The sequence below is a fragment of the Formosa agariphila KMM 3901 genome (genome assembly GCF_000723205.1).
GTDB lineage: Bacteria > Bacteroidota > Bacteroidia > Flavobacteriales > Flavobacteriaceae > Formosa > Formosa agariphila.
Genome location: NZ_HG315671.1, coordinates 1129708 through 1245050, shown reverse-complemented (window position 1 = coordinate 1245050; position 115343 = coordinate 1129708). Strand labels below are relative to the sequence as shown.

The 115343-nt window shown below is 34.2% G+C and carries 79 protein-coding genes and 1 tRNA gene (2 of these 80 only partly in view); 16 read left to right on the top strand and 64 right to left on the bottom strand.

Going from position 1 to position 115343, the window contains the following annotated elements; all coding sequences use genetic code 11:
* From BN863_RS05240 to BN863_RS05095, 30 genes are all read right to left on the bottom strand, one after another.
* Window positions 1–1524: the 5' portion of a beta-glucosidase gene (locus tag BN863_RS05240; RefSeq protein WP_158408967.1), read on the bottom strand. Its footprint begins 1029 nt before the window's first position; 1524 of the gene's 2553 nt are visible here — the first part of the coding sequence; its start codon is at window positions 1522–1524; its stop codon lies off the left edge, out of view.
* Between the two features lie 329 nt (window positions 1525–1853).
* Entirely contained in the window at window positions 1854–2804 is a 951-nt protein-coding gene (locus BN863_RS05235; RefSeq protein ID WP_242404072.1) for an SGNH/GDSL hydrolase family protein, read from the bottom strand.
* Between the two features lie 175 nt (window positions 2805–2979).
* Window positions 2980–4347 carry an alpha-L-fucosidase gene (locus BN863_RS05230; protein ID WP_038528210.1) on the bottom strand — a complete coding sequence of 456 codons (1368 nt, stop codon included), beginning with the start codon at window positions 4345–4347 and terminating at the stop codon, window positions 2980–2982.
* 26 nt (window positions 4348–4373) lie between these two features.
* Window positions 4374–6743 (bottom strand): PDZ domain-containing protein, encoded by a 2370-nt coding sequence (locus BN863_RS05225; protein WP_206778065.1) that lies wholly within the window; start codon window positions 6741–6743, stop codon window positions 4374–4376.
* 13 nt (window positions 6744–6756) lie between these two features.
* Window positions 6757–7623: an alpha/beta hydrolase gene (locus BN863_RS05220; protein ID WP_038528206.1), complete on the bottom strand. Its 867-nt coding sequence runs from the start codon at window positions 7621–7623 to the stop codon at window positions 6757–6759.
* A 14-nt stretch (window positions 7624–7637) separates the two neighbouring features.
* Entirely contained in the window at window positions 7638–10310 is a 2673-nt protein-coding gene (locus tag BN863_RS05215) for a hypothetical protein (RefSeq protein WP_051774524.1), read from the bottom strand.
* A 23-nt stretch (window positions 10311–10333) separates the two neighbouring features.
* Window positions 10334–12016: a sulfatase family protein gene (locus tag BN863_RS05210; RefSeq protein ID WP_038528203.1), complete on the bottom strand. Its 1683-nt coding sequence runs from the start codon at window positions 12014–12016 to the stop codon at window positions 10334–10336.
* Between the two features lie 12 nt (window positions 12017–12028).
* Entirely contained in the window at window positions 12029–14014 is a 1986-nt protein-coding gene (locus BN863_RS05205; RefSeq protein ID WP_038528201.1) for a glycoside hydrolase family 97 protein, read from the bottom strand.
* A gap of 53 nt (window positions 14015–14067) precedes the next feature.
* A complete protein-coding gene (locus BN863_RS05200; RefSeq protein ID WP_084817473.1) occupies window positions 14068–15564 on the bottom strand; it encodes a sulfatase-like hydrolase/transferase in 1497 nt (498 codons plus the stop codon).
* 6 nt (window positions 15565–15570) lie between these two features.
* Window positions 15571–16389: an alpha/beta hydrolase gene (locus BN863_RS05195; protein WP_038528197.1), complete on the bottom strand. Its 819-nt coding sequence runs from the start codon at window positions 16387–16389 to the stop codon at window positions 15571–15573.
* A gap of 18 nt (window positions 16390–16407) precedes the next feature.
* A complete protein-coding gene (locus tag BN863_RS05190; RefSeq protein WP_038528193.1) occupies window positions 16408–17727 on the bottom strand; it encodes a sugar porter family MFS transporter in 1320 nt (439 codons plus the stop codon).
* A gap of 49 nt (window positions 17728–17776) precedes the next feature.
* Entirely contained in the window at window positions 17777–18883 is a 1107-nt protein-coding gene (locus BN863_RS05185; protein WP_148304569.1) for a glycoside hydrolase family protein, read from the bottom strand.
* A gap of 547 nt (window positions 18884–19430) precedes the next feature.
* A complete protein-coding gene (locus BN863_RS05180) occupies window positions 19431–21332 on the bottom strand; it encodes a RagB/SusD family nutrient uptake outer membrane protein (RefSeq protein WP_197539170.1) in 1902 nt (633 codons plus the stop codon).
* 24 nt (window positions 21333–21356) lie between these two features.
* Window positions 21357–24617, bottom strand: coding sequence for a SusC/RagA family TonB-linked outer membrane protein (locus BN863_RS05175; protein ID WP_051774520.1), 3261 nt, complete (start codon window positions 24615–24617; stop codon window positions 21357–21359).
* Window positions 24618–25738: 1121 nt separating this feature from the next.
* Complete coding sequence (locus BN863_RS05170) at window positions 25739–27496, bottom strand: RagB/SusD family nutrient uptake outer membrane protein (protein WP_038533179.1); 1758 nt, start codon at window positions 27494–27496, stop codon at window positions 25739–25741.
* A 44-nt stretch (window positions 27497–27540) separates the two neighbouring features.
* Window positions 27541–30714, bottom strand: coding sequence for a SusC/RagA family TonB-linked outer membrane protein (locus tag BN863_RS05165; protein WP_051774515.1), 3174 nt, complete (start codon window positions 30712–30714; stop codon window positions 27541–27543).
* A 797-nt stretch (window positions 30715–31511) separates the two neighbouring features.
* Window positions 31512–32741 (bottom strand): glycoside hydrolase family 88 protein, encoded by a 1230-nt coding sequence (locus tag BN863_RS05160; RefSeq protein WP_038528190.1) that lies wholly within the window; start codon window positions 32739–32741, stop codon window positions 31512–31514.
* A gap of 469 nt (window positions 32742–33210) precedes the next feature.
* A complete protein-coding gene (locus tag BN863_RS05155) occupies window positions 33211–34602 on the bottom strand; it encodes a glycosyl hydrolase family 28-related protein (protein WP_038528187.1) in 1392 nt (463 codons plus the stop codon).
* A gap of 84 nt (window positions 34603–34686) precedes the next feature.
* Complete coding sequence (locus tag BN863_RS05150) at window positions 34687–35820, bottom strand: right-handed parallel beta-helix repeat-containing protein (protein ID WP_084817471.1); 1134 nt, start codon at window positions 35818–35820, stop codon at window positions 34687–34689.
* A gap of 15 nt (window positions 35821–35835) precedes the next feature.
* The gene (locus BN863_RS05145) at window positions 35836–37683 is read right to left on the bottom strand and encodes an arylsulfatase (RefSeq protein WP_038528182.1); all 1848 of its coding nucleotides are present in this window, start codon (window positions 37681–37683) and stop codon (window positions 35836–35838) included.
* 356 nt (window positions 37684–38039) lie between these two features.
* Window positions 38040–39677: a GH39 family glycosyl hydrolase gene (locus tag BN863_RS05140; protein ID WP_051774510.1), complete on the bottom strand. Its 1638-nt coding sequence runs from the start codon at window positions 39675–39677 to the stop codon at window positions 38040–38042.
* A gap of 13 nt (window positions 39678–39690) precedes the next feature.
* The gene (locus BN863_RS17930; protein ID WP_158408966.1) at window positions 39691–41064 is read right to left on the bottom strand and encodes a family 43 glycosylhydrolase; all 1374 of its coding nucleotides are present in this window, start codon (window positions 41062–41064) and stop codon (window positions 39691–39693) included.
* A 39-nt stretch (window positions 41065–41103) separates the two neighbouring features.
* Window positions 41104–42453, bottom strand: coding sequence for a hypothetical protein (locus tag BN863_RS05130; RefSeq protein WP_038528180.1), 1350 nt, complete (start codon window positions 42451–42453; stop codon window positions 41104–41106).
* A gap of 269 nt (window positions 42454–42722) precedes the next feature.
* The gene (locus BN863_RS17925; RefSeq protein ID WP_148304568.1) at window positions 42723–44183 is read right to left on the bottom strand and encodes a hypothetical protein; all 1461 of its coding nucleotides are present in this window, start codon (window positions 44181–44183) and stop codon (window positions 42723–42725) included.
* 213 nt (window positions 44184–44396) lie between these two features.
* Complete coding sequence (locus BN863_RS17920) at window positions 44397–45773, bottom strand: 3-keto-disaccharide hydrolase (protein ID WP_158408964.1); 1377 nt, start codon at window positions 45771–45773, stop codon at window positions 44397–44399.
* 68 nt (window positions 45774–45841) lie between these two features.
* Window positions 45842–47296 (bottom strand): hypothetical protein, encoded by a 1455-nt coding sequence (locus tag BN863_RS05115; protein ID WP_038528178.1) that lies wholly within the window; start codon window positions 47294–47296, stop codon window positions 45842–45844.
* 186 nt (window positions 47297–47482) lie between these two features.
* Window positions 47483–50122 carry a glycoside hydrolase family 31 protein gene (locus tag BN863_RS05110; protein ID WP_084817470.1) on the bottom strand — a complete coding sequence of 880 codons (2640 nt, stop codon included), beginning with the start codon at window positions 50120–50122 and terminating at the stop codon, window positions 47483–47485.
* A 299-nt stretch (window positions 50123–50421) separates the two neighbouring features.
* Window positions 50422–51255 carry an alpha/beta hydrolase family protein gene (locus tag BN863_RS05105; protein WP_148304567.1) on the bottom strand — a complete coding sequence of 278 codons (834 nt, stop codon included), beginning with the start codon at window positions 51253–51255 and terminating at the stop codon, window positions 50422–50424.
* Between the two features lie 15 nt (window positions 51256–51270).
* Window positions 51271–52905: a sialate O-acetylesterase gene (locus tag BN863_RS05100; protein WP_197539169.1), complete on the bottom strand. Its 1635-nt coding sequence runs from the start codon at window positions 52903–52905 to the stop codon at window positions 51271–51273.
* A gap of 99 nt (window positions 52906–53004) precedes the next feature.
* Window positions 53005–54813, bottom strand: coding sequence for a sulfatase-like hydrolase/transferase (locus BN863_RS05095; protein ID WP_158408963.1), 1809 nt, complete (start codon window positions 54811–54813; stop codon window positions 53005–53007).
* Window positions 54814–55600: 787 nt separating this feature from the next.
* On the opposite strand from BN863_RS05095, the gene BN863_RS05090 reads away from it, so the two are divergent.
* From BN863_RS05090 to BN863_RS05080, 3 genes are all read left to right on the top strand, one after another.
* The gene (locus BN863_RS05090; protein ID WP_038528169.1) at window positions 55601–56335 is read left to right on the top strand and encodes a flavodoxin family protein; all 735 of its coding nucleotides are present in this window, start codon (window positions 55601–55603) and stop codon (window positions 56333–56335) included.
* A gap of 364 nt (window positions 56336–56699) precedes the next feature.
* Entirely contained in the window at window positions 56700–57083 is a 384-nt protein-coding gene (locus BN863_RS05085; RefSeq protein WP_038528167.1) for a VOC family protein, read from the top strand.
* Between the two features lie 242 nt (window positions 57084–57325).
* Window positions 57326–58207 (top strand): helix-turn-helix domain-containing protein, encoded by an 882-nt coding sequence (locus BN863_RS05080; RefSeq protein WP_038528165.1) that lies wholly within the window; start codon window positions 57326–57328, stop codon window positions 58205–58207.
* Between the two features lie 66 nt (window positions 58208–58273).
* Here the strand turns inward: BN863_RS05080 and BN863_RS05075 are convergent, their stop codons facing one another.
* From BN863_RS05075 to BN863_RS04985, 19 genes are all read right to left on the bottom strand, one after another.
* Entirely contained in the window at window positions 58274–58621 is a 348-nt protein-coding gene (locus BN863_RS05075) for a hypothetical protein (RefSeq protein ID WP_038528163.1), read from the bottom strand.
* 127 nt (window positions 58622–58748) lie between these two features.
* A complete protein-coding gene (locus BN863_RS05070) occupies window positions 58749–61346 on the bottom strand; it encodes a glycoside hydrolase family 95 protein (protein ID WP_084817468.1) in 2598 nt (865 codons plus the stop codon).
* A 258-nt stretch (window positions 61347–61604) separates the two neighbouring features.
* On the bottom strand, window positions 61605–62549 hold the full coding sequence (locus BN863_RS05065) for a Kelch repeat-containing protein (protein ID WP_148304566.1): 945 nt from the start codon (window positions 62547–62549) through the stop codon (window positions 61605–61607).
* A gap of 67 nt (window positions 62550–62616) precedes the next feature.
* The gene (locus tag BN863_RS05060) at window positions 62617–63984 is read right to left on the bottom strand and encodes a sulfatase-like hydrolase/transferase (RefSeq protein ID WP_038528160.1); all 1368 of its coding nucleotides are present in this window, start codon (window positions 63982–63984) and stop codon (window positions 62617–62619) included.
* Window positions 63985–64156: 172 nt separating this feature from the next.
* Window positions 64157–65110, bottom strand: coding sequence for a prolyl oligopeptidase family serine peptidase (locus BN863_RS05055; protein WP_038528158.1), 954 nt, complete (start codon window positions 65108–65110; stop codon window positions 64157–64159).
* A gap of 89 nt (window positions 65111–65199) precedes the next feature.
* The gene (locus BN863_RS05050; RefSeq protein ID WP_038528155.1) at window positions 65200–67605 is read right to left on the bottom strand and encodes a glycoside hydrolase family 3 N-terminal domain-containing protein; all 2406 of its coding nucleotides are present in this window, start codon (window positions 67603–67605) and stop codon (window positions 65200–65202) included.
* A 36-nt stretch (window positions 67606–67641) separates the two neighbouring features.
* Window positions 67642–68508: a hypothetical protein gene (locus tag BN863_RS05045; RefSeq protein WP_038528153.1), complete on the bottom strand. Its 867-nt coding sequence runs from the start codon at window positions 68506–68508 to the stop codon at window positions 67642–67644.
* A gap of 4 nt (window positions 68509–68512) precedes the next feature.
* Complete coding sequence (locus BN863_RS05040; RefSeq protein ID WP_197539168.1) at window positions 68513–69724, bottom strand: glycoside hydrolase family 88 protein; 1212 nt, start codon at window positions 69722–69724, stop codon at window positions 68513–68515.
* Between the two features lie 125 nt (window positions 69725–69849).
* Window positions 69850–73998: a two-component regulator propeller domain-containing protein gene (locus tag BN863_RS05035; protein ID WP_051774501.1), complete on the bottom strand. Its 4149-nt coding sequence runs from the start codon at window positions 73996–73998 to the stop codon at window positions 69850–69852.
* 270 nt (window positions 73999–74268) lie between these two features.
* Complete coding sequence (locus BN863_RS05030) at window positions 74269–74805, bottom strand: hypothetical protein (protein ID WP_148304565.1); 537 nt, start codon at window positions 74803–74805, stop codon at window positions 74269–74271.
* Between the two features lie 55 nt (window positions 74806–74860).
* Window positions 74861–76156, bottom strand: coding sequence for a TRAP transporter large permease (locus tag BN863_RS05025; protein ID WP_038528146.1), 1296 nt, complete (start codon window positions 76154–76156; stop codon window positions 74861–74863).
* Window positions 76156–76620 carry a TRAP transporter small permease gene (locus BN863_RS05020; protein WP_038528143.1) on the bottom strand — a complete coding sequence of 155 codons (465 nt, stop codon included), beginning with the start codon at window positions 76618–76620 and terminating at the stop codon, window positions 76156–76158. Before BN863_RS05020 ends, BN863_RS05025 begins: the two co-directional genes overlap by 1 nt.
* Window position 76621: 1 nt before the next feature.
* On the bottom strand, window positions 76622–77602 hold the full coding sequence (locus tag BN863_RS05015) for a TRAP transporter substrate-binding protein (protein WP_038528140.1): 981 nt from the start codon (window positions 77600–77602) through the stop codon (window positions 76622–76624).
* A 371-nt stretch (window positions 77603–77973) separates the two neighbouring features.
* On the bottom strand, window positions 77974–79542 hold the full coding sequence (locus tag BN863_RS05010; protein ID WP_197539167.1) for a sulfatase-like hydrolase/transferase: 1569 nt from the start codon (window positions 79540–79542) through the stop codon (window positions 77974–77976).
* 264 nt (window positions 79543–79806) lie between these two features.
* Window positions 79807–83286 (bottom strand): hypothetical protein, encoded by a 3480-nt coding sequence (locus BN863_RS05005; protein WP_051774499.1) that lies wholly within the window; start codon window positions 83284–83286, stop codon window positions 79807–79809.
* Between the two features lie 949 nt (window positions 83287–84235).
* Window positions 84236–84309 (bottom strand) — tRNA-Arg (locus BN863_RS05000).
* A 276-nt stretch (window positions 84310–84585) separates the two neighbouring features.
* Window positions 84586–85254 (bottom strand): bifunctional 4-hydroxy-2-oxoglutarate aldolase/2-dehydro-3-deoxy-phosphogluconate aldolase, encoded by a 669-nt coding sequence (locus BN863_RS04995; protein ID WP_038528138.1) that lies wholly within the window; start codon window positions 85252–85254, stop codon window positions 84586–84588.
* Between the two features lie 18 nt (window positions 85255–85272).
* On the bottom strand, window positions 85273–86490 hold the full coding sequence (locus BN863_RS04990; RefSeq protein ID WP_038528137.1) for a 6-phosphofructokinase: 1218 nt from the start codon (window positions 86488–86490) through the stop codon (window positions 85273–85275).
* Between the two features lie 45 nt (window positions 86491–86535).
* Entirely contained in the window at window positions 86536–87582 is a 1047-nt protein-coding gene (locus tag BN863_RS04985) for a sugar kinase (protein WP_038528135.1), read from the bottom strand.
* Between the two features lie 231 nt (window positions 87583–87813).
* Between BN863_RS04985 and BN863_RS04980 the strand changes: the two genes are divergently transcribed.
* Window positions 87814–88851 carry a LacI family DNA-binding transcriptional regulator gene (locus tag BN863_RS04980; RefSeq protein WP_038533152.1) on the top strand — a complete coding sequence of 346 codons (1038 nt, stop codon included), beginning with the start codon at window positions 87814–87816 and terminating at the stop codon, window positions 88849–88851.
* Window positions 88852–88939: 88 nt separating this feature from the next.
* Here BN863_RS04980 and BN863_RS04975 read toward each other — a convergent pair whose 3' ends face one another.
* Window positions 88940–90325 carry an alanine/glycine:cation symporter family protein gene (locus BN863_RS04975; RefSeq protein WP_038528132.1) on the bottom strand — a complete coding sequence of 462 codons (1386 nt, stop codon included), beginning with the start codon at window positions 90323–90325 and terminating at the stop codon, window positions 88940–88942.
* 146 nt (window positions 90326–90471) lie between these two features.
* Between BN863_RS04975 and BN863_RS04970 the strand changes: the two genes are divergently transcribed.
* A complete protein-coding gene (locus BN863_RS04970; protein ID WP_084817466.1) occupies window positions 90472–91641 on the top strand; it encodes a heparan-alpha-glucosaminide N-acetyltransferase domain-containing protein in 1170 nt (389 codons plus the stop codon).
* Here BN863_RS04970 and BN863_RS04965 read toward each other — a convergent pair.
* The 3 genes from BN863_RS04965 to BN863_RS04955 all read right to left on the bottom strand — a co-directional run bounded on the left by BN863_RS04965 (window position 91627) and on the right by BN863_RS04955 (window position 94493).
* Window positions 91627–92586: a phosphoribosylaminoimidazolesuccinocarboxamide synthase gene (locus BN863_RS04965; RefSeq protein ID WP_038528129.1), complete on the bottom strand. Its 960-nt coding sequence runs from the start codon at window positions 92584–92586 to the stop codon at window positions 91627–91629. The two genes, BN863_RS04970 and BN863_RS04965, sit on opposite strands and share 15 nt — an antisense overlap.
* Before the next feature lie 211 nt (window positions 92587–92797).
* Window positions 92798–93310, bottom strand: coding sequence for a c-type cytochrome (locus BN863_RS04960; protein WP_038533148.1), 513 nt, complete (start codon window positions 93308–93310; stop codon window positions 92798–92800).
* Window positions 93311–93539: 229 nt separating this feature from the next.
* Complete coding sequence (locus BN863_RS04955) at window positions 93540–94493, bottom strand: PhoH family protein (RefSeq protein WP_038528126.1); 954 nt, start codon at window positions 94491–94493, stop codon at window positions 93540–93542.
* 111 nt (window positions 94494–94604) lie between these two features.
* Here BN863_RS04955 and BN863_RS04950 point away from each other — a divergent pair, with 111 nt between their 5' ends.
* The 6 genes from BN863_RS04950 (at window position 94605) to dnaN (ending at window position 99843) form a co-directional block, all read left to right on the top strand.
* A complete protein-coding gene (locus tag BN863_RS04950) occupies window positions 94605–95444 on the top strand; it encodes an SAM hydrolase/SAM-dependent halogenase family protein (protein ID WP_038528125.1) in 840 nt (279 codons plus the stop codon).
* Window positions 95444–95740 (top strand): putative quinol monooxygenase, encoded by a 297-nt coding sequence (locus BN863_RS04945; RefSeq protein ID WP_038528123.1) that lies wholly within the window; start codon window positions 95444–95446, stop codon window positions 95738–95740. The genes BN863_RS04950 and BN863_RS04945 overlap by 1 nt, the downstream gene beginning before the upstream one ends.
* A 41-nt stretch (window positions 95741–95781) precedes the next feature.
* Window positions 95782–96495 (top strand): gliding motility-associated ABC transporter permease subunit GldF, encoded by a 714-nt coding sequence (gene gldF, locus BN863_RS04940; protein ID WP_038528121.1) that lies wholly within the window; start codon window positions 95782–95784, stop codon window positions 96493–96495.
* Window positions 96496–96497: 2 nt separating this feature from the next.
* Window positions 96498–96986, top strand: a complete 489-nt coding sequence (locus tag BN863_RS04935) for a hypothetical protein (protein ID WP_038528118.1) — start codon at window positions 96498–96500, stop codon at window positions 96984–96986.
* Complete coding sequence (gene gldG / locus BN863_RS04930) at window positions 96979–98646, top strand: gliding motility-associated ABC transporter substrate-binding protein GldG (RefSeq protein WP_038528116.1); 1668 nt, start codon at window positions 96979–96981, stop codon at window positions 98644–98646. Before BN863_RS04935 ends, gldG begins: the two co-directional genes overlap by 8 nt.
* Before the next feature lie 78 nt (window positions 98647–98724).
* A complete protein-coding gene (gene dnaN, locus BN863_RS04925; RefSeq protein ID WP_038528113.1) occupies window positions 98725–99843 on the top strand; it encodes a DNA polymerase III subunit beta in 1119 nt (372 codons plus the stop codon).
* 47 nt (window positions 99844–99890) lie between these two features.
* Here the strand turns inward: dnaN and BN863_RS04920 are convergent, their stop codons facing one another.
* Entirely contained in the window at window positions 99891–100349 is a 459-nt protein-coding gene (locus tag BN863_RS04920; protein WP_038528111.1) for an Lrp/AsnC family transcriptional regulator, read from the bottom strand.
* A gap of 153 nt (window positions 100350–100502) precedes the next feature.
* On the opposite strand from BN863_RS04920, the gene BN863_RS04915 reads away from it, so the two are divergent.
* Window positions 100503–101636, top strand: coding sequence for a histidine decarboxylase (locus tag BN863_RS04915; RefSeq protein WP_038528108.1), 1134 nt, complete (start codon window positions 100503–100505; stop codon window positions 101634–101636).
* Window positions 101637–101708: 72 nt separating this feature from the next.
* On the opposite strand, the gene BN863_RS04910 is transcribed toward BN863_RS04915, so the two are convergent.
* Genes BN863_RS04910 through BN863_RS04900 form a run of 3 tightly spaced genes read right to left on the bottom strand, consistent with a single transcriptional unit; the run spans window position 101709 to window position 103085 of the window.
* On the bottom strand, window positions 101709–102068 hold the full coding sequence (locus tag BN863_RS04910; protein WP_038528105.1) for a DUF4870 domain-containing protein: 360 nt from the start codon (window positions 102066–102068) through the stop codon (window positions 101709–101711).
* 44 nt (window positions 102069–102112) lie between these two features.
* Window positions 102113–102526, bottom strand: a complete 414-nt coding sequence (locus BN863_RS04905; RefSeq protein ID WP_038533146.1) for a YeeE/YedE family protein — start codon at window positions 102524–102526, stop codon at window positions 102113–102115.
* Between the two features lie 4 nt (window positions 102527–102530).
* A complete protein-coding gene (locus BN863_RS04900; RefSeq protein WP_038528103.1) occupies window positions 102531–103085 on the bottom strand; it encodes a YeeE/YedE family protein in 555 nt (184 codons plus the stop codon).
* A 193-nt stretch (window positions 103086–103278) separates the two neighbouring features.
* Between BN863_RS04900 and BN863_RS04895 the strand changes: the two genes are divergently transcribed.
* Complete coding sequence (locus BN863_RS04895) at window positions 103279–104622, top strand: serine hydrolase domain-containing protein (RefSeq protein WP_038528100.1); 1344 nt, start codon at window positions 103279–103281, stop codon at window positions 104620–104622.
* 52 nt (window positions 104623–104674) lie between these two features.
* Here the strand turns inward: BN863_RS04895 and ribH are convergent, their stop codons facing one another.
* Both ribH and BN863_RS04885 read right to left on the bottom strand, forming a co-directional pair.
* Window positions 104675–105160: a 6,7-dimethyl-8-ribityllumazine synthase gene (gene ribH / locus BN863_RS04890; protein ID WP_038528097.1), complete on the bottom strand. Its 486-nt coding sequence runs from the start codon at window positions 105158–105160 to the stop codon at window positions 104675–104677.
* Window position 105161: 1 nt separating this feature from the next.
* On the bottom strand, window positions 105162–105950 hold the full coding sequence (locus BN863_RS04885; RefSeq protein ID WP_038528095.1) for a tetratricopeptide repeat protein: 789 nt from the start codon (window positions 105948–105950) through the stop codon (window positions 105162–105164).
* Window positions 105951–106079: 129 nt separating this feature from the next.
* On the opposite strand from BN863_RS04885, the gene recF reads away from it, so the two are divergent.
* Genes recF through BN863_RS04870 form a run of 3 tightly spaced genes read left to right on the top strand, consistent with a single transcriptional unit; the run spans window position 106080 to window position 107888 of the window.
* Complete coding sequence (recF, locus tag BN863_RS04880) at window positions 106080–107165, top strand: DNA replication/repair protein RecF (RefSeq protein WP_038528094.1); 1086 nt, start codon at window positions 106080–106082, stop codon at window positions 107163–107165.
* 10 nt (window positions 107166–107175) lie between these two features.
* Entirely contained in the window at window positions 107176–107589 is a 414-nt protein-coding gene (locus BN863_RS04875) for a lipocalin family protein (RefSeq protein ID WP_038528093.1), read from the top strand.
* 2 nt (window positions 107590–107591) lie between these two features.
* Window positions 107592–107888, top strand: a complete 297-nt coding sequence (locus BN863_RS04870) for a DUF721 domain-containing protein (RefSeq protein WP_038528091.1) — start codon at window positions 107592–107594, stop codon at window positions 107886–107888.
* Window positions 107889–108056: 168 nt separating this feature from the next.
* Here the strand turns inward: BN863_RS04870 and BN863_RS04865 are convergent, their stop codons facing one another.
* The 5 genes from BN863_RS04865 to BN863_RS04845 form a co-directional block, all read right to left on the bottom strand.
* A complete protein-coding gene (locus BN863_RS04865; RefSeq protein ID WP_038528089.1) occupies window positions 108057–109151 on the bottom strand; it encodes a type I phosphomannose isomerase catalytic subunit in 1095 nt (364 codons plus the stop codon).
* 118 nt (window positions 109152–109269) lie between these two features.
* Window positions 109270–110532, bottom strand: a complete 1263-nt coding sequence (locus BN863_RS04860) for an NRAMP family divalent metal transporter (protein WP_051774495.1) — start codon at window positions 110530–110532, stop codon at window positions 109270–109272.
* 273 nt (window positions 110533–110805) lie between these two features.
* Complete coding sequence (locus BN863_RS04855) at window positions 110806–111513, bottom strand: FadR/GntR family transcriptional regulator (RefSeq protein WP_038528087.1); 708 nt, start codon at window positions 111511–111513, stop codon at window positions 110806–110808.
* A gap of 216 nt (window positions 111514–111729) precedes the next feature.
* On the bottom strand, window positions 111730–113343 hold the full coding sequence (locus BN863_RS04850) for a RagB/SusD family nutrient uptake outer membrane protein (RefSeq protein WP_051774493.1): 1614 nt from the start codon (window positions 113341–113343) through the stop codon (window positions 111730–111732).
* A gap of 12 nt (window positions 113344–113355) precedes the next feature.
* A protein-coding gene (locus BN863_RS04845) for a SusC/RagA family TonB-linked outer membrane protein (RefSeq protein WP_038528082.1) crosses the window boundary here: on the bottom strand, window positions 113356–115343 show its 3' portion. The gene runs 1027 nt beyond the window's last position; only the last 1988 of its 3015 coding nucleotides appear in the window; the start codon falls outside the window, past its right edge; its stop codon occupies window positions 113356–113358.

Here is a 115343-nt window from a genome sequence, read left to right as displayed (position 1 = left end):
TGCCGAAAACGTAGGCTGTGGAATTTCAGGATCTATATGTGCTAATGGTTTTGGCAAATCCAAATCGAAACCACGATCTGTTCTCACCGAAATAGGATGACCTTCGAGTTTAGTCCCTGCAAAATATTCTCCTGTTACGCCTTTAGTCTCTGGCTTTCCAGGAACGTTTAAATTGCCTTCCGGAATGAATAACCATTTCCCGCCTAACTGACTTTTAATTTCGAATTGGTTTCCTGCAATTTCTTGCATACCAAACATAGGCGTTGCAGCTATACCTGCTGCATTTCCGCTGTAAGCTCCAAAAGGCGCATCATTAACATAAGGTCCGGCAAAAAGAATAGATTTATATTTTTCTGGAGTTGCAGGAAGCACATTGTTTTTATTTTGCAGTAACACAGCACCCTCTCGTGCAATTTGTCTAGCAATAGCTAAATGATTTTCTGAACCAACCACACCTGTTGATATTTTAGTATACGGATTATCTTCATCTGAACGTAAAAGTCCTAATTTAATACGCGTAGCTAGACTCCGAATAATAGCTTGATCTAAATCCGATTCTTTCATTAAACCTTGTTGAACCGCTTGCTTAGACCATTCTCTCTCATTAACTTCTCTAGTTCTGTCCGATCCAGAATACATATCTACACCAGCGGTAATCATCATCATAGCAGCTTCTGGTCCATTTTTAGCATATTTATGTTGCTCTACCAAATGTCCTGGTACTCCAACATCGGTTACCACAGTCCCGTTAAAGCCCCATTCGTCGCGCAAAATATCGGTTAACAACCATTTATTTGCAGAACACGGAATGCCGTTTAAACCATTATACGCCGTCATGATAGATTCTACATCTTCGCGAGCAATCACATCGCGATACGCTGGAAAATAATATTCTCGTAACGCACGCTCCGATACATCTGGACGCACATGCAAACGATTATGTTCTGTATTATTTACTACAAAGTGTTTTATAGTCGCTACAGTCTTTAAATAATTAGGATTATCTCCTTGCAATCCGTTTACAAAAGCAGATGCAAGTTCAGTGGTTAAAAAGGGATCTTCCCCATAGGTTTCTTCTGTACGTCCCCATCGTGGATCACGCGCCATATTTATAACAGGACTCCATAAGGTTAAACCGTGATATCGTTTTGCTTTATCTTCGGCTGTATCTGCATTATTAAGTGCACGAGCTTCATCACTAATAGCGGTAGTCATGTCTTTTATTAAAGACGGATTCCAACCTGAAGCCATAGAAAGTGGTACAGGAAACTGAGTAGCTTCTCCACGACGTGCTACACCATGTAAAGCTTCATTCCACCAATGGTGTCCAGGAATATCTAAACGCTCTATGGGTAAATTTGTCATTTCTATTAGCCTGACTTTTTCCTCTAAAGTCATTTGTTTCACCAAGTCTTTCGCTTGCTTAGTTGCACGCTTATGAAGTGCTGTGCGATCTTGTGCCACACTCGTCTCTACCAAGAGCATTGAAACACAACAGGCTGCTAAAAGCATGTATTTTTTCATAACTTCTTTATTTATCTTCTCTTCACTATTTTTTTCTATGAAATACATTAAAATGTGAAGTACATGATGTGTATTGAAATGACTTTCCGTTTAAATTTTAATACTAAAATCTACTATACAAGATTTAAAACAAACTCGAAAGCACCGTTACAACTAACTATTAGTTACATACAATACTATTAATTTTAGACTAAAAAGTATATCATTCATCATTCAAGAACTATAAATTATGGTCTATTTTGGGGTGGATAAATTTTTAAGTAAAAAAAAGCCTCATAATTACTTTTTATAAGTAATTATGAGGCCGTTCACAATTTGAATGTTTAAAACTATTTTAGCGCTTTAGATATTGCAGCTTTCACCATAGGCTCCATAATAAGATAGCCTTCTACATTTGGATGAACAGTATCTCTACCCAATTCCTTTTTTAAACCTTTATCTGCATTTACCATTGGCGAATAATAATCTAAATAGATTATCTTATTCTTTTTAGCATATGCTTTAATACGTGTATTAAGTTCGATAATTTTATCTGCCGGCTCAATTGATGGACTCCAAGAATAACTACTTGCTGGAAGTACCGATGCCAATACGACTTCTATGTTATTGGCTTTTGCTAACTCTGCCATAGAAAAAATATTTGCCGCAATACGGTCTAAACTTATATAGCCTCTATTTCCTGCAATGTCATTTGTTCCTGCAGAAATAACAACCACTTTGGGTTGTAATTCGATGACATCTGGTTTAAAACGTAATAACATTTGTGCACTGGTTTGTCCACTAATTCCTCTGTTGACATAATTCGGATTTTCTTCGAAAAACACCCCATGATCACGCGTCCAGTTATCGGTTATGGAGTTTCCGATAAACACCACTCTATTTTCGTTTTTACTAGGTGCTTTTAATTCGGCATTTGCTTGACTATAACGTCCTAAATTTGCCCAATCTTCTGTAGGTATTAATTGTATTCTTAAAACTGAAACTTGGCTATTTGGAGCTTCTTCTGGTAAAAATGCCGTTAATTTACCATCAACTAATCTTATTTTCACCTTTTTATCGATATCAGAAAGCAACCTTGCTTCTCTTGGTTTAATTGATCTATCTATAACTAACTTACCGTCTTTTGGCCAATTAAAAATATGCGCCAGTAAAAACCCTTCTTCTCCTTCTGTATACGCTCCCCATTCTGGTTTGTCGTAAGGAATTGTTTGTGAAAACCCAATACCAACATGTAGAAAAAATGCGAGTACAATGCTAAACATGCTTTTATTAATATTCATTTTTTGTATGTATTACTTTTAAATGTATTTCAAACCCTTAATGCTATGCTGTTAGACTTCCTTAATTAAAGATAATAACAACGTTTATTAAGTTATAACACGAGATTAGATTCAAAAACAGGCAAACACCTTAAACGCTGCTTGCCTGTTTTTTTATATTTAATACAGTTAACTATTACTTAGCCAACTCTATTTTAACAACAGATACAGTGGTATCTGGTGCTAATTGAGGCACATCGATTAATAATTCTCGAGAGGTTGTAAGTGCATTTAATTCTGTATTAGGGTCTGTTAATAAAGTCGCTTTTTTAACTTTGATATCTTTATTTAATTTTAAAAGACCATCTTTTGGCCACTCGAAAACATGAGCATAAATTACACCATCTTTTTGAGTATAACGTCCCCATTTTGGTTTCTCGTACGGACTTGCAGTCGCGCCATAAATCGCTTCACCGTTTTTCTTAGTCCATTGTCCCATAGCATCTAATCTGCGAATACTTTGCGCAGGGAATCGTCCGTAACCATCAGGTCCAATATTTAATAAAAAATTTCCTCCTTTAGATACGATGTCGACTAATTTTTCGATTAAATCTTCACTACTTTTCCAATTCACATCGTCTGGTTTATATCCCCAAGTTCCATTCATGGTCATACACGCTTCCCAATCTGAATCGATTCCTGTATCAGGAATTTCTTGTTCTGGTGTACCGAAATCTCCTGCAAACTGACCTGGTTTATTATTCATTCCGTCCATACCAGTTCGCCCCTTATCTACTCTGTTATTCACAATAGTATTTGGTTGAATATCACGAATGTATTTGTAAAGGTCTTTCCCCATTTCTGTAGTATAATCTGAAATCCAATCTCCATCAAACCAAACTACTCCAATATCGCCGTAATTTTTTAATAATTCACCCACTTGAGGCTTCATATAGTTTTCGTAATATTTTGGGAATTCTGGATTTACAACAGACGGATCATCATGCTGAGAAATGTTGTAATTTGGATATAAATTACCCTGTGCTTGTGGGTGATGCCAGTCTACGATTGAATAGTATAAACAAAATTTAATGCCTTGTTTTTTACAAGCTTCTGCTAATTCTTTAACAATATCACGCTTAAACGGTGCGGTATCCATTATATCGTAATCTGATACTTTTGAATCCCATAATGCGAATCCTTCATGGTGCTTAGATGTCAATACAATATATTTCATCCCAGCATTTTTCGCCATAGTTACCCATGCATCTGCATCGAACAACTGTGGGTTGAACATTTCAGGATATTTTTCATATTCTTCAATAGTGTAGTCTAGCTTATCCATGGCCCATTCTGCACCACCCCCAGCAATTTTACTCCCGCGTTCTCCTCCAATAATAGAGTAAGCTCCCCAGTGAATAAACATACCAAATTTAGAATCTCTCCACCATTCCATACGCTCGTCGTCCGATAACTTCTTCTTCGAGCTTGCTTGTGCCAAAACTGGCCCCATGTTTAACATGACGATTACCACCAGTAAGCACATGTTCCTTAACGTTTTCATTTTCATTCTTTTTATTTTTAAGTTAATTAATTTGTTTTTATTGTAATTGTCTTTTCAGACTGGTTTCTCATAACTACAAGCTCCATTTCATCTGTAGTATTTTCTACATTTATTTTGAAAAAATCTTGAATGGTCTTCACTGGTTTTCCATCTGCTTGAAGGATGACATCTCCTTTTTTAATCCCGTTATTTTTAACAGCAGGACTTGCATTCCAGATTCTTAACACGATAACACCTTCTGCAGAATTTAATCCGTAAGCCGATTGTTCTTGAGGTGAATCTACAGATTTTAAATTGTTTCTTAACCATGCAACCACAGGACTACTTGTGTCTTCTGAAGCAGCCTTCAATATAGGAACTTCAGGTGTTTTCGCCAATGCTTTTAATGGTTCTTTCTGTACTCCAAATTCATCCATTGGAAAGTTTTTAAATCCAATTTTTAATGCTGGCGAATTTGCTTTCACTCTAAAATCTAATTGCTCTGGATTTTCAAACAATGGGTCACCATAAGCACTATGTAAATCTCTGTTGTAAATTTGAGACTTCATCATCGCTGCTTCATTCGGAAATAAATTATAATCTAACTCTTTTCCCCAACCTTGTAATCCAACATCTTGATACGTGTTCATTACAATATTGTGTTTAAAAACATCTTCACTGTTTGCAAACCAAACATGCGGGTGTAGCGAGTTATTAACCATGATATTGTTTTCGGCTACACGATTAAATCCTTCACGAAGTTTAAGTCCGTTATTAAGCATTAAATTATTGTAGATATGATAGTTTGAAGAGCCATCGTCTAAATCGATATCCCAACCGTGATCACAACGAAAACGGTTATTTCTTATAATTGTAGTTTTAACAGCATCCCAAGTATACATATCTGGAATTTGAGTCGTGATGCTATCCATAATTTGGCGTTTAGGATGCCAAAAACGATCCCGTCCCCAAGAATTAAACGACCCGTGATCGTGCGTTTCTAAAACCGTATTAAACACGTCGTTAAATTCTAAAACATGTCCACCCCAAGTACCATCTCCAATATTAATTCCAGCTCTAGGTACATCGTATATACTATTATGACTCACAGTAATATCCATAGCCATCGCTATTTCTACACCTGCAGTTTGCTTTTCAATTCTACCAATACGGTGAATTAAATTATCTTCAACAATACAATCTCTTGGATATAATTCGTTTTTTGGGCCAGAAGCAGTATCCATATCTTTTAAATCTACAAACTCTCCATAATTAAAAGACGGCGAGCGTACCGCAGAAGGATCACCTACAAAAGATATAGCACTTGCCCCATTTTCGTAAATATGATTTCCTTTTACTACAAGACCCGAATTGTATTTGCTTACCATAATTACATTTCCGCCTAAATTGGTAAACTCATTATCTAAAACACTACAATTTTTTGTGCCTTCAAAAAACACAACCCCACCGCGGTAAATAGACCAATCGCTTCTTAATAATGGTTCGTAAGTTTCCATAAACGTACGTGTTGTATGTTTAAATATTAATCCGCTAATAGTAATATCTTTCACTGGGTTTTCTAAAGTTCCCACTACTTGAATTAAGTCTTTTAATACTGCCACTTCAACTTTTGCATCATTTAAATTATGATGCCCTGAAGTAGGCCAATAGTATAATTTATGCGTTTTGACATTTAAAAACCACTCGCCAGGACTGTCTAGTTCTTCGAAAACATTCTCTACCATTCTAAACTCATCGTGCGGTTTAGAGCCTCTATTATTTTGGTGTCCACCTTTTAAGATAGCCGTTCCGTCGTCGTTGACTCCAGTGATTTCGAAATGAAATCCACCCCATTTTCCGTTATGTAAGGCATGAAAATAAGCACCTTCGGGTTGATTCCATGTTGCTATACGTTCTTTAGAAATTGCATCAGGAGCTGAACCATTCCAATACTGCGCATTTTCATCGTAATTAGGATAACGTGCAAGAATTTGAGGTTCGTTATTTATGATTAACTGATCGAAATTTAAACTAGAATCCACATCGGCAACTTGAATGTTCTCATTGAATGCTTTCCACTGTAACTCTAAAGGCTGAGATCCTTTTAAAGTAACTTTTGCATCAGTATCTGCAGTAATTGTTAACCCGTTTAATTCTGGAGTAATCTGAATCGCTTTTTCTAGATAATAATCGCCAGTTTCTAAATGAATTGCAATTGGTAGTTCTGGGTTTAAACGTCTTAATTCGTACGCATTTTGTACTGCTGCTTCTAAATTCTGAAACGGGAATTCTTGTGTTCCGCTAGGTATGTCTACTTGCGTTTTAGACACATATATCACTTTAAGTTCTGATTCGGACTCACACGAACTTAACATACACATACAGCATAAAAATGTAAAAAATTGAAAATATTTCATAAAACGTCTTGGATTAAATTGTTGGTTCTCCCTTTAAATAGCCTAGAGATTCTAAAAACAAATCGGCTTCATACACTGTTTCTTTATAATATTTCTCACTATCCTTTTTGCCTTTATTAAAAAACCCATGTGGTAGGCCTTCATACAAATGAAGATCGCAACGTCCACCTACGGCTTCAATTTTAGCTTTAAATTCTTCCATAGTACCTTGTGGAATATGTTTATCGTTTGTGCCTTGAAAAATAATTGTTGCTGGCACATCTTTATATACATTGTGCATGGGTGAAATTTCAGTGTAGCGATCTCCAACACGCTCATAACCATAACCACCAGGACCATTATCTATAACCGGATTAAAAAGTATTAATGCTTTTGCCTTAGCACTAACATTAAGATCTTCACCCGCTTCGTCTAATCCAGGAAGCATAGATGTTGCTGCAGCTAAATGTCCGCCAGCAGATCCTCCTGCTACAATAATTTTGTTTTTATTAATGTTATAAGTTTTTGCATGTGTTTTTAAAAAACGCATAGCAGATTTCGCATCTTTAACGGCATCAAACGGCGTGGTTTCATGTTTCTTTTCTACTCTATAATCTACCAATACAGTACACATTCCTCGAGAAGCAAAATATTTGGCTTGTGGTTCGAATTGTGTTATGGTTCCCCCTTTCCAACCTCCGCCAAAAAAGAACACCAATGTGGGATACTTTTTCCTTTTTTTAAAACCATTTGGCTTATACAAATCCATAGTTAAAGTATCGCCATCTATAATTTTATACACCACACGTTCTGGATTTGGGTGATCTAAAAGCACCTCTTGTGCTACAGCTGTATCTACAACTGCCATAAAAACACAAAATATAATTACTACTAATCGCATGGGTTTATTCTTATCTATTTAATTTCCACATTATATCCGGCTGGATATGTTTTCGCTTTTCCTTTTTTCAGTTTGATTTTCACGGGTTGATTAGCGGAATAATAATACGTACCATTTTCCAACTTTAAAGTAGCAGTTACTGTTGCTCCTTCCGATTCAATACTGTAATTTCCGTGCGTTAAAGTTGTTCCTTCTCCTAAGTATAAGTATTCAAAAATCCCATTTTTTTCTGAAACCACGCCCAAGGTTCCTTTAAATGTCATCCCTTTTTCAGGTTGAAATGCTTTATTAGAATCTATAGCACTACAGATAATTTGTGTACTGTTTTTCGATTCTATTTTCAAAGCCGCTAAATCAACAAACTGCCCCACTTTAGATATATTGTGAATTGATTTTTGTCCGGTTTCGTAAGATTCAAACACTGAAACAAACGGGTGACTTTTAGCATTTATCCCATTCTGACGTACAATTAGTGTTGGTGTAGTTTGTGGACTTTTATTAATTTGTCCAGGCGTAATATCTTCACGTAATGTGGTTGGTGGCGCATCTACCACATACAGCTCACGGTTATCTTGCCCTTGCATCCACATATTTACATGCAATTCTGGTGATACCGTATTAATATCCCAAGTCGCATTAAAATCTGATGTATACTTTATCTTTCTTTGATTTTTAAAGAAACTATAATTCTTGTTGTATTCAGTACCTAAATCATTTACAGATTTCACCTCTAACGGTTTCTGTTCTGCACTTGTAAGTCTAACTTGGTGACCTAAATTATGATGAATATAATCGTTGTTATCTTGATCTGATCTAAACACATCTACATAATACCCCGTAGTTTCTGAAGTGCGAATCATAGCCACAACACGACGTTTTTCGTCTGCTGAAACATCTGCAAAAGATACCTGTTCTGAAGTGACTTCGGTATTATAAAAACCATCTTCTACTGTTTTAGGATCCATGGCATTTATAGTAATCTCGCCTTTTTTATATCCTGGAACTATGGTGTTAGAACCCGTGATTCCACGATGATATCCTGCATCTGGCGACCAATACGATTCGTAAGCCGAAGCATCTGGCGCAAGAGCCCAACCTTTACCGTAAAATTGCATAGCTAATCCGTTTTCGGCTAAATGCGACTGATAGCGTCCGCCATATAATGTGAACATTAAGCCGTTGTCTTCGTCGTTTCCATTTCTTAAAATCATATGTCTATGAAATTTTGAATACGCCGATCTGTGGTAAGGTAATTCACTACCCGATTCTGGTAGAGCCTGATTAAAAATAATATCTTGCCAGTTGGATTTATTTCTGTTGTACTGTCCGTTTTCTATGTTTTTCTTGATGACTGTAGCCATGGTTTTCGCCGTTATATCATCACCTTTCCAAGTCGAATAGGTTAATAACGATTCGAAAGCCGACATATTAAAAGCGCCACCACGCATATCTCCAAACACCACTAAATTCCCACGGGCATCTAACCAACCTAAATTCGCTAGCGCTGCTTTTTCAATAATTGGATTTCCGGCTAAGGTATTCACACTAGATTTATACAATTGTAATCCCATTTCTAATACTGTAGGAATCATTCCCGACGCATAGCCTGGTGATTCTGGCCATAAGCCTGTTTCAGTATCATAATTTGCCATTATTTCTGGTAAACCTGCATAATGCTCACCCGATTTTTCTGTGTAAAACGGAATGTAATATTCACGACCTTTACCATCGTCATAAAAATCGTTAGACTCTAAAACCAACATACTTCCTATGATGTTTTTATAACGGTTTACATTCCAGTTTCCTTTTTTACCACCACGAACCAATCCGATTTCTATAAAGCGCTTAAACACTTCACTCGACACATCGACTGTGGTTTTATTAATTTCCTTTAAATGTTTATGCGGATTCGCTTTTAAGTAATCGTAAAGAAAATCGTAGGTCGCCGCCATAGGAATTTGTCTATCGTCGTGAATCACTTCGTAATCATAATACCCCATAATTCCGCCGGGCTCGTAGCCTCCAGAACCTTTAGTTGATTGTTCGGGATCTAAAGGCGGATTCATATAATAGGTTCCTAAGATCCAAGTCCAATATATATCTGCCGAAAACTTAGCATACTTCTCTTCTTGCGTCATATAATAGGCGAAAGCTGATTTTTCTGCCAGTTTTAATATTTCCATATTATTGGCACGAATCATATGACCTGTTTCTTTATACGGAATTTTCACAGGTGTTTTATCGGCTTTAGAACGACTAATCCCTAACATATCTCCCGATTCGTTATACGGAATTCTGTCCTCTAAAGGCACATTTACATAATCGTTCCATTTACGCATACCCGGTAAACGAACGGTTGGCATAGGCGCATTTCCTTCACCATAATCCCAATCTTGCCCTTTAATATAACATTGTGTATAGCGCTCGCCATCTTTCCAGTACATCGCCAATCGCGATACAATCCATTCTGGATCTGTAGTGTGACGATCTACATATGGCGTAATCTCCTCGACAAGCGTATTAAACGATGCTTTTGCCCAATCTTCTGTTTCTATTTTCTGCTTTAAAGCAGTTCTATCACTAGTCTTTGCAAACAAACGTGGATGTTCCGTCGCTTGTTGCGATTGCACTGTTACGGTATTAAAACAGAAGGTTATAGCTAAGGTTAATAAGATTGAAAATCTCATGAAATTATTTTTTATTTATCGATTTAATGTAAGGGTACAGTTTCTATATCTGGATTGTTTTTCGCTTCCAAATATTTCTGTAATATTTTCTGATCTAATTCCGAACTGTCTCCGTATTGTGCTCTAAGATCTGCCAATTGTTTTTTAAGTTTTACAACCACATCGGCATACGCAGGATCGTCTTCAACATTCTTCATTTCGTTCGGATCTTTTTTACGGTCGTATAATTCCCATTCGTCTACATCGTAGTAAAAATGAATCAACTTATATTCTTGGGTAATAATCGCATAATGTCTTTTTACCATATGAATTCCTGGATATTCGTAATAATGGTAGTATACCGCATCTCTAGTCCATTCTTGATCGTTTCCTAATAACAATGGAATTAAACTTTCCCCTTGCATATCTGAAGGTGCTTCAACTTGTGCTGCTTCTAAAATGGTTTGTGCAAAATCTAAATTTTGTACCATTTCAGTATTTGTTGTTCCTGGCGTAATAACGTTTGGCCATTTAATAAGCAATGGTGTTTTAAAGGATTCGTCGTACACAAAACGCTTATCGAACCAACCGTGTTCTCCTAAATAAAACCCTTGGTCTGATGTGTAAACAATGATGGTGTTTTCGTCTAAGCCTGTCTCTTCTAAATAGTCCAATAAACGTCCCACGTTTTCATCAACCGAAGCAATACATCCTAAATAGTCTTGCATATAACGTTGGTAACGCCATTTCATTAATTCGGTTTCATTCATATTTGGATAGTTTTCCTTGAACTCTTCCATCATAGGTCTGTAAACCGAATCCCATACCGCACGTTGTTCCGGATTCATACGTCCAACTTCACGTTCAAACGCTTCTAAATCCCAACCCGACTTATCTGGAATGCCTAGTTCTGCCATCATTTCTGGATATAGTTTAGAATCTCCAGCCCAGTTCATATGTTCTAACAAATTCATTTCTGCCGTTTTTGCTGCTGTGCCACGCCCTTCATAGTCATCAAATAAGGTTTCTGGCTCCACAAATGTCTTTTTAGTGTATTCTTTAAAATGTCTTGGCGCTGGCAACCATTCTCTGTGTGGCGCTTTTTGCATGGAGAACAACATAAACGGTTTATTTTCGTCGCGTCTGTTTTGTAACCAATCTAAAGTCATGTCCATAATAATATCGGTAACATAACCTTCTACGGTAATTTTTCCGTCGTTGGTATTAAAATCTGGATTATAATATTGTCCTTGACCTGGAAGAATTTTAAACTCGTCTATCCCTTTTGGATTGTTTCCGAAGTGTAATTTTCCAAACATCGCGGTTTGATAGCCTGCTTCTTGAAGTAATTGAGGGAAGGTCATCTGCGACTCATCAAACGGAAATACATTATCCACCTTCCCGTGAATATGCGTATGTTTTCCTGTTAAAATAGTTGCTCTTGAAGGCGCACAAATGGAATTTGAGACACAGGCATTGGTAAATAAAATACCTTCGTCTGCAATACGGTCTATATTTGGTGTCTGAATTAAATGGTCGCTATACGCGCTAATGGCTTGATAGGCGTGGTCATCGGACATCAAAAATATGATATTGGGACGTTCTTTAGGCAGAGTCTTTATTTCCTTTTTAACCTCTGGTTGTTGTTCTTCTTTAGATTTACATCCTAGAATGCTTAAACACAAGCAAACTACAACGTATTTTAACATGCTAACTTTATTTTTCATGACCTTTAGCGTTTATTCTTTAGTAATGTGCATAGCAAAACCATTATTACTGTCTATGCTTATATTTAATTCTGATTGGTTTGTGATATCTTTCTCTTCAATCTTCACTTGAGTTCTGGTGTTTACAGTCTCATCGTCTGTATACACTTTCGCCTTATAAGATGCTCCTTCCTCTAAGAATGAAAAATCGAGAGTCACATCATGTGGTGTAACACCATTTATTCCGCCAACAAACCAATCGTTACCTTTTCTACGTGCTATAATTCCTAATTCTCCAATATCTGCTCGTAACACTTTAGTTTCGTCCCAAGTGGTTGGTACGGCGTTAAAAAATTCTAATTCTGGTTCGTTACCAATAGTACGCGTATCTCCCCAAAGGCCATCGTCTTTAATTGGTGCTGATGGCGCTTTATCGTACCAGTATAAAAATTGTAGTGGACTAAAAATACAAACCGTTTTAGCCAATTGCGAGGCATGCGACCCCATTTTATCTACACGACTGTTATAATAACACACCGTATTATCTGCGGCACCTGCTAAACTTCGGGTAAACATAGTAATTAAAGTATGTGCGTTTGGCACCGTTTCCTCATCGCCACGAATCCCTTCTTGAGTTAACAAATTAGGATACGTTCTAGAAAATCCTGTTGGTCTGTATTCATCATGAATATCTAATACCATTTCGTATTCTGCGGCTTTTTTTACGGCCTTGTGCATCCAAGCGGTTGCATCTTGGTCGCCCACACGAACAAAACCATATTTTATACCAGACACACCCCATTTTTTTAATACAGGTAAGACCTCGTCTAATTTATTTTCTAAAGCGCGACGGTTAACATATAGCATAACTTTCACGCCTTTTTCTGTAGCATATTTTGTAATAGCTTCAATATCAAAAGGCCCTTTAGAGCGTTTCGGGTCTAAAGTAATGGTTGTCGCATCAGAGGCATTATCCATTTCATTACCATACCAACCGGCATCAAAATGCACATATTGCATATTATGACTTGCTACAAAATCGATAGCTGCCATACCGCCTTGCGTTGTTAAGGTTGTTTCACGAAGTACTTTTCCAGGTGTAATCCAAGAATCGTCTGCTATTTCTGATGGCGGATTTAAATTCTGAATTAAATAATTATGTTCTAATAATTCGCCATGACTGTTCCCCATCATTACCACGCGCCAAGGCGATTGAAATGGCAAGGTTTTATGCACTTTAGCGCCATCATTTTTGCGTTCGGAAATAACAGCTCCTGTAATAGTATCTTGTTTTTGTTCGCCCATTTTACCATCAAGGGTGGATACAATACTATACGGCGATGTTGTGCCTTTATTAAAACTCATTCGTGCATAATCTACCAAACGGGCTTCTGCCAATGCTATTTTAACCGTATCGTTTATCTCAATTACTAACGGACGTTCGGCACCTTCTTGCAAGGCTGAAATTGGAATTTTTCTATACTCGCCTTGAGCCGTTAAGACGCCTTTTTCACGTTTTGGGGTAGACCACAGCTCGTAATCCTTATCGAAATTATAATGCATGTTTTCATTTAAACCAATTTCGGTAAGGTTACCTTGTTCAGGAATTTCGTAAGCTAAAGCCACACCTTCATTATAAGCTCTTGCAATGATATTCACTTTTGCATCGCCTTGTTTTAAATATATTTTTATCTGATTGTAATGGTCTGGAATCGTACTTAACTCATTAAATCTAGAGGTCCACGTTGTATTTACTGAAGTTGTTTCAATATTTTCAACCGTAATCGTTCCTGTGAAATTTAATTCTTCAGACATTAGTTCTAATACCGAACTTTGAATGACTTCGTTCTGATTGTAAAATACAGAAAAAGAGACATCGTTGTTATTTTCTCCTTCAAGAAACACCATCTTTTTACTTGCATCTGGAGACATCACTGCAATCACCTCTTTTTTTGAGCAACTGCTAGCCACGATACATAGCGTAAAAAGAATTATTAATTTAAGTTGAATAGGTTTCATTGGTTATTGAAATTTATAGTTTGTTTGAGTCGTAATTGGTATTTATTGTACGTTTAGTTTGTTTCTTCTTGTCTCACCCATACATGACTGCCGTCTAACAGCGCTTTATATTCCGATTTAAATTCTGTTTTCATCGTATTAAAAATCTCTGGTTTTTGAGCTGAAATATCTTCAGATTCTGCAATGTCATTTTTCAAATTAAACAACACGAAATCTGTGAGTTTAGCGCGTTTAATTTCTTCAATATTTCCGTCGTATAAATTATGAAGATTAGGTAAGGTTTCGCCATCTAATTCTATACGCGCCATAATTTTATAATCGCCTTTACGCATGGCTACACGACGGTCGTTAATAGCATCATAAAATGCCCATGTTAAAGGTTTTTCGCGTTCAAAATTTCCCGATTTTAAAAGTGGCACAAAAGACTCGCCATCTAATTTTCGGTTTGGTAATTCTGCGCCTGCTAATTCTGCAAATGTTGGTAAAAAATCTAAGGCAGATACTACGGCATCGCTTGTTCCAGAAAAAGTATCTTTTCCTATCCATTTTACAATACCTGGAACTCTAAACCCAGCTTCGTTGGTCCATAATTTCATACCTTTTAAAGGTCCTGGTCTCCCGTAAGATTTTTTAGCACGCTCGTATCTCATAAAGGTTTCTGGACCGTTATCTGAGCTAAACACGATTAAAGTATTGGTGATATTATGAGTTTCAAAATACTCTAATAATCGACCTACGGCTAAATCTACATTTTCTACATTAGCAAAAAATTCGGCCTCTTCATGATTTTTGGCTTTAGGTAAGTATTTCTGAACTAAATCTTCTGGTGAGGCAATAGGCTCATGAGGTTCGTGAAACGCAACTTCTAAGAAAAATGGTTTATTGGTATCTCTTTTATCTAACCAAGACATGGCTTCGCTTACAATAATTTGACTACTAAAACCTTCTATTTCACCGACTTCTTCGCCGTTTCTCACAAAATTTCTTGGGTTTTTATGACTTGGCGCTGCATTATTGTGTGTTGCCATCCAATAATCGAAACCAAAATCGTTTGGTTGTGGCTGTGCGTCTGAATTAAATTGAGACGAACAATGCCATTTCCCCACTAAACAGGTTTCGTAACCTACAGATTTTAATACTTGAGGAATAGTCACTTCTTCGGCACGTAAGTGTACCAAATCTCTATTATCTGCACTTTTTTTATAGCCCGGAATAAAATCATAAATACCGGCTCTATTAGGACTTCTACCTGTTAACAAGCCTGCGCGCGAAGATGAACACACCGGTGCCGTTGCATAGAAATCTGTAAGTTTAATTCCTGTTTCAGCTAATTTGTCCAGGTTATGCGTTTCAATTACAGGATGCCCGAAAGCCGCCAAATCGCCATACCCTAAATCGTCGCACAGTAATACTACAATGTTAGGTTGCCCTAATGTGCTAACTGCTGCAGAAGACTCGCTTTTTTCAACACCTTGAATTTTTCTAGCTTTACATCCTCCTAAAACACTACATAATACTAATGTTAATAAGATTAAAATTCTTCTTTTCATTTATTTTTATTTTGCTGATTTAAAAAAATCGTTAAAAAACACCAATTGATATTTTATAGAATTACTCCAATACGCATTGGTATGACCGCCGGGACGTTCTATATAATCATGAGGAATATTACGCTCTAATAATTTTTTATGAAGTCTTACATTGGCATCATAAAAAAAATCATCTACGCCACAATCAAATAGTATTTTAAGGTCTTTAGCTGTTAATAAGTGTGTCAGGTTAATTACAGAATTATTTTCCCAATGTTCTGGATACTCTGCATAAGTTCCTAAACGTTTAGAAATATCCCAATTATTAGGAAACGGTCTTAAATCTACACCACCACTCATACTCGCTGTTGCTCCCCAAACATCTTGATGTTTAAAAGCTAAATACAAAGCCCCATGTCCGCCCATACTATAACCTGAAATCGCTCTACTTTCTTTAGACGCTGCTGTATTATAAGTGGCATCTATTTTTGAAACTAATTCTTTTGAAACATAGGTTTCGTAATTCATTTTAGAATCTACAGGACTATCAAAATACCAACTGGTTTTCTCGACATCTGGACATACAATAATAACATTATATGTATCGGCATATGTTTTAATAGCTGGTGCTTTACCTAACCATGCTTTATGATCTCCACCTGCGCCATGTAATAAATACACGACATTATAAGCTCCGCCGTTTTTAGAATAATTATCTGGTGTAATCACTACATTTTTGATAGTCTTATTCATAGACTGACTAAAAACCATAAGCGTATCGATTTGCGATGCAAATACATTGCAGGACAGAAACAATAGGATTATGTAAACTAGCTTTTTACTCATTGTACGATATATTTTATCTTATTTTTTAAGCATGATATCTTCTAACTCCTCTAAAGTTTTTCCTTTAGTTTCTGGCATCATGAACGCTACAAATAACAATTGGAATATCATCATTACAGCGAACACTAGAAAAACAGCTCCACCACCTACTAATTTTAATAAGAATGGAAATAATGATGGAATAAGCGCAGCTAAAATCCAGTGTACAGAGCTTCCGAAAGCTTGACCAGAAGCACGTAAGTGGTTAGGGAAAATTTCTGAAATAAACACCCATATTACTGCACCTTGCCCAACAGCGTGAGCTGCAATAAATAGAAATAAGAAAAAAGGAACAGCCATACCCGACCATTCTAATAAGAATGCTGCCGCTAATAGACCAAGTGAAACTATATAGCCTAAAGAACCAATATACATTAACGTTTTTCTTCCTAATTTATCAATTAAGAACACGCCTAGTAATGTAAATACAAGATTGGTTACACCTAATCCGATACTATTTAATAATGCCGAACTTTCTCCTAATCCTGCTGCTTCAAAAATTCGAGGCGCATAATATAACACCGCATTAATTCCTGAAAACTGGTTGAAAAATGCGATAAAAAACGCCAGCATTAACGGGAATCTGTATTTTTTTATGAATATCGTTTCCGACTTATCACTATTTTCTGAATGCGAGTTAAACTCACGAACCTGAGCATCTATATCTGAATCTGGATCTATTGTTTTTAATACGTCTCTTGCCTCTGCTTCTCTTGATTGTGATAATAACCAACGTGGACTTTTCGGTAATTTTAAAGCGAATAAAATATATAAAACTGCAGGAATAGCTTCTACTCCTAACATCCATCGCCATGCATTCTCACCAATATCACTTAATAGGTAATTTGATAAATACGCTATCATAATACCAAAAACAATATTGAACTGGTACATCGCCACCAAACGACCACGATCTTTAGCAGGTGCAATTTCAGAAATATATGCAGGTGCTGCAATGGTAGATGCTCCTACTCCTAAACCTCCAATAAAGCGTGCAAAAGCAAACACATAGGGATCATTAGATAACGCCGAACCTATGGCCGAAACAGCAAACAAAATTCCAATAACAATTAATGTATTTTTTCGTCCGTATTTATTTGTTGGAAGACCTCCAAATATAGCACCGACAACGGTTCCCCAAAGTGCCATACCCATAACTACAGCACCATGAAAAGCTTCAGACGAGCCCCATAAGGCTTGTAATTTTTTATCGGCACCAGATATAACAACCACATCAAATCCGAATAAGAATCCGGCAAGTGCTGCGGTAATAGACCATAACATTATTTTTTTGTTCATATTTTTAGGTATTAGGCTAGGCAATTTGCCTTTTTATTAGTGTTTAAAATTAATTATCGTTTAAAGGAATGACCATATTCCAAGTTTTTGTTCCATTTCCAAATCCGCCAGGACCATCCATAGTCGCGAAAAATATATGTGTTGGTTTCCCATCTTCTACAAATACAAACGGACGTTCTAACTGTCCTTGAGTAATAATTTTACCATTATCCCAAGTGACTGTTTTAGTATATGCTTTCGGGTTTTTATCGACTGTCCAATGTATTCCATCTTTTGAATGTGCTAAAAGTCCGTCGCCAGCTTCTCCTGTTATAGCTCCGCGTTGATCTTTAGCAATCATATGAAATCCAGTATTATCACTCCAAACATGAGGATCTTCAATCTCACCAAAGTGCTCTAGAGAAAATAAAGGTTTATCTCCCTTAACAGTGTAAGGCCCTTTGTAAGACGGCGCAGTAGCCACACCTATACTCATATCGGCATTAGAAATACCATCGGCCTTATAATCGCGTCCCTTAAATAGTAATACTACCGATCCATCGTCTTTAATTAAAGGTGACGGATTAGACGTTAAAAAACTATAAAATGAATTTGGTTTTACATCTAAAATAGGGGTATCTAAACGTGTCCATGGTCCGTTTGGACTTTTAGAAGTTGCGACTCCAATACGTTTTCCCCATCGTGCAGCGATACACCATTTACTTTTTAAATCGAATTGATTTACATTGTCTGGAGTAACCGCTTCAAATGGGTGTGTAGATCCCATGTAATATAAAATATAGGTGTCGTTGTATTTTACTATTTTAGGATTATGAGTAGAGCGTCCATCCCAATATTGAGTTCCTCGAGCTTTAAGTGCGATATCTTGAAATTTATAAGGACCTTCTGGAGTTTTAGAGGTTGCATGAACAATTTCTGATGCAATCATCCATCCAGGGTGAAAGGGTAAAAATTTTGGCCAGCGTGAAGCATACATATGATACATCCCATCGTCGCCTTTAATTACAGAACTACCCCAAACCCAATAATCTTCCATTTCGAGACCGCCATTAACAGGAGCCTTTCCTAGATTAAAACCCATTGTATTTTGTGCAAACAATTCGGTGTTGCAAAACACGATAAGCAAGAATAATATATATGTTTTAATACATTTCATCGTTTACATTTAGCAGTAAGTTTATTGATGTTGGAATTTGATTTATTAAAAAAACTCATCCAAATTGATAATGACTCGCCTTGGATGAATTTTAAAACCAATTCTAACTTGTCTTAAAAAATCAACTACTTTCTTCAAGACACAAAAAACAATAACGATTGCAATCTAAATCTTATAGGCTAAATATTGAATAAATTATCGTCCAATTACTATAACACATAATCCATTTTCACTGTTTTTCTTAGTAATAGCTAGAGTTTTAAGAAAAAAATCTAATTCTGAATAAAAATATTTTTCAGAATTATTTTCAACTTTTACTATAGGCTTTTTTCTATTATGTTTAAAACTATAGCGTTTTTTAATGTAGATATTATAGCTCTTTTTTATTGCTATGATTTAAATGAGCCTACACAGTTATATTTAAATTTGAAGTAAAATTAGTTCGCAGAACTATGCATAGTATAAACAAAAAAAAAGCAGTTGTGATATCTCACAACTGCTTTTAAGCAAACATAAATTACTAATATAAATTAGTATATTTTGTTTATTACCATAATGGGTTTTGTAATAACTCTGGGTTTAATCTGATTTGATCTGAAGGAATAGGATCAACATAATTTTTTATAGAGAAATTTCTATTTCCTTTAATATCGAAGATTAAAGCTCCAGGCTTAACATTTGCTATACCTGAGTATGTAGATATAGATTTCTCGCTACTTGTTGTACCGTATGAGAATCCAGATGGATTGTAAATTAAATCAGTTGGGTTTTTAGGATTTAAAGCCGTTTCAAACTCTGTACCATCTACATAATTTAAAGTTAAGTCATGATTTAACTCTCCTTCTGCAATTCCCCAACGTTTTAAGTCATCGAAACGTTGACTCTCTCCAAATAATTCAATAGCACGCTCTCTTCTAATTTCTCCTAACATTGTTAAGTCTGAATATGGTGAAATTAATGCATTTGTTAAAGGCGCAACATTAGAACGCTCTCTAATTTTATTGATTGAAATGTCTAAATCTGCATCAGAGATAGCACCGCCACCTAATTCTACAGTTGCTTCCGCATAGGTTAACAATACTTCCGCATAACGTAAATAAGGGAAGTTAAAAGATTCTTCTCTCGTTTCTCTTAATTTGTGTTCTGTTACAAATTTTACACCTTGATATCCAACTCCACGTCCTCCAGATGGGTTTAATAATTGAGGTACATATCTATAATCGAATCCCGTACCAGCATCTTCGAAATCTACACCATATTGTGCTCCACCACCATCAACATTAGCACCATGGCCCCAATATTGCACTATTGGTTCGTATACAAAACTTGTTAAACGATTATCACGATTCTGAAATTCTGAATTCATTTTATCATAACCTTCAAAAACTGATGAGTATTGTACAGGTAAACCGTCTTCACATAAATACATATCCATTAATTTTCTAGAAGGAGTATATGGTTTTGAGTGAGAAATGTTTTGACGAATTTGTCTTAAAGTATAATCGTATACAGTATAGATAATAAACTCCCTATTATCTGCTTTAGTTAAACCTGCTGGATTAGAACCATCTTCTAAAGTAAATAAGTAATATAAGTTTCTGTCTCCAAGCTCTGCACGGTGATCCCATAACTCATAAGCTCCACTATTCATAACTTCTGATGCATTTTGCTTTGCATCTTCAAAAAGTTCTTGAACACTAGGATAATCAGCTGGTTTTGCTGATCCTGCACCAACGGTAGTACCATCTCCATCTGTAGCTGTACCCACGTATTTTTCATACGTAGCTGCATATAATGATATACGCGCTTTTAAAGATTTTGCAGCTTCAGAAGACAACTTACCTTTTTCTGTATCACCTATACTGTTTTCTGATGGTAATCCATCTATAGCAACATCTAAGTCGCTTAAAATTTGATAGATAACTTCGTAACGGCTATTTCTAGGTCCGTATAATTCCTCAGAACTTACATCTAACGAACGTGTTACAATAGGCACACCTCCAAAACGCAATAATAGTTTATAATGATTCCATGCTCTAAAAAAGTGTGCTGTAGCAACAAAAGTTTCTATATCTGACTGATCTCCTTCATATTCAGCTGCTTTTTCAATTAATTGATTAGCTTCTCTTAATTGATTGTAGTTACTACTCCAGATACCATCTGATGTTGGCACAGGCTTATTACCACTTACATATGTTGGCTGTTCTGTAATGTTACCAGATAAATCTGAAGATTCGTCCCCACCATCACTACCAGCTACATAACCAAAAGTAGCTCTATAGAAAAAATTTGCTGCTGCTTCGAACTGTTCTGGAGTTTTAAAATAAACAGCTTCCGTTACAGAATCTTGAGGTTCTTGGTCTAGGTAGTCCGAACAACCAGTCAACATAAATGCGGAAATCACAGCAGTTAACCCTATTCGTTTTATATTAAAATTTATATTTTTCATATTCATTAAATTAAAAATTATCAATTAAAAAGTAAGTTCTAAACCAAGAATCATAGTCGATACAAATGGTGTTTGACTACCTTGTCTTGTATCTATACCTGCTTCAGGATCTAAACCATCTTTTACATTAGAAATTACAAACAAATCGTTTCCTGTTAAAGACACACGAATTCTATCTACACCTATTCTTTCTAAAATAGTTTGAGGAAGTGTATATCCTACAGAAAGTACTTTAGCACGCATGTAAGCTGCTTTGATAACATTCATATCGTTTAAATCGTAATTCCAAGATTTTCTAGCTCCGTTGTAATAACTTGCAGGTAAATCTGCATTTTGGTTATCTACAGTCCAAGTATTACCTAAGAAAGATGCGTTTTGGTTAGTCCACCATTGTGCAAAAGGATAAGCAAGAGAACCTGTTCTTACAATATTAACATCGGCTACACCTTGGAAAAAAGCACTAAAATCAAATCCTTTATAAGCAAAACCTAAATTAATACCAAAACTCTTGTGTGGGTTAGTATCACCTACATACACTAAATCGTCTTCATTTATTATACCATCTCCACTTACATCTACACGTTTAACAGTTCCAGGAACTAAACGGTCTGCACTTCTATAATTTGGTAATAATGTTCCTGCTTTCATATTTGTTTGATCAGCAGCATCTATAAAACCTAACTCATTGTAGTAATTTAAGACTTCATCTTCTGTAGACATAATACCATCTGTCTTGTAAGCATAGATTGCATTTAATGGTTTACCTTCTAATACAGAATTTACACCTTTAGAAATATTTTGTGCGCCTTCCATTCTAGTAACTTCACTCTCATTATCCCAGAAACTTAATCCTACGTTATAGCTAAAATCTCCAATTTGATCTCTCCAATTAACAGACAACTCATAACCCGTAGTTTCAAATGTACCACTATTTGTTTTTGGTGCCCCTGCTCCTAATACTTGTGGATATGTAATACTAACTAACATATCGTCATTTTTACGAATAAAGTATTCTGCTGTACCTGTTAAACGGTTGTTAAGCACTCCAAAATCTACTGCAAAGTTAGTTGTAGAAACACGCTCCCAAGAACGATCTGTAGATGTAAGTCCGCTAATGTATGCTGTATTATATAATTCTGGGCTATTTCCAAAGATTGTTGAACCGTATCCTATACTAGAATAGTAATCGTAAGCACCAATACCTGTTACAGAACCAGTTTCACCATAAGAAGCACGTAATTTTAATAGACTAAAGGCACTGTCTTCCATAAATGCCATCTCTGAGAAATTAATACCTGCAGATGCCCCATAGAAGTTTTTCCATCTGAAATCTGGGTCCAAACGAGAAGAACCATCACGACGACCTAATACTTCTAATAAGTAAATTCCTTTAAAGTTGTAGTTTAATTTCCCTAAATAAGATACTAAACCTACAGCATTACTACCACCAGCATTCGTTTGTGTAGTCACGTCTCCTGTATTAATATCATCTAAATCATCTGAAGCCATGTTAGAACGGAACAAGTCGTAATTATTTGTTTGCGTTTCTTCTGCAGTATACCCAACCATAGCACCTAATGTATGACCACCAAAAGTACGATTATAGTTTAATTGGAATACATGGTTTTGGAATATTTGTTTCTGAGACTCTTCGTTTACACTAGAATTTAATAAGGTTGTTGGAGTAAAGGTTGTGTTACCTTCCCAATCATACATAGTAACAGTAGATTTTCTTGTTGTTTTATGATTGTTTTTAGAACTAAAATTACCTTGATAGTAAAAAGACAAACCTTTTACATACTTATCGAAATCAAAATTAATTTTACCACCTAAACGAAAGATTTCATCGTTATTTTTAGTACGTCCACCTTCATCTAAATATGCTAAAGAGTTATTACCTCCAAAGTTATCGTAATACTGACCTGCTGGATTGAATAATGGGAACCAACTCGCGTCTTGAACACCACCACCAATACCTTGCGTAGGCACATCTGTAGTTCTATTATCATAAGACACAATAAAATCTGTAGAAATCATGTCAGACACATCATAAGTAACATTTGTACGGAAGTTATAACGTTTTTGTCCATCGTATACATAGCTAATAGGAGAACGTTCGTTAGCATATCCAACAGAAGTTCTATATGTTGCTTTTTCACTACCTCCAGAGATAGATATATCATGACGCTCAGATAAAGTAGTCCCATACATTTCGTCGAACATTGTTGTTTCATTACTAAAGTAGTGATCTTTACCTAGCCAAAAATAAGATTCTGGAGCCATTGGTAATGTACCATCTACTATAGAAACTAATTCATCACGCGTAAAGAAACGGTAGTTTGATGCAGCAGTTTGTTGATTACCATCACCGTCAACAAAATCGATTCCATCGTTATCTCCTGCAGTAATCCAAAGTTGAGCCCATTCTTCCATAGAAGATAAAGGGTAGTCTCTAACAAAATTTAATTGTGTTTCACCTTTATAAGATACCTTAAGGTTTGACCCTTTTTTACCTTTTTTAGTAGTTACTAAAATAACCCCTCCGGCAGCTTTAGTTCCAAAAATTGCAGCAGAACCATCCTTAATTACAGAATAAGATTCAATATCGTTAGGGTTGATTGTTGCTAATTGCCATTCTGGAATTTCAAGTCCGTCTAATAAAATAAGTGGACTAATATTGTTTACAGAAATATCTCCACGAATTTTAAGGTCTGTACCTTCATTACCAGGACGTGAAGAAGTACGAGTAACAACAAGACCAGGTACTTCTCCTTGTAATGCTAAGGCGGCACTAGATGTTCCTTTTCCTTTTACAACATCATCTCCACTTACTTGAGTTACAGATCCTGTAAGCGTCGCTTTCTTTTGAGTACCAAATCCAACGACAATGACTTCGTCTAAAGCACTTATATCTGTATCTAAGGCGACATTTATATTTGTTCTACCAGCTACAGAGACTTCCTGTGTTGCAAAACCTACATAACTAAATATTAAAACTGAAGACGCTGAAGGTACTTCTAAAGTATAATTCCCATCAAAATCGGTTACTGTTCCTACACCTGTCGCTCCTTTTAAAATGACATTTACACCTGCAGCAGGCATACCATCTTCATTAGATGTTACAGTTCCAGTAATGGTTAAATCTTGTTGGTTGATGTTAGTTTCACTAACCACTTTATACGGATCTGTTGCTGCAGATACGCCGCTATAAGATAAGCTTAGCATTAAAGCCATACATAATGCAGGCTTTAGCGAAGACTTGTTAAATTTATAATTCTTATACATAAAATATTGTTTGGTTATACATTTTCAATTAGTTTTTTAGCTTTAAAACATGTTACAATGTTTTACTTTGAACATTAAAATTTTGAAGCTCTTGCCTAAATAATTTTAGTTTAAATAATTTGTTTTGTGTCATAATTTAATTGTTTATTAATTAATGTTTGTTTGAAAGAAAGCACATCATATTACGCCATACATATTTGTGCAATTTCTCTGAATAAAATTAGATATAAACTCTTGACAACGCTCTAAATCATGATTCTATATTTATAAATTATAGCCCAATTACACCCATAAACCCGCTATTTATAGGCAAAAAATCTGATTATAAATTTAAACCCATTGAATTACCAATAAAATTGACACTTCACTTGTAATATTAATATTATAATACGCTAACACTTATTAATCAACTGTTTTTCGATGCGATTTAAAGCAACAAAATCTCGAGTTTTTATACGTTGTATCCTACAACAAATTACATTGGTTTAAATGATGAAATTATATAGGAGATAATCAATAAAAAAAGCATTTTTAAAAACCTCAACGTAAAAATCAAAAATTCATTCATTACAAAAAAAACAATTTACCTGATCCCTTTTCTATTAATTCGTAAATAAATCGAATTTAACCTCACGGTTTTTACGTAAATAACAAATCCGTTACAACGGTTATATTTTCAATTAAAAGTCAACTGTAAACCAGACTAAACTGAAATAGACATAAATACACTGGTTTTTTTAGTGCGACAAGCAACTAATTTTGACTTTGTATTACTCTAATATGTACACCCCAATTTAAAATCTATAAACCATTTAAGATTGAACTTTTTACTTTGGTGATTGCTTAACATTTCTAGAGTTTAAGATCAATCTGTATTTTATAATTTCCAGCTAGTATAACTAACCTGATTTTTAAGCTTTCTATTTGTAATTATTTATTAGAATATTTAAATAAGGACTCTCTAAAACTCAATTACTAAAATTCAATTATAAACAGTAGCGAAACACACTAAAACAACTCATTTTCTTTTAATTAATCATGAATTATTACAAAAAAAGCAGCTACAAAATTGCAGCTGCTTTGAAATTTAAAATAGTAATAAAACAATTAAGTTCTTTTTATTACCACTGTGGGTTTTGTACTAAATTAGTATTTATTACTGTTTCATTTATAGGCAATGGCCATAAGTAATTTTTACGAGTGTATGGTCTATTGCTTTTTGGATCAATAATTACTGCTTTTACTGGACCTACCCCTGATGGATAATCTTCAACATACCCATAAATTGCAGTTGAAGGGTCGAAAAGATCTGGGTTTGTATCGTATTCAGATCCCTCAATAACATACCCAACAATATCGTTATTAAGTAAGTCTACAGCTGTATCCCAACGTCTAATATCGTTCCAATGGTTATTATCTTCCATATATAATTCTACAGTACGTTCTCTACGTATTTCGTCTAACATATCTAAACCATTATCATTTACTAATGCATTTGTTAATGGTGCAATACCTGCTCTATCTCTAACTATATTTACAGAGATGTCTAAATCTGCATCAGAAATTGAACCATCACGCTCATATAAAGCTTCTGCATAAGTAAGTAATACCTCTGCATAACGTAAATGTGGATAGTTATACGCCTCTGTTCCTACAGTTCTGTATTTATTCCAGGTTACAAATTTCCAAGCCGTTAAGTTAGAGTTGTTAACATTTGAAATTACAGGTATAGGACGAGATCCGTTTTCAATTACACTTCCTCCAAAGTTACCCCACATTCTTCTATCTCTATTTATAAATTGAGTAGATTGAGTAGCATACCCCTGAAATTGAGATGATTTAGCTATTGGTAATCCATCTAAAGTTGAATACATATCTAATGCAATTTGAGTTGGGGCATTTCTACCTTCACTAATTTGCGAGAACTGACCACCACCTAGACGATTTCCAGAATCAAAATCAAAAATAGATTGAATAATAAATTCATTATTAGAAGCTTTAGTATATCCTCCTGGGTTTGAATCTGCTCCTTCTAAGGTAAATAACCATCTGTATGAATTATTTTCCATACTTGGATCGCTGTTTTTATTCCAAATTTCGTATTGATTTCTATCAATAACTGCTTTTGCAGCAGTAACCGCTTCCGCAATATAGGCTGAAGAATTCCCTCCAGTTCCTGAACCTTCAAAATCGGTAGTTGTTCCTACATATTTTTCCCAAGTTCCTTCAAATAAAAGTACACGCGCTCTATAAGCTAATGCAGCTGTACTGCTTATTTTTCCTAAATCTTCTTCTGTTGCTGTTTCTGGTAAATCTGCAATTGCTACATCTAAATCTGCAAGAATTTGTTCTATAACTTCATATCTACTATTTCTTGGAGCGTACAGAATATCTGAATCCACATTAGTAACTTCTGTTACAATTGGCACACCTCCAAAACGTTTTAATAATCTGAAGTGCTGATATGCTCTAAAAAAATGAGCTTCAGCAACAGGCACTGAAATGTCAGACATTTCTCCATATCCTTTTTCAACATACTCATCTGCTTTTTCAAGTAATGTATTTATAGTTCTAATGTAAGAATATCCATTATTCCAATAAATGTCTGTATCTGTAGCTGTGTTAAGTCCTTGACCGTAGTCTTGAAAATATCCATTTAATTCTGTTCCGAAATCGGTTATCATATCAAAACCATCTCCACTAGTTGATTGTGGTGAATGAAGGCCTCTATAAAAGTTATTAGCAGCATCTACAAAGTTTTCAGGTTCATCAAAATACACCTGTTCTGTTACACTGTCCAGATCTTCCAAATCTAGAAATTTATCCTCGCAGCTTAGCAAGAAGCACATCGCTGAGAATAAGATTATTATTTTTTTCATCTGTATTTTTTTTACGTTAATAAATATTAGCTCTCTCATAGTCCTTAAAATGTTACATTTATTCCTAATGCAAAAGTTCTTTGAAATGGATACATATCTCTATTATTATCACCTGAATTCGCGGCAGTAACTCCCGATTCTGGATCGAAACCATCTACTAAAGAAGTGAATTCAAATAAATCATTTCCTGAAATATACAAACGTATTTTATCCATTTTTAATCTATCTAGAACCGTACGTGGTAATGTATATCCTAGAACTAATGTTTTAAGACGTATATATCTGTTATTCTGTACGAAGAAGTCATTGTTAGCCCAGTTCCATGTTGCAAGATTTCTTTGAGACGTTAATCTAGGGTAAGCTGCTCCTGTATTTTCTGGAGTCCACATTTTACCATTGTAAGCTGTAGTTTGGTTAGACCATGGCACACCAAACGGATATGCATTAACCTCACCTCTAATTACATTTTGCTCGAATTGTCCTTGGAAAAGTGCTGTAAAATCGAAGCCTTTATATTTAGCTCCTAAATTAATACCAAATACATAGTGTGCTTGTGCATCTCCAACATATTTAACATCACCTTGACCTTTTTCTTCCTCTGCATTTTGATCATTAATTACACCATTTCCATCTAAATCTAGTTTTCTTACATCACCAACACGTAATGCCGACGCTCCTGTTGGCACCTCTGAACCTGCAACAGAATATTGTGCATTATACGCATCGACTTCTGCTTGGGTTTGAAAAACACCATCTGTTGCCCAAACAAAATAAGAATCTAAAGGAAAACCTTCAACGGTAGAACGTACACCTGCTTGAATTGAGTTTCCTCCTTCTAAGTTTACTAAAGTATTATTAGTATCACTCATATTAAAACCAACATTGTAAGAGAAATCACCTTTGCTTTCTCTCCACATTATTGCTGCTTCCCAACCTGTGGTTTCTAGTGTTCCACTATTTGTTTTTGGAGCAGTCGCACCTAAAACTTCTGGATATTGTACATTAACAAGCATACCATTGTTTTCTTTCTTATAGATATCAAAAGATCCTGATAGTTTGTTATTGAAGAATCCAATATCAATACCTGCATTAGACATTGCAACTTCTTCCCAAGTACGCGTTGTTGTTGTTAACCCGTCTATATAAGCTGTTGGACTTAATGTTCCACCTGTACCAAAAAGATCTGTTCCAAATCCGATTGTAGATACATAATCGTAAGGACCAATACCTACTTGATTACCACTTGTTCCGTAACTTCCTCTTAGTTTTAAATTACTTAAAGCATCAAAGTTTTCTAAGAAGGCTTCTCTATGAACATTCCAACCTATAGAAACATTTCCGTAGTTATTAAATTTAAAACCTTCAGCAAATCTTGAAGAACCATCACGTCTACCAACAACTTCTAATAAGTATTTCCCTTTGTAGTCGTAATTAAGTCTTGCTAAATAAGAATATAAACCATATTGGGTTTGCCCGCCTTCACTTTCCTGCACTCCTGTACCTACATTAATATCGTAAACACCTTCATCTTCAAGACCAAACTTTCTTCCTGTAACAGCTTTATATAAATACTTTTCTGCTGTTATACCAGCCATACCTTTAAAGTTATGGTCTCCTAAACTTTTTTCATAGTTTAAAAATCCACCATAAGTTTGATATGTTGATGTAATTGCTGTAGACTCAATATTTGGATTTGGATTTATAGAATTCGAGTATTCTCCATTCCAGTTATATAATGGCACATTTAAAGTAGTAATATCTTGTCTTTCATTAACATTATTATAAGTTGCAGTTGCATTAGCACTAAAACCTGCTCCTATATCATAATTTAAATTTAAAGTTAATCTACCAATAATTTCATCTTTTTCGTCTCTACCACCATCTGTAGTACCCGCAATAGAGTTGTTACTACCAATACCAAAGTTAGCATACCATTGCCCTAAATCATTTTTTGCTGGAAATGTTGGCATATCCTGAGTTAACAGTGCACGACCAAACGATGTAGAAGGACTAGATGTTACATTTTTTTGTAAAGACACATTCGCGGCTAAGTTTAATTTTTCTGTTATATTAAAATCTGTATTTAATCTTACAGAATATTGTTCAACTCCGTCGTAAGCTGTCTTTAAAGCACCTTGAGATTCTGAATGACCAAATGACAATCTATATCTTGCTTGTTCTGAACTTCCTGATAAACTTAAATTTTGTTGATTACCAAAGTTTGTTCCAAATAATTCTTCATAACGATCGGCATCTCCCATGTAAATTAATCCATCGTATCCCCAACCAGCAGGTACAGTCTGGAACCAACCTTCTCTTCCGGCAGCAAAACCTTCAACAGTTTCTTTACCCCAGTTCCAATAGTTAGGTGTAGTATCTTGTTCTGCAGCATCTAGCCACAATTGTCCGTATTCTTGATAAGAGGTCATAGGAGGTCTTTCTCCTAACACATTAACTCTAAGCATAGAGCTAAATTCAACCTTCATCTGGCCTTTACCTTTTTTAGTTGTTACTAAAATTACACCATTTGCTGCTCTTGATCCATAAATAGAAGCTGCACCATCTTTAAGTACACTTATTGATTCAATATCATCTGGGTTCATTTGAAAAAATTCACTATCATCAAATACAGGTGCACCATCCATTACAATTAATGGGCTTCCTCCATTTACAGAAGTTGCTCCCCTAATGGTTAAATTAACACCTTCGTTACCTGGTCTTGCAGATGATCTGGAAACAGTTAAACCTGGTGTTTCTCCTTGTAGAGATAAAGCTACGTTAGATACTGCTCGATCTTCAAAAACTTCTGAAGTTACCTGATCAATAGACCCTGTTAAAGATTCTTTTGTAGCAGTACCATAACCTACAACCACAACTTCATCTAAGGCACTTATGTCTGTATCTAAAGCAACATTAATATTTGTTCTACCCGATACAGTAATTTCCTGTGTTGCAAAACCTACATAACTAAAAATTAAAACCGAAGACGCCGATGGCACATCAATTGTATAGTTTCCGTCAAAATCGGTTACTGCTCCAACGCCTGTTGCTCCTTTTAAAATGACATTTACACCTGCTGCAGGCATACCATCTTCTTTAGCTGTTACGGTTCCCGTAATGGTTAAATCTTGTTGGTTTATGTTAGTTTGACTAACCACTTTATACGGATCTGTTGCTGCAGATACGCCGCTATAAGATAAGCTTAGCATTAAAGCCATACATAATGCAGGCTTTAGCGAAGACTTGTTAAATTTGTAATTCTTATACATAAAATATTATTTGGTTATACATTTTCAATTAGTTTTTTTTAGAATTTAAACATCTTCATAATGTTTTACTTTGAACATTAAAAGCTAGAAGATTTTGCCTAAATAGTTTCCGTTTTAATAATTTGTTTTTCGTCATAGTTTAATTGTTAATTAATGTTTGCTTGAATGAAATTACATTGCATCATTTAACATAAATTGTGAAATTTCATGAATAAAACTATATATAAACCCACAAAAACACACTAAATTATGGTGCTATGTTTAGAGATTATAACCCAATTATCCCTGTAAACAGCGGTATAGTAGCAAATTGTTTAATTTAAGCTCTAAAATTCACAGAATCCATAACCAAATTGATGATTTACTTATAATTTTACAGTTGATTACTCCCAACACAAATAATAACACACACTTTTTATGATATTATTTGGGTATTATAAGTGAACGATATGGCTATCCAGATTTATTTAATTTACTGTTTTACTTTTAACATATTTCGTTAAACACAGTCTCTCTTTCATGCTGTGTCATATAAATACATTGAATAGGCTTAGATGCTTATAAATTCAACGAACCTATTAACTTCAGAACACACTAAAACCCAAATCACCCTACACCTCAACAACTTAGAAACTAAAAGCCATAAAAAAACCCTCTTAGAACTTCTTCTAAAAGGGTTAAACCAAATGAGATTAAAATCACATACTATCTCATGATTTATTAAAAAAAACAAACAAACTAAATTTTTATTGCATTGCTATTTTATCTTCAAGCTTTTTTAATCTTACTAAAGCTTCCATAAAGTAATAATCTGCATATATTATTGGAACATCAATTTCTGAATTGTGAGGTAAATGTCCTGTAGAGTGTAATAATAGGGCTTGGTTAGTATCTCCACTAAAATACGCTTTAGACTCTAATTTTGCCATTAAGTCTTTTGCTGCTTGAGTATACTTTACTTTAAGCGCATTATCCTTTACTTGGTCGGCTAATTCTAACATCCCGCATGCTACTAGTGATGCAGCTGAAGCATCTTTAGGTGCATTTGGTATTTTTGGATCATCGAAATCCCAGTATGGCACACCATCTTCTGGTAAACGCTCTATAAAGTGATCTGCTAATTTAATAGATGTATCTAAATACTCTTCTTTTCCTGTTTCTCTGTATGATAAAGCAAAGCCATATATTCCCCAGCCTTGACCTCTAGCCCACATCGATTCATCTGCATACCCTTGGTGCGTAATTCCTTTAGTGAATTCACCTGTTTTTTCATCGAAAAGTGCAACATGATAAATAGAATAATCTGGACGAACTAAATGCTCCATAGATTTTTGTGCATGACTATCGGCGATATCATAAAGACTCTTGTCGCCACCATTTTTAGCGGCCCAAAACAACAATTCTAAATTCATCATGTTATCGATAATGGTGTTGTAACCAATCTTATCAACCATAACAGGCCAAGATAAAATAGTTCCTACTTTAGGGTTGTATAAGGTTGCTAGAGTATCTGCTGCTGCAAGCATTACCGTTTTATACTCTTCGTTCCCGGTCAATCTGTACCCATTTCCATAGCTACAGTACACCATAAAACCAACATCATGATTATCTGCAGGTGTATATGCAATCTCTTTTAAAGGTGCTGTAAACTTTTCAGCTCCAGCTTTAATTTCTGGATCGTCTGATAGTTCGTAAGCGTACCAAAGTACACCTGGCCAGAATCCAGAACACCAATCTCTAACACCAACAAGGTTCCAATCTTTTTGCCCTTTGGTTATATTTCTCGGAAAACTATCTGCTTCTTTTAATGTCCCTAAAGTATTTTTTACTTTATCTACACTCAAATCTAATACGAGGTTTTTACTCACCTCAGCGTCTTTTACATCTATAGAAGACGTTTCCTTCTTCTTAGATTCGCATCCCATTAACATAGCAGCGCAAGTTAATGCTACTAATGTGCCTTTAATTAATTTCATATATTTTACTATTACTATTTCTAAAACCTTGAATTTGTAATTATTTCCAACTACCGAATAATCACATTACAATATTAAAGAGCATCCAGTCTTTTTGATATAAACTATGGATCATTCTTAATAACTTATTACCCATTTCCCCCTAAAAACACTGTGATAGCAAGACAAAAGCAATTAACAACTATAAAAATGAGATTATTACTATAGAAAGTAACCATAAGTTATAGTGCGACAATTACACACGTTTCTTATCCTCTTTATTTTTATGTAATGCTATTAATCATTCAAAAACTACACTCCAGCATCTCCATAATTAATATGAATTGATTGTTTTTAATCAGAATTATAATTTATCCAGCCAAAAATATCCTTATAAAAAACTTCCGCTTAAATGTTAGCTTTGTAAGGACCTAAATATTATAGCTGACACATCTGTTTTACAACGATTTTAGAATAATTTTAATAGTAATTACCACAAGATCCGAACATCTTTTGGCCATTGCTTTACATTTGTAAACATTTCATTACCTGTTTTAAACGTACTGTCTTCCATTTTGACGTCACATTTTAACAAGCCCATGTCTATTTTCTTATTATCGAACACACTATTAATAACGTAGGAATTATTCACCACGCGCCACATAGCTCCCCATGTATTATCTACAATTTCGCAACGGTTTAGAATGACATGTTGTGGTGCGTATTCTGAATTTTCTGTATAATTAAATTTGTTATAATAATCTTCGCAAGGAAACCACATAGCCACCCGTTTAAACTTCGATAAATTGTATTTATGAAAGAAATGATACGCACTTTGTACCGCATCCACTTGTATGCCATTAGTTTTACCGACTTCCAATTTACAACGTTGTGCAAGCACATGAGAGGTCGAAGTATATTTATTAGATTTTCCCATTGTAGGATAAGACATATCGCAATCTGATTGTAAAACACCCTGAATACGCATAAGATAAACATTATGATGAAGACTACCAGCCCAACCATTATGCTGAAATTCACAGTTATCCATAATCACATTATTTATCCGACTGATACCCAAACCATGAGAACCAAATCCTGTAATGGTAATATTTTGTAACATCCAACGTTCGTGCCTATTATCATCTTTACCTCCAAAACTCACACCACTTGCCGAAGCTGTGTCATGACCTTGAAGCGAAAAATCCTTGAGTACAACATCTGTAACTTTAGAACTACCTATAGTCAATGCAATTTTATTAACACTAGCCCCTTGTTTAATAATAGTTTTGGTTCGCCCTGCACCAACCAACGACACTTTGCTCATTAAATTTAAACTTCGTTCTAACACATACGTACCTTCTTGAAGATAGACAACACCACCGCCTTTACTATGTATGCTATTTATAGCTTTTTGGATAGAATCTCCAGGGTTTAAAATAATAACGTTGTTTAAATATTGCTTCGGATAGACTACATGCTTAAAATCTGTCCCCCATTTTTCTTTCATTATTGAAAGCACTTCTGCTTCTATATTCACTTTAGAAATTCGATAAGCATCTTTAGGCTGGCCTTTATCATGTAATTGTATGGTAATGGGATTATTTTTAAAGTTTTTGGGAGAAAAGTTAACCGATTGCATGTCGTAACCCAACTTAGAGAAAGTAATATTTTGAGAATGAGAAGTCTTTGATACTTTTATTTTAAACGTTCCATCTGCTTTTGTTTTAATACCATCGGTTCCCCAAATAATCTCTGCCCCATCTAGTGGTTGCTTATTTTCGTCTGTAATAATTCCATAAATAGAATCTAGAGCCTGAGCATTAACTACATTACAAAACAGAATGTTTACTAATAACATCCCTAAACTAAATATCTTCATTGTTTATTTTTGATTTTTGATTTTCCAACTTCCCTTCAATTAAGGTGTAATTAGATGTTATTTATGCTTGAAGTACATGACGTATTACCACAAAATTCTAACCTCTTTTGGCCATTGCTTTACATCTGTATACATTTCATTACCTGTTTTAAACGAGCTCTGTTCTATAGTAACGTCGCAGTTTAGTAAACCCATGTCTACTTTTTTATTATCGAAAGTACTGTTAATAACATAAGATTCTTTAACAGAACGCCACATGGCTCCCCAAGTATTATTTACAATCTCACATCGATTTATAATCACCTTTTGTGGCGCATATTTCAGATCTTCAGTATAATGAAACTTGTCGTAATAATCCTCGCAAGGAAACCACAGTGCTACACGACCACAACCTGAAATATTATATTTATGAAGAAAAATATATCCAGCTTCTTCATGATCCGTCTGAATGCCATTACCTAAACAGTCTTTAATTGTACAACGTTGTGCCAATACATACTCGCAAGATGTATACTTATTTCCTTTTCCGAGTACGGGATAAGACATATCACAATCCGATTGTAAGATGTACTTATTATATAAGAAATATACATTATGGTACAAACCACCTGCAGAACCATTATATTGGAAATTGCAATTATCCATAATAATGTTATTGGTGCGTTTCATATGAACACCTTGTGCAGACCAATCGGTAACATTTATGTTTTGAAGCATAACCCGTGTATGTCGGCTTTCGTTTCTACCTCGAATTAGAATACCATTTGCTTTCCCTTGGCGACTTCCTTTTAAAGTTAAATCTTTAATCACCAAATCAGTAACTTGAGGCTGAGCTTCTATATTAAAGCCAGTTTCCATTAAATCTGGACCTTGCTGAATTACAGTTAAATCTCTTCCTGCACCTACAATGGTTACCCTTCCTCTTAATGTAATGGTGTTTTGTATTAAGTGTGTTCCTTCTTTTAGAGACACCACGCCACCTCCAGCAGCATGTACTTTATCGATTGCAGCTTGTAAAGATTCTCCTGGACTAACAGAAATAACGTTTTTAAGCCACTGTTTAGGATAGGCTACATGCTTAAAATCATTTTGCCATTTTTCAGACATGATGGTTTTAACTTCGGTTTCAATGTCTACCTTTTTAATTTGAAAAGTACTTTGCGCATTGCAAAATGACATCGTTAAAACGGCAATAAGTAAACACCTTAATCTAAACATGTTTTTAAATCGAATTTATATTTTTTCTACAGACACGTAATACGCTCCTAATTCCTCTTTATTATCTAAAGTAAACCAGGTTTGAAGATTGGTTTCACCAGGTTCTAAATCGAGTGTAAACTCTACATATTCCTGATTAGCATCTACAGCTATAGTTTCGTCTATATCTTGAATTTTAATTCTTGCTTTTTCAATATTTAATACTTTTCCAAGTTTAGATGCACGCACACTAGTCCCTTCGAGTGCAGGACGAATAGGAGCTGGAGCATTTAAAGCTAATTGCGTTTCTTCTGGCCAACGACGTAATTTAAAATTGTAAGTTCCTTTTTCTTCAACCTCAACTAACCAATACCCGTTATCGATATACCCTGAACGTATATGTCTTTGGTGCCACGGACTAACCCCTTCTGTATGCCAATCGTGACAATAAATTTTAACAGGGTTTTCCTTTTCATGTCCTAAATGAATACGTGGTAAATCGCTATAGCCAGGTAATAAATCTTCCCACCAAAGGTTGTAAGCGGTTTTAAAATCGTCCATTTTTTTAGGGTGCTTATCGGCAATATTGGTACGTTGTTCTGGATCTGTATTTAAGTCATATAATTCTGTACCATCTACTAATCGCCATTTGCCTTGCATTAAAGAGGTTCTTCTCCAAGCTTCTGGCACATCTATACGTTGCGAATTGGTAATTACAATACGGTCTTTAAAACGCGAGTCATCTCCTTGTTCTATTAATGGTCTTAAACTTTGTCCGTCAAATTTAATATCGTCTTTAATTTCTAAATCACAAAGATCCACTAATGTAGGTACCACATCGTAATGAGCTGTTAACGCATCTATATCTTTACCTACAGTAATCCCTCCATTTTTCCAATGAATAAAAAGAGGAACACGGTGTCCACCTTCGTATTTACTTGCTTTAATACCACGCATACCGTCATTAAAACCTTTAGTAACAAATCCGTCTAAACGATCGTCTGTTTTAGGAATTTGAGCGCCTGCAGACGTTCCGTTGTCTGTCGTAAAAATTAAAATGGTGTTATCTATTTGATTTGTGGTTTCTAAATAGTTTACAAGCTTTCCTATATTCTCATCTACATTTGCAATAAGTCCGTAAAAATCTGCATTCGGCACATTTTCGTTATTCTTATACGGTGCCGAATATTTATCATCAACAAAGTATGGTGTATGTGCAGCATTAGTAGGTAAATACACAAAGAATGGTGTGTTACTTTCTTTCTTTGTTTCCATAAACTTCATGGCTTCATCGAACCAAATATCTGTACAAAAGCCTTCAAACTTTTCTAATTTCCCATTATTATGATACGTATCTGCATAATAGTCGTTATCCCAAAAATCCATAGTTTGCTCAATACCTCCACCACCGTGGATTAACACTTCTTCGAACCCTTTGTCTTGTGGTCGTGCAGGGTAATTATCTCCTAAGTGCCATTTTCCAAAAATTCCTGTTGCATACCCATTGTCTTTCATAATTTGAGCAACAGTAGTTTCGCGTTCTAAAAGTATGGAACGACCATTTACCGTATGCCATACTCCTGCTCTATTGGCATTATGACCCGTTAATAAAGCCGCTCGTGTAGGCGCACATGTTGGATTTACATGATAATCTGTAAATCGTGCACTTGAAGCATGCAAGGCATCTATATTTGGAGTTTTAATAATAGTGTTTCCTAACGCAGCAATATCTCCATATCCTTGATCGTCTACTAAAATTAAAATGACATTGGGTTTATTGCTCTTAGTTTCTTCTTCTGCGAGACTCTTCTTTTCTTCGGTTTTACAAGACACTATTGATAGTGCCATACATAACACACTCAGGATATAAGAATATGATTTCATTTGATTTGTAATTTTAAACACTTTTATTAGATATTTTAAATGAATTATACTTTTCAGTGACTTTAATAAAGTCCTCATACAAGTTTAAAAACTCTATTTCATTTAATATATAAATTATAAATCAATGGATATAACTTAAAACCCATTTAAGCCCAATCTACTAGGATTACGTTACACACAAGAAGATACCGTAGGAATGGATTATAAAAATTGTGATTTTTTTTTAAACGTTTTAGCCATAGATTATGTATCTGATTTTTCGACAAACCATTTTATTTTCTATTACTATAAAATAAAATAAAATAGGTGATCTAAAAAGACCACCTATGTACAATTATATTGTATACAATCAAGCTTTAGTTTACTTGTTCTATCAATACTAAACTCCAAGGTGTTAATTCACGTTTAATACTAACAATACCTTTAGCATCTGCAGTAAATAATTCTGTTTTTAAGTTTTCTGCATAATTCTTCATCACCTTAATTTGTTCTCTTGTTGGTGGTTCAGGTTTACCCATAGTTTCCCAATACTTATAGATATTACCACTTTCGGCATCTAAAACTTCAACCTTAAACATGGCGCCTGGTTTTAAATCTGAAATTGTAAAATCTAACTGACGGCTTTTTCCGTTTTCATATTGGTCTATTTTTCTGATACTAGCTGGTACCGCTTTATAATGATCTTCTGGATAGTTATAAGCTAACGCCACAACTTTACCGTCACCAGATTTTTTACTTACAAACAGATAATCGTTTTTATAAAGTTCTTGATCTCCTAACTGGTGTAACATACGGTATGCATGATACGTAGGTTTAACCAAACCTTGGTAATTAATCATTCCAAAACCACCATGAAAAATACTCTCTGCGCCTCCTTTTTCTTCAAAAATATCTGTAAACGTCCAAAATGCTAAAGAATTAGCTAAACCAATACAATCTAGGTTTACTTTAGCAACGTATGCTGCTGGTGGTAAAAAATCGTGCATAGCATCTCTACTATTCGGACTTGTATTCCATTCGGTTAAGTGAATTTCGGCATTAGGATATGCACTTTTTTTAATCACTTTATTTAACCACTCCATATCGGTTTTGGTTGAATTTACATTTCGTGAAAAATCTTTACCTTTTCCTGTTGTTGGATTAAATGGGTAATCTGTTGGGTATGGATGTGTTGATACAAAATCTACAGGAAGCTTTTCTTTTTTGCAATACGCTAAGAAGTCTTCTATCCATACACCTTTCCATTCTAATTCATTAATATTATCTGCGGTGAATGTAATAAGATCTCCATCTCTACTTTCTACCTCACCATCGTAACGGCCATCGGCAACAAAGTTACTACTTGAAGGTCCACCCACTTTTAAACGGTTGTCTACAGATCTTACCGCGTTTACAGATTGCTTATATAACTCGAAGTATTGAGATTTTGTTCCATCAAAAAATCCGTAATGTAAATTTGGTTCATTCCATACTTCAAAATACCACGTTAATACCTCATCAATTCCATAACGATCTACACAATGTTTTGTAAACGCTTTTACTAGATTGTGCCACTCTCCAAACTTAGATTCATCTGGAGTAATATTTGCTTTCCACCAAAATTGAGTTTTACTATTTTCGGCAGCTAATGGCGTTGGAAAATATGCTAATTCTACAAATGGCTTTACATTTAAATCGAGCATTCTATCAAATAAATCGTCGATATATTGCCAGTTATATGTGTAAACTCCGTCTTTCTCAAATACAGGAAACATATCGTCGTGAAATATGCCATGAAATCTCACAAATTCAAAGCCGCAATTCTCTTGAACAAGCTCTAATTGCTCTAACCAACCGGCACGTAACCCTTCGTTAGCACGTCCAGCACCAACACTCTTGCTCCAAAAATGTTCGAATTTTTCGCCACTAGCAGTAGCCTTAACACGGACTTGCTCTTGCGAGAAACCAATATGGGCCATTAATGCCAATAGGCCAGTTATTAATACTTTTTTCATAACGTTTTTAATTTTAGTTTTTTATAGTTTGTAATTCGTCTTCAAATACTTGTTCAAATTTTATATAATCGATAGCTAGTTCACCTTCAGAAGGTTTCCAATCTTTTTTAAAAATACGCACCAAATTGTCTCCTGATTTTAATTCTACAATCCCGAAATCTATTTCCGTAAAATCTTTAGATTGTGGAAAAATAAACTCACTGTATTTATGACTATTTATTAATATATCGTGGTTAGATTCTCCGTCTGGTGAAGCGTATCGCACTTTAAAACGGTATTTTTCAGGTTTAGCCACCTGAGCCAAAATAGATACATGATCGTATGGATTATCGAAATTTGTTACATACCCTTTACCACTGTAACCTTTAATCCAAGTATCCACAAAAACATTGTATAAAGCACCTCCTGCTGCAAAACCATGTTCTGCTTCTAATTTCAATGTGACTTTAGTGCGTTTTGCTTTTCTTAAGCCTTCTTTTGAAGGTATAATGGGTAAGATATTTCCATCCTTATCATACTTTAAGTAATCGGCCATAGAAGAACGGGTTTCACTTAAACCACCAGATAACCACGCACTGTGATAAAACATAATATCTTCGCCTTTGTAAGTTACTGTTCCGCCATGATTGGTACCACTTTGCCCTTCAAAATCGTCTATAAAAACACCTTTAAATGTATATGGTCCTAAAGGGTTCTCTGCGACAGCGTAAAACATTTTTTCTGGCCAACGCCTAGGCGTTAATCCAGGATACGTTAAATAATATTTATTGTTTTTTTTATGTACCCATGGCCCTTCAAACACATGTGTTAACTGAGAGGTTAAATCAACATAAGTTTCTGGTTTAATAGACATTAAATCATCATTCAATTCTGCAGCAAAACATTTGCGATCATGTCCCCAATATAAATATGGTATCCCATCGTCGTCAATAAAAATGGCCGGATCTTGACCAAATTCTACCCCTTTAACATAGCCTAAATCTGTAAATGGTCCTTCTGGTCTATCGCTACGTGCAATTCCTGTTCTGAACAGTCCAATTCCAGCTTCTTTCATACAATACACTAAATAATACTGCCCACGATAATATGCAGCATCCATAGCCCAAGCATGACTCTCTGCCCAGTCTACATTTTCTAAATGCAAAATGCGACCATGGTCTGTCCAGTTTACCAAATCGGTGGTTGAAAATGCATGATAACCGGTCATTCCGTAATGGTTATTAGATCCTGGCTCGTCATGACTGGTATACACCCAAAGTTTGTTAGGGTCGTCTGGCCACACATGTGGTGAAGGATCTGCGGTAAACACATTAGTGAAAATCGGATTTTGAGAAACTCCAAATGTCACATATAAAAGTGCGATTAACAGTATTACATTATTTTTCATTTTAACAGGTTTATCCATGAATCTTTTGATTATGATGAATTAACGTTTGGATACTTTTATATTAGCCCCTTTGTTTTCTACAATTTCACCATTGGTTTTTATAGTGCTACTTTTAGCCTGTACGCCTATCTTAATAGGCATATGAGTTTCATTAATAAGATTTAAATTTGAAGTTTCGGCTTCGCTATACGGCGACATTGCTTCCCCATGTTCTGGATGTGTATACCCAATAAGAATAGGTAAATCTGTTTTACGTTTTTTTCCGTTATCCGATTTTAAAACAATAGTATTATCATCACCCTGAATAGTAACTAATGCGTGAACTAGGCGATCGGATGCAGCAGAATCTACAATTAAATCGACTTTTATACGGCTTCCTTCTACAAATAACAAAGGTCCGTAATTTGCATCACCTTTACAGTTTTCTACCACAGAATCGTCGCCTACCCAATACCCACGTTCTGTACCTATGGTTTCACAATTCTCTAGACGCGCTTTATTAAAACGAAGCTCAAATCCGCCACGGGTGTTTTTAGCAATACAGTTTTTAAATGTTATGTTTTCGCATTCGCCATATGTTCTAAATCCGTCTTCGCAAAGCGATTTCATATAGCCAGGCGTAACAACATAATCTCCTTCACGATTTTGAGTCCACGTTTTAAAATTCACATCGAATGCCGGACCCGATGTTTCAGCTAAAATATCATCTGTTGAGCGCATTTCACCTTCTGCATAGCAGTCTTCAAAATATACATTCTTTGGATGCTGCTGAATGAAGAAACAATGCCCAAACGAACGGTTATATATTTTACATTTATACAGTTTAGTATCGTTACCTGTGACCAATAATCCACTATGTTTACTGTGCTTTATAGTCGTTTCCTTTTGCTTTCCTTTTCCAAACAAATCGCCATACCCATACGGAAATGATCCCGCTACATGTAAAGTAACCTCTTTAAGAATATTTGCTTCTCCTGCAACTTGAAGTACCGTACCACCAGGCGATGTTCCTTTACCTACACATCTAATAGTAAGTCCAAAAAAGGAATTATTTGACCCCGTTATTATAAATTCATCAGAATGAATTGGTGGATTTAAAAGCGTTCGGATTTCGGTATCTAACTCGATTTCTACACCTTCTAAATTGAAAATATTATTACTTCCGCTAAAATTGATATATTGATATTGTTTACGAGCACTACGTTCTCGAATAACCTCTGGCGTTAAAATATCTGTTAACTTATATACACCCGGTGCCATTGTAATAGTATGTCCGCTTTCTGAAGCATATTTTGCTAACTCTTTTAAGCTACTTATCTTAATTTCGGTCGCATTTAAACTATTACAAAGGAATAGTAAAATGACAACTATACTTGATGCTTTTTTCATGGCTAATTACTGATTTTATTATCGTTTACTTTAGGCTTACACAAGTATAATCACTCTTATGAAATTTGAATATAAACTATGAATCATTTGCAATAACTTAAAACCCATTTAAAAAAAACAAGGCTAAATGGGTTCCATTTAGCCTTAAAATCTGCAATACATTAAACTAGATATAAAGAAGGTCTGTTACAACAGACCTTCTAAAAATTCAATTTTTATTGGTTGAAAAAATATTGTTTTCTTCTAACCAAAGTCTTAATATTTTATTCTTATTTATTTGAGGCTTTTATAGCTTTCACCTTATTATTAGTTCCCGAATCTTTAATTTCTCCAACCGATTCTCCGGTTACTCCAGAACTTTTATTAGATAAAATTAGAGGATACGTTGTTAAATTATGAATTTCAAAATCAAAGCCTTTAAAATCATTCTGATTCGGAAGATTACCATGTAATAACCTGATGTTGTTTTTATCGCCTCCAACCTGAATCTTTAATCCTTGATTTGCACCTTGACTAGATCCTCGAAATGTAATTTTGTGTTCACTACCTCCAATATAGGCAATGTTACCTGATCCATTATAATAAGGTTCTTTAGAGTCTAACAACGTAATATCTGCATTATACGATTTATCTCTTTCGTAAGTCGATGCGTAGGCTGGACCGTAAGCAACATCTGCTTTACAATTTACCAGTTCGCCAGACCCTAACGAAAATCCGTTTTCACAACCAATAGCCACACAGCCTTCAACACGTTTTTTACCTGTAGCGTGCGCAATAGTTACACCTGTTCTCATATTCTTAACCGTACAATTTAACACCGTTACGTTAGACGTTCCACGCTTATAATTTTTACCATCGATAACCGTTTCTCCGCCGTCGTACGCACGAATACCTGCTTCTCCTGTACTTAACATATAGCCTTTTGGAAGTTTATATCCCCAAACGGTCATAAAATCGACGTCGAAAGCTGGCCCTGAAGTTTCCTTAAGCATATCATCGGTTTTACGCATTTCGCCCTCTACAACACAGCCTTCAATAATAGGGTTATTTGCTGCTTGCATAAAAATGCAATGCCCATAACTTCTATGCGTAAATTTCGAATCTTTTAAATGGTTAGATTCTCCGCGTACTAAACACGCACTGTGTTTTTTATGAGGAATAACCGATTTTCCGCCTTTTCCAAACGCATCACCATACCCATAAGGAAACGACCCTTTAGTGGTAACATTAAAACCTTCTACTCTATTGTGCGAACCATCTATTACAATATTATTTGCTCTATGTGCAGGATGGTCGTGCACCGAACCTACATCGACTAATGTTAAGTTTTTAAGCACATTTTTATTTCCTATAATTTGAATTTCATACACCTGAAACTTTCCAAAAGCTTGAAACACTTTAGTGTCGACATTAATAGTAACCCCTGTAAAATCGTAAGTGCTATTATTCCCTTCAAAAAGCAACAACACTTTACTCGTGTTTTTAATTACAGTTTCTTTAGTGTAAAGTCCGTTTTTTACATCTTCGGCCGTAATAGTATACACACCCGGTTTCATTTTTACCTGCACATTATTATCATCTAAATAGGGTTTTAATTCTTCTAAAGAATTCACCATCGTTTGTGCTTTTAAATGTTGTCCTGATAACACAAAAACACCAAGTAGCATGACACAGGTTTTAAAGGTTGCATTTATTTTAATACTGTTGAAATTAATACGGAAAGTAGTCATATAAGTTTTGCTTCGTTTATGAGATTTATTTACGAAGGCTAAAAATACTGAAACCTCAGCAATTACATATAAACTATGGTGCAATCCCTATAAATTATATGCCCTAACTAAAAAAGTGAAGCCAAAGGTCTAGAAAACCTCTAACTTCACTTGGAGTATTTGAAATATTAAAGCGCCTACCGTTAAAAAAAATAAGGCTACTGAAAATCGGATTTAATCCAATTCTTTAATCTGAATATGCTTATAAATCACTTCTGCATATTCTGCTTGTAAGGCAATAAATCCGGACCCTAATGTTAAACCGCCATAGGTAGCATTGGTAATTTCGTTTACCAAAACACCATTTAAATAATACTTTGCTTTATCGCCACGCACTTTTAAAAGCACTTGATTCCATCCTGCTTTTTCTTCATCGGTCCACTTTTTAGAACTGCTATAATCGCGCTTTTCAATGGTAGTAATCTCACCGTCCTTTACCACCTCACAATGACAGCCTAAAATATTCCATAAATCGCCACAATCGCCTTCCTGAATCTGATACTCTAAACTTGGTGGCCATGCATAATTCCCAGCCTGACAATGATACAATAAACCGGCATCGCGTATTTTATCTGCCCTCGGAACAAAACGGCGTTCTCCCCATTTAAAATCGAACTTTAAGTCGTAATTACTGTACCTTTTTTTAGTGACTGCAATCCCATAAGGTGCCTCTTTTTCTTGCCATTTATACATGGCTTTTAATTCTTTATCTTTATACTCGAACATGGTATTAGCTTCTTCCACAGTTGCATCTCCATGTACTACAAAATCGTAATTCGGCCCCGTTTCTTTATCATTTACAAATAGATCTACCCAGGTATTCGTCTTCGTTTCTCTAGTATTTTCTAAGCTTCTAATTCTAAGATTTCTATACGCAACTCTTCCATGGTCGCCTTGTAATAAAAGTGGAGAAAAAGCAAGCTCTTCGCCTTCGACACCTTCTCGAGTTGCTCCAGTGACTTCCTTATTTTCATGAATTACTATTCCGTTTAAAATGACTTTTTCGAAAAGCGCATTTTTTATTTTCTTACCAGTTTTATCGAATCGCGGTGCTCTAAAGATGATGTCGTAACTCTGCCATTCTCCAAGAGGCAAGGTTGCATTTACACGTGGTGGCATCCCTTCGTATCCTTTTTGTCCTTTAGCTTTACTTTCGTCCCAACGCTGATAAATCGCTCCACAGTCTGAATACTCTACATTTGCTTTCCCGTAACTATCGAAAATCTGAATCTCGTATCTGCTTTGTAAATATATCCCTGAGTTAGACCCTTTCGGAATTAAAAACTCAACATGTAATTCGACATCGCCAAACGATTCTTTAGACACCAGATGATTCGTTTTACCTATAACACCGTTTACAAACACATTACCACCTTTGGTATATTTAATTTCCTGCTGATTTTTAGAATCTACAGCCACATCCTTAGCAAGAAACCAATCGCCGGTAGGTGCTTGAAAATCGTCTAATGTCTTTAATTTTGTTTGTGATATAACTACGCTCGTACAACCAAGAGTTATAACGAAAAGCAATGTGTTTATATAAGATTTCATTTGTGTATTTTTAATATTATACGTTTTCATTTAAGTAAACGCTCCACCCTTTTAAAAATGGTTTCCTTTTATTTTTTGATTTTAGAAATCTTGTTATCAATACCATCATCGGTTACAGCTCCTGCTGTTTCAATCGTATTATTTTTACTGTTATCATCTAAAACAATCGGATAGTTTGTAAAGTTCTTCAATACAATTCCTGAAGCTGGATAGTTTTCATCTTTTTCAACCATACCAATCGTTCTGTTATCCCCTCCAAAATTAATCTTCAAGTCTTGATCAGCATTTTTCAAATCATTTTTCAATGTTATATTATGATTTTTTCCAATAATTATGGCGGCATGTTTGCTTCCATTATACGATTTCCCTTCGTATGGCAGTAGGGTAATTTCTGCATTCATACCACTATCATTCGGATAATCTACACCCAATGCTGGTCCATATTGTGCGTCTGCATAACAGTCTACAATATCACCTGTACCAATACAAAATCCACGTTGACAACCAATAGCGGTAGTCCCAGATACATATTTTTTACCTGTGGCATGGGTAAGAGTCACCCCAGCTCTCATATTCTTAATGGTACAATTAATAATTGTTGGATTAGAAGTTCCTCTTTTATATTCTACGCCATCGATAAAAGTTTCACCGCCATTATACGCCCTAATACCTTCTTCACCTAAACATAACATGTAGCCTTTAGGTAAATCGTAACCAAAAACTGTTTTAAAATTGACTTTATCGGCATCGGAACCTGTGCCTTTTTCTGTCCACATATCGTCTGTAGAACGCATAACGCCTTCAACATAACAGCCTTCTATAATTGGCCAATCGGCAGCTTGCATAAATATGGCGTGCCCATAAGAGCGATGGATTATAGTATTGTTTTTTGCATGATTTTTATATCCACGAATTAAAAATGACGAATGTTTTCTGTGGTTAATTACACTTTTACCACCTTTCCCAAAAACTTCTCCATAACCATACGGGTAAGACCCTTTAGTTGTGATGTGAAAGCCTTCTATTCTATTGCTTGCACCATCCATAACAATATTTGTAGCACGTCTAGTTGGTCCATCTTTTACAGATCCAACATCTACCATCGTAAGATTTTTCAATACGTTTTTATTTCCTAACACTTGTAATTCATATAATTCTTTATTTCCTATTGGAAACGCTGTAAAGACTTCTGTTTTTATATTTATAGTGACATCGGTAAAATCATAAACGCTATTATTTCCAGAAAAAAAGAATATGACATCTGCATTATTTTTTTCGAGAGTATTTTTCGAGAATTCACCATTTTTAATACTTTCTGCAGAAATGGTATATACCCCAGGACTTAATTTCACATTTACATTACTCTGACTTAAATACGGACGAAGTTCATTTAATGAGTTTACCTGAATTTGAGCATTTGAATGTATGTTTAACAGTAGTAAAATCCCTAGAAACAGTAGCCCTTTAAAAGTTGACAGCCAATTATAAGTAATAGGTTTTAAATAGATTGCAAGTGAGCGCATTGGTTTATCCGTTATTTTTATATTATTTAATCTAAATGATAAAAATACTTAAGACCGCGAAGACTTTATATAAACTATGATGCAATCCCTATGAATTATATGCCTAAAACAGAAAAGGTGAAGCCGAAGTTTAACTCAACCTCTTGCTTCACCTTACTTGCTATTATAAAAGTATTCGTTTTTTGATTAAAATTTTACATCTAAATCTGAACCTTTAAATGTTACTCGCTGTTTTTTACCTCCAACCACTTCAACATTTAAGTCCATAGGCGTCTTAGTGAAATCTAAATAATCGCCATTTCCTTTAACAATCCTTAAAGTTTTATTTGCTTCAGAATAACTCAATTTTAATTCTGAATACCCGCCATTTTCATACTCGTACGTTTCATTATCGTCTAAATACAAAGTAAATTCTGCATCGTTTCCTGGATATATTTTTATACGTAAAGGTTTATCTGTTTTTTCTGTTGCATACTGTACTTTTGGTCCGATTGGAATGATACTTCCTGCTTTTACAAACAGTGGTGTTTCATCTAAATTTGCCTTTACTGTTACTTCCTTCCCACCTTCAATAATTTGGTTTGTCCAATAGTTGTACCATTGTCCTTTAGGGAAATACATACTCATTTCTCGGCTCTTATATTCAGTAACAAAACCAACCATAAAAGACTCTCCAAAAATTAATTGATCTTTAATACCCCATGTTTTTTTATCTTCAGGATAGAAATATGCCAACGGACTCATAAGTTGTTTACTGTTGGTAGTAATTTGCCATGCTTGCGAATAGATATATGGCATTAGTTGGTAACGTAAATCGATAAACTTTCGTGCTGTACTTTCGAACGCATCGTCGTATCTCCAAATTTCTGTTTCCGACACATAGCCGTGAATACGGAAAATTGGACTAAAGGTTCCAAATTGAAACCACCGTGTTAACAATTCGATAAATTCTGGATTTGTATATTGATTATCGAACTCTGGATTAATTGAATTTGAGTCTCTAAAGAATCCACCAATATCATGTGTCCAATACGGCACACCCGCCATAGTAAAATTTAATCCCGCTGCTATTTGTTCTTCAAATTGTTCCCAACTAGCTTCTACATCTCCAGACCAAGACGTTGCACCGTAACGCTGCTGACCTGCATAAGCAGAACGTGTTAGGTTAAATACACGTTCCTTAGGAAACTCCTTTCTTCGTCCTTCGTACATGGCTTTAGTAACTAAAAGTGAATATGGATTTTGTACACTTTCGTATGGCCCGATAGCCGTATTTACTTTAGTATTTTTTACACCTTCTGGCTCTGTACCATCCAACCAAATAGATTTTACGCCTTTATGAAACATAGAATCGCTTAAAGCACGATAGAAGTTTTCACTCACTTTTTCGTCGTAAATATCTACATAATTACTACTTTCTATTTTTGTAAGACCGTACTTTTTTTCTAAAGGTTCATTTTTAACTTCTGGCCAAACAGAGACCATTAAATTTAGGTTTAAGCGTGTTAACTCATCTACCATAGCATCTGGATCAGGATATTTGACAGGATCCCATTCTGGACCTTTAGTCCCTTCTGGCCAATAAAACCAGTCTTGTACAATGTTATCGAACGGAATTTTTCGCTCACGCATTTCACGAGCATTTGCTAATAATTCCTCTTGATTGTGGTAACGCTCACGACATTGCCAAAACCCATATGCAGACTTAGCAAACAGTGGCGATGTTCCTGTTAACTTTTGATATTCTGAAATTACAGCCTCTGGATTCTCTCCAGCTACTAAATAATAATCTATAGCATTTCCATATGTACTTGAAAACACCGTCTTATTATAATCGGGTTTATTATAAAATAAATTACCTAAAATTTTAGCTCCTGTATTTTGGTATACCACCTCGTACGTTTTTCCTGCTTCTAAATGTTTAACTCCAGAATAGCGTCTTGGCATCCAAATGGTAGAATAATCGATTATGGCATCTCCATCAATGGTTACACTAATGCTTCCACGCATACGACCGTCGGTATCGCTTAGTGCTAAAAAGGTATATTCACCGCTTTGTGTTGGTGTAAAAGTTGTTTTACGTATGTTTTTCTCTTTAGCCTCTTTTGCTGCATACAATGCTACATTTTCTTTTTCGCCACCTTCAGGAACGACAAGCTCTTCTGTATCTGTTGAAATTTTAACCGTTTCTTTAAACTCAATTTCGTTTTGTGGTAAGTTAAAATCTGTTAAGCTGTAATTGTGCCAATAGATTCCGTAACCTTTAGTTGAAAGTAAAAACGGAATGGCTATTTCTTGATTATATTGTTGAAGTCTGATTGGTACATTCTTCCAATTCATAATACCACTTTGGTATTGGCCTAAACCATATAGCGCTTCATCTCCAGCAATGAATCCTTGAGATACGGTATGTTCTGCTTCCGGATTTGTTCCTATAAATGTTAACTCCTTAGTCTCCGATAATAAGTTTTTATTGTCTAATGTTTTATAGGCAATAATACCTTCTCCATCTACAGTGACATTTAGAGCCGCTGTAGAAATAGTTAACAAATTTTCACGTTCTTTAATGTCCCAAGTCACATTTTGAGGTTCTAATACCGTAACATAATCAGGAAGATTTGAGACTTCTGTTCCTGCTATCCTTTTTTTGACATGAATGATAGATTCATTGATAACTTCGATAATAATAAGAGTACTATCTTGAGTAATAGTTATACCATTCGCTGATTTTTCTATGGCATATTTAAACTTTTCAGACTGACATCCAAAAACGGTCAGCATAAGTATTGCTATACCAATACATTTAAGTCTTATTCGGTTTTTCATAAGTTGGTTTGTTGTAATAATTTATAGTTTTAGTTTATTTATGGTTTTCATTTATCTCTGTAATTTTTTATAAAAATGACTATCTCCTTGAGCGGTAACCAAAAACTTTAAAAATAGGTTCTCGACTCTGCTCGAACGCCATTGCGATGCTGAACTTCATTTAGCCTGACGATCTTATTCATAACATGGTTAATCTGAATGTAATTAAGAATCACAATCAATTAATATTTACTTAGCCACATTATCAAAATTAAGATGATTACATTTTTATTTAGGTTCGGTTTTAATTCTTTAAAATTTTAATGTACACTATTCTTAATTATAAAATCGATTACCAGTTCTGGGTTATCAATATCGTAATGGTGTCCTTTAGATTTCTGAACTCCAGAACTACATGGTGATACCGTAGCTGTGCCACCCAAACGGATGTAGTTATTTATAAGCACTAAAGTATTTTCTTCTGCTGGCACGACTTCATCTTTTAAAGAAATAGTATGTAAAATAGGAACCTTTGTAGCAACTAGTCTTTCTAATTGGTCTATCGGATTATTGGTATATGCTTTAGCCGCTTCATCGGAACTAAATTCGTATTCGTTTTTTAATCGTTCCCATTCTTTCTTTCCGCCTGCACTCGTTCCAAAGCCACCTGGCCAACTTTTAAAATCGCAAACTACAGCGTCTCCATAAATACAAGCTACCTTTTCCGGATTTGCTTTAGCCCAATTATATATAAATAAGCCGCCACGACTATGCCCATGTAAGGCAACTTTGTCTTGTAATGCATAGGTAGATATTAAAAGGTTGTAAAATGAATTCCACACCGAAACCGCCTTAGGACTTCCAAACATATTATCTGTATTAACGTAGGCAATGTGGAATCCTTTGTCTAATAACAAGCTGTCTAATTCTGCATGATATCCAGGAAAACGTGCTCGCCATACCCATGGATTCCCTTCCAATGCTTTTTTAGGATTTGTAATATGAGCTTCTCTACCTTCGAACTCAAAATTTGTCCGTTCAAAACCTTTCCAATTTGTTACTGTTACATTATGAGTTTGCGCCTGTACACTATTGAAAGCACACATGATATACGCTAGAAAAAGTAATATGTAAAAATTAGGATTCAGTTTCATTTTAATTGTGTTTTTTTAATTTACAGTCTTAAATAAAGATGCTGGTAATCCTTCTTTATTATATAGATTAGCACCTTCTGGGTTTGATGACCAAGCATAACGCACCTCTACAGGATTCGGAATGTCTTTATGCCAAACCGCTACTCGATTGTTTCCTATAATTTTAGCTTGAGCCCATTTCCACGCTCTATTCTCTCCACAAATTTGAAAACGTTTCAAAGGTTCATCAACTTCAATTGTTGGTTTCATTAAAATCTTTTTACCTACCATTAAACCAGAACCAACATGATTAAACTCAATAATTATCTTATCTTTCTGTATTGTCGATTGCTTATAAATAGGACCGCTACACACAACATCTTTATTGTAAGCTTGTTTAAAAGCCCATAAGGAAAGGCGTTTCCCGACATCTACTTTATTTTTTGGATGAATGTCTTGTGCTTCTCCAATATCATTTAAAACAGCTAACCCTGTATTGGGAAGCTCTAATATTTCTTGTTGACCGTTAGAAACCAAAACCCAACCTTCTGCATGTTCCATAGGTTCGTTATTTGGAGCTTTATAATTCGCTAATTGGCAACAATAAAAATAAAAGTCACCTTGTCCCCAAGCCGACCTCCAATTTTCGACCATTGCAGTAAGACGTAAACCATATGTTTCTGGAGAATTACCCGTATTACTTTCACCTTGGTACCAAATGGCACCTTTAATGGCATAAGGAATCAAAGGGTTTATCATGGCATTAAACAACGTAGCAGGAATTTGTTTATCGCGACTAGGATGTTCTATTTTTTTTGGTTTGCTAGGTCTTTGTTTGTTTTTAAGCTTTGCTTGTGCAACACTCAACTCCCATGCCTCTAATAATATATTATATTCTTTTTGTGCCTCGGCTTCGTCCCAAACGTCTAATTTTTCTTTATAAATTTTAATTTCATTATCATAAAAATCTTTAAGTACTTTGTTTTCTTTAAAAGCCTGTTTTGGCATCCAAGGTTCTATTTTTGTCGCTCCCAAATTGCAACTTATAATTGCTACCGGAACATTGAGTTCGCGCCGTAACTCTTTCCCGAAAAAATAAGCTGTTCCCGAAAACTCGTTTACTTCATTCGGAATGGCTTTAGACCAATCTCCTCTTCCTTGCGTTTTTTCTTCAAAAACACTAAAATCACGTCCAACTTTATACTGTCTAAATAACGGATCATTAGCTGAAAGCGCCTCTTGTCTTAAAAATTCTGCAATAGGCTCGTATTTAGATTCGACTGCCTCTCCTATTAACATTCTAAACGGTCTGTACATATTAGATTGTCCGCTACAAAACCACACTTCTCCAACTAAAACATCATTTATTTTTATTTGAGAATGCTCATCATTAAGAATAGATGATATAATCATTGTTTCTGATATACTCGAAGCTTTTAATGGATTAAGTTCTACTTTCCAATTTCCTGAAGCATCTGCCTTTACACGCTTTTTTTGACCAGCAAACATAACTTCTACATTTGCGTGTGGCTCCGTAATTCCCCAAACAGGTACTTTCTGACTTCTTTGCAGAACCATATGATCAGCAAAAATACTTGGTAACGTTAACTCGAAAGCAAATACACTTTGAGTGAATACAAACAAAAACACAACAGAGACAAATGGCTTCATAATACACTAGTTATATGAATGTTATTAAATACTAATATCAAAAAAAGCCTCATTTTAATTTATATATTTTTTAATACGCTAATCATTGTATTACGATTATTAGTTGATATGCTCTACATAATTATAATACACAGCGCCTTCCATTTCACCAGCGGCATTATAAAACCACGTTTGAATAAAAGCTGGTCCTTTAGGTAAATCTTGAATACTAAAATTTACACCATCTGCAATTGGTGTTACAGCTTTGGTTTCATCGACAAACACATCTTCACTATTCCAAATTTTTATCCGTGCTTGAGTAATATTTAGAGCCTTACCAGGTCCTGCATTAGTTAAGGTCGTTTGGTCTGCAATTTCTTTAGGCCATCGACGTAAATCGAAATTATACGTTCCTATTTTATCAAATTCAACGGCTATAAATCCGCTTCCAGTTGATCCCTTGTTTACATTACTTTGATCCCAAATTACAGTTCCATGAAAATCGTGAGCATGTAACACCGATTGAGGTTCGGCTTTATTTCCTAAAATTATTCGTGTGTATTCGCTAGAACGTTCGTCTACAAGTTGAAACCATTTTTCGTATTCCTGTTTTAACTCTGTAACAACATCGTTATAGGCTGGGTTAGAAATAATATTTTTTTCTTGTTTTTCATCTACAAGCACATCATAAAGTTCCCAATCGGACACACTATCTGTGCGTACCAAACGCCATTTATGAGTAATAACATCTCCATTCCAGTCGTCTTTTTTTACCGATAATTTTTTATACTTTTCAGGAAACTCCGTCCACATATCGTTAATAGTTACTGCACGATTTTTATAAGATTCTGGATCGTTAGACGTATCGTTATCTAAAAACGGTTTAAAACTACGTCCTCTAATTTTCAGTTGTTCGGGTCTGTTTTCTACATCTTCTAAGTTTAAAATATCCATAAAGGTTGGTAGCCAATCTATATGCGCCGTTAAAGCAGACACATCTTTTGCATTTCCTGTTCCACCAAGATTACCATCTGTCCATCTTATAAAGCAAGGTACTCGCGTACCGCCATCGTAATTAGAACCTTTTCCTCCTCTTAAATATCCTCCGGCACCATTATCTGTAGTAAAAATTAATATTGTATTATCGGCTATTCCTTCATCATCTAAATATTTTAATAATCGACCAAAATTTTTATCTATATTTTCTATCGTTCCTGTTTTAGCACTTACACCTTCTCGAGCATCTGGAGGCATAACATGTGGAGCATGAGCAGTTCCTAAAGGGATGTAAGCGAAAAACGGCTTGTCTTTTTTAATGTTTTCATCCATAAAATCCATAGCACGATTCATGAAAAAATTGGTTGTGAAAGCACCTTCAATACCATCATCTTCATCGGTCATTTCTACTAAAGAATCATTTACCCACATATGGGCGTGATTATTAGTATTGCCCCAATAATCGGGTTGCTGCCCTGTACCACCGCCTTTAATCCAAGCTACATATTCAAAACCTCTATCTTTTGGACGAAATGGATAATTATCGCCTAAATGCCACTTAAAAAACAAACCCGTAGCATAACCATTTTTCTTAAAAATATCGGCCATTGTAATTTCATCGGCGCGCATCATATTTCTTCCGTTAATTGTGTGCCATACTCCAACAACATCGCTTGGACGTCCTGTAAGTAATGCAGCTCGCGTTGGTGAGCAACTTGGAGACACATGAAAATCGCTAAACACTATAGACGTTTTTGCAAAATTATCGATATTAGGCGTTTGCGGTCCGTTTGGTTTGTAATAAGAAAACGCACTGTGACTAATATCGTCTGGCATCACAAAAATAACGTTTGGCCGTTTGGAAGATTGCGCGAAAAAATGCGTGCTACTTAATCCTATTAAAAACAATATAAATAACGGTATCCGTTTCATAATTTTCATCTTGTTAAAACATCAGTTATCCTTCCCTAGTAATTGCAACGTATGTTTTATTAGCATCTCTACATTTTAAAATGAGATCCAATTATTTTACAGTTAAACACATACAATGTTAGCCATAAGTAATTAATTTCTATATAAACCATGATTCATAGTCTATAACTTATGGTTGTTTTCAGCGTTTACGCTGGTATGTGACGCTTTATAAAATGGTAAACATAAACGTGATTTTGCAAAAACCAGATTAACTATTAAGTACTTTATTAAGGGATAACGCTACTAATAGAATGGATATAGCTAAACTATTTACTATGTCTTTTTTACATTTGATTGTGTAGAATTTATGTGGTATTTATATGTATTGCGCATCTTTAAAGTGAAAAAATAATTTCTAAAAATGGCAAGCAAATCTATTTTTGGAAAGGTTATACTAAAAAGGATAAACATATTACTCATGATTAAACAAATCAAGTTCAAGTCTAGAAATAACAATATTTTTAATTATTTAGTTCTCTTTAGTCAAAGGCAATATAAGTGTTCTTGTTCCTAATGTTTAACTATTAAATTTGAAAGTTAATGATAACAGCTTCTTAAGAACACCTATTAATCAGCATTACTTTTTATTGAACAATTACAATCTATTTAATCGTAGACAAAGCCTAATTCAACAATCGAATACGTTGCTGAATTAAAAATAAATTTAAGGAACGAAAATAGCATCCTACTAAAATTAAGAACACAGAGACTATATAAATAACCTGAAAACATTAAAATTAACATTATGAAAAAAATAGATTTTAGTAAATTAAAAGTAGTTTATGTAAACTGTACATTAAAGAAATCACCTGAAAATAGCCACACACAATCTTTAATAGACGTTTCCAAAGCGATAATGACAAAAGAACGTGTAGAGATAGACGAAATCCGATTTATAGACCACAACGTTGCGAGTGGTGTATATCCAGATATGACAGAATATGGTTGGGATACCGATGAATGGCCAGCCTTATCTAAAAGAATTTTAGACGCGGATATTCTTATTGTAGGAACACCTATTTGGTTGGGTGAAAAATCGTCTGAAGCTCAAAAATTAATCGAAAGGCTTTATGCAATGAGCGGTCAGACCAACGATAAAGGTCAATATGTGTATTATGGAAAAGTAGGTGGTTGCATTGTTACCGGTAATGAAGATGGTATAAAACATTGTGCAATGGGAATATTATATGCGCTGCAACACGTTGGATATTCTGTGCCACCTCAAGCAGATTGTGGTTGGATAGGTAAAGTTGGTCCTGGACCGAGCTATGGTGATAAAGTATGGAAAGGAGAAGAATTAGATCAACCTGTAGGTTTTGATAGTGATTTCACGAATAGAAACACAACATTTATGACTTATAATCTGTTACATTTAGCACTGATGTTAAAAGAGAATAATGGTTATCCAAATTACGGAAATTCACGTGAAGAATGGGATAATGGAGAACGTTGGGAATTTGAAAATCCAGAATATCGTTAGTAAACAATCTATACATAGTAGCACGTTTGTATTCTATTTAACCAAAATTTAAGGTAAAAAGGAACAAATTTAATTGCTAAAAAAGCAGACAATAAATTTTAAAGCTTACAAAGTCAGGCCACTGATTTTGTAAGCTTTTTTTATCATTATTAATATATTTGTAATCAGCACGTCTCACTAAAACAAACACTTATTTAGATGATTAAAACAAAAGCGTAAAACACTTCTGCTAAATTATATATCGTCATATTTACACATATCTCTTATATTTGAAAAATGGCGTCTAGTGTTCTTTACAATTGTAAAAATTGAAAAATAACAGACGTTGTAATCATTTCGTAATGTATAAAGTAAATTAAATACCATGTTTAACTTTTTATTTAATCATATAGCGCTTTCAGTAAAAGACGTTGACAATTCTGTTACATTTTATCAAAAGGTACTTAAACTTGAGGAAATTAAAAATACCGCTTCAAATTCGAAAACACGATGGCTTTCACTTAACGAAGGCAGACAACTTCACCTGATTCCACGTCCCGAACTTGAAGTAAAAACAAACAAAGCTGTTCATTTTGCTTTAACAACTACACATTTAGATTCGTTTTTAAAACATTTAGAAGACTTAGGTATTAATTATACCGATTGGAAAGATACCCCTAAAAAAGATTATATAAGACAAGACGGCATAAGACAATTCTATTTTCAAGACCCCGACAACTATTGGATTGAAATTAATAATGATATTTAGAACCAACAAAAACATTTCTATTTCAGCGATAACAACTCAAGAATACCGACAGATTAAAGCTAAACTTTATTTTTTGTTTTTAATACTAGAAACAAATCTCACTTAAACTATAAAAGGGAAAAATCTAATTTAGTCCACTATGATCTGAAAATAACACTGTAAAAGAAAACATATAGTTTACCTCTATTGCTTCTAATTTTCAGGACAAAAGTTTGCCTTAGTGAACACCGTTATAAATAATTATGAACGAAAACCAGATTCCATATATAACCTTTAATCCTGAAACTACCGAGAATTTTGGTTTTGAAATTGTACCTATTGAAAAAATTAGACGTGGAAAAAACAACCAACTACATGACCCAGAACAACCACATCAATTAAAATTTTATAATTTAATTTATTTTACAGCAGGTTCCGGAAGCCATTTTATCGATTTTAATTGGTTTCCTGTTCAAAAACACAGCTTAATTTATCTTACTAAAGAACAAGTAAATGCATTCGATTTTTCGGGAAATTTAGATGGCTTTTGTATGATTTTCACTGAAGACTATTTTATAGATTGTTTTGCTAATCTGTCTAAAGATTTTGTTTTTCGATTGTTTAACCCTCAACTGTTTTCGCCCATATTACAAATTCCAAAAACATCAGATTTTAATGATTATTTTAAATTATTACAGAAGGAATACATTAATTCTGATATGTTTAATCAGAAAAGCATTATTAACGCGTTGTTTACCATCTTAATTTCGAAAGCAGAAACTATAAAGCAATCTCAGACACTATATATTAAAGAGTCGTCCAAAATCATTACGTTCCAAAAATTTACAGCGCTCATTGAAATTCATTTAACACAAAGCAGAAATGCTAGCTTTTACGCTAATGAGTTAGCAATGACTTACAAACACTTAAATTCTATTTGTAAAGAATTAGTCAATAAAACAGCGAAAAATGTTATCGACGATTTTATTATTCTTCAAGCTAAAAGACGCTTAATAAATTCTAATATAAAAAGCACTGAATTAGCGTATCATTTAGGGTTTGAAGACGCTACAAACTTTACCAAATACTTTAAAAAGCATACAGGATTCACCCCAAAATCATTCTTAAAATCGCTATCTAAATAACATATATTCTAATTCTATCTATAATCATTATTATAAAAAACATTAAAAATGGCCATTTCTTCTGCTTTACACTGGGCATGCTTTTTTTATTTGCTTTGCTTTATCAACTATGCCTTGTGAGTTTAACCATTTAGCAATATCGGTACCTTCCCAATCCCAATTCATAATAGCATATCCTCCACCAGGACAAATAATCATGGCTTGGCCATTTCTTAACTTTTCTGATGGTAAAAAAACCTCAACACCAGGCTTTTTTACATTTCTAATTTTTAAAACCCCTTCTTGCACTCTTACTTCTTCTTCATTGGTTTCCCGATAATTCGGAATATTATCTCCCCATAAAGGCAATTCTAGATGCTGAGCTAGAGCTGAAAAACTAAGTTGAATAAAAAGAAAACATACTATTGTTCGCATCTATTATTATTTAATTGAAATTTCACATATTGATAAAAATAAAACAGGAAGTATATTTTTACGTTATAAATATATACTTCCTGTTTTCTAAGAATTTATTTCATTTTTATTTCTTGTTGAAATGAAATTACTTTTTCATAACAACAATAACTTGTCCTGCTGTTGTAGCAATATCATATTCGAAAACAGGCCGTAATGACACGTCCTCAAGTTGGGCGGTTTTTGAAATTTCAGGGGTTTTAATATTAGCAATCTTATAAAATGCATTTGAATTTTTTCCATTAGCTTCTTTTAAGGATGCCCCCTGCTCTAAAGTAAGTGCATTATACGAACGTATACGTAAATTTCCACCTAAATTAGATTTGATAACAGCTTTTACAACTGCTCCTTGTTTCCATTCTAGATATTCTATTTCAAACCCACCACGAGCTCTAAGTCCGCTAACAGTTCCATCTTTCCAAACATCTGGCAATGCCGGTATTAAATGAATCGCTTCATCATGACTTTGCACTAACATTTCGGTTAAGCCAGAAGTAAATCCAAAGTTTCCATCAATTTGAAATGGTGGATGTGCATCTAACATATTCGCATACGTTCCACCACCTTTTGGAGACCCAGGACGTCCTACTAACTTAATTTGATCCCCCATTAATTTATAGGCGTGATTGCCATCTAGTAAACGTGCCCATAAGTTTATTTTCCAGTTCATAGACCATCCAGTTGACGGATCACCACGCTGAATTAACGTATTTTCTGCTCCTTTAAATAGTTTAGGGTTTCTGTATGGCGAAATTAAATTCGAAGGATATAATCCGTATAAATGAGAGACATGACGGTGATCGTCTTCTGGATCATCTAAATCGTCCATCCATTCTTGTAATTGATTGTGTTTTCCTATTTTCATAGGTGGTAATTTGTCTAGAGTTTGCTCCATCGTTTTTACCAAATCTGCATCTACATTTAATAATTTTGCTGCTGCAATGGTTTTAGTGAGCATATCGAAAACCAACTGACTGTCCATAGATGCGCTTTCTACTATATTCACACTATTAGGACGTCCTTTTGGTCCATGTTCTGGAGAAATTGTAGGCGAAATAACTAACCATCCGTTTGGGTCTTCTGTTAAGAAGCTAATACAAAATTCTGAAGCACCTTTCATTGCAGGATATACCGTTTTTAAATACTCTAAATCTCCATTAAACATAAATTTATCCCATAAATGCTGAGCTAACCATGTTCCTCCAGTTGTCCACATTCCCCAAGTTGCACCATCTACAGGTCCCGAAATTCGCCAAAGATCTGTGTTATGATGTGTTACCCAGCCCTCTGCACCGTACATGACTTTTGCTGTCTCTGCACCTGTTACTGAAAGGTCTTTAACTAATTCAATTAATGGGTCATGCATTTCACTTAAATTCGTGACCTCTGCAGGCCAATAATTCATTTCTGTATTGATGTTTATTGTATATGCACTTTTCCAAGGCGGCGTTAAATCTTTACACCAAATTCCTTGTAAGTTTGCTGCCTGTCCACCAGGTTGAGACGATGAAATTAATAGATAACGACCGAATTGAAAATATAACGCAGCTAAACTAGGGTCTGTAACCGAGCTGAAGTTTTTAATTCTAACATCTGTTGGTTTATCCTCATGTTCAGATGAACCTAAATCTAGAGACACGCGATTAAAAAACTTCTTATAATAATTAGAATGATTTGTTTTTAATTGGTTGTAATCTTTCGTTTCTGCTGCAGTAATGTAGTCTGTTGCTCTTTTATGGGCATCTGCGCTAATATCTTGGTAATTCACAAAATTTGTTGCTATCGATATATATAACGTTACACTATTTGCTTCCGAAACTTCTAACATATTATTCTTTGCAAATATACGCCCACCATCATTCATAATTTTAACACGAGATTGAAACTCAACTTCTCCTTTAATAGGTTCGGCTTTTCCCAATCTTTTATTTAAATTATCACTTCCAAACCCAACCATTTTCAACACATTATTACCTTCTGTAGTCACAGTAACTTTTGCGGGTTCAGGACGATCCATATCGGCTGTAAAACTTAATTTTCCATTTTTATTTGCCGTTATTCGCATAACAATAACCTGATCTGAAAACGATGTAAACATCTCACGTTTATACTTTACGCCATTCGCTGTATAGGTTGTTGTATTAATAGCATTTTCTATATCTAATACTCTGTGATAATCTGAATATTCTCCTTGGTTTAAGAAATCTAACCTTAAATTCCCAACGGTTTCATAAGGCATTCCATGAGACGTTTTTGAAATAAACTTAGCATTTGCTAGATTATGAGCCTCTTTATATTTACTATCGAACAACAGTGTTCTAATTTCAGAAAGGGCTTCTTTTGCATCTGGATTAGGATTGCTATGTGGACCACCAGCCCATAATGTGCTTTCATTTAATTGAATATTTTCATGTTCCGGAATTCCGTAAACCATAGCGCCCAAACGACCATTTCCTAACGGAAGCGCCTCGTTCCAATCGGCTGCAGGTGCATCGTACCACAACTGTAACGGTTGATTACTCTCTTGGTGCGTCGTAGGATTTATTTTGTTATCTACATTGCTATCGCAACTTGTTACACCTACACAAAGTGTAAGCAATAAAACTCTGAGTATATTGATTTTAGAAATATATCCTCTTAAATAGCTCGGGGGAATTCGTAATATGATAGGTTGTGGCGAGTTCATTAGTTAATTTTTAATGTGGTTTGTTATTCAGCTTCAATCTTAAGCAAGATCATATTTATATTACATTTTTAATATAAATTAAAGTTCATTGAATATAAATTATGAGTACTTACAGTAAAAATAACTTCATTTTTATAACATTTTAGAGATTCTCACCCCCGTTATAAAACAAAGAAAACCTTAAACTTAACAGTTTAAGGTTTTTCAATTATGTTTAAATAAATCGTGTATTTTACTGCAAAACAATATAAATATCATCTATTTTTTATCGAAACGCTCAATACTTTGAAGTTCTGAGCTACCTCCTCTTTCACTACAACCCGATGCGATATACAATTGTTTTTTATACCAAATAAACTGTGTTCCATGTCTACCGGTATTTAACGTTGGTAAGGTACTCCAGGTTTCTGTTATGGTATTTAAAACCTCAACTTCATTATGTGCTGCTTTTTGAGTCATACTTTCTCCTCCTGAAAATAATATATTATCTCCAATACATATTGATGTACATCCAGCACGTTGGGTTGGCACAAGAGTATTTAAAGTACTCCAAGTTCCTGTTTTAAAATCGAACACATCAATTTCAGGAACCGTAAGGTCCATTACTTTTTTAATATGACCCGAAGAACGTCTCCCGCCAAGAAGATATAATTTATCGTTACAAATTACCGAAGTTGCATGATCTCGAGCACGAGGTGCATCTGGAAGTTTTTCCCAGGTCTGGGTTTTAAAATCGTAAACATCGAACCATTCTACATGACCATCCCAATGCCCATCTATGATACCACAAGCAATATACAATTTGTCTTTATACACATTTGCAGTTGTAGAGGCTCTAAGTCTATCTTCGGGCATTTTAAACCCTTTAGACCATGTGTCTGTTTTAGTTTGATAAACATAAGCGTGTTCAACAGGTGTTTCACGCGGATATTTCCCTGTAAACGCGCCAACAACATACACGTTACCTTGATATGAGACACCTTGAAAATGATGGAGTTCTAAAGGCGGTTTTGCGCCACTAGACCATGCATTTTCTTTTGGATTATAAATTGAAACCTCTTGAATTCGGCGACCTCCTAATAAGTAAAACAACCCATCGGATTCAATAAATGCAGCTTCATGACGCGCCACTGGTTCTCCTTGTGTTTCTAATGTTTTCCAAGTATAATCTTTTAAGGATTGTCCTGCTACAGATTGAAACATTCCAATACAAATAAAGTAAACTACGAGGCGAAAATATTTTGATATCATAAGCTCTAGGTATTATTAATTATTCTGCAACAACAGGAGCACCCGATCTTACTTGGGCTTCCCAAACATCTAATTGTTTAAGCATAGTTTTTACACGGTCTGGATGGGTTTTAGACAAATCGTTTTGTTCAGATAAATCTTGTTTTAAATTGAACAATTCTATAGTTTTTTCAGAATCCAATCCGTTAGTTACTAATTTCCAATCGCCACTTCTCATGGCCTTTTTATCTCTAAACACCCAAAATAAATCACGTTCAGGAAATGCTTCTCCCTTAACAATATGATTTTTAAAACTCACCCCATCTACAGATTTGCCTTGTGGTGTTCCCTTTGCAAAATCCAGAAATGTAGGTAGTAAATCCATTGTAAGAATTGGTGTTTCATTAATACTTCCAGCTTTAATGTGGTTTGGATATTTCATAATCGCTGGCACTCGATGTCCGCCTTCATAAACACTCGTTTTAGAATCTCTTAGCACCCCATTATCGCCACGTACTCCAGCTGCACCATTATCTGAACAAAAGATAATAATTGTATTTTTATCTAACCCTTCATTATTAACCGTTTTTAATAAATCACCAATGGTTTCATCCATAGTTTCTATCATGCCTCTATAGATGGTTTGCACACTATCTTTTGGAACTTTTCTAATGTATTTTTTATTGCCTTCTTCACGCACTGGTTTATCATAACGTCCTTGAATTGGGTAATGTGGAGATTCCTGAGCTAAGTATAGAAAAAATGGTTTTCCTGTTTTATTTGGATGATTTTGTTTTATAAATTGAATCCCGTAATTGGTAATTAAATCTGTAGAATATCCCGGTTCATCTGCAATAGTATTATTTTGCCACCAGTCTAGGTAGCCTTCTTGATCTATGTGCGAATGATAATCGATATTACCACTTACAAACCCCTTAAATTCATCGAAACCCTGATAAATAGGATTAAATGGTTCGGCATAACCTAAATGCCATTTTCCATACATAGCTGTGGTATACCCTAAACGTTGTAATTCTTCAGCCATGGTTATTTCATCTAAACTTAATCCAACTTCACGATGATTTGCCGCTGTTATTACACCTTCTACACCTGTACGTTGCTGATATTTTCCTGTTAATAAAGCTGCACGCGTAGGACTACAAATTGGACCGTTGGAATGAAAGTCTAAAAACTTAACACCTTGCGAAGCCAATTTATCAAGGTTAGGCGTATGTATGGTTTTACTTCCATAACTTGATAGTTCCCCATAACCTAAATCGTCTGCCATGATTAAAATAATGTTTGGTGGTATTTCCGATTTAACTTGCGCATGTATTTGCGGTGTACAATTAACAATTATCCCCAATACAATTAATCGGTACATGTCTTTTAACTGATACTTTTTCATACTATTTTAAAATCTTAAACACTTATAATTATGTAATCTAAAAAACGAATCGCTACGTTTTCAACCGGATTTCCATCATAAAAAAGATGACCTACTCAAGACCTAAATTAAAATGCTTTTATTATATAATTTAATGGTTTACTATTCTTAAACATTGAAATTTGTTAACCAACTATTGCTTTAAATGTGACAATATAAAACGCGTAGCATAATCATTTAACTCCGAAATAGAAGGTGAAATATTTGCACCATTAAAACTATGTTCAGCATTTTTAATAGTTAACAACTCTACATCTGCATGTTTTTCTTCTGCAACTTCCATCATATATGTTGAATTGATAATGGGTAATATAGAATCTTTATCGCCATGTAATAATAGAATAGGTGGACTATTTTCTTTTAATAATTCTGTTGGACTAAGTAAGCGTGCTAATTCTGGTTTTTCATTTAGAGGCGCACCCAATAAGCGAACAAACAGTGTTTCGTCTTCAAAAATAGAACCTGGTCTTAGATCGGGATTTAAACACGAGGTAAACGGAAAATAAGATACTACACATTTAAACTTAGGCTGATATTTTAATAACTCAGGATTACCTTTAAAATCAGCATTATCGCCTAAAGCAGTAACTAAACTAAGGTGTCCACCTGCGGATCCTCCCCAAATACCATAACGTTCCGTATCTAATTTATAAGTATTTGCGTGTTCTAAAAGAAATCTAGCGGCATCTTTTGCATCTACCACAGCATCATAGGCATTGGTATCCCCTTTTGCTTTTCGATACTCAATGGTAGCGCACACAACTCCATTATCGACCAGCGATTTTAAGGTGCCTAAAAACGATTTTTTAAGTATATTATATTGACTTCCCCCAGCCCAACCGCCACCATGCACATGCAACATCCAAGGATTTTTTTGCTGTAGCTTACTCGAATCCGGATAGAAAATAGTCATTTCTAAAGCAACATCATCTACGGTTTTATACACTACAACTTTCTTGTTTTTAAAGCTGTCTAAAATCTTTTGTTCTCCCTTATTCTGAGCAAAAAGCATAGCGTTTATAGTCAAGAAGCAAATCATCGTCGCTATGGATTTTGCAGACCTAAAGGGTACATTAATTATTTTCATATTTGGTTTTTCTTATGTTGACTTGATTTCTAACTGTTTTATAATTAGTTTTTGAAATAGTAAAACTATTCGCACGCGTTCTCAATAAACTATAGCACACTAAATGTTTCTTTTAAATGAATATCTACAGACGAACTTCCTACCATAATTTCGAAATCTCCAGGCTCTACAGTCCAATTCATATTAATATCTAAAATCTCTAAATCTTCAGGATGTAAAGTAAAATGAACGGTTTTAGTTTCGCCAGGCTCAAGAGCAACACGATTGAAACCACGTAATTGAGATTCGTAAGTAGTAACGCTACTCACCTCGTCTTTTACATACAACTGAACAACCTCGTCTCCGGCGCGTTTTCCTGTGTTCTTCACTTTAAAAGACACGTCAATATCGCTTTGCGATTGCTTTGTTTTCTGATTTACAACTAAATCACTGTATTCAAACGTCGTGTAACTTAGTCCGTAACCAAATGGGTACAACGGACCTAAAACACGTGTATTGCCGTAGCCATTAGGTCCTGCACCTGGTTGCCCAGCTTGCGATCCTGGTTTGTAAGGGAAATTCAATGGGATTTGTCCAACAGATTTTGGAAACGTCACCGTTAGTTTTCCGCCAGGATTATAATCTCCAAATAACGTTTCGGCAATCACTTCTCCCGCTGCCGTACTTGGAAACCAAGCTTCTAAAATAGCTGGTAAAAACTTATTTTCCCAATTAATAGTAAGTGGTTGACCGTTAATTAAGACTAAAACCACAGGTTTTCCTGTAGCATATAATGCTTGAACGAGTTGGAATTGGCGTCCCGGCAGCCCCAAACTGGTTCGCGATTTGGTTTCTCCCACACGCTTTTCATCTTCACCAACTACAGCTATAATAATGTCCGATTTTTTGGCTTGCTCAACGGCTTCAGCAATATTTGCTTCTTCAGATGCCGAAAGTGGCGTTGGAATAATCTCACTTCCTGGCCAATCCGGATCTACAATATCACAGCCTTTAACATAATGTACTTCCGCTTTATCTTTTGCGTAATTTTTTATGCCTTGATATACAGATGTTGATGGATTATCTGCTGGACCATAACGGCTATACGTAAAACTCACCTCGTCGGCCAAAGGTCCAGTAACCAATATATTTTTTAGATGATTAACATCTAGAGGTAATAAATTATTTTCGTTTTTAAGAAGCACTAAAGATTCTCTATTGATTTGTTTTGAAAACGCTTCGTCGGCTGCTGTATGCACTAAATCATCTGAAGCTTTAGGATTCTCCACATAAGGCGAATCGAATAATCCCAATCTAAATTTCACTTTTAAAACATCAGCCACTCTAGAGTCGATTGTTTTCATTGAAATTTTTCCTTCTTCAATAAGTTCACGAAGCGGTTCTATAAAAGATTCTGGTGTGCGGAATGTGGTCCGTACATTTAATCCTGCTTCTACCACTTGTCTCACTGCTTCTTTATAGTTTTCGGCAACATGATGCTTTTCAGACACATATTCTACTGCTTCACTATCCGATACCACATAGCCATTAAACCCATATTGTTCTCTAAGTAACTCAGTTAAAAAATAAGAACTCGCTGTTACTGGCACACCATCGTAATCGTTATAACTACTCATAATCCCCATAGGTTTCGCTTCCTGAATAACGCGTTTAAATGGATATAAATGCAACTGATGCATTTCTCGAGGTGCGACATGCGGATCGGTTCGTGCATCGCCATCTCTGGCACCTTTTGGAATGCTATATACTGCAAAATGTTTAAGCGTTGCAGCCACACCTTGCGATTGTACGCCAAGTGTCATTTGTTTTCCCATTTCGGCAACATGGAAAGGTTCTTCGCCATAACATTCTAACACTCTTCCCCATCGCTGATCTCTAGCAACATCTAAAATAGGTGCATAAATATTGGTGTAGCCTAAAGCCTTAGCTTCTCGACCAACAATAGTTCCCGCTTTATAAACCAAATCTGTATTCCACGTACTTCCAATACCTATTGGTGCTGGAAGTGGAGTTGCTTTTTTATGACATAATCCATGAACGCCTTCGTTGGTAAAATCGACAGGAATTCCTAAACGTGTTTCTTCTATAAACCACTTCTGAACCGTATTTATAGCCTCGGCATGCGTGCTATATGGAAAAGAATACGAGGTATGTGTTTTCTCTTGATTCCAAATGGTATTTAAATGCTCGTCGATATTAGCGATACCATCTTTCCAAACACGATTCTTCCAATTGGCTGTTGGTAATTCATCTTCGAGGACACGTGCGAAACCATACAAGGTCGTTAGCTGACATGTTTTCTCGTTTACATTCATCAAGGAGATGAGATTAGACACACGATCGTCGATATGGGCTTTTGGATCTTCATAGACATCCTTTACGCCATTCTTATTAAAATCGATCCAATCTTTATAATATATTTTTGGACCTTCTGTTTTGAATGATGACAACAAAAACACACTGGACAAAAGAACTACTGTGGCTTTAAACTTCATGGTTTATTTTAAGGTTTTAGCAATACGTGATTACATTTATTTTACTGGATTTTCTATGATTGCTTTTGCATCTTCCGGATTTGTTTTTTGTTTTCCGGTTAGTAAATAAATAATCATTCCCGCATCTGAAGGGTCAAAATCTCCTTTTTTAATACAGGTTAATTGTCGGCTATACAACCAATCTAATTGCTTTTTGACTTCTGCAGACTGTTCTCGAATTGGTGATGTTTTAATCCAATCGAATCTTTCGATAGGTGCTTTCATACCATCATAATCATCGCCGCCATTCTGATTGGAAATTCTATCGCAAATCAAACCTTTAGATTCAAAACTAGATTTTATTTCGTTCCAAGTCCACCCCGAATGTTGCTCCCATTTATTTGGTTTATCGGCATGATTATCGTTCCAACTATGATGAGAAATTATACGTACAAACTTTAATTTAGCCTGGTCGGCTTTTGCAAGAGCACTACCCACCACTTGCATTGGTCCAGCTGCTATTATGGTTAACGGATCTTCTTTTTTAGATCTGTCTATTTCCTTCACTATTGCTTGAATTGCTTTTGTAGAATCGGCAACAGCTTCGATAAAATTGGTGTGGTTAAAATGAAATATTTTCTGTCCTTCTAAGGCACTAATCTGCATCTCTTTTTGCGCATTTTCGTGATCGTGATTGCTACCCCAAATATGATCGCTAAACGTGTACACCGTTAAACAATCTTGCAAACCCTTTGCAGCCAATAAAGCCAATGAAAAAGGTGTTGCCGCCCAATCGTCGTGATCATGCTCATTCCCGTCTGAACTTATTACAATTCGTCCGGTTGAAAAAGGTATAGTTTGCGCATTTATGTTAAAGGTTAATACAAAAGCAAATAGAAGTACTGTAAATGTTTTAGTTTTCATAATCTTAAGATTTTTGAAGTGTTTTAAGTCGCATTAATCCTTCCATAAAATAATAATCGGCATAAATTATTGGTTCATCAACTTCTAAACCTTTTGGATGATTTCCTGTAGAGTGTAATAATAAGGCTTGATTTTCAGACTGGCTTAAATACGCATCTGTAGACAGTATTTCTATTAAAGTTTTCCCTGCTTTAAAATATGTATCTTGTAATTGCGGATTATCTACTAAAGTTGACAATTCTAAAAATCCGCAGGCAGCAATGGCGGCTGCAGAAGCATCTTTAGGTGCATTTGGAATTTTAGGATCATCGAAATCCCAATACGGTATTCCGTCTTCTGGTAAACGTTGTAAAAATTTATCTGAAAGTTTAATGGCTGTGTCTAAGAAATCTTTTCGGCCTGTTTCTCTATACGAAAACGCAAACCCATAAATACCCCAAGCTTGTCCCCTTTCCCACATAGACTCGTCTGCATAACCTTGATGTGTGTATCCTTTTACAAATGCGCCAGTTTTATCGTTAAAAGACCCTAAGTGGTACGAACTAGAATCAGGACGCACTAAATACTTCATGGTAACTTCTGCATGATTCTCTGCGATATCGTAGAGTGATTTACTTCCACCATTTTTTGCAGCCCAAAACAACAGTTCTAAATTCATCATATTATCTATAATGGTGTTGTGTGGATACTGTGTTCTGGTAGGCCAAGAATGTATGCTACCAACTATAGGATTGTATAAAGTAGCTAAAGTATCGGCTGCATCAAGTATAACTTGTTTGTAAGATTCGTTTCCGGTTAATCGATACCCATTACCATAACTACAAAATATTTGAAATCCAATATCATGATTCCTAGCCTCTGTGTAAGCAATTTGTTTTAATGACTCGGTAAATTGTTTAGCTCCTTTTAAGATTGTTTCATCTTTAGATGCTTCGTAAGCATACCAAAGTGTCCCTGGCCAAAATCCGCTACACCAATCACGAACTTTTACAAATTCCCAATTTGTTTTGTCTTTGTATATGTGTCTAGGAAAACTATCGTACGATTTTAACGTGCTTAAGGTTTTTTTTAATTTATGGACATTTTGATCAAGAACAGTTCCATTTTGTACAGGTTGCTTTAAAGGTGCTGTAGATTCCTTTTTATTAGAATTATTACAACTAAATATTAACAGAGACATGACTGTTGCTAAGCAAAAAAAATTAATCTTGTTCATGTATTACGGTTTAAGGTGTACCACGTAATACAATATTAATTTTTTTAGAAATGGAATCTTCTAAATTATAAGTCATTTTAAATAACTTAAAACCCATTTTACTTAAATACGCTCTACATCATGGTTTATTCATCTGTTGCTGCTGGAGCATCCGGTTTATTTTTCTCTACATATTCACTCGGAGTCATATTGTATAAATCCTTAAACGTTTTACCGAAATAAGCCGCAGAATTAAACCCGGCCATATGAGTAACTTCTTTAATCGTGTACTTATCCATTAACAATAAATCTGAAGCATATTTTAAACGAATGGTACGAATAAAATTACTCGGATTTTGTCCTGTTATAGACTGTATTTTTCTATAAAACTGAGAACGGCCAATGCCCACTTCTTTTAATAAGTGCTCTAGTTTAAACTCGGTATCGCTTATGTTATCTATAATAACTTTGGTTGTTTTCTCTAAAAAGGCTTCATCTATAGAATTGCTAGTCGCTTCTGTTGGCGTAATAACAGCTCCAAGTTTAGAGAACTTCTCTCTAATTATACGTTTCGATTCTAATAGATTAATAATTCTAGCCTTTAATACATTTAAATTAAATGGCTTACCTAAATACCCATCGGCACCCGTTTTATAACCTTCTATTCGATCTTCTTCAAGTGCTCTTGCTGTTAATAGAATAACAGGAATATGACAAGTTTCAAATTCCGATTTTATGCGTTTACATAATTCGAAACCATCCATTTTAGGCATCATTACATCACTAATTACAATGTCTGGATAATGTTTTAATACCTTTTTTAAACCTTCTTCACCATTAACCGCTTCAATAATTTCGTAACGATCCATTAGTTCATTTCTAAGATGCTCTCTTAACTCTTTGTTATCTTCTACAATAAGCACTTTAGAGAACTCTTTTTTCATGCTAGAAGATTCTTTATCTACCACTTCTTGACTATCCTCTGAGATTAACATATCGTACTCTACAGATTTCATAGAGTTGATTAAGAATTCATCTTTTACGTCTTCAACAACACTAGCCTCTGCTTTTTTGTTATATGGAATTCTAACGACGAACTTACTTCCTACACCGTATTCACTCTCTACAAAAATTTCTCCTCCATGTAAATCAACTAAACCCTTACAAAAGTTTAGTCCAATACCTGTTCCGGTTTTATTCACATCTACATTATAGAATCTTGAGAACACACGACCTACTTGGTCTTTTGTTAATCCTATTCCCGTATCTTCTACAACTATTTCAATATAATTTTTAAGCGTTTTAGATTTTTTTAATCGGGTTGTACCTGTTTTCTGGTTTATAACTTTATCTACAGACACCTTTATGTCTCCACCATTATTTGTGAATTTAATGGCGTTAGAAATTAAATTGGTTAGAATTTTTTCAATTTTATCGAAATCGAAATAAGAATACAATTTATCTGATGTTGCTGTAAACGTATAATTTATATTTTTCTTAGTCGCTAAACCTTGAAACAACGTATAAATATCGTTACTAAACTTAATTATATCTCCTTTCTGTAACTGAAGCGGTGCCATACCAACCTCCATTTTTCGGTAATCTAACAACTGATTCACTAAATACAACAACCTTCTGGCACTACGCTGTATGGATTTAGCAGACGATTGCACCACCTCTGGATTAGTGTATTGAGACACTAATTTATCTAACGGATTTAAGATTAAAGTTAACGGCGTTCGAAATTCGTGAGACACATTAATGAAAAATTCTAATTTCATCTGATCGAATTCTCGTTCCTTTTCGTCTTTAATTCTATTTGTAAAAAATTGGTTTATATACCAAAGTGCCAAAAGAAAAAGTAACGAATAAATAGTATATGCCCACCACGATTCCCATGGTGGAGAATTAAGGGTAATATTTAAAGACGTTACTGGAGCATTATCCCAATCGTCATTAGAAGTCGCTTTTACCAAAAATGAAAACTTCCCTGGATGTAAGTTCGAGTAATTTACAATACGATTTCCTTTCGCTAAAATGTAATTATCGTCTAAGCCGTCCATTTTATAGGCGTACTTTACTTTATCTTGATTTTTAAAATGAAGTGCTAAAAACTCGAAGGATAAATTTGTTTGCCAATAATCTAAGAAAAGCTCTTTCGTTTCAGAAATATCACCAGATTTTACATACTCATTATTCACCTTCACCGCTGAAATCATTGGAAATAACGTATCTGCTATCGCCACCTTAATATCTTCTGGTTGGAACACATTAAACCCGTTAATTCCTCCAGCAAGAATACGTCCATTCTTAGTACGCGTAATGGATTTACTTTGGAATTCTAAACCTTGTATTCCATCGTGCGTATTAAAATTTTTGATACTGTGTGTTTTCGGATTTAAAAACGCCAAACCACTACGAGAGGTAATCCATAGGTTATTATTGAAATCGTCAATAACTCCAGTAATTAGATTATTTGCTAACCCATCTGATGTAAAATATGACTTTTCTAACTGAAGGTTTTCGTCTAATTTAAAAAGACCAATATCTGTACCTAACCAAATGTTATTAAATTCATCTTCGGTAATATCATTAATTCTGTTTCCCGAGATTCCATTTATATCAACCTCATAAAACGTTATGTATTCAGGAATACCTGGTCCGATTTCATCTAAATTGATGTAATTTAAACCTAAAGACGTCCCTACTAACAATCTGTTTTGAGAATCTATATGTAAAGAAAACACAAAATTACTAAGTAAACCTTCCTGATTACTTGAGCCTATTTTAAAGTGATGAAAGTTTTGAGTTGGCACATCTAAAATATCTAAACCTTCGTCTCTTAATCCAAACCATACGCGATTGCTTGTATCTTGAATACCTGTCCAAACAGAATTCTGACCAATACTACTAACATCTTTATCGTGATGATAATAGGTTTTAAAGCGCTTTGTTTCGGGATTAAACTTATTAACTCCGCCATCTAAAGTACACACCCAAATGTCGCCATCTAGATCTTCAAACGTGTACATTATTTTATTTGAACTTAGAGAATTTGGATCTGTAGGATCATGTTTATACGCTATAAATGCGTTGTTTTCTTCATCAAAATAATTTAATCCACCATTATAAGCACCTAACCAGATTCTGTCTTTAGAATCTTGCATTACCGATTGAACAATTTTCTCATTCAACCCGTTAGGTTTATCATTTTGATAGTAATAATGACCAAAACTCGATTTATTAATATCTAACTTACTTATACCTTCGTTGTAGGTTGCAAGCCAGAAAATCCCGTCTTTATCTTCAATAACATCAGACACTTGATTTCCTGGTAAGGAAAAAGGATCTGAAGGGTTGTTTACTATTTGATTTAATTTTTCTTTTTGTTTATCGTATAAAAAGATACCCGAACCATCTGTAACAATCCAAATTAAACCTTTAGATCCTTCGAAAAACGTATAAATAGGTATGCTCTTTTCGGCTAAGGATAGACGTTTAAAAGTATCGCTACCTTTATTCCAAACGATAATATTAGATAAATCGTTTCCTATCCAAAACTCATTAGTAGAATCTATAAATAAGCGTTTAGGAATATGGTTAAGTTCGTAAGGAGAATTGTGCCTTATAAAAACACGCTCGAAGTTATTTGTTTTCGGATTATATTTATTTAAATGATCTCCGTTGGTTTCTATCCAAATGTTACCATCTTTATCTTTTACTATAGAATTAATATTGTTATTATCTATACTTGCTTCATCTTTGTCTGAATATACAAAATGTTCCGGCACGAGATTATTAAGCTGACTCGAATCGTCGTTTAAAGTGATTTTAATTAAACCGTTACTAGTACCAATCCAGATTACATTCTTTGTATCGTCGTATAACAGCGTATTAATTATTTTTTTTGTACTGCTTAATTTATGAGCTTCTTTATAAAGAGGAATGTGTTTAAATAAGTTTGTATTTCGGTTATAAAAATTTAAACCGTTATTCGTTCCAATCCACAGGTTCTGCTGCAAATCTTCTTGAATGGCATTAATTCTATTATTACTTATGGACGTAGAATCGTTTAAGACGGGTCTAAATATTTCGAAATCATATCCGTTATATTTATTTAAACCGTCGATGGTACCAAACCACAAAAAGCCTTTACTGTCCTGAAACACTTCTAAACATGTACTACTAGAGAGGCCATCTTCTGTATTAAGGTTTTCGAACTTTAGGTTTGTAAATTGTCCGAAGATGAGATTACAGCAAAAGCAGAAAGCAATTAAACATAAACTCTTATTCATTCTATAGTTATTTTGTCAATCCCTCAAAATTACTAATATTTAACCGAAATGTTAGCGTTTTGTTAATTCAAATGATACGTGTAAACGCGGTAATAGTTTGCTAAGAATTTATAAAAACTGAAGTGCAGTTACTAACCAACTCATAGTATTGTGGTTACCCAATTACAACGATTCTCATTCTGATAAAATAGACCGTTATAAATTTTATAAAATGTAATATTTTATTTAATTTTTTTCTGAATTCACAAATAAAAACATGTTATACTTAAATTAATGTTTTAAAAGGTTGTAGTTAATTTTAGAATTTTTCCCATTATACCATTCATTAATACAGTTAATCTGGCTAATATCTTTGATGGAATTAATGGTTCTAGATTCTGGATTTGCAACCCAAGCTTTTCTTATGGTTTGAACAAAGATGTCTTCATTATCCTGAATATTTACTACAGCTATTAAGTTGCCATTATTTTCATGTTTTAAATCGAATTCGCAGTAACCTATACTAATTTTTTGATGTGTAGTAAGGTTTGAAATTTCCAAAATATCTAGCACCTTGAAATTATTTTCTGAATCCTTTAAAATATCTGCAAAAACAACCAAATGTTGCTTTCCATCTTTTAGATGAAATAGTTTGAATTTTGGTTCGGACGTTGTGCAAGAAAAAGATGTATCGCTAATTTTAGTAAAGGTTTCTAATGGATTAACCGCTTTAAAATCATTAAACTCTAAACCGATTAAGTCGTCTTTATTAATCTTATTACAACTAATAATACCAAGAATAGTTAAAACAAAAAATATCTTTTTCATAACCTCATTTTTCATTTTACACACTATCCTACAATCTCAACATATAACTCATAAATTATAAATCAAACAAACGTGGTAACCAAAGTGTAAGTTCTGGGAAGAACGTCACTAAGAACAGAGCAAAAATCATGGCTAAAAACAGCGGTATTAAAGGCTTAATTACCTTCTGAATGGTTGTTTTGGCCACACCTACTCCAACAAAGAGCACGGAGCCTACAGGTGGAGTACATAAACCAATACATAAATTTAGCACCATAATAATTCCAAACTGAACTGGATCCATTCCTAATTTAGTTACTACCGGTAAAAATATGGGCGTAAAGATTAATACAGCCGGAGTCATATCCATAAATATCCCAACAAATAACAGTAATAAGTTTATAATTAATAATATAATAATTGGGTTATCGCTTACACCTAAAAGTGCCGAACTAATATCTTGTGGTATATTCTCGTAAGACATTACCCATGACATCGTCATAGACGCACCAATTAGTAACATTACAATGGCTGTAGTGATACTAGATTCTAATAAAATTTCAGGTAAATTCTTAAACGTAATTTCTTTATAAATAAAACCTAACACCATAGTATATAACACCGCGATTGCTGAAGCTTCTGTTGCCGTAAAGATACCTGTAACAATTCCTCCAATAACAACTACTAATAAAAACAAACTTGGAACAGCATCGATAAATGTTTTAAACACTTGTCTTAACGAACTACGTTCGCCACGCTTATAGTTTTTCTTTTTTGCCCAAAATGATGCAACAATCATTAGCAATAATCCTGTTAAAATACCAGGAATATAACCCGCTAAAAATAAAGCAGCAATAGAGACTCCACCACTAGCTAATGAATATACAATTAGCACGTTACTAGGTGGAATAATTAAACCCGTTGTAGACGATGTAATATTAACAGCCGCACCAAACTCTTTAGAGTAACCTTCTTTTTCCATTTCTGGGCCAAGAATACTTCCCATAGCAGACGCCGAAGCCATAGCAGAACCTGCAATTGCTCCCATTAGCATCGCTCCAATAACATTTATTAAAGCTAGTCCGCCAGGAAGAGAACCTACTAGAGTTTTTGCAAATGCAATAAGCCGATGTGCAATTCCGCCCTTATTCATGAGTTGTCCTGAGAGCACAAAAAATGGTATGGCGAGTAAGGCAAAACTGTCTAACCCCGTTCCCATACGTTGAGACACGGTTGTAAAGGCAGGTAAGGCAGGAATACTAACCAGCATGGTTAACACAGACGATATAGCAATACTCCATGCAACTGGTGTACCTATAGCCAATAAGGCTACAAAACTAAGAACTAAAACGAGTACAGGTATATATTCCATTATGCTTTTATTTTAATAATATCAGAAATTTTATAATAGATAATAAGAAGTCCACTAAGTGGAATAACAGCATAAACCGCTGCTAAAGGGATTTGTAAAGATGGTGAATGCTGATCTAAAACATAAGTGATATACACTAATCTAAATCCGCCAACAACCATTGCCGCAAAGGCAAATAAAATAATTAAACCGTATACAAAAAGTTGTAATTGCTTTTGTGTTTTAGCACTGAAACGCTGTGGCAAAACATCTATGGCTACGTGCATATTTTTCCCAGACACATAAGCAGCGCCTAGTATCCCTAACCAAACCATTAAATATCTTGCTAACTCGTCGGTGAAAGAACTTGGCGTTCCCATTATAAATCTTGTAAATACTTGCCAAAGTACATTAACCACCATAATAGCCATTATAGTGACAAGAGCTTTTCCTAGAATAGAATCTACTGTATTTCTAAATGCCATATTATTGGGTGTCTTTAATGTTTTGTATTAAGCTATACATTGCAGGATTATCTTTATATTGATCGTAAACCTCTTGCACCTGATCCGAGAACAATGTTTTATCTGGTCTTATAATTTTCACACCTGCTTTTTGTACTTCTTCTAAAGCTTCTGCTTCTGCTTCTGCCCATAATTTTCGCTGATAGACTACAGATCTATTTACTGCAGCTTGCATCCATTCGCGCTCTTCTTCAGATAATCTATCCCATAAATGGGTTCCAACAACAATTACATCTGGTAAAGACGTATGCTCGTCTAAAGCATAGTATTTACAAACTTCGTAATGACGAGATAAATAAAAACTTGGTGGATTATTTTCTGCACCATCTACAACACCTTGTTGTAAAGATGTATATAATTCTCCCCATGATATTGGTGTAGGCGAACCTCCTAAACTTTTAACCATTTCGATAGCCGTTACACTTTCCATAACACGAATTTTTAAACCTGCCAAATCTTCTGGAGATTCTATTGGATTGTCTTTGGTATAGAAACTACGACTACCAGCATCGTAATACCCTAGACCTTTTAACCAATATTGTGTACCACCGTCTAACAATTGTTTCCCTATTGGACCGTCTAATACATTAAAAATATGGTCGCGATCTCTAAATAAAAATGGCAATCCGAAGACTTTCATTTCCGGAGAAAAATTTTCCATAACTCCAGACGAAACCTTAGTCATGTCTAAACTTCCTATCTGAATGAGTTCTAAGCATTCGCGTTCTGTACCTAATTGTTGGTTCGGATAAATTTCCAATTCCATTTTTCCACCAGATATCTCTTTTAAGTCCTCACCCATTTTCAACATGGCTAAGTGTACCGAATGTTTAATGTCTAATCCGTGAGCTAACTTAATAACTCGAGTATCAGAAATCTGACCACACCCTACTAAAAATATAGTAAGCATACAGGTCGAAATTATAGTAAAAAATTGTTTCATCTATTTATGTACTTACAGATTATTTGACTTTTTAAAGCAGAGCACTTCATGTTAAAACCAATATAAATCCTTAATTGTGTTTCTTAATTTTTACTTCTCTAAAAGCAATTGGCAATTTGTTTATGCCGTTTTAACTAATAAGAATATCTCTTAAGCTTTAGCAATACTATTAATATTTAGACTGAAGTGATATAAATTATCATCCATTTACTATCGATTATGACCGATATCTAAGAAATAATAAAATTGAAGTGTTTTTCTTTCCTATAATTATAGACAACGTCTCATTTCATCTTTCAGATTATAAAATGCATAGTGCTGAAACCCTTTTTTTTCAACTTAACTTTTAGAAAATAGTGCTAAAGCTTTTTCTAATTGAGTGCAGCTTGATACATGTTTTCTGTTTGTTGTCTTAATTGAACCAAAATTTTAGAAAACTCAGGATTGTTTGCTAAATTATTTTGCTCTAACGGATCTTTTTCTAAATCGTATAACTCTTCAATTTTAGGACTATGCTCATAATACACGATATACTTAAAACGATCGGTTCTTATACCGTGACTACGATACGATTTATTAGATTGAATTAACTTGGCATTAATATCATCTACATTGTCTTCATAACGTTCTTTAAACATGTCCACAAGAAAAAGGTCTTCCATAAATACTGCATCTCGCCACTGAGACTTATCTTGTGTTTTATTTAAAATACCACTAAAATCTTGTCCTTGCATACTCTCAGGCGCTTTAAAACCGGCTAAAGACAGAATTGTTGGAGCCATATCTACAGACGAAATAAGAGCATCTTCTCGAAAACCTTGTTTACTATTATCTACTCTTCCATCATAAACAATTAGTGGAGCTTTTACAGATTCTTCATACAATAAACACTTATCGAAAAGTCCGTGTGAGCCTTGAAAACGTCCATTATCACTTGTATAAATAATAATTGTATTTTCTAGCATACCGTTGTCTTTAAGTTTTGCCATTAAAAGCCCTACTTGTTCATCTACACTATAACCTTGTGTTGCAAAACGACGCACCAATTTCTGATACAATTCTGGTGTTGAAGATCTTTGCTTATGAAGATAAACGCCACGCGCATTTTCTTGAACAACTTCTGGTAAATTTTCATTTTCACCTGCTACCCAATTCTCAGGTACAGACATCTCTTTTTCCTTAAATTGCTTGAAATCTGGCATGTACACATCTTTATTATTATCGTGCTTTACGGCGTAAAAACTAACAGACAAACAAAACGGTTGTTCTTTTGGCTGGGTATCTATAAAACGTAACATTGCTTCTCCAGTACGTTTTGTTCGTCCTGAATTTTCACGTCCCAATTTATATATATCATGCAGTTCTTGATCGTTTTCTGGCCAGATTACAAAATCCTTTCTATCGTAAGAATCGCTACCTGCAAAAAAATCGAAAACGTTGCCCATGTACTTTTTATAATCACGGTCTTTTGGCATGCTAGGCCGGGTAGGTTTTTCTGTAACAGTGAAACCAAATTTCCCTATAAAACCTGTTCTATATCCTGCATTTTTAAGAATAGCCGGATAACTCTTTTGAAAATCTGATTGTGACAAGGTATAGTCTTGAGGCGCCACAAAACCAACCTTATGATTTGAATTAAAACGTCCTGTCATCATCGTTACACGACTAGGCATACAAATGGCTACTGCATAATAGGCTCTATCGAAAATCACACCTTCTTCTGCCAACTTATCAATATTAGGTGTATTAAATTCTGGTTTGCCATAACATCCCATATTGTCCCATCTCTGATCATCTGTCATTAAAAAAATGATATTTGGTTGTTCTTGAGCCAATGTGAAGTATTGTAATGGACTCATAAAAGCGAGCAAGAGAACAAGAGCTCGTTTAGCTTGGTTAACTGTAATTTTACGTCGTATTAAAGTGGTATATATTTTCATAATAAATTATAATCATTTAAAAGCAAAATCTAGAAACACAAGTTTACTATGCACTAAATAAAGCTCTAAACAATACTATAACTAATTGATTTAAATATGTATCAATTATTATCCAATTACTATAAATTAAGGCTAATTAACGGTGAATATTACCTAACTAAAGACTTTAAATACACTTAGACACTCTTTTAAACAAAAAAAAGCTTGAGGCGAACCTCAAGCTTTTAATGTACTTACATAGTAAGCACGATATTCTATTTAGAATTAATTGTAGTATAATGGATCTGCTCCAATTGTACCTTCTAATCCTGTTAAATACGCTTCTGTATTTGCTTCGTTATACAAATCTTTTACAGTTTGTAAACGTCCGTTTAAATCCATTTCTTCAACCTGTAGTGTATTACCTGGGTTAGAAATAAATGTTTCTAAATAATTAATTTGTTTGGTATAGAAAGCGATATCTTTTTGTTGTTTTAACTTCAATCTGTCTTTATACCAATCACTATTAATAATATATTCTCTAGTGAAATAACGTCTTAATTCTGGATCACTCATTTCTTTACCTTCGTAATGTCCGTAAGCCATCATATGCAAAAGAATTTGTAATGGAGGAATAGCAGCTTCAATACTACCATCTTCAAAATATCTTAAAGCTACTTTTTGTTGTGCTTCAACAATATTATTAATTCCATCTACATAATCTTCCATCCCTTGTAATTCTGGTTTAAGCATTTTTTCGTTAAACACAGCATTAGGTTCATCAAAAATACGATTTAAACATCTTAAAGAGAATTGTTTTGTAATACGGTAACCAAGTCTACTCGCTAAAACTTTCTTACCATTATATTCGAAATCGTCAATCTTTTCAAGAGCTCCATCTTTAATTAGGAAGTTAGGGTCTCTATCTTGAGGCTCTAAACGTGCCCAGATTTCAGGGATTAAAATACTAATATCATGATCTACTTTATTTTCTCCACCAACATAACCAGCAGCTGTACTAAATGCATTAGATTCTGTTAAGATATGAGACAATAAGGCATTGTTTAGATCTGTAGTAGGTGTTAACATATTAAAAGGTCCTTTTGTTAAGGCGCCTTCTGATCCCGCTCCAGTTGTGGATGGCGATTTACCTGTAAGACTACAGATAAAGTCCATAAACATTTCTGGAGTTTCTTGGTAATGTATAGGGTTGTAAACTGCTAACGGGCGAATTCCTGCTTTTGTATCGGCTGGGTTATTACGACGTCCCGGTAGTACTGCATTTACAACATCTATAACTGCTTCTTCAGATTTAATTTTTCTGAATAAACGTAATCCAACTTCTGCTAAATAACTCGCTTCAGATTCATCTAAAAAGATATTCTTTTCTAAGTATCTAGGGTTTTTAGTTGGTTCTCCGTTTACAATTCTAGTATGAGATGGTAAAGCAAAATACACATCGTCTTTAGGATCCTCAACAACACTTTCAATTAAATCTTTAACAGGTTGTGTATATTTATCGAAGTTAATTGTGTCTTCGTAAATTTCTACTGCATCCTTTTTAGTTAACATTTCGTAATTGGTAAGGAAAACATTTTCTCCTACAATATCACGCTCTGCACCTTTATCGTATCCACGAATAATAGCTTCGTCTGGTCTTTGGAATAGGTGTGCTTCACAATTCGCAACCACTTTTAAACTTTTATTAGTGTATTGTGGGTTAAGGTTACTAAATTTATTTCTTGGTAATGTTATAGACGCAGAAATATCATCTTCCATTTGGATTTTTAAACTCGCAGAAAAATCTGACCTTAATTTGTTTAACAACCAATTTCCATCCTGATTAAACCCAATACGAACATAACTTCCAACAACTGGTTTATTCATGTATTTTAACCCTGTTCCTTTTTGTCCGTTTACAATATCTACAGACACACAGTCTTTCCAATTTAAGGCGTCGTGATCTTGTCTATATAAACGTTTAACAAACAATACTAAAGATCTAATGTGTACAGGTATGCTAGACACAAACTCGTTATACTCGTCTGTAAACACATCTAAAGGTTGTAATAATCGTACAGCAGATCCTAATGTTCTTTTAGAACTTAAAAATGGTTCTGATGGTGGTAACGTTGGATCGTAATTTCTCCATCTTTTAGAGTAGTCGTACTCGATAATTTCGTCTGCTTTTTTAAAGTCTTCGTCAATATCTATAATATTGAAATTACTATAGGTAATTGCATTTTTCATAGATTTAGAAATCTCTGACTTTCCTCCACCAGACACCGTACATGGTTTATGGCAGAATACGCCTTCTGGAGCTGTATTTACTATGCGCCATAACGAAATAGCATCATGTTTTTCCAGTTTAAATTTATTACCAGACGGATGCACATATGTTTTATGCGGATTCAATAAGATGCGTTGATCTTTTCCATTATATGTCCAAGTAACATCGTTTGTATTCGTATTTATGTATGCGTTTTCAGGCACATATACAATGTTTGGATATTTCTTATCTATGGCATAATGTCCCTCTTTAACATCAATTCTATCTCCTAAAAGAGTTTTCACATCTTCAAAGGTATATTTATTTCCATATTTTCTATTCCAACCAGCACCATTAACAATATCTCCCATTACACCTCTTGGGTATGCTACTGCTCCTCCAGAGTGTTCTTCTTCCACTAAACCAAATAAGTTAGCAGAATAACTAATTTGAGTTTTAATTTCTTTTTTAGAGTATCCAAAATAGTTATCGGCAATAAGCGTTACCACTACACCTCTATCGTCTCTACATGTTAATTTAAATGCACCACCGTCGTTATACAATTCATCGGCATCTTTCCAGCACATCCCATCAGTTCTTTGACGCTCTGTAGCATCGTCGTAATGCGGTAAACCAACATCTTTTTTCTTAAGTGTTTTTAATTGTGGTGCAAGAATAACGCAACCTGTATGTCCTGTCCAATGTTCGGTATCTAAAGCGGCATCGTTTTGTACTAAAGATGGATCTCCTGCATTTCCGAAAATAGATTCAACAAAGTCTAAATTACTTACTAAGGTTCCAGGAGCGAAAAAGCGAACCTCTAAACTCTTTTTAGACATTACACCTTTAACTTCTGGGCATACCATTGGACGCATTAACATAGACACCATAACATTGGCGCATTCTTTTTGTTTAGACGTAAATGGTAATGTTTTAAGTTCTTTAGACGGATTAATTGCAGCATGTAGTAAATGTGCAAATGTAATTTTTGGAACTTCAAATTTATCTAAAGGCACAGGTAGCGTTCCTTCTACTATATGAAACGTTCCTTTAGTTGTTCTTTTATCATGAACAGGATTATTTAAAATACCTTGTTCTACTCTATATGATGAAATATCTTCACTTACAAAAGTATCACCATTTGGAGGTAAACTCACTTCGCGAGCATGACCTGCTTGGTTTAATACTAAAGTGTCGTTTGGCAATTTTAACGAAGCATCAAAAGAAACATCTTTTAAATAATCGTCTATAAACGCTTGAATTCGACTATCTACAGGAGACTGGTGATCTGATAATATTCGGGATTTTTCACGAAAACTTTTAATTAATCCGTTAGTTAGTTTTTGAAAATTTGGATTACTAAATGCAATTTCTGAATTTTCGTCGTCGTGATAAATAGGTTGTCCTAAAGCAGCCAACTGTAAATTGATGTACCGTATAGTGTCTTTTCTGCTTCGAATTACAGCCGCATTATTCGCATTTTTTTCTCTACTCATGTTATTGTAAATTTAAAATCGATAATATTTTTTAACGTACAAATAATAACATCACGATATATTTTAGCGGTATATTTTGGAATGCATTCTAAGCTAAACTACAGTGATAAAAATCATTTTTAATTAAAATTAATTGGAATGTTTTTAATAGCTTTTTTTGACTCATTTATAGTATACATTTAAATGATTAATTTCAAGAAAAACTACATCTTTTGTTCTACGTAAATTTAATCAATAACGAAGAAAAAAACTAATAAGTTTAGGTAATAATCGCCTGTAAATTGGCTAAATACAAACAACTTAACGAGATTAGAATCATTCTAAATAACATTAAATACTTTCAATCGTTTTCGTTTAACATACTCTAAATTGATAGATAAAATAACTAAAATTTAACGTGAAATTTATATGGGTGTGAAAAGGGAAAATATTAAGAATTGAGACCTAAATATGAATACAATTTATAGGTAAGAAGATAATTTCTTTTTGGAGATTAAAAAAAAATTGAAATCAAGAAATAATGATACAAATGAAGGATAATTCTCGAAAGTTATGTGTGAATTGATATAGAGTTTGATTTCTATTAAATAGAAGCACATTGTATTTATAATAAAACATTTTTTTAAACTATCGCAATCAGAGTTGCTTGTAGATTATTTTATTATTACGAATCTGACTATTAATTAAAGCAATGAAAAATGTTTGTAGAGCATCATGGGGATTCTCAAATCCGCTCGAATACCGTTTAAATTTTTAAAAAGTTTAATTTTTTAACAACTCTTCTAGATTGAATTTTAAATAATGAAAACCCCATATTTTCTATGGCGTACCAACGGGGTCGAGAACATAAAAATGTAAAAACACTAGAATTGGTCTTAATCCCGAATGAATTTGTAATATGAAGTTATTAGAAACAAAAAAAGCTTCCGATTTCTCGAAAGCTTTTTTGTGATGGCAGAAGGATTCGAACCTTCGACCGCCTGCTTAGAAGGCAGGTGCTCTATCCAACTGAGCTATGCCACCATTCACGAACAACAAGTGTTCTGAAAGCGCTTTTTTCAAAATATATAATTCCTAAAAAGCTGTGCAAATATAAGTAGCTTTAAGAAACTACACAACTTAAAATGTGAAATTTTTAAAAAATATTTAAACTCTAATTACGCAACAATTTTAATTCAATTCTGTCGCGCATTTATATACTTAATTTTCAATGACATCCCAACACCTGATAATGTATTTAACTAAAAAAGGACTGTCTTTGCGGACAGTCCTTTTTTATATTAAATATATAGAAAATTATTATTTTCTTACTGCTTTTACAATTGCTAAAGCATTTTTTACATCTTGCTCTAATTTTGCATAGTCTTTATCTGCAATAATCTTTTTAGAGATTAATTGAGATCCCATACCAACACAAGTTACACCTGCATCAAACCATCCTTTTAAGTTTTCCTCTGTTGGAGAAACACCACCAGTTGGCATAACACTTGTCCAAGGTTGTGGGCCTTTTATTCCTTTTACAAATTGAGGTCCGTAGATATCACCAGGGAATAATTTTACGATTTCACATCCTAATTCTTCTGCTCTAGTAATTTCTGTTAATGTACCACATCCAGGAGACCATAATACTTTTTTACGGTTACATGCAATTGCGATATCTTCTCTTAATACTGGAGTTACAATAAAGTTTGCACCTAATGCCATGTATAAAGAAGCCGCAGCACCATCTGTTACAGAACCAACACCCATAATCATTCCTGGTAATTCAGCAATAGCATATTTAGTTAATTCTCCAAAAACTTCGTGAGCGAAATCTCCACGAGCTGTGAATTCCATTAATCTTGCTCCACCATCGTAACAAGCTTTTAAAACTTTTTTACTTAACTCAATATCGTTATGAAAAAATAAAGGAATCATCCCTGTATCTTTCATTGCTTGAGCTACTTCTAATCTTGAAAATTGTGCCATTTTGTTATGTTTTAATTTTTAATTCCAGTTTAAGATTTTCTTGAAATCGTATGCTTCTGGATTTGGTAAATATTGTTTTGCTTTTTCGTAATCTTTCTCTTTAATATAGAATAGATTGTCTATAAAAAGCTGAGCCATATCTGAATTGATATCGACTAATCTTGGTGGTATCTTTCCGTTTTCATCTTCAAAGTCCTTTAAATACAATGGTGTAATATCACCCTTTGAATTTGCGCTAACGATACAACCAGAAATACCTTGATCGAACAACTTCTTAACACCTATTCCTAATAAAGAACACAGTGTTAAATCGAATGCTATAGGATTACAACATCTTAATTCGTAACCAAGCTCTACTGGCCTTGATTTTACTACTAAACCAATCTCTTTCAACTTCACTTGTAACAGATAGTTGAAAATATGAGATTTACTCACATTCCCTAATTCGGGATGACCATGATCGTCGTAAGTAAAATTAATTCCAGAATTTATAATTTCTTCTTCATCCATAAAATGGAACACACCTTCACTCACTAAAGCCACACCATATTCAACACCTTCTAGTTTACATTTCACTATAGAAGACACTATCATATTAATAAGCTTCTCGAACGTAATCTTTGTTTTGTTAAACATTTCTGGAATAATCATCATTTGAAAATGACATGCCGATGCTATCCCGAAAGCTAAGTGTCCAGCAGAACGTCCCATAGCAGACATCACGAACCAGTTTTCACTCGTTCTCGCATCTTCGTATACCGTATTCCCTATTCTAACGCCTTCGTCTTTAGCTGTATGAAATCCGAATGTTGGATTTCTATCAGGTAAAGGCAAATCGTTATCTATAGTTTTTGGCACATGTACATGCTTAACATCTAATTGTTCTGTTTGAAGAAATTTAGTTAATCTATTGGCGGTAGACGCGGTATCGTCTCCGCCAATAGTAACTAATAATTTTACATTATTTTTCTTAAAAAAATCTGATTTAAAATCACTGTCTTTTGGTTTAAACCTACTCATAATTAAAGTAGACCCGCCACGACTAAAAATACGATCGGCATGATGAAAGTCGAAAACCTTTACTTCAGGTTCTTCAGAAAGCAATCCTTGATATCCATGATGTACGCCTATTACCTTATAGCCATCTTTCATAAAAGTTTTGGCTACTGTACTTATTACAGTATTTATTCCAGGTGCGGGCCCTCCGCCACAAATAATTGCTATTGATTTTTCCATGTACTAATCGTGTTTGTTATTAAATGATTTTAAAGTTTTTAGTTATTATCTAGCAACACGACCAGAAGCGTCTCCACCCATAAGTTTGTTAACTTCAGCAACAGTAGCTAAGTTAGCATCACCTTTAATAGTGTGTTTTAAACAAGATGCAGCAACTGCGAAGTCTAATGCATTTTGATCGTTATCTGGGTATGTTAATAATCCGTAGATTAAACCTCCCATGAAAGAATCTCCACCACCTACTCTATCTACGATATCAGTAATTTGGTATTGACGCGTTTCTAACATTTTTGTTCCATCGTATAAAACTCCAGCCCATGTGTTATGAGATGCAGAGATAGAACCTCTTAAAGTAGTAATTACTTTTTTAGCTTTAGGGAATTTAGCCATCATTTGTTTACAAACAGATAAGAAAGCTTCTGCTTTAACATCGTGACCAGCAGTTTGTACTGCAGCACCATCAGGCTTAATTCCGAAATGCATTTCAGCATCTTCTTCGTTTCCTAAAACGATATCACAGTAAGAAGTTAATTCTGTCATTACAGCTTCTCTGTGCGCATCGTCACAGTAGTTCCATAATTTAGCACGGTAGTTTAAGTCTGTAGAAATTGTAATGCCTTTAGCACTTGCAGCTTTAACAGCTTCTAAACATACATCTGCAGAACTTTGAGAAATAGCTGGAGTAATACCAGTCCAGTGAAACCACTCTACACCTTCGAAAACAGCATCCCAATCAATCATTCCTGATTCAATTGTAGACATAGAAGAATACGCTCTATCGTAAACCACTTTACTTCCTCTAGATACAGCTCCAGTTTCTAAGAAATAAATTCCTAAACGCTCGCCACCCCAAACAATTTTATCAACACCAACGCCTCTTTTACGCATTTCCATCATTGCACATTCTCCAATATCATTCTTTGGTAAACGTGTTACAAAATCACAAGAAATACCATAGTTAGCTAATGATACTGCTACGTTAGATTCACCACCACCGTAAACAACATCAAAATTGTTAGCTTGAGAAAATCTTAAAAATCCTTGAGGAGCTAATCTTAACATGATTTCTCCAAACGTTACTACTTTACTCATTATTTTTAAATTTATATTAATTAAGTTTATTTTATTATGAAGACCTTAAAATCCTCTACTTCACTTTTGTAAGGGTAAAATTATTAAATATATTCCATCTATGCAAACGTTTGTTCAAATCTTTTAAAAGTTCTTTAAAACACTTATTTAGAAGAATTGATTTTCATTTCACCTCTTATATTTAGACAAAAACGATATATTTGCTCAAACGATTGTCTTCAACTGCCTTACATATTGAAAAAGAAAACCACCATAAAAGATATTGCTAATGTGTTAAACATTACGCCATCTGCTGTTTCAAGGGCACTTCACGACCACCCAAGAATTAGTGACAAAACTAAAACTGCCGTAAGGAAAGTTGCTGAAGAATTAGAATACCAACCAAACCATTTGGCTTCTGCTTTACGAAGTGGAAAAAGTAAATTGATAGGCATTATAGTGGCCAAAACAAACAGCCATTTCTTTTCGTCTGTAATGGAGAGCATTGAAAAAGAATTAAACAAAGAAGGTTATAACCTTATTATAACCCAATCTAACGAGTCTTACGAAAAAGAATGTCGAAATATAGATGCATTACTACAAACTCAGGTAGATGGCATTATAGCGTCTTTAGCTAACGAAACAGTCGATTTTGATTATTACCATAAAATTAAACAAAATGGTATTCCGTTAATCTTGTTTGACCGTGGTGAAAATGATATTGGAGTAGATTATATTGGTATAGATGATTACGCCAGTAGTAATATTATAGTAAATCATCTTGTTGAACAGGGCTGCAAGCGTATTGCTCACATTGCAGGTTATAGTCACACCCGAATTTATCAAAACAGAATTCGCGGATACAAGGACGCCCTAAGAAAACATAAATTACCAGAAGACAAAGATTTACTACTTGAAGGCAGTTTAAGTATTGAAGACGGACGAGCTAAAATGGAAGAACTTTTAAAACTTCCTGAATTGCCAGATGCCGTTTATGCTGCTGGAGATTACGCCGCTTTGGGAGCCTTGCAAGTTATGCAAGAACACAACATAAAAGTTCCTGAACAAATTGCTTTAGTTGGTTTTAGTAACGAACCCTTTACCTCTTTAGTTACACCGCCTATCACATCTATTTATCAGCATAATAAAGAGATTGGAAAATTAGTGGCTCAACAGGTTCTGCTTCGCATAAACGACAAAAACTATAAACCTGTTCTGCATAAAATAATTTTAGAACCTGAATTAATCATTAGAGATTCTTCAAGAAAACGCGACCTGAATACAGAGTAGACAGATTAATTGCCACCTTTCAAAAACAACCAAGGGTGTCATAATTTACTTCTAGAAAGTACAATAAATTACACCTAACTACTATAGATTAATTTAGTCCTTTTTCATTCTTAAGTTTAGCAACATACACCTTTACCGCGTTTAACACTTTTGGAGCTAACATTATTGTCGCAAGCATTGTAGGAATCGCCATTAACGCAAAGAATCCGTCAATAAGGTTTATCATCATACTTAAAGAAGTCGTCGCTCCTAATATAATACTCCCGATATAAAAATAATTGTACAGATGTTTTTTATCGGCTCCAAACAAAAAGGACATGCATTTAGACCCGTAATACGAATACGAAAACAACGACGAAATACTAAATACGAAAATACAAAGCAGTAACAAATACTTTCCTACTCCCGGAATAGAATGCGCAAAAGCAGAAGCTGTTAAACTCACCCCATTAGCATCAGACGTTTGCCAAACTCCTGTTACCAATATGGCTAAAGCTGTTAAAGTACACACCAACAAAGTATCAATTGCAGGCCCAAGCATAGCAACCAAACCTTCACGTATAGGTTCTGCTGTTTTTGCTGCGCCATGAGCCATAGGCGCTGTTCCTATTCCTGCCTCATTAGAAAATGCTGCACGTCTAATTCCTAATAAAATCAATCCACCTAATGCGCCACCTAAAAAATTATCGCCTTTAAAATTCTGAGCCGTAAATGCATTAGAAAATATCATCCCAAAATATTTCGGTACTTCTTGAATATTAACGGCCAATATAATTAATACCAACACAAAATACAATGCAACCATAGAAGGTACTAGTTTTGCTGCAGTTTTACCAATGCGATCAATACCTCCAAGAATTACAACACTTGTAATTCCGACTAGAATAATTCCGATAATTAAACTTGAAGTAAAGCCCACTTCAATATTATTTGGAGCTAATAAAATATCGTTTATGGCTTGGGTGAGTTGATTGACGTTAAAAATAGGCAATGCTCCTACCAAACCACACACACTAAACATAACCGCTAGAGGTTTCCATTTTTTTCCTAAACCTTCCGTAATAAAATACATAGGTCCACCTTGCAAACGTCCTTCGCTATCGGTTCCACGGTACATTACAGCTAAAGAAGAGGTAAAGAACTTAGTTGCCATACCAATAATAGCACTTACCCACATCCAAAACACAGCGCCAGGCCCTCCTATTGCTATAGCTACCGCAACACCTGCGATATTTCCCATACCAACGGTAGCAGACAACGCTGTTGTTAAAGCTTGAAAATGAGAAATCTCGCCGGGATCATCTGGGTTATCAAATTTACCTCGTAAAACCTGAAAGGCGTGACCTATAAATCGAAAGGGTAAAAATCGCGAGTAAATTAAAAGAAACAATCCGCCACCGGTTAGTAAAATCAATAATGGTAATCCCCACACCAACGATGCGAATTCTTTAAGTAAATTATCTAGGAACGTCATAAATAGGAAACTATATTTTTATAAATATATTCTTTTTTATGTTTTAAGTTTTAATAAATGTGTTGAAAATCGAACCTTTTTTATGAATATTTAAGATTAATTCGGAAGAATATTAAGGATTATTTAATTGAATACAAATCCGTTAAATGACATTAAATTTATTGTACTTTTGCGACTTATATTCTTTATATCCTTTGAAAAACAACCGCTTATATTTTTTAGATGCTGTAAGAGCATTCGCTATCTTAATGATGCTTCAAGGACATTTTATTGATGGCTTAATGAACCCTACCTACAAGTCAACAGACTATGAATTATTTACGCTTTGGGCTAATTTAAGAGGAAATACAGCGCCACTATTTTTTACAATTACGGGTTTAATAATCATGTTTTTATTAAAAAAAGCAGAAGATAAAGGTTTAGAAAAACACCGAGTTGAGAAAAGCATAAAACGAGGCATCTCGCTTATAATAATTGGCTACACCTTGCGCATCCCTATTTTTTCGTGGTTAAACGGGAATTTTAATAATTACTTTTTAGTCGTAGATGTACTCCAAATTATAGGTGTGTCCTTATTACTTTTAAACGGATTATATCTTCTCTTTAAACCGAATCGTAAATTACTACCTATAGTTTTAACAGCTGTAGGCACACTTATATTTGTTACAGAACCTTGGTACAGAACGTTATCTTTACCTCAAATTCCTAATATAATTTCAAATTATCTAACCACTGAACATGGCTCTGTATTTACAATTTTTCCTTGGTTTGGTTATGTAGCTTTTGGAGGTGTTTTAGGTATTCTTTTTAACACATATCAATTGCATCAAAATTTTAGAACTCAAGCTATTTCATGGCTATTAATTGGAGGACTTGCACTATCCTGGTTATCATCGGTTGGGCTATATTTTCTATATGACATAACTCAAATACACCTGTTTTACGAAGCATCTATTTACAACTACCTCTTTTCTAGATTAGGAAACGTCTGTTTTATTTTTGGACTTTTCTATGTCCTAGAACCTTATTTAAAGCATCCAATTATTTCAAAATTAGGAAACAACACACTTTCTATATATGTGGTTCATTTTATTATATTATATGGTAGTTTCACAGGTATTGGACTCTATAAATATTACCACAATACATTGAATCCTTGGTCTGCTAGTCTAGGTGCTATAGCTTTTGTATGTACCGTGTGCGGTATCGTATTTTTAGAAGACAAAATAAAAGCCTTCCTAAATGTAAACATTAGAAAGGCTTTTGGATTTATAAAATTTAATACGGTAAATAGAATCCGATTAAACAGACGCTAAATACGCTTCTACATTTGTTTTTATACGCTCTTGAATATTAGCAACATCAGCTTTTACAAATGGCTCACCCATAATATTTTCGTATAATTCAATATAACGTTCGCTTACAGTTTCTATATACTCATCGCTCATTTCTGGTAACGTTTGCCCTTCTAAACCTTGAAAGCCATTACCAATTAACCATTGGCGTACAAACTCTTTAGATAACTGTTTTTGTGGTTCTCCGTTGTCTTGACGTGTTTTATAACCATCTGCATAAAAATAACGGGAAGAATCTGGGGTATGAATTTCATCTATCAGAACAATTTTACCATCTTTTGTTTTACCAAATTCATATTTAGTATCTACTAAAATCAAGCCTCTACTCGCAGCGATTTCTGTTCCGCGTTGAAATAACTTACGTGTATAATCTTCAAGAACGATATAATCGTCTTCAGACACAATTCCCTTTTTAATAATGTCTTCTCTAGAAATATCTTCGTCATGATCACCCATTTCGGCTTTGGTTGCCGGTGTAATAATAGGCTCCGGAAATTTATCATTTTCTTTCATTCCTTCTGGCATAGCAACACCACAAAGTAATCGTCTGCCAGCCTTATATTCGCGTGCAGCATGACCCGACATATAACCACGAATTACCATTTCTACTTTAAAAGGCTCGCATAAATGCCCCACAGCAACATTTGGGTCTGGTGTAGCCACTAACCAATTTGGTACTAAATCTTCGGTTTGTGCCATAAATTTAGTAGCAATCTGATTCAGAATCTGACCTTTAAAAGGAATTCCTTTTGGCATTACAACATCAAAAGCACTTAGCCTGTCTGTTGCAATCATTACCAATAAATCGTCGTTAATATTATAAACTGCTCTAACTTTTCCTTTATACAAACTCTTCTGTCCTGGAAAATTGAAATTAGTATCTGTAATTGTCATGATGTGTAGCATTGCATCTGTAAAGCTTGAGATGCTTTAATTAATAATGATAAAATTTAAAGAGGTAAAAGTAAGGAAATAATCACTAATTATTTTTATCCCACTTTTTAAATAATAAAATATTTTCTGTGAGCGTTAAATTAAAACAGACACCTAATTCGCGTATTTACTCAAATGTAATACACCCTTAAAAGAACACGTAAATGGTTTAAATATGGTTACATTAATTCTGTAAAGCATCATCTTTATGCCCCACCTGACTCATATCGTTTTGTCTCATAAATTCAAGAATTGAACGTGCTTCTTCTAGAGAAATTTGCATACTCGGCATTCGTGTTAAACAATCTTCTAATTGTTTTCTTGCCTCTTCATCACGCTCTAACATTTGTTCGGTGTTAGTTATCATATTCATAATCCATTCTGGGCGCCTGCTATTTGTAATTCCTGCCCAACCTGGTCCAACAAGTCTTTGGTCGGTTAATTTATGACATGCTGCACATTTCATTTCAAAAAGAAACTCTCCTTTTTCAACTAAATTTACTTTTAATGTATCAGATAGTTCAACAGATTTAACATACCCCACTCCTTTAGATTTAGGCTTTTTAGTATAATCGATTTGTAAATCAGGATGAACAAATAATTCAGGTGAATTTTTCCGGGTTCCGTCAATACAGCTTGCTAAAACAGTACTAATTAATAGCGTTTTTAATTTTAATGAAACACGATTAGTTTTCATAAAATAGTGTTTTATAATACCTGGGAGGTATCGTTTATCTTTCATATTGGTCATGATAAAGATACAATTTTCCCGTTGCTGTACTATAAACACAGTGGTTTATTGAATTTATAACACAATAATTTAAATTTCAGAATATTATAAAAATTGAATTTTTTATTAAGTGATAAAGAAATATTTACAATTTTAAAGTATTTCTGTTTCTAGTAAAAAAAGAGTAGACTTACGCCTACCCTCTATTTTCAATACTTTTATATGCTTCAATCACCTTCTTCACTAATTGGTGTCGAATAACATCTTTTTCATCTAGATACACCATACCTACACCTTCTACATTTTTTAAAACTAATAAAGCTTCTTTTAACCCAGAAGTGGTTCGCCTTGGTAGATCGACTTGTCCAGGATCTCCGGTAAGTAAAAATTTAGCGTTCTTACCCATACGTGTTAAAAACATCTTCATTTGGGCGTGTGTAGTATTCTGTCCTTCATCTAAAATAACAAATGCATTATCTAACGTTCGACCACGCATAAACGCCAAAGGGGCAATTTGTATGGTTCCGTTTTCGATATACATATTTAATTTTTCGGGCGCAATCATATCTCGTAAAGCATCGTAAAGGGGTTGCATATACGGATCTAATTTTTCTTTTAAATCGCCAGGAAGGAATCCTAAATTTTCACCAGCCTCTACTGCTGGACGCGTTAAAATGATACGTTTGACTTCTTTGTTTTTTAATGCTTGTACAGCTAAAGCAACACCAGTATAGGTTTTACCCGTTCCTGCAGGTCCAATAGCAAAAACCATATCGTTATTACGCATGCTTTCTACCAATTTCCGTTGGTTAGCTGTCTGGGCTCTAATTAATTTTCCGCTGGCGCCATGCACAATAACTTCTCCACTTTTTTTAGACGTCGCGTAGTCGTCGCTACTTTGGCTAGTTAAAACACGTTCTATAGTGTTTTCATCTAATTTATTGTACTTGGCAAAGTGATTTAATAGCATTGTTAAACGGCGATCAAATTCTTCTAAGAGATCTTCATCTCCAAAAGCCTTGATTTTATTTCCGCGAGCAACAATTTTTAATTTGGGAAAATATTTTTTTAGAAGTTCAATATTTACGTTTTGTGCTCCAAAAAACTCTTTTGGAGTTATCTCTTCAAGTTCAATAATTATTTCGTTCAAAAGCTAGTCGATTTAATTAAAATTATCAGTTAAGTTTTATTAGTTTTGTGCCTCTAACAAATCTAATCAATTTTACTTCAGATATGTGAAAAACATATCAACAATTCAGCTATGGCAATAATAACTTTAACTACTGATTTTGGCGAAAAAGACCACTTTGCTGGAGCGATTAAGGGCGCTATCTATAGTGAATTAAGCGATGTTAGAATTGTTGATATCTCGCATTCTGTTTCCCCTTTTAGTATATCAGAAGCGGCATATATTATTCAAAATGCCTATAAAAGTTTCCCGAAAGGGACCATTCATATTATTGGAATTGATGCCGAATTAAATCCAGAAAACAAACACATAGCAGTACTTCTAGATGGCCATTATTTTATCTGTGCCAATAACGGAATCATGAGTATGATTTGTACAGAGATTAATCCAGAACGCATTGTAGAAATTAATATTCACGAAAAAATTGTGAGTAGCTTTCCTGTTTTAGATGTCTTTGTAAAAGTGGCTTGCCATATTGCACGTGGAGGTACGCTAGAAGTTATAGGAAAAAGCATTGAGGTAATAAAACCTATTCAGAATTTAAAGCCTTACGTTAACGACGACCAATCTCAAATTATTGGTAGTATTATTTATGTTGATAATTACGGCAATGTAATTACCAATATCAAACGCAAATTTTTTGAAAGCATTCAAAAAGGACGTAACTATAAAATATCTGCACGAAACCATTCGTTTAATACCATTTACAATAAATATAGCGAAGTGGTAGATTTTACAAAACCTGCCAACGAAAGGCAAGCAGAAGGCAAAGGATTAGTTGTTTTTAATTCGTCCAACTTTTTAGAAATTGCTATATATAAGAGTAATACCACAACTGTAGGTGGGGCCTCTACATTAATGGGATTAAAATTAATGGACACCATAACTGTAAACTTTTTAAAAGATAAATAATGTTTGTACGGATTGTAAAACTAAGTTTTGAACCTAGTAAAATTGGTGAATTTCTAGACATATTTAATGCCTCGAAATCATTAATCCGTAATTTTGAAGGATGTGAATTTTTAGAATTATATCGCGATAAAGAACACAACAATGTTTTTTTTACCTATAGTTATTGGAAAGACGAACAGCATTTACATAATTACCGCCACTCCGATTTATTTATTGAAGTGTGGACAGAAACTAAAAAATTATTCAACAATAAACCAGAAGCTTGGAGTGTAGATAAACTGGAAAGTTTAGCTTAAAAGGAATTCTTCACTGCAATCTCAAATCATATTAACAACAGATGTTTGCCATATTAAAAAAAGAAATAAATTCGTTTTTCGCCTCACCAATTGGCTACCTCGTTATTGCCTTATTTTTATTACTAAACGGATTATTCTTATGGTTTTTTAAAGGTGATTTTAATATAATCGATAATGGGTTTGCCGATTTGTCGAACTTCTTTTTACTCGCACCATGGATTCTAGTTTTTCTTGTACCTGCAGTGACTATGCGTAGCTTTTCAGACGAAAAAAAACAAGGCACTTTAGAACTCCTTTTAACTAAACCTGTAAGTAAACTTGAAATTGTATTGGGAAAATATTTTGGCGCCTTTATTTTAATTCTTATCGCCTTACTCCCAACATTATTATATGTATTTACGGTTTACAAACTAGGTAGCCCTGAAGGCAATTTAGATATGGGTAGCACCCTTGGCTCCTATTTTGGATTATTATTTTTAGTTGCAGCGTACACTGCAATCGGTGTTTTTGCTTCTACGATTTCCGATAATCAGATTGTGACATTTATAATCGCGGTATTTTTATGTTTCTTTTTCTATATTGGTTTTGAAGGTATTGCAGATGCATTATCGAATAACTTTGTTGATACTTTAGGAATGAGTTATCATTTTAAAAGCATGAGTCGCGGGGTGTTAGACACTCGAGATATTATATATTTTATTAGTATTTCAGGGTTGTTTATCGCTTTAACTCAATTCAATATTAATAAGAAGTAAACATGATTTTAACAGTACCTTTTGCTATTATTCTAGGCTTGCTTTTTATAGCTCTTTTTATATTTTCAAGAACTATAGATAAGCGTACTTGGGTGGCGCTTGCAATTAGTTTGGTACTTACACCAATTATTTATTTTTACGTACTGTATCCGTTAATCAACATATTTAGCTCCTATCATCACGAAAAACATTTTGAAGCTGAAGCTTGGGAAGACAAACCTGCATACCGCTACGAAATGGCCAACGATTTAGAACATTCGAATGTTTTACTAGGAAAAAACAAATCTGAAGTCACAACTATTTTAGGTAAACCCGAATGGTTTAGTTGGAATGATGCCATAAAAGCAAACGATTCTAATTTCTGGAATTATAACTTAGGCATTAAACCTGGCGCTTTAAACACCACTCAAGAATGCTTAAAAATTACATTCCAAAACAATACGGTAACAGGCTTAGAACACTATCAATTAGAACTAGAAGATAATGAGTAAGAATCTTAAACATATATTACTAATCGTCTTAGCTATATTGGCGTTAAATTTAATTGGAAACACTGTTTTTAAACGTTTCGATTTAACGCAAGATCATAGATATACGCTTAGTGAAGCTACGAAAGATATTGTTACCGATGTAGAGTCCCCAATTATTATAGATGTATTTTTAGAAGGTGAAGGTTTTCCTTCTGAGTTTAGAAGACTTCAAAGTGAAACCAAACAACTTTTAGAAGAATTTTACGCCCAGAATAGTAATATCAATTTCAATTTTATAAATCCGTTAGAAGACGAAGCGAATCGCGAACAAGTAATTCAGCAACTAAACAATCGCGGCCTTACGCCTATGCAGCTTACGGTACAAGAAAACGGAAAAAGCAGTCAGGAAATTATTTTTCCATGGGCATTAGCTAGTTACAATGGTGTTACCGTAAAAATTCCATTAGTAAAAAATAAATTAGGAGCTTCTCAGCAAGAGTTAGTTACCAATTCTGTACAACATCTAGAATATGCTTTTGCCGACGGTATTGGAAAATTAGTATACGGTAAAACTAAAAAAATTGCGATTTTAAAAGGAAACGGAGAATTAGACGACCAATATTTAGCCGACTTTTTAACCACCTTAAAAGACTATTATTTTATTGCGCCTTTTACATTAGACAGCGTGGCTAATCATGCAGAAAGCACGCTAAACAAATTAAAAGATTACGATTTAATTATTTCAGCAAAACCAACTGAAGCTTTTTCTGAAAACGAGAAATTCGTCCTTGATCAATACACTATGAATGGCGGAAAAAGTCTTTGGCTTATCGATGCCGTAGCAATGGAAAAAGATAGTTTATACAACGAAAGCGGACGCGCAATTGCACTGCCAATAGATTTAAACCTTACCGATGTATTCTTTAAATACGGTATTCGTATTAACCCATATTTAGTTGCAACTCCTTACTCTGCGCCTATTACTTTAGCCATTGGAGAAGGTAGTAATTCTCAGTTTCAGAATGTGCGTTGGCCGTATTCGCCTTTAGTAAATACCACCAATACACATCCTATTGTAAACAACGTAAATCTTATAAAATTCGATTTTGCAAATCCAATAGATACCTTAAAAAACAATCTTAAAAAGACTATTCTGCTTGAAAGTGCAAAACTGACTAAGTTAGAAGGTACACCTAAAGAGATTAGTTTAGATGTGGTTACTCAAGAACCAAATCCTCAAGAATTCAATAAAGGAAGTCAGCCATTAGCGGTTCTTATTGAAGGTGAATTTACGTCGGCTTATAAAAACAGAATTAAGCCTTTTAAATTAAATTCGAATAAGGACGATGGTGTTACAACTAAAATGATGGTTATAGCCGACGGTGATCTTATAAAAAACGATGTGATTAAGAATATACCTCAAGAATTAGGTTTCGACCGCTGGTCGGGTCAACTTTTCGGAAATAAAGAATTCTTATTAAATTCGGTAAATTACCTCTTAGACGATAATGGACTTATAAACATTCGTTCTAAAGAAATTACGGTCCCATTTTTAAATCACGAAAAAATTGCAGAATCTAAATTGAACTGGCAATTACTTAACACCTTGGTACCATTAGTGTTATTAGCTGTTTTCGGATTTATTTTTAATTACTTACGCAAAAAAAAGTACAGTGCCTAAATGTTAATAAGTTTGTTTCATAGTTACCTCTATTAAAGATATATTTGTAATTATTAAAATAATCTTATTTAGATACAGATGAAATTTATAGTATCAAGCACCTATTTATTAAAGCAATTACAAGTTCTAGGAGGCGTAATTAACAGTTCGAACACTTTACCTATTTTAGATAATTTTCTTTTTGAATTAAGCAGTTCGCAACTTATTGTTTCTGCTAGTGATTTAGAAACGACTATGTCTTCGACCTTAGAAGTAGAAAGCGATAGTGAAGGTAGTGTAGCAATTCCTGCACGTTTACTTTTAGATACTTTAAAGACATTTCCGGAGCAACCTTTAACGTTTATTATTGAAGACAATAACACGATTGAAATCAGTTCTAATCACGGTAAATATGCGCTTGCATATGCTAACGGAAACGAATTTCCTAAAGCTGTATCTCTAGACAAACCAAGTACAACTACTATAGTTGGAGATATTTTAGCAACAGCAATTAGTAAAACTATTTTCGCTGCAGGAAACGACGATTTACGCCCAGTAATGAGTGGTGTCTTTTTTCAGTTCTCAACAGAAGGTTTAACGTTTGTTGCAACAGATGCTCACAAATTAGTAAAATATACACGTGAAGATGTTTCGGCTACCGAGGTGGCAGAATTCATTATGCCAAAGAAACCTTTAAATTTATTAAAAGGAATTTTAGCAGGAAGTGAAGATGATGTAATTGTTGAGTATAACGACTCGAATGCAAAATTTACATTTGATAACGTAGAGTTAATCTGTCGTTTAATCGATGGAAAATATCCGAATTACGAAGCGGTAATTCCTAAAGAAAATCCAAACAAACTTACCATTGCAAGAAATCAATTTTTAAGCTCTGTAAAGCGTGTTAGTATATTCTCGAACAAAACAACACACCAAATCCGATTAAAAATTGCAGGAGCAGAATTAAACATCTCTGCCGAAGATATAGATTACAGCAACAAAGCCGAAGAGCGTTTAACATGTGATTACCAAGGCGACGATATGCAAATTGGTTTCAACTCTCGTTTTTTAACCGAAATGCTTAACAATTTAAATGCCGACGATGTACAACTAGAAATGAGTTTACCTAATCGTGCTGGTATTTTAACACCTATAGACGGTTTAGACGAAGGTGAGCAAATAACTATGCTTGTTATGCCAGTTATGCTAAACAGTTAAAAACCATTTTACAAACAAATCTTTAAAGTCATGTAGATTCCTAGAATTTACATGACTTTGTTTTTTCCATCCTTTATATTCTTAATTACAAACGAGCTTTGAATATTTGAAACGATAGTCATTTTAGAAAATCGTTTCAAAATAAACTCCTGATATTCGTTCATATCATTTAGTTGAATTTTTAATAATACATCGTACGTACCAGCTATATAATTCGCTTCAATAACATCATCTAGCGTGTTTATATAAGCTTCAAAATTTCTAAAAGGCTCATCTTGATGTGTTGTTAACGTTACCTGACAATACACCACTAATGTTTTACCTAGTTTACTGTAATCTATAATCGCCGTATAACCATTTATTATTCCAGAAGCTTCTAGTTTTTTTATGCGCTCATGAACTGGCGTAATCGATAAATTTACACCTTCGGCAAGTTGTTTTATAGACTGTTTACTGTCTTTTTGTAATGCTTTAATAAGCTTGTAATCGATATCGTCTAGCTTCATTTTAGTAAGAATTTCTAAATATGTTATGAATTAACAATTTCAAAAGTAATAAATTCTACTAAAATAACATTATGCAGTATATTTTTTCAATAAATAACTATTTTTCAAAACAAACATATTAAATAGTATCTTTGAAAAAGAAAAATAGAAGACATGAACACACCCGAAATACAAGCCGTTTACGATAGAATTAAAGCACATTCAGACTCATTTTTAGGGTATCCAGTAGCTAAAGATTTTTCGTATAGCGACTATGCCCCGTTTTTAGACATTTGTATTAATAATGTAGGAGATCCAGAAAGTCCTTCAACATTTGCAATCGATACTAAAGATATCGAGCGTAAATGTATTTCATTCTTTGCAGAGATGCTTTCTAGTAACGATAAGGATGTTTGGGGTTATATTACTAATGGTGGTACAGAAGGGAATTTATATGGATTATATGTGGCTCGAGAAAGCTTCCCTAATGCCATGGTATATTATAGCGAAAGCACACATTATAGTGTTAAGAAAAATTTACATTTATTAAATATCCCTAACATCGTGATTCGCTCTCAAGAAAATGGAGAAATGGATTACGAAGATTTAGAACAAACTATTGCCTTCCGTCGTGATAAACCAGCTATTTTCTTTTTAAATATTGGCACAACCATGACTGAAGCTATTGATAAAATTGCTGAAATAAAACGTATTATAAAAAAATACGCCATTAAAGATTACTACATACATTGCGATGCTGCTTTTTTAGGAACCATAGCGCCTTATATAGATGCTAAACCTAAATTTGATTTTGCCGAGGGTATTGATAGTATTTCAATCTCTGGACATAAATTTATTGGAAGCCCGATTCCTTGTGGAGCTGTTTTAGTAAAACGCAAACACAGAGATCGTATTGCAAATTCTGTATCTTATGTAGGTACTATGGATACGACTATTACAGGGTCTAGAAATGGACTAACTCCTTTGTTTATCTGGGATTTTATAAAAAAACATGACCACCAAGGCTTAAGAGACCGCGTTAAATCTTGTCAAGATGTAGCAGCATATACCGAGCATAAATTAAATGCTTTAGGTGTTAAAGCGTGGAGAAATAACGAAGGATTAACTGTTGTTTTCCCTACACCGAGCGAACGTATTTGTAAAAAATATCAATTAGCATCTCAAGACGATATCGCTCACATTATTTGTACACCTGGTATACTATATAGTCAGATTGATACGTTTTTAGAAGATTTAAAAACTGAATTATTCGAGATTCCTACAGAAGCTGAAGTTGTTTTAGCTTAAGCTGAATTACAATATACTTATAAGTAAAAGAACGCCCATTTTCATGGGCGTTCTTTTGTGTATATCGTTATCTTAATTAATAAATTTAAAGGAAAAAGGATATGATGTGGGTTCATTATTATTCACTTTAATTGCATTCATTATAGGCAAAATTATGCTTACCAGTCCTATAATTATAAATCCTATAAAGCCCAATCCGCATAACAATATTAGAGGTATGCATAAAATACAGTAAATCACTAAACTGATTTGAAAGTTTAGAATCTTTTTGCCTTCGTCATCCATACCAAGTACATTCTCTTTTTGAGTCAGCCAAATTACCAATGGAATTAACAAACTTCCAAAACCCAAGGCTAAAGTTGCTAACTGACTTAAATGGGTTAGCATTATAAGTTGCTTATCATCTCTTAAAGTATTTCTAATTTCTTCCATATTTGTAAGACGACAATTAATTCCGTTTGTTACACAATATTGAATTAATGCGGTAATTTATCTTTCAATAAACCGTAAATAAAAGTTCCCAATACCGCAGAAATTAACACCACTAGTATAGGTACATAACCTGCTCCAACCAAAACAAAAATAGGTCCTGGACAAGCTCCTGCTAGTGCCCAACCTAATCCGAAAATAATACCTCCTATTAAATATCTAGACACGCTTTTGTCTTTATCTGCAATACGAATTGGTTCTCCACTAAACGTTTTAATATTGAACCGTTTAATAAGCTGAACAAATATAATTCCGAATACTAAAGCCGTACCAATTATACCGTACATATGAAACGATTCAAACCTAAACATCTCGTATATTCGAAACCAAGATGCGGCTTCAGATTTATACATTATCATCCCGAAGAACAATCCTAATACTATATATATTACTTTTTTCATCATTTTAAAATATTAAAGGGAATAACACGTGAACCATAAATAAACCTCCAATAAAGAAGCCAATTACAGCAATTAAAGATGGTAACTGTAAATTACTTAATCCTGAAATGGCATGTCCAGATGTACAACCACCTGCATAACGTGCACCAAAGCCAATTAATAAACCACCTACAACTAAAATAGCCCAAGTTTTTACGCTAGATAACGCTTCGACAGAAAATAATTCGTTTGGTAAATAGCCATTATCAGTAGAAATTTTTAAATCTTGAAGTGCTAATTTTGTCGATTCGCTAATGTCTGGTATTTGTCCGTTCGATAAGTAATGAGACGCAACAAAACCTCCCAACATTGCACCAAGTACGATAAATAAATTCCAGCTGTCTTTTTTCCAATTGTAATTAAAAAACGAACTTACTTTACCTCCTCCGCAAATACTGCAAAAGGCACGAAGGTTAGACGACATTCCAAAACCTTTACCCATAAGTAAAAGGACAAACATAAAAAGTGCAATTAAAAAGCCCGAAATATACCAAGGCCACGGTTGAAAAATAAATTCCATATATTTTATTTTAGTGATTAAATTCTGATTTATAAATGTGTTAACTGTCTGCAAATATAGATGCAAGATAAAGTTTCGAATGTAACATAGGTTACACCTTATTTCATATCAATAAATTAATTATTTCTATTCCAGATGAAGATAAAAAGCAATAAATCTATTAAATTGCTAACTCGCAAACACATAGAACTCCATGAAAAAAATTATTAAGATTATCGGCCTTTTATCTCTACTTGCCTTAGTCGTTGTAATCTATTTAAATTACCCGAAACTAAATTTTATTACGGGGTTTTCTTCTAAAAGTGTTTGCTCTTGCACTTTTGTTGCCGATCGTTCTCTAGCATCTATAGAAGCACAAGACAACGACTTCTCTCCTATTGATTTAGCGACAAATAAAATTGATTTTGAAAACAAATCTGTAACCTCTACAGTATTTGGATTAAAAGCAAGAACAGCTGTTTACAAAGAAGGTTTAGGATGTATTTTAGTGCCTGAAGGCTCGGATCATACCACTTTAACTGTACAACCAAACAGAAACAAAACGCCTAAAAACAAACCTTTTCCTTACGGTGATTTACCACAGAAAGATACTGTTTTTCAAAACATAGATTACTCCATTTTAAACAAAGCCGTAATCAATGCTTTCGATTCGGAAGACGAACAATTAAAACGAACAAGAGCCGTAGTTGTTGTCTATAAAAATCAAATTATTGCAGAACACTATGCCGATGGGTTTAATAAAGACACCAAGATATTAGGGTGGTCCATGACCAAAAGTATAACTAGTGCCATTGTTGGAATTTTAGAAAAGCAAGGACGCGTAAGCACATCTCAATCTCATCTATTTCCTGAATGGGAAAATGACGACCGTGCCAATCTTACTTTAAATAATTTACTGCAAATGAATAGCGGTTTAGCTTGGGAGGAAGATTACAGTAAAATTTCTGATGTAACTAAAATGCTATTCTTAAGAGAAAACATGCCTAAAATTCCACTAGAAAAGCAATTGATTGAAATTCCAAACGAAAGTTGGAACTATTCTTCTGGAACGACAAATTTAATTTCAGGATTCATTAGAAATCAATTTAAAACCAATCAAGCATATTTAGACTTTTGGTATCGTGAGTTAATCGATAAAATCGGGATGCATTCTATGACTATAGAAACCGATTTAAAAGGGCATTTTGTAGGTTCATCTTATGGCTGGGCAACAGCAAGAGATTGGAGTAAATTTGGATTATTATACTTACATAATGGTAATTGGAATGGCGAACAAATCTTTACTAAAGATTGGGTGGAATATACCAAAACACCAACCAATACCTCTGACGGAATTTATGGAGCACAATTTTGGTTAAATGCTGGCGGACGTTATCCAGATGTTCCTAAAGACCTATTTTCTTGTAACGGATACCAAGGTCAGCAAGTGAGTATTATACCCTCTAAAGACATTGTAATTGTACGGTTTGGACTAATAGAAGACCCGCTGTTTAGCTTTAATACATTTCTATCGGAAATCCTTAGTGCTATAAACTAAAAAACTCCCAACCGAAGTTGAGAGTTTTAAATATTTTAAAGTAAAATAAAGATTAAGATTTGTTACGTAATTCTGCCATTTTAATTGCAGCTACTGCAGCTTCTGTACCTTTATTACCATGAATTCCTCCAGAACGGTCTATAGACTGTTGTTGGTTATTATCTGTTAATACACAAAAAATAACAGGAACATCGTTTATTACATTTAAGTCTTTTATACCTTGAGTAACACCTTCGCAAACGAAATCGAAATGTTTCGTTTCACCTTGAATTACACAACCAATAGCGATTACAGCATCTACCATTTGTTCTTGCATTTTTTTACTTCCGTAAATCAATTCAAAACTTCCAGGTACATCCCAACGCTTAATACTACTTTCGTCTACACCATGTTCTATTAGTGTATTATAAGCGCCATTATAAAGGCCTTCTGTAATGGTATCATTCCATTCAGAAACAACAATCCCAAACCGATAATTACTCGCGTCTGGGATTGATGTCTTATCGTATTCTGACAAATTATTGTTAGCTGTTGCCATCTTATTTATTTGCTAAAACTTGAGCTTTACCAATAAACACGTCTACAGTACTTGCTTCTGTAGATGTTGGATAATCATTCTTAATCGTTTCAAAATACTTTAAAGCATCTGAAGCTTTTCCTAATTCTAGAGCAATTAATCCCGCTTTGTTTAAATACATTGGCGTTGTAAACTCGTTAGTACGAATTTCTGCTGCTTGCTTATAGTAATCTAAAGCATCGTCAAGTTGATTTAACTGAACAAATGCATCTCCAATTCCACCTTTAGCTAAAGGTGCTAATGCTTCTTCTTCACTAGAAAATTCTTGTAAATGCTCAATAGCTTTAGTATAATCTTTTAAGTTTAAGTAAGCCATACCTGCATAATACTCAGCAATGTTAGCAGCTGGAGTTCCACTGTGGTTTTCAATGATATCTAACATACCATATTTACCTTCACCACCGTTTAGTGCTAATGTATAAAGAGAATCTTTTTGTGTCCCAATTACAGCTTCATTAAAGTAAACTTTAGCTTGAGACATATCGTTCATCGCTTCACTCTCTTTAGGTTGCGCTACAAATTCACTGTATGCTAAATATCCTAAAACAAGTGCAGCAACTACACCTATAATTACAAAAATATATTTTTGATTGTTAGCTACCCAATCCTCCGTTTTAGAAGCGGTTTCGTCTAACGTGTTAAAAACTTCTGCTGTTGTTGAGTTTTCTTCAACGTTGTCAAAATTTTCAATGTCGTTGTCTACTTCTGGTTTTTCGGTTGGTTTGTAACCTCTCTTTTTATAAGTTGCCATAAATTCTATATTATTCCGCGCAAAAATAAAATATTTCTGCAGAAATAAAAGGTTATTTATTTGTTATTTTTCAATAATTTGCGAGACCTACTTGTAGTGCATTTCAAATAAAAACTTTTTATCCCATTTATGATTTTAAAATCCTTATCCTTAATTAATTACAAGAATTTTGAAAGTGAATCTTTTGAGTTCGATGACAAAATTAATTGTTTTGTAGGACAAAATGGAGTGGGAAAAACGAACATTTTAGATGCTATTTATCATTTATCTTTCGGAAAAAGCTATTTCAACCCTATTGCCTCACAAAATATAAGACATAATGAAGACTTTTTTGTGGTTCATGGCGATTTTGAAAAACACGATACTCCTGAAAAAATCGTAGTGAGTTTAAAAAGCGGACAAAAAAAAGTAATTAAACGAAATGCTAAGGCTTACGAGAAATTTAGCGACCATATTGGCTTTATTCCTCTAGTGATTATTTCTCCCGCCGACCGTGATTTAATTATTGAAGGCAGCGAAACGCGTAGAAAATTTATTGATAGTGTTATTTCGCAAAGTGATAAAAACTATTTAAATGATCTTATTAATTATAATAAAACTGTAACGCAACGTAATGCACTATTAAAATATTTTGCTTTAAATCATACCTTCAATAAAGATACTTTAGAGGTTTATAACGAGCAGTTAAATGCTTTAGGAACAACTATTTTTGAAAAACGAAAAGCCTTTCTAGACGTCTTTATTCCTATTTTTAAAGCCAGACATAAGGTTATAAGTAATAATCAGGAACCTGTTGATTTAAATTATAAAAGTGATTTATTTGATGGGGAATTAAAACACCTCTTAGAACAAAATTTAGCTAAAGATAGAGCGGTACAATACACATCTACAGGTATCCACAAAGACGATTTATTATTTGAAATTGATGGTCACCCCATTAAAAAATTCGGAAGTCAAGGGCAACAAAAATCATTTTTAATTGCTCTAAAATTGGCACAATTCGATTTTATAAAAGTACAAAGTGGCGTGAATCCTATTTTACTTTTAGATGATATTTTTGATAAGTTGGATGAGCAACGTGTTGGACAAATTATTAAATTAGTAGACGATTCTAACTTTGGTCAGTTGTTTATAAGCGACACGCATGCTGACCGTACAGAAAACGCGATAAAACAAGTACATCAATCTTACCAAATTTTTAATATTGGAGCATAAATTAATTCTTATGAAACATCTTATTCTCATACTAAGTGTAATCTTTTTAAGTAGCTGTTCGAGTTCACCAGAAATTAATATTTCGAATTTAAACGGGTATTGGGAAATTGAAGAAGTTATTCAATCAGACGGCACATCTCATATTTATAAGATAAATGAAACCATCGATTTTATAACATTAAACGATAGTCTTTCTGGGTACAGACAAAAAATGAAAACCGATGCCGATAACAATTACACGCCAGTAACTACTAAAGAAGCACTTAAAGTAATTACTGAAAATGATAGTTTAAAAATTAAATACCACACCCCTTTTTCTGAATGGAAGGAAACCATAATTGAATTGAATAAGGATCGTTTAAAAGTCGTTAATCAGCATCAAAACGTATATATTTACAAACGATATATTCCACTAAATTTATAATTATGGCTAAACGAAACAACGAAAACTTAAGCATCTCCGACGTTTTAAAAGAGTTTGTAGAAACCAATAAATTAGAAAAGGGTTTAGATAAAGTAAATGTTCGCGATGCCTGGACATCGCTTATGGGAAACGGTGTTAACAACTACACCACTGCAATAAGTCTAGAGCGTGATACCTTATATGTACAACTTAGTTCTAGCGTTTTACGTGAAGAATTAAGCTACGGTAAAGAGAAAATTGTTAGAATGATTAATGAGGAATTGGGTAAAGATGTGGTAAAGAAATTAATACTAAGATAAAAACAAAATTCAAACTTCAATTAGACTGCCTTTGTCTTAAAAATAAAGCTTAAAAAGTCTATAAAAAGATGCGCCTGCAAACAAAAAGACACTATTTATCTCGAGATAAATAGTGTCTTTTTTATTTAAAATATAGCCAAATAACACCGATTTAAAACCAATGTTTGATTAATTTGGAGGATAACAAAGTAATATTTTTGATGGTTCTGTAGACACAAATGTGATTTCTGAAATCGCTGCCGAAATAAAAATCTCATCCCCTTGATTAAACGTATATTCTTTATTATTACACATTATTGTGCCAGCACCTGAATAAATTACTGCCGCATAGAATGTTGAATTTCCTTTAATGGTATGCGAACCATCTAATAATAATTCACTCAAGCCAAAACAATTGGTATGTTTCTTATTGAATAAGGTTCTTAAAGTATATTCGTTCGAACTTTCAAGCACTTCGGGCGTAATTTTCCAAGCGTCTAGCGCTTCATCCAACGTATAATTGTCGTAATGAAAACATTCTAACATTTTTTCTTCACCAACTCCCTGATGTATAAGTTCTGGCCCTATGGTTAAACCATTTGGAGTTGTTTTCTCGACGCGCATAGTATAATCTGTAGGCTCCTGAACTTCCATTAAAAAGCATCCACTACCAATGGCATGTGGCACACCGCCGTAAATCATAAAGGCATCTCCAGGTTTGACTTCAATTTTATGAAGACAATCTAACATCCCTTGAATATTCTGGTTTTCGAAATGCAAGCGCCATTCTTCTCGAGTTACATGTTTTTTAAACCCCATGTATACAACAGGCTTTTCTCCATCAATCTCTCGCGTATTTAACACATACCAAGATTCTGTTTTTCCGAATTCAGAATTAAAAACAGTTCTAGCATAATCTTTATCTGGATGTACCTGAACGGTTAATCGCTCTTTAGAGTCTAACATTTTAATAAGGACACCAGTTGTTCCAAATTTATCGGCTAATGCTTTTCCTAAATAGAGCTCTACATTAGAATTAATTAATTCCTTTAACGGTAAAGTTCCTTCTTCGGTTTCTATAAGCGATAACCCTTCGTCCTCTGGTCTATTATTTCCACGCGCAGTAACGGTAGACATAATCCATTCTTCTGGCATTGCACCATCTACTTCAGGAGACGTTTTTTTCCATCTATCAATTAAAGCACCACCTTCGTAAGTTCTCCAAACTCTATTGTTAAGTTGTTTTAAAGGAATATGTGCGTATTTTTCTAAATCTTTACTCATGTTCTTTGGTTTTCATTGTCCTATTTACTGTAACATAAAAGGAAAATTGTATATTATATATGGTGTTTTAAGTCTAATAATTTGATTTATATTCCACCTATTTAAAAATTATCTGTTTTTAAATTCCTGTTTTTATAAAGCCAATAAAGCCATTAAGCGCGACATACAACATATAAAAATTGAATACTAAGGTTGCGCCTAAAGCGATGTTCATCCACAGGCTTGTTTTAAAGGTTTTCATGACATCTTTTCTATTCAATAAAATGATTAAAAACAATGTTATTAGAGGCATTATAAACGGACTTAGAGCTTGAGAGGCAATTAAAATCCAAACTGGTTTTCCGCCAAAAAACGGAACAATTATTCCGCTAAATGCCACTAAGACTACTAAAAACTTAAACAACGGTCTTTTCATATTTCTCTCAGTTCCCGTATAATCTGCAATTAACCAAGGAAAAAGTAAAAGGTTTGGAAATATGGAAGACAATCCTGCACCAATAATTCCTAACGTAAATAAGGTTAAAGCAAAGTCTCCAGCCCAAGGCCCTAAGGCACTCATCATATCGGTTGCATCAACCACTTTAATACCTTGAAAATATAGTGTTCCCGTAGCACTAATCATAATAGCGAGACTAATAAAGAAAGTCAATATCATTGATGACATGGCATCTCTATTTTCAGTTTTTAAATGTTCTACGCCCCATTTCTGTTCCTGAACCAAAATACTTCTAGACGCTAAACACACACCTGCCATAGTTGTTCCAACAATTCCGGCAATTACAAGACCAGCGTTATCTCCTTTAGGTAATTCTGGAAAAAATTCTATAAAATTTGTACCTGTTTCTTTAACCACCATAATACTAGTTGCAATAAAAGAAAGTGCCATAAAGCCAACCATAGCACTCATGGCTTTAATAAAATTTTCATGTTTACCTGTCCAAAACAGCGCAATTAACAAGCATGTAAATAAAACAGCGACCATTGGAGCATTAAGAAACGAAATAGACGTTCTTACAGAAATCCATTCCATAGCAACTTCTGCAACAACTCCCATAACACCAATAACAGATGACACTATAGACACTAATAAAGCTGTGATAATAAATATGGTTACAGGTTTTCCGAAAGCTTTTTTAAAATTAAACATTAACGTATTCCCAGAAACTATTGTTAATTTACTAATAGATATAAGAAGAAAATAGGTAAAGAAGCAAGATAATAATAATGCCCAAGACAGGCTTAAACCATAATTAGCACCAGACACAACCATAGAAGTTACACTCCCTGTTCCTACTACGTAACCAATTATAAAAAATGCAGGTCCAAAATTCTTTAACCCCTGTTGGACTCTGTTTTTAAATGATAATTTTTCTGTTGCCATATATATGTAATTCGTTTAGTTTGTTGCATTGTAAAAAAATAGATGCGTTACTTAACTATAATTTAGACCATTATAATCTACAATTCGCCCTATTGAAACACAGGTGATTTTAATTGTATTTATAATATTTTAGAATACTAGTTTAGTTTGGTGAAGCACTATTAGGAATATCAAAATTAGGAATTAATTCATTAAAAAACGTGTATTTAAATGCTAAAGAGATCTTAAAAAACATTTAAATAAAAAAGGGAAAACATATGTTTCCCCTTATAATTATTTTTCAAAATTGTTACAGAATGCTATAAGCATTTCAAAATGTACTTTCATAACTTTTACCGCGAGTTCAGTGTCTTGAATTTTGATTGCGTGATAAATAGCTTCATGATTTTGAAGTTCTTTAAGACGCTCGTCTGCACCACAAACGCGTGTATCTTCTAAGACCGAGATAATTTTAGGTGTTATTTGAAGCATTAAAGCATTAATTGTACTATTTCCACTGGCTTTAGCTATTGCTAAATGAAAAAGCAAATCTTCTTCTAACGCATCTTCTCTATTTAAAACTTTAACTTTATAATTATTAAGTGCCGTTTCAATATTCTCTAAATCTTCTTCGGTTCTTCGTATTGTTGCCAAACATGCTGTTTTAGTTTCCAACATTAAGCGTGTTTCTACAAGCGATTTAAAATCTTGTTTTTCTAGCGCTATAATATCTTCAATGATACCATTTAAAGCAATGTGACCAATATTTTCGACAAAAGTTCCTGATTGTGGAACTGATTTTAACACTCCATAAAACTCAAGTTTTTCTATGGCTTCTCCTACGTGTCGTCTACTTACATTAAATTTTTCTGATAATACCCGTTGAGAAGGTAACTTATCTCCTAATTCAAGATTTTTTAAGTTGATAAAATCTTTAATCTGGGATATAATGATATTTTGAATTTCTGTGTTATCTTTTATTTTGGTTGTTTCATATTTCATTATAATGAGTCTGACTAATTAAATGTTTAATCATGGTTTTAGATTAGTTGGTTTGATAAAAACTATAGTTTATAAGACATAAAACCTCTTAAGGTATAGTTTTACATAGTTAATTTCTAAAAAAAATACTGGCCTAAAACCTTAGACCAGTATTTAATAAAAACTAATTTAAATTATATCTAATGTTTAAATTATATGTCTAATATTTTGATATAATTAGTACCCAGGATTCTGAACTAAATTAGGGTTGATAATAATTTCATCAATTGGAATAGGGAATAAATAGTCACGACTAGAGTCAAATGATTTTGGTCCTGGTCCTACTCCAGATTCTGTAGACACTTCTGATTCTAAACCATCTGATCCAAATACATTATATGGAGCATCACCCATTTTACGTCTTGCGATGTCGTACCATCTTTTAAATTCGAAAGCTAATTCTAATCTACGCTCTTCTAAAACGATAAATCTAAATTCGTCTTGAGAAGTTCCAGAAACATCTGCAGGAGATGCACTTTCAGTATAACCATTAGTTACTCCACCTTTTCTAGCTCTTGCTCTTACTTGGTTTAATAAATCTTCAGCTTCAGAAGTTAATCCAATTTCATTAGCCGCTTCAGCTGCAATTAATAATACTTCTGCATAACGCATTAGCATATAGTTAGAATGAGACCCTCTACCATTACCATCTTGAGTTGGTAATTTACTTGCCATACGTGTGTATTTTGCAATATGTGGACGGTTAACACTTAAAGAGTTTCCTGCAACATAACCAGTATAATCTACTCGTGGTCCGTTTCCATTTTCATCTGCTTCAAATACCATTGTATCATCTAAAGATACAGCTCTTCTGTAATCATTTTCATCCCAAGTAGTGTATACTTTAAGTGATGGTACCTGTACAGACCAACCAGCTTCTGGGTTAATGTTTGGTAAATATTGCTTATCACCTCTACTACCTGTCATTGGCGCTTGGTAATCTCTACCTTGGTCACCATCAGAAACTCCTGTAAAGTCTAATACAAAAATTGGTTCTAAAGAAGCATCTACTTTTACAGCATCAAATAAATTTTGAAAATCTGGTTCTAAAGCTAAGTTATAAGTACCTGCATTGTTAATTACATCTTTAGCTTCATCGTAAGCTAATTGCCAGTTTTCCATTGTTAAATGAACAGAAGCTAAATATGCACTCGCTGCAGATTTTGCAGGTAAGGCTCTTGTAGGTTGTGTGTTTGGTAACCATTCTTTAGCATACTCTAAATCTTCAATAATTTTCGCATATACTTCAGCAGCTGGAGTTCTAGGAGCTACAGTAGCTTCAGATAAAGGCGTAGTATCATCTAAATAAGGAATATCTCCAAATTGTCTTACTAAGTGATAGTAAGCTAAAGCTCTAGCAAAACGACCTCTTGCAATTACTTCATTGATTTCGTTTTCATCGCCTTCTGTAAGTTGCTTTCCTGCTTGTACACCATCATTCGCTGCACGAATAATTTGGTATACTTTAGGCCAATATCCATTAGAACCAATAATTAAAGCGTTGTCTGAAGATACAGTAAAGTTATCCATATCTACTCTTTCTGCTACACCAGTTCTACCAATAGCAGTCATGTCGCTACGGAATTCTAATGCTTGAGCCATCTCTCTTGATAGAAAATTTCTGTGAAGCATGTGTACGTAAGCTCCAGATACAAAACCTTCTACCTGTTCTAAACTTAAAGAACTAAAATAATCATCAGGGCTTAATTGTGTTATAGGACTTTCTTCTAAATCGGAACATCCCAGTATTGATAACCCCATCAATACTAATATATATTTATATGTTTTCATATTGTGTTTTTTTTAAAATTTTAAATTAAGGCTTAAACTGAAAGATCTAATTGTTGGGTAATTTCCAAAATCATGTCCTTGAACTACGTTCCCAGAGGTAGTATCTCCACCACCGCTACCGAAATAGCTAACTTCAGGATCTAAACCAGAGTAATTTGTAAATGTTAACAAATTCTGTCCACTAACTGATAATCTAAGATTATCCATTCCAATTTTTTCAACTAAATCTTGAGGGAAAGTATATCCTATAGATAAGTTTTTTAATCTTACATAACTTCCGTCTTCAACAAATCGAGAAGAAATTTCTCTATCTCTAGTTTTGTTTGATGGGATATTAGACGTTGAGTTTTCTGGTGTCCAAGCATCTAACACATCTGTTAAAGCATTAGAATCTCCGTTAAATAACTGAACGTTAGTAAGGTTTAAGATTTCACCTCCGTGAGAACCTTGGAAGAAAATATTTAAATCGATATTTTTATATCTGAAAGTGTTTGTAAATCCGAAATTCCAATCTGGATTAGGATCTCCAATAATTTGTTGATCATTGTTATCAATATTACCATCACCATTAACATCTTGGAATAATGGGTCTCCAGCTTCTTGGTAAGAACCTTTTAAAGCAGAACCTTCTGGTACAGCACCTCCTTGGTATACACCTGTGTACTCATGCCCCCAAAATAAACCAACAGCTTCTCCTTCTCTTAAAATGTAAGTATCTTTTCCTGAGAAATATCCAGGAGCTGCACTATCAATAATATCTGCACCGTTAACTAATTTTACAACTTTGTTTTTGTTTGTAGACCAGTTAAAATCTGTAGTCCAAGTAAAATCGTCTGTTACAATGTTTCTAGTACTTAAAACAATTTCGAAACCTCTGTTGTTAAGCTCTCCAACGTTTTGGAAAACTTGTAAATCTGTTGCTCCACTATATGCAGGAGTTGTAGTTGCTTCTAATAAAAGGTCTTTAGTATCGATGTTATAATAGTCGAATGAGAAATTAATTCTGTTATTATACATTCCTAAATCTAAACCAATGTTTGTTTGGTAAGATGTTTCCCATTTTAAATCTGGGTTAGCCTCTTGAGCTACAGAAACAGTAGCATCTGTTGAATTAGCAGTAGATGGTGTAACACCTAATATTGCTAAAGACTGATAAGGATCGATTGCTTGGTTACCAGTTAAACCATAACTTGCTCTAAACTTAAGGTTAGAAATTGAATTACTATCTTTTAAGAAGTTTTCATTAGAAATTTTCCATCCAATTGCTCCAGAAGGGAACACAGCATATTTATTATTTTCAGCAAAGTTAGAGGCACCATCACGTCTTACTGTACCAGTAATTAAATATTTATCATCCCAATCGTAGTTAATTCTTCCGAATAAAGATTGTATTTCTGATTCAGACCATGAAGAAGTAACTCTTCTTGTTTCTACGTGACCAGCCGCTAAGTTATACCAAAGGAAACTATCTGAAAGTAATTCTTGAGTACTAGCAGAGAATCTTTCGTTTGTTACTTTTTGGTAAGAATAACCTCCTAATGCAGTTAAGTTTCCTTTTCCTAATTCAAGGTTATACGTTAAGTAGTTTTCACTTAAAATGTTAGTTCTTCTTAAGTTAGCAATACTTGCTCCACCTGTAGATAACTGGAACGTTTGAGGTTTAAAGTAACCTGCAGTTTCGTTAGTTGTACTAAAACCAAACGTAGTTTTGAAATTAAGATTTTCTAAAATATCATAACTAGCATATAAGTTAGATCTAAAGTTATCTGATTTTGTTTCGTTGATAATTTCATTTGCAACAGCCCAAGGGTTTTCAATACCATCTCCTACAGAGTTTTGAGTGAAGTTTCCATTAGAATCGTAAATTCCTCTATCTGGAGTAAATCTCATTGCTAAAGACACAACATCGTCTCCACCACCGTTTACGTTACCAATTGCATCTGAACCTGAAGATTGAGTAGCAACACCATCTTTAGTGCTTCTGCTTCCAAAAAGGTTCA

Excerpts from the sequence above, each read along its gene's own strand:
- BN863_RS05100 (WP_197539169.1), bottom strand. The coding sequence starts at position 52,905 with ATGAAGCCATTTGTCTCTGTTGTGTTTTTGTTTGTATTCACTCAAAGT.
- BN863_RS05050 (WP_038528155.1), bottom strand. The coding sequence starts at position 67,605 with ATGAAGTTTAAAGCCACAGTAGTTCTTTTGTCCAGTGTGTTTTTGTTG.
- BN863_RS05070 (WP_084817468.1), bottom strand. The coding sequence starts at position 61,346 with ATGAACTCGCCACAACCTATCATATTACGAATTCCCCCGAGCTATTTA.
- BN863_RS05205 (WP_038528201.1), bottom strand. The coding sequence starts at position 14,014 with ATGAAACCTATTCAACTTAAATTAATAATTCTTTTTACGCTATGTATC.
- BN863_RS04885 (WP_038528095.1), bottom strand. The coding sequence starts at position 105,950 with ATGGCAACTTATAAAAAGAGAGGTTACAAACCAACCGAAAAACCAGAA.
- BN863_RS04965 (WP_038528129.1), bottom strand. The coding sequence starts at position 92,586 with ATGCTACACATCATGACAATTACAGATACTAATTTCAATTTTCCAGGA.
- BN863_RS05080 (WP_038528165.1), top strand. The coding sequence starts at position 57,326 with ATGAACGAAAACCAGATTCCATATATAACCTTTAATCCTGAAACTACC.
- BN863_RS04935 (WP_038528118.1), top strand. The coding sequence starts at position 96,498 with ATGATTTTAACAGTACCTTTTGCTATTATTCTAGGCTTGCTTTTTATA.
- BN863_RS04990 (WP_038528137.1), bottom strand. The coding sequence starts at position 86,490 with ATGGAAAAATCAATAGCAATTATTTGTGGCGGAGGGCCCGCACCTGGA.
- BN863_RS04920 (WP_038528111.1), bottom strand. The coding sequence starts at position 100,349 with ATGAAGCTAGACGATATCGATTACAAGCTTATTAAAGCATTACAAAAA.
- BN863_RS04995 (WP_038528138.1), bottom strand. The coding sequence starts at position 85,254 with ATGGCACAATTTTCAAGATTAGAAGTAGCTCAAGCAATGAAAGATACA.
- BN863_RS05230 (WP_038528210.1), bottom strand. The coding sequence starts at position 4,347 with ATGAAAACGTTAAGGAACATGTGCTTACTGGTGGTAATCGTCATGTTA.
- BN863_RS05220 (WP_038528206.1), bottom strand. The coding sequence starts at position 7,623 with ATGCGATTAGTAGTAATTATATTTTGTGTTTTTATGGCAGTTGTAGAT.
- BN863_RS04970 (WP_084817466.1), top strand. The coding sequence starts at position 90,472 with ATGACATTAAATTTATTGTACTTTTGCGACTTATATTCTTTATATCCT.
- BN863_RS05055 (WP_038528158.1), bottom strand. The coding sequence starts at position 65,110 with ATGAAAATAATTAATGTACCCTTTAGGTCTGCAAAATCCATAGCGACG.
- BN863_RS05110 (WP_084817470.1), bottom strand. The coding sequence starts at position 50,122 with ATGAAAAACCGAATAAGACTTAAATGTATTGGTATAGCAATACTTATG.
- BN863_RS05105 (WP_148304567.1), bottom strand. The coding sequence starts at position 51,255 with ATGAAACTGAATCCTAATTTTTACATATTACTTTTTCTAGCGTATATC.
- BN863_RS05225 (WP_206778065.1), bottom strand. The coding sequence starts at position 6,743 with ATGAAATATTTTCAATTTTTTACATTTTTATGCTGTATGTGTATGTTA.
- BN863_RS05215 (WP_051774524.1), bottom strand. The coding sequence starts at position 10,310 with ATGAGATTTTCAATCTTATTAACCTTAGCTATAACCTTCTGTTTTAAT.
- BN863_RS04985 (WP_038528135.1), bottom strand. The coding sequence starts at position 87,582 with ATGAGTAAAGTAGTAACGTTTGGAGAAATCATGTTAAGATTAGCTCCT.
- BN863_RS17920 (WP_158408964.1), bottom strand. The coding sequence starts at position 45,773 with ATGAAATCTTATATAAACACATTGCTTTTCGTTATAACTCTTGGTTGT.
- BN863_RS05195 (WP_038528197.1), bottom strand. The coding sequence starts at position 16,389 with ATGAGTAAAAAGCTAGTTTACATAATCCTATTGTTTCTGTCCTGCAAT.
- BN863_RS04910 (WP_038528105.1), bottom strand. The coding sequence starts at position 102,068 with ATGGAAGAAATTAGAAATACTTTAAGAGATGATAAGCAACTTATAATG.
- BN863_RS05035 (WP_051774501.1), bottom strand. The coding sequence starts at position 73,998 with ATGAATAAGAGTTTATGTTTAATTGCTTTCTGCTTTTGCTGTAATCTC.
- BN863_RS05040 (WP_197539168.1), bottom strand. The coding sequence starts at position 69,724 with ATGAACAAGATTAATTTTTTTTGCTTAGCAACAGTCATGTCTCTGTTA.
- BN863_RS05020 (WP_038528143.1), bottom strand. The coding sequence starts at position 76,620 with ATGGCATTTAGAAATACAGTAGATTCTATTCTAGGAAAAGCTCTTGTC.
- BN863_RS04870 (WP_038528091.1), top strand. The coding sequence starts at position 107,592 with ATGGCTAAACGAAACAACGAAAACTTAAGCATCTCCGACGTTTTAAAA.
- BN863_RS04865 (WP_038528089.1), bottom strand. The coding sequence starts at position 109,151 with ATGAGTAAAGATTTAGAAAAATACGCACATATTCCTTTAAAACAACTT.
- BN863_RS04950 (WP_038528125.1), top strand. The coding sequence starts at position 94,605 with ATGGCAATAATAACTTTAACTACTGATTTTGGCGAAAAAGACCACTTT.
- BN863_RS05060 (WP_038528160.1), bottom strand. The coding sequence starts at position 63,984 with ATGAAAAAGTATCAGTTAAAAGACATGTACCGATTAATTGTATTGGGG.
- BN863_RS05015 (WP_038528140.1), bottom strand. The coding sequence starts at position 77,602 with ATGAAACAATTTTTTACTATAATTTCGACCTGTATGCTTACTATATTT.
- BN863_RS17930 (WP_158408966.1), bottom strand. The coding sequence starts at position 41,064 with ATGAAAAATAATGTAATACTGTTAATCGCACTTTTATATGTGACATTT.
- BN863_RS05160 (WP_038528190.1), bottom strand. The coding sequence starts at position 32,741 with ATGAAATTAATTAAAGGCACATTAGTAGCATTAACTTGCGCTGCTATG.
- recF (WP_038528094.1), top strand. The coding sequence starts at position 106,080 with ATGATTTTAAAATCCTTATCCTTAATTAATTACAAGAATTTTGAAAGT.
- BN863_RS04960 (WP_038533148.1), bottom strand. The coding sequence starts at position 93,310 with ATGAAAACTAATCGTGTTTCATTAAAATTAAAAACGCTATTAATTAGT.
- BN863_RS05150 (WP_084817471.1), bottom strand. The coding sequence starts at position 35,820 with ATGTTTAGATTAAGGTGTTTACTTATTGCCGTTTTAACGATGTCATTT.
- BN863_RS05025 (WP_038528146.1), bottom strand. The coding sequence starts at position 76,156 with ATGGAATATATACCTGTACTCGTTTTAGTTCTTAGTTTTGTAGCCTTA.
- BN863_RS05155 (WP_038528187.1), bottom strand. The coding sequence starts at position 34,602 with ATGAAGATATTTAGTTTAGGGATGTTATTAGTAAACATTCTGTTTTGT.
- BN863_RS04895 (WP_038528100.1), top strand. The coding sequence starts at position 103,279 with ATGAAAAAAATTATTAAGATTATCGGCCTTTTATCTCTACTTGCCTTA.
- BN863_RS17925 (WP_148304568.1), bottom strand. The coding sequence starts at position 44,183 with ATGACTACTTTCCGTATTAATTTCAACAGTATTAAAATAAATGCAACC.
- BN863_RS04850 (WP_051774493.1), bottom strand. The coding sequence starts at position 113,343 with ATGAAAACATATAAATATATATTAGTATTGATGGGGTTATCAATACTG.
- BN863_RS05085 (WP_038528167.1), top strand. The coding sequence starts at position 56,700 with ATGTTTAACTTTTTATTTAATCATATAGCGCTTTCAGTAAAAGACGTT.
- BN863_RS05005 (WP_051774499.1), bottom strand. The coding sequence starts at position 83,286 with ATGAGTAGAGAAAAAAATGCGAATAATGCGGCTGTAATTCGAAGCAGA.
- BN863_RS04860 (WP_051774495.1), bottom strand. The coding sequence starts at position 110,532 with ATGGCAACAGAAAAATTATCATTTAAAAACAGAGTCCAACAGGGGTTA.
- BN863_RS05180 (WP_197539170.1), bottom strand. The coding sequence starts at position 21,332 with ATGAAAAATATAAATTTTAATATAAAACGAATAGGGTTAACTGCTGTG.
- BN863_RS05145 (WP_038528182.1), bottom strand. The coding sequence starts at position 37,683 with ATGAAATCATATTCTTATATCCTGAGTGTGTTATGTATGGCACTATCA.
- BN863_RS05200 (WP_084817473.1), bottom strand. The coding sequence starts at position 15,564 with ATGAAAAGAAGAATTTTAATCTTATTAACATTAGTATTATGTAGTGTT.
- BN863_RS04900 (WP_038528103.1), bottom strand. The coding sequence starts at position 103,085 with ATGGAATTTATTTTTCAACCGTGGCCTTGGTATATTTCGGGCTTTTTA.
- BN863_RS04875 (WP_038528093.1), top strand. The coding sequence starts at position 107,176 with ATGAAACATCTTATTCTCATACTAAGTGTAATCTTTTTAAGTAGCTGT.
- ribH (WP_038528097.1), bottom strand. The coding sequence starts at position 105,160 with ATGGCAACAGCTAACAATAATTTGTCAGAATACGATAAGACATCAATC.
- BN863_RS05165 (WP_051774515.1), bottom strand. The coding sequence starts at position 30,714 with ATGGCTTTAATGCTAAGCTTATCTTATAGCGGCGTATCTGCAGCAACA.
- BN863_RS04905 (WP_038533146.1), bottom strand. The coding sequence starts at position 102,526 with ATGAAAAAAGTAATATATATAGTATTAGGATTGTTCTTCGGGATGATA.
- BN863_RS05210 (WP_038528203.1), bottom strand. The coding sequence starts at position 12,016 with ATGAAAAATAAAGTTAGCATGTTAAAATACGTTGTAGTTTGCTTGTGT.
- BN863_RS05175 (WP_051774520.1), bottom strand. The coding sequence starts at position 24,617 with ATGTATAAGAATTATAAATTTAACAAGTCTTCGCTAAAGCCTGCATTA.
- BN863_RS04975 (WP_038528132.1), bottom strand. The coding sequence starts at position 90,325 with ATGACGTTCCTAGATAATTTACTTAAAGAATTCGCATCGTTGGTGTGG.
- BN863_RS05075 (WP_038528163.1), bottom strand. The coding sequence starts at position 58,621 with ATGCGAACAATAGTATGTTTTCTTTTTATTCAACTTAGTTTTTCAGCT.
- BN863_RS04945 (WP_038528123.1), top strand. The coding sequence starts at position 95,444 with ATGTTTGTACGGATTGTAAAACTAAGTTTTGAACCTAGTAAAATTGGT.
- gldG (WP_038528116.1), top strand. The coding sequence starts at position 96,979 with ATGAGTAAGAATCTTAAACATATATTACTAATCGTCTTAGCTATATTG.
- BN863_RS05010 (WP_197539167.1), bottom strand. The coding sequence starts at position 79,542 with ATGAAAATATATACCACTTTAATACGACGTAAAATTACAGTTAACCAA.
- BN863_RS05090 (WP_038528169.1), top strand. The coding sequence starts at position 55,601 with ATGAAAAAAATAGATTTTAGTAAATTAAAAGTAGTTTATGTAAACTGT.
- BN863_RS05030 (WP_148304565.1), bottom strand. The coding sequence starts at position 74,805 with ATGAAAAAGATATTTTTTGTTTTAACTATTCTTGGTATTATTAGTTGT.
- BN863_RS04915 (WP_038528108.1), top strand. The coding sequence starts at position 100,503 with ATGAACACACCCGAAATACAAGCCGTTTACGATAGAATTAAAGCACAT.
- BN863_RS05045 (WP_038528153.1), bottom strand. The coding sequence starts at position 68,508 with ATGAAAACTAAAACATTTACAGTACTTCTATTTGCTTTTGTATTAACC.
- gldF (WP_038528121.1), top strand. The coding sequence starts at position 95,782 with ATGTTTGCCATATTAAAAAAAGAAATAAATTCGTTTTTCGCCTCACCA.
- BN863_RS05185 (WP_148304569.1), bottom strand. The coding sequence starts at position 18,883 with ATGAAATGTATTAAAACATATATATTATTCTTGCTTATCGTGTTTTGC.
- BN863_RS05190 (WP_038528193.1), bottom strand. The coding sequence starts at position 17,727 with ATGAACAAAAAAATAATGTTATGGTCTATTACCGCAGCACTTGCCGGA.
- BN863_RS05115 (WP_038528178.1), bottom strand. The coding sequence starts at position 47,296 with ATGCGCTCACTTGCAATCTATTTAAAACCTATTACTTATAATTGGCTG.
- dnaN (WP_038528113.1), top strand. The coding sequence starts at position 98,725 with ATGAAATTTATAGTATCAAGCACCTATTTATTAAAGCAATTACAAGTT.
- BN863_RS05140 (WP_051774510.1), bottom strand. The coding sequence starts at position 39,677 with ATGAAAAAAGTATTAATAACTGGCCTATTGGCATTAATGGCCCATATT.
- BN863_RS04855 (WP_038528087.1), bottom strand. The coding sequence starts at position 111,513 with ATGAAATATGAAACAACCAAAATAAAAGATAACACAGAAATTCAAAAT.
- BN863_RS05095 (WP_158408963.1), bottom strand. The coding sequence starts at position 54,813 with ATGAAACGGATACCGTTATTTATATTGTTTTTAATAGGATTAAGTAGC.
- BN863_RS05170 (WP_038533179.1), bottom strand. The coding sequence starts at position 27,496 with ATGAAAAAAATAATAATCTTATTCTCAGCGATGTGCTTCTTGCTAAGC.
- BN863_RS05130 (WP_038528180.1), bottom strand. The coding sequence starts at position 42,453 with ATGAAAAAAGCATCAAGTATAGTTGTCATTTTACTATTCCTTTGTAAT.
- BN863_RS05235 (WP_242404072.1), bottom strand. The coding sequence starts at position 2,804 with ATGAATATTAATAAAAGCATGTTTAGCATTGTACTCGCATTTTTTCTA.
- BN863_RS05065 (WP_148304566.1), bottom strand. The coding sequence starts at position 62,549 with ATGTTTCAATCTGTAGCAGGACAATCCTTAAAAGATTATACTTGGAAA.